This window comes from Nonomuraea cavernae (assembly GCF_040655715.1).
GTDB lineage: Bacteria > Actinomycetota > Actinomycetes > Streptosporangiales > Streptosporangiaceae > Nonomuraea > Nonomuraea cavernae_A.
The window spans coordinates 55,784-169,270 of record NZ_JBFAKL010000013.1; the positions used below are offsets into that span (position 1 = coordinate 55,784).

A 113,487-nucleotide genomic window follows, 5' to 3' on the forward strand; every position below is an offset into this window, starting at 1 on the left:
GGTGCTGATCGAGGTGGCGGTGGCGGGCATCACGTTCGTCGAGACGCAGCTGCGGGCCGATCGCGGGCCACGCCGCGTCGAGCTGCCGGCGATCCTGGGCAACGGGGTCGCGGGCGTCGTGCCCGGCACCGGCACCCGGGTGGTGAGCACGCTGGGCGGCTCGGGCGGCTACGCGGAGCTCGCGGTGGCCGACGCGGGCGACCTGATCCCGGTCCCCGAGGGCTTGTCCACGCAGCACGCGGTGGCGCTGCTGGCCGACGGGCGCACCGCCGTCGGCCTCATGCGCGCCGCCTCGCCACAGCCCGGCGAGTGGGTGCTGGTCGAGGCTGCCGCCGGAGGTGTCGGCGGCCTGCTCGTCCAGCTCGCCACCGCCGCGGGGGCACGCGTGGTGGGCGCGGCGAGCAGCCCGGCGAAGCGGCGGCTCGCCGAGGAACTGGGGGCCGAGGTCACCGTCGACTACACCGACCCCGCATGGGTGGACCGGGTGCGGTCCGTGGCCGGGGAGCTCGACGTCGTGTTCGACGGTGTGGGCGGCGAAATCGGCGCGGCGGCGCAGGGCCTGCTCCGCGACGGCGGCCGGCTGAGCGCGTACGGCATGGCGGGCGGCCCGATGACCACCCCCGATCCCCGCGTGACCGCGGCGCCTTGGCCGGACGCCGATCTCCGTGAGCTGGCCCGGGAGGCGCTGGCCAGGGCGGCCGAGGGGCGCTTGCGGCCCACGATCGGCCTCGTCCTGCCGCTGGAGTCGGCCGCCGAGGCCCACGCCGCCATCGAGGCGCGCACGGTCACCGGCAAGACCCTGCTCCTCCCCGGCCCACGTTGACCCGACCCGGCGCCCCCTTCTGACCGGCGTTCAGCCCAGCGCGGCCTCGAACCCGGCCCCGATCCGCGTCGGCCCAGCGCGGCCTCGAACCCGGCCCCCGGTCCGCGTCGGCCCAGCGCGACGGCGAACCCGGCCCCCTGGTCCGCGTCGGCCAGCGCCACGGCCCAGCGCGGCGGCGGCCCGGCTCGCCGGGGTCACCCCATCCCGTGCACCGGAGTGGCCTATGCGTCAGGGGGCCGTGCGGCCCGTTCCTCGTCGGCGTCGGCCTCCGCCGTCCGGCCAGCAGCCCGGCCCGGTTGATCCGGGCGTCCAGGTAGCGCGGGTCGAGGTCGATCACCCTGTCCAGGTCGGCCAGGGCGCCGTCCAGGTCACCTCGGAGGATCCGCAGCTCGGCCCGGTTGTAGTGGGCCTCGGGCAGCGGCGGGCCGACCCGCATGGCGCACTCGTAGTCCTCCAGCGCCTCGTCGTGGCGGCCGAGCTCGACCAGCAGGTTGCCCCGGTCCAGGTAGTGGTCGGGGAACATCGGGTCGGTCGCGATCGCCACCGCGTAGTCGTCCAGCGCCTCCTTGACGCGCCCGAACCCGGCGAGCAGCCGGGCGCGGTTGGCCAGCAGCACCATCCGGTGCACGGGATGCCGCTCCCCCAGCTCGCGGGCCAGCTCCAGGGCCGACTCCACCAGCGCGAGCGCGGCCGACCGGTGGCCTTCGCGCAGCTCGATCCATTCAGCACCGGCGAGCCGGTTACCGGAAGCGGAACCAGGTGGGCCTCGCCGCCTGTCTGGCCTGCTCGGACTCCTCCAGGAGATCGCAGAGACAGCGCCCCAGGAGAGTGATCGACCGGCAGCAGCCGGGACCGGACATGTTGCGCGCCCGGACGATGAGAGTGGCCCTTTCGATCAGTCTCTCCAGGCTGGGCTCTCTGACGCCTTTGATCGAATACGTGTCCCACCGGCACGGCTGGTCTTTCACGCAGGCGCTCTTCGTGATGAACGGCGCGGGTTCGACGCCCAGCTTCAGCGGATCGTCCCGTTTGATCTTCAGGTCGGCCAGCCGTTTCGACGCCTGCCGCGACACGGCGAGCAGGTCATGGTCGCGTGGCTCCTTCCTGGGCCCGGCCGGTTCCGGAGCGCGGACCGACGGCACGGCCAGCAGCATCGCCCCCGCCATCAGCGTGCCGCCGACGATCATGCTCCAGCCGAGCGGCTCGTGGAACCAGATGACCGCGATGACCGTCACCCACAACGGCTGTGACGACATCAGCACCGCGCTGGGCACGGCCGACACGTACGCCTGGGCGTACGAACGGGCCAGGAAGCCCAGCGCGCAGGACACGACCGACAGGTGCGCCAGGATCGCCCAGTCGGACACCGTGTCCGGCAGGTCGACGCCGTCGCGCACGGCGAAGGCGCCGTTCATGAGGCCGATGGTGGCGAGTTGGATGACGCTCAGCGCGTACGCGTCGAAGGCCTTACCCGTGCGCGAGAACCGCGCGAGCAGCATCGTGTGCCCGGCGTAGAGCGCCGCCGCGCAGAGCGTCATCCCGAGCGCCAGCACCGAGATCTCCTGATCGCCGACCCCGCGCAGCAGCGTGAACACCGTCATTCCCGCCAGCGCCAGCCCGACCCCCACCCAGACCCGGAACGGGATCCGGGTCCGGAACAGGATCAGGGCCAGCAGCGGGGTGATCACCACGCTGCAGCCGACGGCGAACCCCGACACGGCCGAGGGCAGGTTCTCCAGCGCGATCGCCTGAGTCGTCTGCCCGACGCCGAACATGACGCCGAGGAGCACCCCGCTGCCCCACGTGCGCCATGGCAGCCTCCGCAGGCACCTGGGCCGGAGCGCGAGCAGCGTCAGCGCCGCGATCGTGTAGCGCTCGGCCAGCAGGTCCTCGACCGGTAACCGGAGGATGAGATCTTTCATCAGCGGGAACGCCGACCCCCACACGGCGCTGACGAACAACAGAAGCACGGCTCCCAGGAGGGGTCGGGGAGCGGGCACGACTGCCATGGCCGAAGCATCTCACTACAAAACGCAGCCAGGGATGTACAGTCAGCAGCCGGTGATGTTCCTCTACCACTCGGAGGTAAGTGCCTCACCCGCGGGTTCGTACATCCCTATCCGCGATCGCCCGTCGAGCCGGCCTTTACCGCTGAATGCCCGCCATCGCTCACGCTTTCCGCAGGTAATGCGGACGGACGCGGCGGGGGGGACCCTCAGTGGTCGACGGCGGCGGGCACGAGCCGCTTCTCCAGGTAGACCACGACGTTGTCGCCCACCGGGCACCGGGAGATCTCACACCAGCCCCGCCGCTCGTAGAGCGCCAGGGCGGCCTCCTGCCGGACCGTGGTGTCGCCGCGCATGCCGTGGAAGCCGAGCTCCACCGCTCTGCTCTCCATGGCGACGAGCATGGCGGTGCCGAAGCCGCGACGCTGGAACTCAGGGTGGACCCGGAGCCGGCACAGCTCGGCCGTCTGGGAGTCGATGGGCCGCAGCCCGACCATGGCCATGACCCGGCCGCCCACCTCGCCGACGAGGAAGTCGCCGCCACAGGCGAGGTAGAGCTCCTGGATGCGGGGGAAGTCGTCGTCGTAGTAGACGCCGTCGCCGGGGGTCAGGCCCACCTCGGCGAGGCTGATCTGGTGCAGGGCGAGGATCGTGTCGAGGTCAGACCAGCGATAGCGCCGGATCGTCAGATTCATGCACCGCCACTCCCCTCGCCGCGGGCGGCCACCGGCGGGCGGAGCTGGGCCTGGAAGGCGACCAGGCCGGGATGGTTCTTGTCGCGCGCGAGGATCGCCTGCTCCAGCGCGAGGGCCGGGCGCATGATGAAGTCGGTGCGGTATTCGGGGCCGAGCATGGCCAGCGCCTTGGCGCCGATGTCGAGGGCGTCGGTGAGGTCGCCCTCGATCAGGCGGCACTGGGCGCGGTCGAGCCTGATCAGCGTCTGATCGAGGATGTGGTCCTGGTATTTGTCGAGGGCCTGGTCGAGCACGACCTCGGCCTCCAGGGTCTGGCCCAGCTTGGTCAGCACGTCGCCCTGGTAGAAGTAGAGCTGGCGCTCGGTATAGCCGAAGGCCATGTCCTCCTGCTCGTTGCTCTTCATGTGGGTGAAGGCGTTGCGGGCTCGGGCGAGGGCGCGTTTGGCCTGGTCGACGACTTCTTTCTTGCTGTCGGTGCCCGACAGCATGGCCAGCGCGCGGGCCTCCACGACCGGCGCCATGGCCTGGGCGGCGCAGGGGGTCTGGCCGGCCAGATCACGGCTCTTCTTGGCGAGGTTGAGCGCCTCGCGGGCGTCTCCGTAGTAGAGCGGGACGAGCGCCTCGCGGGCGGTCACCCAGGCGCGCAGCGCGCGGTCGCCGGTCTCGTCGGCGGCGGTGCGGCCGGTGCGGAAGAACGAGCGGGCCAGCCGGTGGTCACCCAGGTTGATCATGATCATGCCGCTCAGCCCGGACAGCTGCGCGCTCATGCGGCACAGGCGTTCCTGCAGGTCGATCGGCTGTCGGCAGGACATGGCGCTGCGTACGGCGCTCAGCTCCAGCAGCACGTCGCAGAGCAGGCGGAGAGGCGCGGTGGTCGAATACTGGCGGCCGAAACTGAGCGTGGCCTCCTCCCACTGGTCGAGCATGGCCGCGGACACCGTGGCCGAGACGAGTGTGTCGTCCATCCGCCGCCTGATGCCCTCGACCGCGCCCAGCACCGGCCCGTCGAGCTTGGTGCCGGGGTTGTTGGCCAGGAGTTGCAGCAGGGTGCGCCGCAGGACGTTCTCGTCCTCCTCGTTGTCGGGCCCCGGCTCGTCACGGGTGGGGGCCAGCAGGTCGCGGACCCGCGTGGACGGGCCGGACCGCTCGACGACGTCGCCGCCGATCACGCCGGGCATCCGGTGCCCGTGGCCGCAGATGCACGGACCGTCGTAGCCGAGCACCGCCGGCTCGACGCGGTAGACGGTGCACAGGTAGTGGAGGTATTCGGGGCCCGGGCGCTTCAGCCCGCTCTCGTAGGCCGACAACAGCGTCTCGCCGATGCCGGGCGGACCCTTGGTGTCACGCTCGAACAGGGCTCTCACCTGCTCGATGACGTCGGCCAGCGCGATGCCGTGGGAGAGCCGATGGCTCTTGATCTTCGTGGTGCCGAACTGCGGCGAGCAGGCTTCGTGGATCTCCTCAGCGATCTGCGGGGCGGTGCGGCCGACAGCGAGCCCCTTGGCCCGAATCCGCCGTGCCATCTCGGTTTCCCTGTGCTGTCTGCCGGACATCCCGGCCCCTCTCACACACGTCCAGACCGGCCTGCTACCGATGACTGAGCGTAGCCTCCACGTTGCGCTGTGACTACCTAAGACTATGAACCAGTGTTGGCACGAAGAAAACGCCCGCCGGAAGTTTACGGATAAGGATCGTCCTCCAGCGGACTGTTTCTTACATCCCATGAGGGAGATAGCGACTCCCTGTAGATGTGAGGGCAGCATTGCGTAGCGAACCGATGTGAGTCATCTTGGGCCCACCAGTAGCCATTCAAGGGAGGGGACGAAAGGTGGGGGACGACAATTTCGGGCACCTCGAGCGTCTGGTGTCAGAGCTCGGCGCACGCGGGTTGCTCGCACGGGTGGTCCGGACCCAGAGCGGACGGCTGTTCGTGCGGGTGATAAATCCGAACGCGACGAGCCTCTCCGAGAACGTCACCTGTCGGCCGACCGCGGTCTCCGACCTCCCCGACTGGTGGTACTGCTGGTCGTGGGGCGAACGGATGCACACGGCCGACGACCCGGCTGGGGCCGCGACGAAGGTCGCGCGCGTGCTCGCCGCAGTGGGGGAATGACAGGGCGGTGCCCCGGGTGGAGCGCAGCCACCACGGCTCACCGCGACCGCTGCGGCCACAGGGAGCCGGCGGGATGATCGGTGCGGAGGGCTCCCTCACGGGGGTCCTGGTCATCCCGCCGGTTCCGGTTCAGGAACCGATCAGATGGGCGTACGGCCGGTGAGCCGTGCGAACCCAGCCGTTCTCCGGTCGCCCGGAGGGTGGCTTCCCTCCCAGGAACGGCGCGGGGCATGCTTCCGGGTGCGTGTCCCGTCCGAGCCGTACGTCACCGGAGCGTCAGGATCTCGCCCTCCGCGGCCACGAAACCCTGACGACCCCGTCTTCCCCGGCGTGATGTGACGGCGGCCGGTTCGGTCGGCGGCATTTCCTGGGCCAAGATAGGCCCAGGAAACCGCCGACCGAATCGCTTTTACGGAGAGGGATTCACCCCGTGCTCATGCTGGCGACACCAGCGCCATCACCGGCTCCGACCTCGACACTCACCCCGACGCCGACCCCCACCCCGACACCGACGCCGACGCCGACGCCGACCGCCGAACTGCTCGATTTCGACAAGGTGGGCCAGCAGATGGCGACGATCTGTCAGGACGACACGCTCATCTGCTCCACGCTCGCCAACATCTTCAACGGCGCGAGTTGGGCGCCGGTCGCCGCCAGCGTGATCACCGTCCTGCTGATCGTGCTCCTCGGGTTCGTCATCCGCAACATCGTGCTCCGGCTGATCACCAAGGTGGTCAACCGCGCGGCCAGCACCGGCTCCATCGCCACCCGCTTCCGCAAGGGCGCGGCCACCGAAGGCATCGACGCCCTGCTGCACGAGCGCCGCAAGCAGCGCGCCGAGACGATGGGATCGGTGCTCAGGCACGTCGCCACGATCGTCATCCTCGGCACCACGGCGCTGACCGTGCTCGACCGGCTGACGATCCCCATCGCTCCTCTGCTGACCAGCGTCGGCATCCTCGGCGTCGCCGTCGGCTTCGGCGCGCAGGAGCTGGTCAAGGACTTCATCGCGGGCATGTTCATGCTGATGGAGGACCAGTACGGCGTGGGCGACGTGGTCGACGTGGGCGCCGCGATCGGCACGGTGGAGGCGGTCACCCTGCGGGTCACCCGGCTGCGCGACTCCGACGGCCGCGTCTGGTACGTCCGCAACGGCACCATCACCCGGGTCGGCAACGAGTCGCAGGGCTGGTCGCGCGCCTACCTCGACGTGCCGGTCGGCTACGCCACCGACATCGCGGCGGTCCGCGACGTGCTGGCGAAGGTGGCCGACGAGCTGTGGGACGACCCCGAGTTCCGCCAGACGGTGATCGTGGAGCGGCCCGACGTCTACGGGGTGGAGCAGTTGTCCGACAGCAGGCTGGTGTTCCGCATCTCGGTCAAGACGCTGCCCGCCAAGCAGGCAGAGGTCGCCCGGGAGCTCAGGTACAGGGTCAAGCTGGCGCTCGATTCCGCGGGCATCGCCATGGTCCCCAACGCATAGGCTTGGGGACGTGACTGAAACCTCCTTTTACGACGCTGTCGGAGGCGAGGAGACCTTCCGCCGCCTCGTTCACCGTTTCTACGAGGGCGTCGCGAAGGACCCGTTGCTGCGCCCGCTCTACCCGGAGGAGGACCTCACGGGTGCCGAGGACCGGCTGCGGGGTTTCCTGATCCAATACTGGGGCGGCCCCAATACCTACAGCCAGGAGCGGGGCCATCCGAGGCTGCGCATGCGGCACGTGCCGTTCGTGATCGGCGAGGCCGAGCGTGAGGCCTGGCTCAAGCACATGCGTGATGGGGTCGACTCGCTGGACCTTCCCGAGGAGCTGGAGAGCCGGCTCTGGACCTATCTCGTCAACGCGGCCCACAGTTTGGTGAACTCCCCGACATAGCGGGCATGACCGCCACATGGTTATCCCCTGGTGGCGTGACGCAGTCGTCTATGAGATCTACGTTCGCAGTTTCGCCGACGCCTCGGGTGATGGCGTCGGCGACCTGGCCGGCATCCGGCAGCGCCTTCCCTACCTGCGCGAGCTAGGGGTCGACGCCATCTGGCTGACGCCCTTCTACCCGTCCCCCATGGCCGACGGCGGCTACGACGTCGCCGACTACCGTGACGTCGACCCCTTATTCGGCGCGCTGGCCGACTTCGAGGAGTTGGTCGCCGAGGCGCACGCGCACGAGCTGAAGGTGCTCGTGGACGTCGTGCCCAACCACAGCTCGGCCGAGCATCCCTGGTTCCAGGCGGCGCTGCGCGGCGAGGGCCGCGACCGCTACCTCTTCCGTGACGAGCCCAACAACTGGCAGTCCACGTTCAGCGGCCCGGCGTGGACCCGGGTGCCCGACGGGCAGTGGTACCTCCACCTGTTCGCCCCCGGGCAGCCCGACTTCAACTGGCGCAACCCCGAAGTCCACCAGGAGTTCCTCGACGTCCTGCGGTTCTGGCTCGACAGGGGCGTCGACGGGTTCCGGATCGACGTGGCGATGGGCCTCTACAAGGAGGAGGGGTTGCCGGACGTCAAGGACCAGTCGTTCAAGGCGGCCTCGCCGATCTGGGGCCGGCCCGAGGTGCACGACGTCTACCGCGCCTGGCGCAAGCTGCTCGACGAGTATCCGGGCGAGCGGATGGCCGTGGGCGAGGTGTGGACCGACGACCCGGCCGACCTCGCGCTGTACGTGCGCCCGGACGAGCTGCAGCAGAGCTTCAACTTCGCCTGGCTGCAGGCTCCCTGGTCGGCGACCGCGTTCCGGAAGGTGATCGACGACACCCTGGCGACGGTGCCGTTCGCCACCTGGGTGCTGTCCAACCACGATGTCGTACGGCACCGCACCCGTTACGAGGCGACCGAGCCCGGTCTCGGTCTCGCCAGGGCGAAGGCGGCGTTGCTCGCGATGCTGGCGCTGCCCGGCTCGGCCTACCTCTACCAGGGAGAGGAGCTGGGCCTGCCCGAGGTGCTGGATCTGCCGCCGGAGGCCCGCCAGGACCCGGTCTTCCTCCAGTCGGGTGGCACGCTGCCCGGCCGTGACGGCTGCCGGGTGCCGTTGCCGTGGTCGTCCGGCGGGGCCTCCCACGGGTTCTCCCTCAACGGGGCGCGGCCCTGGCTGCCGCAGCCGCCGCACTTCGCGGCGCTCAGCGTCGAGGCCCAGACCGGTGACTCCGCATCGACGCTGGAGTTCTACCGCAGGGCGCTGACCTGCCGTCGCGAGCTGGTGGGGTCGATTCCTTACACCATCGAGTGGTTGGATTCCGCCGCAGATGCGCTTTTCTTCACCCGTGGCCCGCTGACCTGCGCCATCAACTGCGGTGTGCAGCCCGTACGGCTGCCGCCGCATGACCGGGTGCTGATCGCGAGCGGCCCGCTGGAGGGAGACCGGCTGCCGCCCGACACCGCGGTCTGGCTGCGCACCGGATGATCAGGACGGCCGTGGCGCGACGTGGGCGTTCGGTTCGCCGCGGGCGGGGATGACAGGCAGCGAGAGCAGCATGCAGGCCAGCCCCGCGGCGAACCCGGCCCAGTAGCCCACGCTCGTGATGAGCAGCCCGGCCAGCGGGGTGACGGCCAGGGCGACGCTGTTCTGCAACGTGTTGTGGGTGCCGAGCACCCGTCCGGCCCAGCCGGGACCGGCCAGTTCCCCTGCGGCGAGGTAGGCCAGGCCGTTGCCGGCCACGGTCACCAGCGCGGCCAGGGCGAGCATGACGGGCCCCAGCCACGACCGGGTGGCGGTGCCCAGCACCAGCAGCGAGAGCACGACCAGGGAGCCGCACGTCAGGATCCGCAGCGGCGCCATCCGCAGGCCCGAGCGGTCGGACCAGCGGCCCACCGCGACGCGCGCCGCCGCGCCGCCGATCGAGGCCACCCCGAACAGCTGTCCCGCGTGCACGACGTCCCAGTGGTAGACGCCGACCAGGCAGGTGACGCCGTAGGTCGCGACCCCGATCTGCGGCACCACCTGCAGGGCGCTGGTGGCGTGCACCCGCCAGAGGGTGGCCTGCCGGTACGGCGAGGCGGCCGGCGGCGGGCGGGTGCCGGAGACCGTGTGCGGCGGGTCGGCCAGGAACAGCCCGGCCAGCACGGCGGCCAGCAGGCTGACGGCGGCGCAGACGGCCAGCACGCCCGGGATGCCGTGGGCCCGTGAGACGGGCGGCAGGACGAACGCGGCCAGGGCCATGCCGAGGGTGTAGGACACCTGGCGCAGGCCCATGGCGACGCCGCGTTCGGGCGGCTGGAACCAGCCGAGCACGATCCGGCCGCCGCCCACCATCGCGGCCGAGCCGGCCGCGCCGGCCAGTGCCAGCAGGCCGATCGCCGCCCACGTCGCGGTGACCTGGGTCAGGCAGGCGAACAGCACGGCCGCCAGCCCGACGCCGAGGCCGAGGATGAGCCGCTCCCCGCGCCGGTCGGCCAGCATGCCCCACGGGACGAGGGCGAGCAGGACGCCGAGCGCCGGCGCGTTGCCGATGACGCCGGCGACGGGCAGCGAGACGCCGAAGAAGCGCTGGATGTCGGGCATGACCAGCGGGAGGCCGAAGAGGCCGAGGGTCACGCTCGCGTGCGCGTTGACCCCCAGGCCGAGCATCAGCCAGCGCCGGCGGTGCGCGTCTCTCACGGCATGGCGCTAGCCCGCGACCAGGAAGCGCTCAAGGTAGGAGATCTCGTCCTCCGCCAGCCGGCGGGGAGCCGCGCGTTCCACGTCGTAGGCGACGAGGACCGAAGTGGCGGTGACGAACACCTCGTCCTCGTCGCGGATCTCGTACGCCAGCGTGAACCTGACCGGCCGGAGCTCGGTCACCCAGGTCTCCACCAGGACCGGCTCGGCACGGAAGCCGAGCGGGCGGCGGTAGTCGATCTCGTGCCGGGCGACGACGAGGCTCTTGAAGGGAGCGTCACCCGCTTTGTACGGGTCGATGTGGAGCATCCCGAGCCGGGCGTCCTCCAGATAGTCGAAGAACCGGACGTTATTCACATGTCCCAGCGAATCGATGTCCGCGAACCGCACCATTCTGGGAAAAACGTGCCGCTGAGCTAGGGAGTTTCGTGCCACTGCGCCACCGTACCGGTTGCGGTCAGGTGCCTTTGCTCCGGGCCGCGCATGCCAGCACGTTGAGCGCCGAGACCACGACCATGCAGCCGAGCGCCCACCGGTAGCCGGTCACTAGTTGCTCCACGGCGCCCCCGGAGAGCTGGGAAAGGGTGCCGGCGAACACCTGGTCGTGCAGTGCGGCGGGCAGCGGCGCGGTGATCATCGACAGGGACAACGCGCTGCCCACGACCACGCCGGTGTTCTGCAACATGAGCCGCAGCGCGTTGACGATGCCGAGCCGGTCGGCGGGCACCCGGTCGAGGAGCACCGTGGTGTTGGAGGGCAGGAACACGCCGGATCCGAGCCCGATGAGCGCCAGCGCGACCGCCACGGTGACGTAGGGCACGCCGGCTGAGATCGTACAGAGCAGGAGCAGCAGCCCGGAGGTGGTGATCGAGGCGCCGGCCACGGCCAGCGCGCGGGGGCCGGACCAGCGCTGCAGGAAGCCGGACAGCACCGACGCGACCATCGCGGCGAGGGCCAGGGGCAGCACCTTCAGGCCCGCCTCGACCGGGTCGTCCCCGCGTACGGCCTGGAAGTAGAGCGCGACCAGGAAGACCATGCCGACCCGCGCGACGGAGTTGAGGAAGGACGCCAGCGTGCCCAGGGCGAAGGCCCGGTCGCGGAACAGCCGGACGTCCACGACCGGGTGGGCCGCTCGCGACTGCCTGAGGACGAAGAGCGGGAGCCCTAGCGCGAAGCCCGCCAGGCCGGACAGGATCAGGGGGTGAGACCAGCCGAGCCTGGTCACCTCCGACAGCGCCAGCAGGAGACCTCCCAGGCTGACCAGGACCAGCACGTTGCCGGGCAGGTCGAGCCCGCGCTCGCGGCCGGCCGGCCCGGCGCGCCGGAGCACGAGCGCGCCCCAGACCAGGCAGGCCAGCCCGATCGGCACGTTGTACCAGAAGACCCAGCGCCAGCCGAGGTGCTCGGCGAGCAGGCCGCCCAGGGTCGGCCCGGTGAGCTGGGCGATGGAGAACGAGGCGATGTAGACGCCCATGCCCTCGCCGAGCCGCGCGCGCGGGAAGGCGGCGGTGACCAGGGCGGCGCTGTTGGTCAGCAACATGGCGGCGCCGGCGGCCTGGACGACGCGCAGCGCCACGATCACCCAGGCGTCCGGCGCGAACCCCGCCAGCAGCGAGGCGAGGGTGTAGGTGGCCAGCCCGCACAGGTACATCGTGCGCCGCCCGAACATGTCGGCCAGCCGGCCGAAGGCGATCATGAGGACGGTGGTGGTGAGCTGGAAGGCGAGCAGGATCCAGGTGGAGGCGGCGGCTCCGGCGCCGGTGCCCCGGGCGATCTCGGGGAGCGCGACGTTGATCGCGCTACCGCCGAGACCGATGAGCACGCTGGCCAGGCTCACCACGGACAGCGTCCGCCAGGCGTAGCGGAGCTGTCCCTCGTCGGTCAAAAGCCTATCCTTTCTAGATTTCGATACTAGAATCTAGTTCACACCAGCAACCGGTCAAGGATCGAGGTGTCAGATGAGCGGGATCGTCGAGGGTCGCGTGGTGATCGTCACGGGCGCGGCCAGGGGCATCGGGCGGGGGCACGCGCTCGAGTTCGCCCGCCAGGGCGCGAAGGTCGTGGTCAACGACCTCGGCGCGGCGGTCGACGGCACGGGATCGTCGGAAGCCGCGGCGGCCGTGGTCGAGGAGATCGAGGCACTGGGCGGGGAGGCGATCGTCAACGGCGAGGACGTCTCCGACTTCGACGGCGCGGCCCGGCTGGTCCAGTCGGCCGTCGACCACTTCGGCGACCTGCACGTGCTGGTCAACAACGCGGGCATCCTGCGCGACCGGATGCTGGTCAACATGACCGCCGAGGAGTGGGACGCGGTCATCAGGGTGCACCTGCGCGGCACGTTCGCGCCGCTGCGCCACGCCGCCGCCTACTGGAGGGGCCGGGCGAAGGCCGGCGAGCCGGTGGACGCGCGGATCATCAACACCACCTCCTCCTCCGGCATCTACGGCAATCCCGGGCAGGGCAACTACGGCGCGGCGAAGGCCGGCATCGCGGGCCTGACCGTCATCGCGGCCAAGGAGCTGGAGAGGTACGGCGTGACGGTCAACGCCGTCGCCCCCGCCGCGCTCACCCGCATGACGGAGGGCCTCATCCCGAGCGGCGCCGCGGCCGACCCCGACGACATCGCGCCGCTGGTGGTCTGGCTGTCCAGCGCCGAGGCCCGGGGCGTGACCGGCCGGGTGTTCAACGTGCGGGCCGGGGTGATCAGTGTGGCCGAGGGCTGGCACGCGGGCCCGGCCGTGGACAAGGGCGGCCGGTGGGACCCGGCCGAGCTGGGCGCGGTCATCCCCGCCCTGGTCGACAAGGCCGCGCCCAACGCGCTGACCAACGGCCAGATCCCCGGCCGGGAGGGCTGACATGCCGCTCGACCACGGATCGATCGGTGTCGAGAGCCCACCGCACGAGCGCTCGTGGACCGCCAAGGACACCATGCTGTACGCCCTCGGGGTCGGCGCGGGAGTGGACGAGACGGTCTTCAGCACGGAGAAGGGCCAGCGGGTGCTGCCCACGTTCGCGGTGCTGGCCGCGCAGGCGCCCGGCGGGCGGCGGATCGGCGACTTCGACCCGGCCATGCTGGTCCACGCCGAGCAGGGCTTCGAGCTGCACCGCGAGCTGCCGCCGGCGGGCCGCGTGCGGACCACCTCGAAGGTCACCGGCATCCACGACAAGGGGTCCGGCGCGCTGGTCACCAGCGAGTCGCTGGCCGTCGACCCCGGCACCGGCGAGCCCGTGATCACCTCTCGCAGTGCCGTCTTCATCAGGGGCGAGGGCGGATTCGGCGGCGACCGGGGCCCGCGTGACGACTGGTCGGTGCCGGAGCGGGCGCCCGACCACAAGGTGACCTATCCGACCACGCCCGGCCAGGCGCTGATCTACCGGCTCTCCGGCGACTACAACCCGCTCCACTCCGACCCGGAGTTCGCCGCGCGGGCCGGGTTCGACCGCCCGATCCTGCACGGCCTGTGCACCTACGGCGTGACCGGGCGGGCATTGCTGCACGCCGTGGCGGGGTCGGACCCGGCCAGGTTCGGGGCGATGTCGGGCAGGTTCACCAGCCCGGTCTTCCCCGGCGAGTCGCTCACGGTCTCGATCTGGGTGGACGGCCCGGCCGTGCGGTTCAGGACGGCCAAGGACGACGGGACCGTGGTGATCGACAGAGGGCGGGCCGTGATCAGCCCTCCTCCAGCCCCTTGAGCGGGTCGAGGCGGCGGATCAGCGTCATCGCCGCCTCGATGATCTCCTGCGCCTCCTCCTCGGTGTCGCTGGTGGCGACCTCGCGGGCGGCCTCGGCGATGACGCTGGTCAGCACGGCCACGGTGAACCGGTCGAGCGGGTCGCCCCCGGCGCCGAGCAGCACGGCGTTCTGGCGTACCCACTCCCTGCCCCGGGTGCGGCGGATCAGCTCGAACCCCGGGGGGCCGTCGCCGTTCATGAAGAGCCTGACCAGGTCGCGCCGATCCCAGGCGCCGGCGAGGTAGGCCCGGGCGCCGGAGATCAGCAGCTCGACCGGGTCGTCGACGCCGGTCTGCCTGGCCCGGGCCACGCTGGAGGCCGAGGCTTCCTCGTGGGCGGCCTGGTGGTCCTCGTACAGCGCGAGGAACAGCTCGGTCTTGCCGCCGAAGTGGTGGTAGAGGCTGCCCACGCTCGACCCGGCGCGGGCCACCACGTCGGCCACGTTGGCCTCCGCGAAGCCGTGCTCACTGAAGATCTCGCGAGCCGCCCTGAGCATGCTCTTGCGGGTCTCGGCCGTACGGCTCCACTCCCACGAAGACTTGCGTGCCATGCGGAACATCGTAGCCGCAGAAATTCTAGAATTCTGTTCCTTGACAGGCCGCCCCCGCGACTGGACCCTTTTTCCTGGAAGGCGATTCTAAAATCTGGAGGCGGCCGTGGACTTTTCGCTCAGCACCGAGGAACGGCAGATCCGCGACACGGTCCGGTCCTTCGTGGAGAAGGAGATCATGCCGCTGGAGCCCGGCGTCCTCCGCAACGAGCGCGAAGGCCGCCCCGGGCTCGACCCCGACACCGTGCGCGACCTTCGCGCCAAGGCCAGGAAGAGCGGCTTCTGGGGCATCAACACCCCCGAGGAGTACGGTGGAGCCGCCCTCGGCCCCGTGATGTCCGCGATCATCGCCATGGAGGTCGGCAGGACGTTCGTCCCGTTCACCTTCGGCGGCAGCGCCGACAACATCCTCTACGCCGGCACCGAGGAGCAGAAGCAGCGCTACCTGGTCCCGACGATCGAGGGCGAGCGCCGCTCCTGCTTCGCGATCACCGAGCCGGGCGCCGGCTCCGACGCCCGCAACATCCGCACGCGCGCGGTCCGCGACGGCGCCGAATGGATCATCAACGGCGAGAAGACCTTCATCACCGGCGGCAACGAGGCCGACTTCGTCATGGTCTTCGCCGTGACCGAGCCGTACGGCGTCACCTGTTTCCTGGCCGACCGCGACATGGGCTGGCGGTCCGAGCCGATCCCGACCATGGGCCAGTGGGGCCCGGCCTCCCTGGTGTTCCAGGATGTACGGGTGCCGGAGGAGAACATCCTCGGCGAGCTCGGCAAGGGCTTCGAGCTGGCCATGCAGTGGATCGGCCAGGGCCGGTACATGATCCCGGCCAGGGCCATCGGATCGGCCGAACGCATGCTCGGCATGGCGATCGACTACGCCAAGATCCGCAAGTCCATGGGCCAGACGATCTCCGAATACCAGGCGATCCAGTGGATGATCGCCGACTCCCAGGTGGAGATCGAGGCGGCCAAGTGGCTGACCCTGTACGCGGCCTGGCGCGTACAGGAGGGCCTGGACGCCCGGCACGCCTCGTCGATCGCCAAGCTCAACGGCGCGGTCATGGCCAACCAGGTCGTCGACCGGGTGCTGCAGATCCACGGCGGCATGGGCTACACCAAGGAGTTGCCGATCGAGCGGTGGTACCGCGAGCTGCGCCTGCTGCGCATCTTCGAGGGCACCGACGAGATCCAGCGCCGCACGATCGCCCGCAACCTGATCAAGGGTCACGCCCGCCTCGGCACCATCGGCGAGTGACATGGCGGTCGAGGCGCTGTTCACGCCACGGTCGATCGCCCTCGTCGGGGCCACCGACAAGTCGGGCTGGTCGATCAGCACCCTGGCCAACCTGCGTAACCACGGTTTCCCCGGTCCCGTCCACCTGGTGAACCCGCGTGGCGGCACCGTCCACGGCGAACGGGCGTACCGCAGCCTGACGGAGATGCCGTCGCCCGTCGACCTGGCCTACGTCATGGTCCCGTCCACGGCGGTGCTCGGCGTGCTGCGCGAAGGCGCCGAGCTGGGCATCCGCTGCTATGTGATCCTCACCGCCGGGTTCGGCGAGGCCGGTCCCGAAGGGGCTCGCCTGGAGTCGGAGATCACCGCCTTCGCCCGCGGCCACGACCTCACGGTCCTCGGCCCCAACGGCAACGGCTACATCAACGCCGCGGCCGGCATCACCCCCTACGGCCTGCCCATCGCCCAGCCGCTGCCGCACGGCTCGGTGGGCGTGGTGCTGCAGAGCGGAGCGCTGGCCAGCTCCGTCCTCGCCTTCGCCCAGGCCCGCAACATCGGCATCAGTCTGCTCACCTCGATGGGCAACGAGTCAGTGGTCACGGTCACCGACGTGCTCGGCTACCTGGTCGGCGACCCGGCCACCAAGGTCATCGCGCTGTTCCTGGAGGCGATCAGAGATCCGGCCGAGTTCTCCCGGGTCGCCCGGCTGGCCCTCGGCGCCGGTAAACCGATCGTCGCGTTGAAGATCGGCCGCAGCCGGCTGGCCTCGCACACCGCCCAGGCGCACACCGGCGCCCTGGTCGGCGACGACGACGTCATCGACGCCGCGTTCCGGCAGCTCGGCGTCATCCGGGTGCGGTCGGTGGAGGACCTGATCATCACCTCGGGGTTGCTGGCGGCGGTGGGTCCGCTGCCGGGGCGGCGGATCGGCGTCGTCACCCCGTCCGGCGGGGCCGCGGAGATCATCGCCGACCGGGCGGAGGACGAAGGACTCGAACTGCCCCCGTTCGCCCCCTCGACGGTGGCGCGGCTGGCGGAGATCGTCCCCTCCTTCGGCACCGTCCAGAACCCCCTCGACGTCACCGGCTACGTCCTCATCGACCGGACCTTGCTGGGCAGGGCCCTGGAAGCGGTGACCGCCGACCCGGGCATCGACCTGGTCATGCTGCTGTCCGAGCCGCCCCGTTCCGCTCCGCCCGACCCCTCCCCCACCTTCGCCCTCTACTCCGCCAGCGCCAGCCGTATCGCCGCCTCGCCGGTGCCCGTCGTGGTGGTCAGCAACGTCCTCACCGACGTCACCGAGTTCGGCCGTACCGTGCAGCGGGAGACCGGCTACCCGCACGTCGTGGGCGGCATCGAACATGGCATCCAGGCGATCGGCGCCGCCGTCCGCTGGTCCCGGGCTCGCGCCCGTGCCCGCGCCCTGGCTCCCGCCCCGCCCGCTGAGCGGCGCCCACCGGGCGCGAGCGGTGTCTGGGCGGAGCATCGGGCGTCGGCTCTGCTGTCGGCGGCCGGGCTGCCGGTCGTGCCGTCGCAGCTGGTACGAGACGCGGAGGCCGCGGTCGCGGCGGCGGATCGCTTCGGGTATCCGGTGGTGCTGAAGGTCTCCGCCGAAGGACTGGCCCACAAGAGCGACGCCGGCGGGGTCCGGCTGGGGCTGACCACTCCGGACGAGGTACGGCGGGCGTACCACGACGTGATCGCCACGACCCGAGCCCACCTGCCGGGGGCGCTCGTGCAGCCGCAGCGCGGGGCCGGCATCGAGCTGCTCGTGGGCGTGGTCCGTGACCCCGGGTGGGGCCTCACCCTGGCCGTGGGGCTGGGCGGGGTGTGGGTGGAGGCGCTGCGCGACACCGCACTGCGGATCCTGCCGGTGGACGCCGCCGACGTACGGGACGCGTTGACGGAGCTTCGTGGCGCCGCCCTGTTGCGCGGAGCCCGGGGAACCGAGCCCGCCGATCTCGACGCCGTCGCGGACGTGGTCGCCCGGGTGGCCGGCTTCGCCGGAACGCTCGGCGACGACCTGGAATCGCTGGAGATCAACCCGCTGCTGGTCACGGGCTCACGCGTGGAGGCGCTGGACGCCCTGATCACCTGGCGATCGTGACCCCTCCGGAGGGCGGCGAACCGCGGCGGCGGCCGGGGGGAGAATCGCCGCCGCCGCGGGGCTCTTCAGGGGAGCCGGTTCGACAGGACGAGCGTGGCAGCCGAGGCGAACATCCCGCCATTGCCCAGCACCACACTCACCTCGGCGTCCGGCACCTGGGCCGCCGCCTCGCCACGGAGCTGCCGGACGGCCTCCTGGATGGCGAACATCCCGTACATCCCGGTATGCGTGTACGAGAGGCCGCCACCGTTGGTGTTGAGCGGCAACCGGCCACCCGGCGACGTGTGGCCCTCGGCGATGAACGCGCCGGCCTCGCCCCGCCCGACGAACCCGAGGTCCTCCAGGCCGTAGATCGGCACGTGCGCGAAGGCGTCGTACACCATGAGATGGTCCACATCGTCATGGGAGATCTTCGCCTCGGCGAACGCCGCCTCGCCCGACAGCCGGAACGCCCTGGAGGTGGTGAAGTCGGCCATCTGCGAGATGATCGGCGACTCGGCCGCCTCTCCGGACCCGAGCAGGTGGACCGGGCTCCGGCGGGCCCGGTCGGCCGACGTCACGATCAACGCCCCGCCGCCGTCGGTCACCAGGCAGCACTCCAGCAGATGGAACGGGTAGGCGACCAGCCGCGAGGCCAGCACGTCGTCCACCGTGATCAGGTCGCGGTACATCGCCCTCGGGTTGAGATGCGCCCACCGCCGCTGCGCCACGGCGACCTCGGCCAGCTGCTCGTGCGTGAGCCCGGTCTCCTTCATGTAACGCAGCGCCGTCAGCGTGAACATCGTGGCGGGTCCCATCACGCCGTACGGCACCTCGAACTGCCCCGCCAGCGAGTCGGCCGCCATCCCGAACCTCGACGCCCCCACCCGTGATCTGCCGGACTCGCCGTGGGTGATCAGCACCGTGTGGCACAGGCCCGCCCGGATGGCCGCCGCGGCGTGCCGTACGTGGAACATGAAGGACGACCCGCCCACCGCCGTGCCGTCGAGCCAGGCGGGCGTGATGCCGAGCGCGTGCGCGATCTGGATCGGGCCCGGGTTGCCCACGGTGGCGATGCCGTCGACGTCGTCCTTGGTCATGCCCGCGTCGGCGAGCGCGTTGCGGGCCGCCTCCAGGTGCAGCGCGGTGGCCGAGTGTCGCGGGAGCCGCCCCACCTCGTCGGTCTCGGCGGCGCCGGCGATCACGATGGTCACGCCGCTCCCCCCGCGGGCTCGAAGAGCGGCACGCTGACGTCGCCGCGCCGCTCGAAGACGACGCGAAGCGGCAGATCGAGCGGCAGGTTCTCGGGCGCGATCTCGACGCCCACGATGTTCGTCATCATCCGCACGCCCTCCTCCAGCTCCACCACGGCGATCGCGTACGGGCCGTCGTCCTCGAACCCGCGAGCGGGCCGATGGTTGATCACGTACGAGTAGAGGGTCGCCCGGCCGCTGGCCCGCACCCATTCGACCTCGGCGGCACCGCAGTGCGGGCAGCTCGGCCGGGGATAGAAGTAATGCCGCGCGCACGGCCGGCAGCGCTGGATCCTGAGCTCGCCCGCCGCCGCGCCGTCCCAGAAGGGCTGCGTCTCCGGCGTGGGCTTCGGTACCGGCTTCATGGGCCTCCCCATCTTTTTCTAGAATCACACTCTAGAGTCAGATTCTGCGGTACGGGAGACTTTTCAGGGGCCGGATGTTCAGGGGCTGGGGATGCCGTTTCCGTTCCTGCCCTGTCCGGCCAGCACCTCCTCCAGTGTCGCCCGCCAGTCGTCGGGGTCGCGCCTGCCGGGCTGGGCGAGCTGGATCAGCACGCCCTGCGCCTCCTTGGGGTGCAGGAACACCTCCTTCCAGCGGACGTCCCCGATGTTCAGCCCGTGCAGCCGATAGCCGCGCCCGCTGAGCCGGGCCACCGCCGCCTCGATGTCGTTGACGTGGAAGTTCAGGTGGTGCACCCCGCCCCGGCCCCGGGTCAGCTCGAAGAACGTGTCGAAGAAGGTCGAGCCGGACAGCGGCTCCATGAGCTCGACCTTGCCGCCGTTGGCGTAGGTGAGTTGCAGCGTGCGGTAGCCGCTCACCCGGTTGTCCCCGCCGCCACCGAGATGCTCGCCGCCCAGCAGGTCGCGGTAGATGGGGAGCAAATCCCTGATCCTCGGCGCCGCCACGGCCGTGTGGTCGAAGGTCACCTCGAGCCCGTCCAGTTCCAGATCCACGCACGACCCCTTCCGCCGAAATCCTAGAATTTGATTCTAGACGGAAGCCTCCTCGCCCGCACGCCCTCCCTCGCGGCGATTTGCCGGAATGAACGCCGAGAAGGCCGGGTGATGGCCGCCACCTGAACGCCCGCCACCACCCGGCCTCCGCGGTCAATCTGGCTGCGGCCAGTGAACGTCGCTAGGCCCTTGTCGGCCCGCGGCCGTTCCTCGGCTCCTCGTCGACGAAGCACCGGGCTATCGACGGGCCGTAGCCGACCCGGTTCCACGTGCCGTATCTCGTGGTGTATGTCGACTTGCCGATCCTGTAACAGTCCACGACCGCCCTGAAGGACCCGCTGCCCTTGGTGCAGTTGAACCAGAAGCTGTTGTCCTTGTACTGGCTGCTGCAACCGTGGGGGGGATCGGCGGCATGAGCCGCGCTCGCCGGCATGAGCACCGCCCCCGCCACCAGCCCGCCGGCCGCCGCGAATTTGAGGCTTTTACTGAACATCTTGAGCAAAGCAATCTCCTAACATAGAGGATAAGAAATGACATGCGGCCGCATCGCGCCTCGCGCTCCCGAATTCGCGCACCACGAACCACGGAAGCGCACTCGAAAAACGAAGCCCCTGTTTCCGGATACCAGCGATTTCGACTGACATTTACGTACGTTATTCGCGATAATGACTCACCCATGGATGACGGGTTGCGAGAACTCGATCACGACCGCTCATGCTCGACCGATCACCCAGGATCGGTCCGTCCCTGGTCTGCCGTCGGACAGGTCACAGGTTCGAGCGTGCGGAACACCGATGCCGGCTGCGCGGATCCGTTCCGAGAACGCGGACGACCCTCCTCGCAGGCATGTGGTTACCGAAGCGTTTTAGCAGGAAGCGACGCCCCACGTCCCGGAGCTGCCGACCTTCTCGCTTCGCAGTGTCGCCCTTCCCCGGACGTGGACGATGGCGCAAGCTCCCCACCTGCCATTGATGTACGCCTTGATGCGGATCGCGCTGCCGCTGCGTTGTGATGACCGACCACCTGTATGCCGCCGGCAATGGAGCCACCGGCTCCGCACGGTTCGGCCGAAGCGGCCCCAGCCGGAACGACCAGGGCAGATGAAATAACCGCCGCAACAAAAGCACCTTTAAGAAGACGCGACATGACCCTCCTTTCTATCTAACCACCATAGTGGCTTCGGCGGTTACATAGGTCATACTTACACGTTCCGTCATTCCGCACAAGACGCAATTCTTCCACTTAGGGCGCATTAATAATGCAGTCAGATTTCAGTCCGCAGATTTCCGACCTCGCTGAGGCGTCGTTTGGCGAGAACCCAAATCGACAGAGCCGGGCATGAATATCGGAGCCATGCTCTGACCAGGAAAGATATTGGCGGGGTGCGCATTCTCTGTCACATGCGCGAACTGCCGCGTTCCCTGTCACATCGCGTCGCACCGGCCGGTCCCTGACCGAATCGGCGGCAGCTCAGGGCCGGTCAAGGCTCAGCCGGTAAGTTTCGAAAGACCACTCAAGTGACACCGCCATGTGCGCCTCGTGAAGCGCCGAAGAGGCGCCGACCAGATGTGGTCGGCGCCTCTTCGTGCCAGCCTTGCCCGATGTGGCTGGGCGGGGATTGGGTCAGGCGCGGTGCAGCTTGCGGTAGGTGATGCGGTGGGGCCGGGCGGCGTCGGCACCGAGGCGCTCGATCTTGTTCTTCTCGTAGTCGGCGAAGTTGCCCTCGAACCAGAACCAGTTGGAGCCCTCCTCCCACGCCAGGATGTGGGTGGCGATCCGGTCGAGGAACCACCGGTCGTGGGAGGTGATGACCGCGCAGCCCGGGAAGTCGAGCAGTGCGTTCTCCAGCGAGGAGAGCGTCTCGGTGTCAAGGTCGTTGGTGGGCTCGTCGAGCAGCAGCACGTTGCCACCCTGCTTGAGGGTGAGCGCCAGGTTGAGCCGGTTGCGCTCGCCGCCCGACAGGACACCGGCCTTCTTCTGCTGGTCAGGACCCCTGAAGCCGAACGCGGCGATGTACGCGCGCGACGGCATCTCGACGTTGCCGACCTTGATGTGGTCGAGCCCGTCGGAGATGACCTCCCACACGTTCTTGCCGGGCTCGATGCCGCCGCGGCTCTGGTCGGCGTAGGAGATCTTGACCGTGTCGCCCACCGTGATCGACCCCTTGTCGGGCGTCTCACTTCCGATGATCATGCGGAACAGGGTGGTCTTGCCGACGCCGTTGGGACCGATCACACCGACGATGCCGTTGCGCGGCAGGTCGAACGAGAGGTCTTCCATGAGCAGCCGGTCGTCGAACCCCTTGGTCAGGTGGTCGGCCCTGATCACCGTGGTGCCGAGGCGGGGGCCCGGCGGGATCTGGATCTCGTCGAAGTCGAGCTTGCGATGCTTGTCGGCCTCGGCCGCCATCTCCTCGTAGCGCTGGAGACGGGCCTTGCTCTTGGTCTGGCGGGCCTTGGGGTTGGAGCGGACCCACTCGAGCTCGTCCTCGAGCCGCTTCTTGCGCTTGACGTCCTTCTGCCCCTCGACCTTGAGGCGCTGGGTCTTGGCCTCCAGGTAGGTGGAGTAGTTGCCCTCGTAGGCGTAGGCGCGGCCGCGGTCGAGCTCGAGGATCCAGCCGGCCACGTTGTCGAGGAAGTAGCGGTCGTGGGTGACGGCCAGCACGGTGCCGGCGTACTTCTCCAGGTGCTGCTCCAGCCACTGGACGCTCTCGGCGTCGAGATGGTTGGTCGGCTCGTCGAGCAGCAGCAGGTCGGGCGCCTCCAGCAGCAGCTTGCACAGGGCGACCCGGCGGCGCTCACCACCGGAGAGCTTGCTCACCTCGGCGTCGGGCGGCGGACAGCGCAGGGCGTCCATGGCCTGCTCCAGCTGGCTGTCGAGCTCCCACGCGTTGCGGTGCTCGAGCTGCTCCTGCAGCTTGCCCATCTCGTCGAGCAGGTCGTCGCTGTAGTCGGTGGCCATCTGCTCGGCGATCTCGTTGTAGCGCGCGAGCAGCGCCATCGTCCCGGCGACGCCTTCCTGAACGTTGCCGAGGACGGTCTTCTCCTCGTTGAGTGGTGGCTCCTGCTGGAGCATGCCCACCGAGAAGCCCGGCATGAGTTTGGCGTCACCGTTGGACGGCTGCTCCAGACCGGCCATCATCCGGAGCAGCGTCGACTTTCCGGTGCCGTTAGGGCCCAGGACGCCGATCTTGGCACCTGGCAGAAACGACAGCGTGACGTCGTCAAGGACAACCTTGTCGCCGTGCGCCTTGCGCACGCGCTGCAGCGTATAGATGTACTCCGGCATGGTATCTAGCTTAGGGGCTCCTGACCCGGGCTTCTGCCTCTGGGGCGACAGGGGTGGCTTCAGGCCGGGGAGGCGTCGGTCACGGGCGGCGGCGGTGACTGGACGACGGGCACGCAGATGCGGTCGCGACCGAGCTCCTTGGCCCGGTAGAGGGCCAGATCGGCGGCGGCGAGCAACTCGATGAGATCGTCGCCGTGCAGGCTCATGACGGCGACGCCCGCCGAGATGGTGACGCTGATCATGACGTCGTCGGCGGCGATCGTCATCCGGCCGATGCGCCGGCGGAGCCGCTCGGCCACCTGGCGGGCCTCATGGATGTCGGCGCTCGGGAGCAGCACCACGAACTCCTCGCCGCCGAAACGGCCGACGACGTCGTATTCGCGCAACTGGCTGCGCAGCGTGCTGGCGATGCTGACCAGCACCTGGTCGCCCACGAGATGGCCGTGGTTGTCGTTGACGCGCTTGAAGTGGTCGATATCGATGATCAGCAGCGCCAGGGTGTCGCCGTTGCGCCGAGCCCGGACGATCTCGGTGTCGGCCTCGCGCTGCCAGGCCGCGGCGTTGAGCAGGCCGGTCTTGGAGTCGGTGCGGGCCGCCGCCTGGAGCTGGGCGTGCAGGAGGCTGCGCTGCAACAGCACCACCGGCGGCAGGGTGAGGACCAGCAGGGCGAGGTTGAGCCCGCAGGCGATCGCCACGATGACGCCCAGGCACAGCTCCACGACGTCCAGCAGCACGCTCTCCCTGTCCCACAGCACGTCGCGCCACGGCCCCTCGGGGTCGGCGGTGTGCGCCGCGATCGCGATGAGCCCGGTGTTGAGCAGCGCGAACACCACCGCCGCGCCCACCGCGAGCGCGATCGCGGCCCCACCGCCCCGCATCAACGCCGACGGGTCGGGGACCACCCGATGGAACAACACCGAAGCGGCACACCCCGCCAGGCCGATGGCGGCCGAGCTGAACACCCTGCGGTAGAGCACCGTCGCCCGAACCCGCCACTGCAGCAGCGCCTGCAGCACGATCGGCGCGAACAGGGCGTAGACCGGCGGCAGCAGCAACGCCACCGGCAGCCACCACGCCGACAGCAGGTCTCGCGAGACGCCCGCGGGCATGCCCAGACGTCTGGTGGCCTCGATGCAGACCGCGCCGCACCCCATGAGGGCGGCGAAGGTCAGCAGGTGCGGCCAGCGGACGTCGGTGACCGTCGCGAGCAGCACCATCGCGACGACATCGAGCGCCACGATGCCGCAGAGATAACCGACGAGCGGACGACGTTGCCCGAGCAGCGGCCAACGGCCGACCAGACTTGACACACCGTCGCGAGACTTGATCGAGGTGTGACTGGTCGCCGCCATACCGGTTCCTCTCCGCCTAACGATGTGTAACACAATAATTGCGGAGTGTGCGTCGTGCGATGGGAACCGATACGTTGGCAGCGGAGCCACATGTTCCATGTGGTCCGGGAATGTGGATACGGTTCGCTCCCCCCTGCGAGCCGTGCCGGAAAGGAGCAGCCATGGCGCGGGGCGTCACCTGGACCTGACAGGTGCACTAGCCAACCGTTCGACATGACATGCGCGGCGTCATCGGCCGCTTGCCGTTGCCGCAACCGTCGGGGGACTCGCGGCATGCAAGGGTCAGTGTCCCTCCACCCCCACTCCCCCTCCCTCCTCTCAGCTCCGGCCTCTCAGTCCCGGCCCCGTCCCGGCCTCTCAGTCCCGGCCTATCGGTTCGGGCCCCCGTTCCGGTCTCCCCGTTCCGGCCTTCCTGTTCCGGGTTGCTCCCGCCTCGGTGGCTTTCTCCCCTGGATCGCCTCCCGCCGCTCGCCATCCGTACGGCTCCGGTGACATGCCCACCTCAGGACCCGTCGGCTTGTCCACCAGCGGCGCGGCCTGCATCTTTCCAGCCAAATGACCCCTCGAAAGATCCTTGATCCTCGGGCTGTGCTCCCAGCGCCCTTCCTGGCGGGCGACCGGCGGTGATACAGGAACCTTCACGGGCGACCGTGGGAATCCCCCTCGTCACGAAGGGGAGGAGGTCAACAGAAGACCTGCCTTCCGCTCAGGACAGCGCCCGGCGACCGGCTTCGGCGAGGGTCGCGGGTGGATCTCCGAACGGGGCCGGGCGCGGTCTTGTCAGGCGGCGGCGCGTTCCTCTGTGGGCCACTCGGCGTCTTCGGCTTCGCATTCGTTGCCACCGGCGCCGAGGATGCGGACGGTCTCGTCGTCGTCGAGCGTCCGACCGTTCCCGGTGCCGCCGTTCGTGGCATCACCGTTCCCACTGATGCCGTTCCTGGTGTCGCCGTTCCCAGTGATGCCGTTCCCGGTGATGCCGTTCCCGGTGTCACCGTTCGTGGTGTCACCGTTCGTGGCGTTGGCGGAGCCCATGGCTCGCAGGGGTGCGTCCTGGCGGGAGCCGGCCGTGAGCGGGAGAGGCTCCGCTCGGTCTCGGTCTCGGCTGGGGCGCTCGGCCGCGCCGGCGCCCATGGCCCAGTCCTGGGTCTCCTCGTCGAGTCGCTCGCGCATCTCCCTGCTGACCAGGGCGGCCGCGCCACCGCGGTCGGGCTTGGTGAAGCTGCCCATGCCCCACCTCAGGTCGTGGCCCACCGCGCTGGCCTCCACCTCGGGCATGAACCGGCGGTCGCCCTCGGGGCCGAACTCACGGATGCGCAGCTTGCCGGACACCACGACGGGCTGCCCGACCTTGACCGACTGAGCGACGTTCTCGCCGAGGGTCCGCCAGCAGCGCACCGCGAAACACACCTTCTCGCCGTCGGTCCACTGCCCGGTCTTCTTGTCGAAGTAGCGGTGAGCGGTCAGCACCCGCAGCGAGGTCACCCTGGCGCCGTCTTCGAACGTGTGCTGCCTGGGCTCTGCCGCGACATTGCCGGTGAGCGTGATGTAGATGTCGTTCATCCCGTTGCCTCCCATGCGGCGGGCGGAGTGCCCGCGCCCTGGGAACACGGTGCCGGAGCGGCCCCGGCCTGGAGGCGGCCGAATGGAGTTCTGTGGACAACGCCGACCGGCGGACGAACGCCTGTGGAAAGCTAACGAGCCAGCTTGTTCATGGCCGTGTAGAAGGCGTGGTGCCGGCCCAGCTCGCGCTCCACCGGCTCGACCACCATGGTCTCGGCGATCGCGGCCACTCTGCGACGCATCTCCCGTTCGAGCCGTTCGCGCTCCCTTGACGCTCCCAGCTCGACGAAGTTGCGTGACGCGATGCCCGAGAGCGCACCGAGCCCAAGCACGGACGCCATTATCAACCCCACCCACGGCAGCGCCGCCGTGTCGCCCAGCAACTGGATGCCCAGCGGCGCACGGCCGGGGAAGAAAATGCCCACGGCCAGCCAGCCCAGCCCGAGAACGAACGCCGCCACCAGCACGTACTGCCACACCTTGAGCAGCCACCACCAGGCCGGCACCCGGTCGAGCCGGGGCGCGACCTCGGCGAGATCCTCCGTCAGCGCCTTCGGCAGCTGCGCCGAACGGGAACGCGCCGCGTGGTGCACCGACGTGCGCCACACCGGGTGCATCCCGGCCGACAGCCCGTCGGCGAGCGCCTGCACCGCGTTGACCGTCTCGGCCGTCTGGGCGCTGACCGAGCTCGTGGTGATGCCGTGGATCTCGTCGCTGACGTCTTCCAGGCGGAGGCTCCTGAGGGGGTCGGGCCGCAGCTTGGCGACCCAGCGGGGGTAGGGCCAGCCCACCCAGCGCATGCACCGCTCGGCGTAGCCGTTCTCCATCGCCTCGCCGACGGCCGGGACGCCCACGGCGTCGCAGAGCGCGTCGGTGAGCCCGAGCCTGCGGGCCTCGTCGACCGACGACGGCGCGGACAGGACCTCGCCCACCGGCATGCTCTCGGCCAGGCGTTGTTCGAGCCGGTGGAGGTCGGCCTCCAGCTTCTGGATGGCGGCCCGGCGGCGAGAGACCGCTCCGGCGAGGACGCTCTTGAGGCTGTCGACGCCCCGGCCGGTGACCGCCGAGGTGGGCACCACGCTGGGGTGCTCGACGCCTTCGCGGCGGAGCAGGTCGTTGAGGTCGATGACCAGCTCGGCGAGCTCCTCGGTGCTCAGCAGGTCGGCCTGGTTGAGCGCGAACACGGTCATCGCGTCGTGCCCCGCCAACTCGGTGACGTAGCGCCGGTGCGTGGAGGCGTCGGCGTACTTCTGCGGGTCGAGCACCCAGAGCACGAGGTCGGCCTGACCGATGAGCCGGTCGGCCTCGGTGTCGGTGAGAGCCCTGATCGAGTCGTGGTCGGGCAGGTCGAGCAGGATCAGCCCGTGGAGCTGGCTGTCGCCCTTGTCGAGCGCGCTGGCCCGGGCGAAGCGGTGACGCCACTGCACCTGCAGCCAGTCGAGCAGCGGAGTGGCGCCCTCCAGCCCCCACACGCAGGCATGGGTGCGGGCGGTGGTGGGCCTGCGCACGCCGGTGGGCGACAGCTCCAGCCCCGACAGCGCGTTGAACAGCGATGACTTGCCGCTGCCCGTGCCACCGGCCAGGGCGACCACGGTGTGCTCGGACGACAGCTTGAGCCGCTCGCCTGCGCGGTTCAGCAGCGTGCTCGCCTCGGAGAGCAGCTTCGGTTCGAGCCGTCCCGGCCCGAGCTCAACGATCTTGGTGAGTGCGGCGAGCCGATGCGCGAGGCCCGGCTTGGTGGTGACTGTGCTCATCGAGCGACCTCAAGGTTGTACGTCGCCTGGTAGAGACGTGTCGCCATGGACTCGTCCGGGATCCCGGCGGAGTCGAGCGCTTGCACGTAACGCATGGATTCCTCGTCGAACAGCATGCCGATGCGGGCTCTCAGGTCGCTCAGCGCCTTGGCGCCGATGCCGCGCAGCGACTCGGCGCCGAGCAGCGCGTTGACCAGCCGGTGCGGCACGCCCTCGGCCGTGCCGCCGGTGAACATGGCGACCATGAAGATCAACGACAGCGAGTCGGCGTCGAACGAGACCAGCTTCGACACCGAACGCTTGGCCACGCCCTCGGTCCGCACCAACTCGGTGACGTGCTCCTGCCAGGCGGCGATGGCCCGGCTCGCATGCCGTACGAGATCGTCGGAGGGGCGGTCGAGGTCGGCTCCGAGCGCGGCGCCCAGCGGGGAGCGGCGGCGCCAGCGCGCGACCACCTCCTCGGCGGCGCGGCTGGCGCCGACGACGATCACGGACTCGAGGCCGGCGCGCAGAGCCGCCCTGAACGCCATGATGCGTTCGGGGGCCTGCCTGGCCGACCTGCCGCGCTTGCGGAGTTGGATCGTGCGCAGGAGGTCGCCGGATCCCACGAAGTCCTGCCAGCGGGCCAGCACCTCGCCGTGGATCAACGAGCCGTTGCGAAACGCCTTGTCGATCTCGGTGAGCGCGCTCAGGTAGGAGGCCTCCACGTCGGCGCGCAGCTCGCCGCGGAAGTTCACCTGGCTCTCCATCTGCCGGGCGAGCGCCGGGACGCGGGTGCGGAAGCTGTCGAGCACACCATTGAGGGTCTCTTGTACGGCCTGCGCGCGGCGATCCTCGTCGACGGAGAGCTCGGCCAGCCACAGCCGCAGGTCGGTTACCTCGTGGTCGGGCAACCTTCCGTCCGTCACGTCTGCCTCACCGATGACGAACCGGTCGATCTCGCCCAGGCCGTATTCGGTGAGCATGCGGACGAAGTGCTTCAGCACCACCTCGCGCGCCTTGGGCTGCACCCGGGACAGCACGATGGCCAGCCGGGCGCCGCGCTCCTTGGCCAGCCTGAGCAAATTCCAGGCGGGGGCGTCGGCGTAGCGGGCGGCGGTGGTGACGAAGATCCACAGATCGGCCGCGTCGAGCATGCGCTGGGCGATCGCGTGGTGCTTCTCGATGACCGAGTCGATGTCGGGGGTGTCGAGCAGTGCCACGCCCTGCGGCAGCTTCTCCGTGGGGACCACGATGAGGGTGTCGGGCCCGGCCTCGGGTGACGCCTTGTCGATCCGCCGCAGGCCGCTGAGCAGCTCTCCCTCGGCGAACCACTTATGGTCGTCGGGGTGGCAGGCCAGCACGGGGATGCCCGTGGTGGGCCGCCGTACGCCGGTGCGTGAGACGTTCTTCTCCGCGAGCGAGTTGACCAGCGTCGACTTGCCCGCGCCGGTCGAACCGGCGATCACGATGAGGGCGGGCGCGGTGTTCGTCCGCACCCTTGGGAGTACGTAGTCCTGGAGCTGCGCGAGCAGGTCGGCCCGCGTCTGCCTGGCCCCATCGGCGCCCGGCAGATCCAGGCCGAACCGCAGCTCGGCGACGCTCGCCCGCAACGTGTCCAGCGCGGTCATGAGCGCCTTGGCCGCCTCGGCCGGCAACGCCTCGCCCTGCCTGGTCTTCTCTCCTGCCGGGGCGTACGGATTCCGCCCCCCGGTCTCCTCGTCCGCACCGGAGCCGGGTCGCTCGTCCTGGCCCGGCGGCGTCTTCCGCTCCGGCTCGGCCCCTTCTCCGGTCGATGCCTTGCGCTCCCACAAGGACGGCCGTTCCGGCTCCTGCTCGGACGACGCCTCGTCCCCTCCGGCACCGCGCCCCTCGTCCGGCGAAGACTTGGTGTCCCACAGAGATGGCCGCTTCGACTCCGGCTCGGGCTCCTCAGCCGGCGAAGACTCGTCCTGTGCCTCTACCGGCACAGACCCGCCGTCTTCCCACAGAGAGGGCCGCTCCGGCTCCTGCTCGGACGACGACTCGTCCCCTCCGGCAGCGCACCCCTCGTCCGGAGAGGACTTGGCGTCCCACAAAGACGGGCGCTTCGACTCCGGCTCGGGCTCCTCCCCAGGCGGAGACTTGACGTCCCACAAAGACGGGCGCTTCGGCTCGGGCGCGTGGTCCTCGTCGGGCGAGGGGGCTCGTTCCCATAGGGAAGGACGCTTGCGCTCCGGATCGTCGGATGTGGGAGGCGGCGTCTTGGAGGCTGTTTTGGGGGTGGAAGCCGGTTTTCTGGAGGACGGCTTGCGTCGGGGGAGCGGCTCCACGGGTGTGGGGCGCTCCTCGGGGGCGGGCTGTAGGGCGTGGTCGCCCTGGGCGTCGTCGGGTGGGACGACGTCCTCCTCCGTGATGGGGCGGAAGCTCAGGGTCTGCTCCCCTGGTGGCTCCTGACGCCCGTCATCTCTGGCGGTGTTCACGGCAAGCGCTCCGCTCGAACCATCTCGACCTCCTGGCCGACCCTTACGACCTCGCCGACGATGACGATCGCCGGCGGCCGTATCCCAGCCGCGGACACGCGATCGGCCACGATGGAAAGTGGAGCGATAACCGCCCGCTGGGTCGGAAGGGTACCGTCCTGCACCACCATCACGGGAGTCTCCGGTGAACGTCCGTCTCGAAGGAGGGCTTCGGCCACCTTGGCCAGCCGTTCCAGACCCATCAGGAGGACCAGGGTCCCCTGGGAGCGAGCTACCGAGGGCCAGTCGACGGTCGATTTCGGATCATCCGGGGCCACGTGCACGGATATGACGTGGAATTCCTGACTTATCCCCCGATGCGTCACTGGGACGCCGGCCGCGGCGGGCACCGCCACGGCACTGGTGATGCCCGGCACCACGAGCACCGGGATCCCGGCCCGGGCGCAGGCGATCATCTCCTCGCCACCCCGGCCGAAGACGAACGGGTCGCCGCCCTTGAGCCTGACCACGAACTTCCCCTGCCTGGCCCGGTCGACGAGCACCTCGTTGATCGAGTCCTGCGACAGAGCCCTGCCATAGGGCACCTTGGCGGCGTCGATCAGCTCGACGTCGGGCGCCAGCTCGTCGAGGAGGGCGCGGGGCGCGAGGCGGTCGGCGACCACCACGTCGGCCTGCGCGAGCAGCTGCCGCCCGCGCACGGTGATCAGGCCGGGATCGCCGGGCCCTCCACCGACCAGGGCGACGCCGACCGGTTTGGTGCGGTTGCGCCGGGCGTCGACGGTGCCGTCGCGGAGCGCGCCCACCACCGCGTCCCTGATGCCGGCCGCTCTGCGCGGGTCGCCGCCCGCCGTGACGGCCACGGTGATCTCGTCGACCCGCCCGGAGGCCGGGGTCCACGCGGCGGAGGCGTCCTTGTCGTCGGCCCGCACGCACCAGATGCGCTTGGCCTCGGCCTCCGCGGCCACCGCCGTGTTGACGCCCCGGTCGTCGGTGCACGCCTGGACGAGCCAGGCGCCGTCACAGTCACCCACTTCGTACGGTCTGGCCTGCCAGCTCACCCTGCCCGTGGCGATCAGGTCGTCGAGCGCCGGAGTCACCACCGGCGACACCACGGTGACCACCGCACCGGCCTCGAGCAGGGCGGGCACCCGGCGCTGGGCGACGCGACCGCCGCCCACGACGAGCACTCGGCGGCCGGAAAGCCGCAGGCCGAGGAGGTAGGGGCCCATGCTGGGGAAGCTCCAGTCTGCGAAGATTGGTGTGTCCGGAGGTAAACCTACCGGTTCTTAACGCGGCAATTGCTTCGTGTGAGTTAACGCCCGTCAAGAAGGGGCTGGAGAGGATCCCAGCGAGGCCCGCCCTCGTCGTCCTTGCGGCGTCTGGCCATCGCTGACAGCGCTTCGAGGATAACGCGGTTCCCGAGGAACGCGGTGATGTCCGCGTGATCGTAGGGCGGAGCCACCTCGACCACTTCCATGCCCGCGACGGGCAACTCGTAGCAGATGCGGCGAACGGCATCGAGCAGTTGCCGGGCCGTGAGCCCGCCCGGCTCGGGAGTGCCGGTGCCGGGCGCGTGCCCGGGGTCGCACACGTCGATGTCGACGGACAGGAAGATCCGGTCGCACTCGTCGAGCGCGATCCGGAACGACTCGGTCAGGCACTCGTCGAGCCCCCGGGCCACGATCTCGGTCATCTCGTAGGAGCGCATCCGCTGCTCGGCCATCCAGGAGAGCGTCTCGGGCTCGGGCCAGTAGCCGCGCAACCCGAGCTGGAGGAACCGGTCGCCGCGAATCGCGCCCGACTCGATGAGCCGGCGCATCGGCTGGCCGTGGCCGTGCAGGTGGCCGAACTCGATGTCGCCGGTGTCGGCGTGGGCGTCGAAGTGGATCATCGAGACGCGGCCCGGTTCGTACGCCCGGGCGGTGCCGCGCGCGTCGGGCAGCGCGACCGTGTGGTCGCCGCCGAGCACGAGCGGGATCGCGCCGGAGGAGGCGACGCGGTGGACCGCGTCCTCGATGGCCGCCAGCGAGCCCTCGACGTCGCCGGAGTAGCACTCGACGTCGCCGGCGTCGAGCACCCGCAGGTCGCGCAGGGCGTCGACGCGCAGCGCCAGGCTCGGCCTGGAGCCGTCGTGCGGGAGGTAGCAGGCCTGGCGCAGGGCCATCGGGCCGAATCTGGCGCCGGGCCGATTGGAGGTGCCGCCGTCGAACGGGGCACCGATGATCACGACGTCGGCGCCGGCGTAGCTCGCCGGATCGGCGACGTCGCACCTCTCGACGCCTAGAAACGTGATGTCGGGTCCGTACATCGGGCCGTACCTGGACACACTCACCTCACTCGCTGGTCACGTGTCCCATCATCACACGGACTTTTCCGTCACTCCTGCCGAGTCGAACGTCGCGACGTCGTGCATGACGCGTACGGCTGCGCAGACCAGCGGGTGGGCGAGCAGCCCGCCGGTGCCCTCGCCGACGCGGAGTTCGAGCTCGACCAGGGGGCGCAGCCCGAGGTGGTCGAGCGCGGCGGCGTGGCCGGGCTCGGCCGAGCGGTGACCGGCGACGCAGTGGTCGGTGACGGCCGGGTCGAAGGCTGCGGCGACCAGGGCGGCGGCGCCGGCGATGACGCCGTCGAGGATCACCGGCACGCGGGCCCGCGCCCCGCCCAGAATGAAGCCGGCGATCCCGGCGTGCTCGAAGCCGCCGACGGCGGCCAGGACGCGCAGCGCGTCGCTGGGCTGGGAACCGACGGGCGTCGCGGAGTTGACGGCGAGCGCCTCGCGGACGATGGCGATCTTGTGGGTGTGCGTGTCGTCGTCGATGCCGGTGCCCCTGCCGGTCACCTCGGCGGGGTCGCGGCCGGTGAAGGCGGCGATCAGCGCGGCCGAGGCGGTGGTGTTGGCGATGCCCATGTCGCCGGTGATGAGGCAGCGGGCGCCCTCGGCGACCAGGTCGAGGGCCACCGAGATGCCGGCCTCCAGTGCCTGGACCGCCTGGTCGACGCTCATCGCGGGCCCGGCGGACAGGTCGGCCGTGCCGTACGCGATCTTGCGTTTGACCAGCCCGGGCGCGTCGGGCAGGTCGGCGGCGACACCCACGTCGACCACGGTCACCGACGCCCCGGCCTGCGCGGCGAAGGCGTTGGCCACGGCGCCGCCGGCCAGGAAGTTGGCGACCATCTGGACCGTGACCTCCTGCGGCCACGGGGTGACGCCGCGCGCGTGGACGCCGTGGTCGGCCGCGAAGATGGCCAGCGCCGCCGGCACGGGCATCGGCGGCGGGACGACGCCGGCCGCGCCCGCCAGGCGTACGGCGACGTCCTCGAGCGCGCCCAGCGAGCCCTTCGGCTTGGTGAGGCGGTCCTGGTAGGAGCGGGCCTCGGCGAGCGCCCGCGGGTCGGCGGGGCGGATCGCGGCGAGCGTTTCTGCGAGCAAGTCGAACCTCCAGGGACGGATCAGGGGACCAGCCGGAGTGCTTCCTCATAGCGGTCGATCACGACGTCGGCCAGGGTCTCACAGTCACCGATCACCTCGGCGCACCGGATGTCGAGCTCGGGATGGCCCGCGCCGTAGGCCAGTGCCTGCGCCCACACGCGTTCGAGCAGACCGCCCGCGAACAGCAGGTAGGGCACCACGATCACGCGCTTGGCGCCCAGCCGGCGGCAGCGTTCGAGGCCACCCGGCACGCCCGGAGGGGTGACGGAGACGAACGCGGTCTCGACGGTCATGAAGTCGTAGGCGTGCGTCTCCCAGAACAGGCGTGACACCCGGTGGACCTCGGCGTTGGCCGACGGGTCGGTGGAGCCCTCGCCGACCAGCACGACCGCGGTCTCTCCCGGCTCGACGTGCATCGGAAGGGTCTCGGCGAACGTCGCGTCGACGGCCCGCAACCGGGGCCTCGCACCCGCCATCTCCAGCGGGCGCGGGCGGGGCATCTCGGTGGCGGCGTCGTTGAGGCGCTCGGCCAGCAGGGCGAGCACCCGGGGGTCGGGCCCGAGCGGGCGCCCGTAGTCGTACATGAGCGTGGGGTGTCGCTTCTGTTCCAGCGCCATGGCCGCGGGGTATTCCTCGCCCACCCGGTTGAGGCTCAGCGGGAGCGCCACCAGGCGGTGGTGCCCGCGGGCGACGAGGGAGGCGACGGACTCGCTCAGCCGTGGCGTGGCGCGTTCGAGGTAGCCACCGGAGACGTCCACGGCTGTGCGATCGAGGCGGCAGCGCAGCCGATGGACGAACCTGCCGAACTCCGCGGAGTCGGCGTCGTCGTTCGAGCCCTGCCCGATCAGCAGGAGCGGGGGCTTCATTTTGAGGGTTACTCCGGTACGTAGTCGGACACGCGAGGATAACCGATGCGTGCCGATAACGACAGGTCACATGGGATGAGCCAGGACGGCGTGGAGGACGAAGACGGGGTCGGACGCGGCCAGGCTGTGTGAACCGTCGGGCTGGATGGTGAGTTTGGAGGCCAGGATCTGGGTGCCCTCCGCACGATAGCCGTGCTCGCGCAGTCGGTCGAGCACGGCCGGCACCTGTTCCAGCGACTTGAGCGCGCACACCAGCGTCCGGGGGCCGCGGGCGGCGCAGGCGACGATCACGTCGGAGCCGCCGCCGCCGACGAAGACGGCGTCGGGATCAGGCAGGGGTTCGAGGGCGGGCGGCGCCTGCCCTCGGGTCAGCGCGACCTTGACGCCGTGCTCCAGCACGGCGGCGCGGAGCCGGGCGCACGCCTCGTGATCGCGCTCGACGGCCATGACGGCCGCGCCGAGCCGGGCGCACTCGACCGCGATCTCGCCCGAGCCCGCGCCCACGTCCCAGACCAGGTCACCGAGCCGGGGGCCCAGTTTGGCCAGGATGTACGCCCGGACCTCGGCGGGGAGATGGCCCTCGAACGGCAGCGCCCATTCGGCCGGCCCCGGCTGCGCGCCGGCCACCCAGCCGTGCTCGCGGGGCCGGTGGAGCGGGTCGATGACGAGCACCACGTCGGGGTCCTTCCACGGCCGGGTGGTGGCCTCGCCCATGCGGCTGTGGGTGACGCGTTCGTCGGGGCCGCCCAGGTCCTCGCAGACGATGAGCTCGCGCGGGGTGGTGGGGGCCAGCTCCCTGGCGATCTCGGCGGGGCCGACTCCCGGCGTGACGAGCAGGGCCACCTTGGGGTGCGCCCGGCAGGCGTTGACCACCCGGTTGAGCTGGTGGACGCCGGCGGGGGCGACGACGAGCGCGTCCTCCCAGTTGAGGCCGGCGCGGGCGAAGGCGCGGGTGACCAGGGAGGTGGCGGGGAGCACGTCGGGCTGGTGGCCCCGGGCGCGCAGGGAGCGGAGCACACCGAAGAAGCCGGGATCGCCCTCGGCGATCACGACGGCCGGGCCCTCGCCGTGTTCGAGGTGCTCGTCCAGGGCTTCGAACAGCTGGTCGTCGGCCACGGTCGACGCGGTGAGGCTGAGCCGCCCGAGCAACGCGTTGGGCCCGACGACGAGCGTCGCCGACCGCAGCCGCTCGATCACCCTGATCGGCAACTCCGAGCCGTCCCACCCGACAACCGTGATCATGGCACTCACCGTCCTCACCACCCAGGGTGACTGCTGCCGGAGTGTTTCACCAGTCAGTACGTCCTCCCCCTGGCGTTCGGCTCAGGCCAGGTCGGACGGGATGAGACTGTAGACCACGAGATCGTCCCCGTGCAGCGCGTTGCGGGCGACGCCCTCGCGGACGAAGCCGGCCTTCTCGGCGACGCGTTGCGAGGCCGTGTTGGGGACGGCGGTACGGAGCGTCAGCCGCTGGAAGCCCTGGGCGCCGAACAGCCAGCGGGCGATGGCCAGCACCGCCTCGCCCGCGTAGCCGTTGCCGCGGGCCCAGGGGGCGGTCATGTAGCCGACCTCGGCCGTCCGGTTGACCCAGTCCAGGTCCCTGAGGTCGATGTTGACCGCGAAGCGCCCGCCGTCGAGCTCCACCGCCGCCCAGGCGATGCCCTGGCCTCTGGTCCTGATCCGCTCGGCGAGGGCGACGAACGCCTGCGCGTCGGCCTGGGTGTAGGCGCGCGGGATTCCGGTCATGGCCTGGGTGAGCGGGTCGGCGCCGGTGGCGGCCAGGTCGGGCACGTCCTGTTCGGCGAGCGGACGCAGCAGCAGCCGCGGGGCGCGCAGCTCGGCCCGGGGCAGTTCCTCGGAGGGAACGCGGCTGTCGCCGCGGAGCAGGCCGAAGATCACCAGGTCGTGCGGGCCGTCGTCCTCCAGGCTGGCGTCACGGAGCACGCCCTCCCAGGTGAAGCCCGCTTTCTGCGCGACGCGGAGGGACGGGAGGTTGTCCAGGTTGGCCGTCAGGTCGATCCGGCGCAGCTCGGTGGTGGCGAACACCCAGTCCACCAACCCCCGCACGGCTTCAGGAGCGAACCCGCGGCCCCGGTAGAGGGGGTGCACGCCGTAGCCGATCTCGGTGGTGCCCGCCCCCCAGGAGGTCTTGAACAGGCTGATGGCGCCCACGATGTGGCCGCTCGCGTCGGTCATGGCGAGGTGCACGCCCTGGCCGCTGTGCCGCAGCTCGTGGACACCGGTCGCGAGCCAGGTGATGACGCCGGCCACATGGGTGGGAGCGCCGGGGGGCAGGAACCGGGCGCCCGACTCCACAATGGATCTGATCCGGGCCGCGTCCGCCGGTCCGAACGGCCGGAGCAGGAGGCGCTCGGTGGCGATGCTCACATCGGGATCGAACACGCTCGGCAGGCTACACACTTGCGATGTTTGCCCCAAAAAGCGGGGGTAGAGGGCGCAATCGGTAAGGATGAGAGGCGGAGGTGGTGACCGGTGCGGCTCGACTTCATCCGGCCGCTCTACGAGCGCCGCGGGCCGTACGCGTCGGTCTACGTGGGGGAGCTGAGCGGGACCGGGCGGAGAAGCCACTGGCGCGGGGTGCGTGACCGGCTCCCTGACGCGGATCCGGCGACGTTGGACGCCCTGGAGAGGGCGGCGACCGGGCCCTCGGCACTGTTCGGCACCCACGGCGACGTGGTGATGGCCGAGCTCCTCGCCGAGCCGCCGCCGCGTGAGCTGGCCGCGTGGGCGCCGTTGCCGCACGTCACCCCCATGCTGATGCAGCGCGGCGAGAACCTGCCGCACCTGCGGGTCGTCGTGGAGCAGGCCGGGGCGGAGCTGACGGTGGTCGGCGGCGGCTCGCCGCGCAGGGCCGCCGTGGGGGCCGAGCCGTGGCCGCTGCCCAAGACCGCCCAGGGCGGGTGGGCGCGGCGGCGCTATCACGCGATGCACGGCTCCTGGGACGCGGGGGCCGTCGCCCAGGAGATCGACGAGCAGGTGCGGCGGATCGGCACCGAGCTCATCCTGGTGGCGGGCGACCCCCGGTCGTGCGCGTTGCTCTGCGACCGGCTCGGCACCAAGTCCGCGGACCGGGTGATGATGGTCGAGCACGCCAGCCGCGCGGACCACGAACGCGATGTGGAACGAGCGCTCGACCTGTGGCTCGACGGCCGCCGGGCCGAGCTGATCGATCGGCACCGCGACTCGGCGGGGCCCGTCGGGGTGGCCCGGGTCGCCCATGCCCTGCGTGAGGGGCGGGCGCAGGCGGTGCTGTCACCCGGCGAGCTGCCGCAGCCGGTGTGGATCGGCGGCGGCGGCACCCAGATGTCGGTCGACGCGGCCGAGTTGCGCCGGTGGGGCGTCGAGGAGCCGATGCGCGACCGCGCCGACTCGGCCCTGGCCAGGGCGGCGGCGATGACGGACGCCGAGCTGTGGTTCACCGACCAGGTCACCGACGTGGCGGCCGTGATCAGGCGCTGAGGTCACCGACCTGGCGACCGTGATCGGGTACTGAGGTCACCGACCTGGCGCGGTGATCAGGTACTGATGATCACTTCGAGTGTTCTGGGGCCGTGGACGCCCTCGACGCGGTTCAGCTCGATGTCGCTGGTCGCCGAGGGGCCGCTGATCCAGGTCAGCGGCCGGGCCGGGTCGAGCCTGGCGACCGCCTCGGGCACCCCCGCCACGATCTGGCCGGCCCGCACCACGCACAGGTGGTAGTCGGGCACCAGCGTCTGCGCCCTGCTCCCCTGCCCGGGCCCGGAGTCGAGGACGATCGTGCCCGTCTCGGCGATCGCCACCGCGCAGCCGGTGACCACCCCGTCGGCGTCGTGCAGGCCGGCCGGGACGCCGGCGGCCCACTCCGGGGGCAGCCCGTCAGGGACGATCATGCGCCGGTCGCCCACGAGCCCGGCGATCCTGGCGGGCACCCCGGCCGCCGGGATCACGTGCACGATCGCCCGATAGTCGCCCACCCGCTCGGCGAACAGCCCCACCAGGTCGGCGACTTCGCCCGTGGTCCGGTAGGCCCGGGGGATCTCCACCTCCGGGGCACCGTCGACGGCCCGCCTGATCCGGGCCAGAATCTCCTCACGCGCGCTCATCGCGTTCCCACCAGTCTCTGAAGGATTCGGCCGGGATCTCGGGCAGGTCTCTCGTGTCGGTCCACGCCGACGCCGGGCCCGGCAGGCGTCTGGGCACCAGCTTGCGGAGGCGGCCGGCCAGGCGTTGCGCCTTGGCCAGGCGTACGTGGTCGTTGAAGATCCAGCCCGCCACGCGCATGCCCGCGCGCTCGGCCGGCCCGTGCGGTGCCTTGGCGCGCAGGTCGACGAGCACCTCGGGGATGTCGATGGCGACCGGGCAGACCTCGAAGCAGGCGCCGCACAGGCTCGACGCGTACGGCAGCGAGGCGTCCAGGGCCGACGACATGCCCCTGAGCTGCGGGGTCAGGATCGCGCCGATCGGGCCCGGATAGACCGACCCGTACGCGTGGCCGCCGGCGCGTTCGTAGACCGGGCAGACGTTCAGGCAGGCCGAGCAGCGGATGCAGCGCAGCGCCTGGCGGCCCACCTCGTCGGCCAGCACCTCGGTGCGGCCGTTGTCGAGGAGCACCAGGTGGAAGTCCTGGCCCTCGACGGAGCCGGTCCACGTGCTGGTGTAGGGGTTCATCCGCTCGCCGGTGGAACTCCTGGGCAGCAGTTGGAGGAAGACCTCCAGGTCGCGCCAGGCGGGCAGCAGCTTCTCGATGCCGACGACGCTGATCAGGGTCTCGGGCAGGGTGAGGCACATGCGGCCGTTGCCCTCGGATTCGAGCACCACCAGCGTGCCGGTCTCGGCGACCATGAAGTTGGCGCCCGAGATCGCCACCTTGCTCCGCAGGAAGCGTTCGCGCAGGTGCAGCCGGGCGGCCTCGGCCAGCGCGGCGGGCTCGTCGGTGAGGTCCGGCGGGGCGTCGCCCATCCGGTCGAGGAAGATCTCGCGGATCTCCGCCCGGTTCCGGTGGATGGCGGGCACCAGGATGTGGCTCGGGAAGTCGTCGCCGAGTTGCACGATCAGCTCGGCCAGGTCGGTCTCGTAGGCGGTGATGCCCTGCTCGGCCAGCGCCTCGTTGAGCCCGATCTCCTGGGTGGCCATCGACTTGACCTTGACCACCTCGGTCTCGCCGGTGGCCTGGACCAGGCCCGCGACGATGCGGTTGGCCTCGGCGGCGTCCCTGGCCCAGTGGACGGTGCCACCGGCCCGGGTGACGGCCTCCTCCAACTGGATCAGGTAGCGGTCGAGGTGGCGCAGGGTCTCGTCCTTGATCGCCTTGCCGGCGGCCCGCAGTTCCTCCCAGTCCGGGAGCTCGCCAACGACCGAGGCCCGCTTGCCGCGGATGGTGTGGGTGGCTCTGCGGAGGTTGTAGCGGAGCTGCGAGTCCTGTACGGCCAGCGCCGAGTTTTGCGGGAAATTTCCGGGCATGCCGAGGAACGTGGCGCTCATGCGAATGTGCCCTCCTTGGCCGTTTCGGTCGCGGCGAGGATCTCGGCCAGGTGCATGACGCGGACGCCGGTCCGCTGCCGGCTGAGCGTGCCGCCGATGTGCAGGAGGCACGAGTTGTCGGCCGCGCAGAGCACCTCGGCGCCGGTGTCGAGGACGTTGCGCACCTTGTCGGCGCCCATCGCGGCGGAGACAGCCGGGTTCTTGACCGCGAACGTGCCCCCGAAACCGCAGCATTCGTCGGCGGCCGGGAGCGGGACGAGGTCGAGGCCGCGGACGTTCCGGAGCAGCCTGGTGGGCCGGTCCGCGAGGCGGAGGCCGCGGAGAGAGTGACACGTCGGGTGATATGTCACCCGGTGCGGGAAATATGCGCCTACGTCGTCGACCTTGAGGACATCGATCAGGAACTCGGACAGCTCGAAGACCTTGGGCGTCACCTCGGCGATCGCCGCGGCCCCCCTGCTGCCGGGCCGTACCAGCTTGGGGTACTGCTCCCGGATCATGGCGGCGCACGATCCCGACGGCGCGACGACGGCGTCGTACCCGGCGAACACCTCGGTGAAGTGGCGCGCGAGCCGTACCCCCTCCTCGCGGTAGCCGGTGTTGACGTGCATCTGGCCGCAGCAGGTCTGGGCGGCGGGGAACTCCACGTCGCAGCCGAGCCTGCGCAGCAGCGAGACGGCGGCCTTGCCGGTGCCGGGGAAGAGCGTGTCGTTCACGCACGTGATGAACAGGGCGACTCGCACCGCTCTCCTTCCAAGGTTTCGAGGTATGGTCAGACCACAATATGGTCAGACCATACCGAATCCACCACGTCGACCCAAGAACCAGGGGGAAGCGTTGACCGACACCCGCTGGCGCCCTGTCAAGCGAACCCGCACGTTCGAGGACGTACTCGCACAGATCGAACACCGCATCGCCGAGGACGGCCTGACCGCCGGTGACCGGCTCCCCGCCGAACGCCGGCTCGCCGAGCAGCTCGGGGTGAGCCGCTCGTCGGTGCGCGAGGCGATGCGCGTGCTGGAGACGCTCGGCGTGGTGTCGTCGCAGGCCGGGCGCGGCCCGGACGCCGGAGCCGTGCTCACCTCGCGCCCCGACAGCGCGCTCACCGACGTCCTCAGGCTGAACCTCGGCCTGGCCACGCTGGAGCTGCGCGAGGTGATCGACACCCGGCTGATGATCGAACGCTGGGCGGCCGCCCAGGCGGCACGGGCACGGGCCGGCACGTCCGCGCTGGCCGAGGCGCTGAAGGGGATGGACGAGGCCGGCTCGGCCGAGGAGTTCGTGGAGCACGACACCGCGTTCCACTGCGCGATCGCGGAGATCTCCGGCAACCGGCTGATCGCCGCCTTCATGCGCTCACTGCGCGAGTCGATGAGCAGGTACGCGGTGGAGGCCGTGGAACGCCTGGGCGACACGTCGGGACTCCAGGCCGACCACCGGCGCATCCTGCGAGCCGTCCACGAGGGCGATCCCGAGGAGGCGACCCGGGCGGTGACGGACCACCTGGCCCGCGCCTACCCGGCGGCGTGTTGATCGTCAACTGAACGGCATTGGATCAGCCCGTGACGAATCGAGGCCAACAGGACGCGGTAACACCTTTTCGTCGGCCCGGGCTGCCTTCGGGTGCGGATGGTGTCAACATGGGGCCTGCCATCTTTCCAAGAGCAGGGTATTCAATTGGCAAAACGTCCGAAATATCCACGGAATCGGGGTACGAGTCGGCCGAGACACTGGTGGAATCGGCCTGGTGCGAAATGGGCCGGAAGTGCGATTGCTGCCCCGGTGCTCGTTGGTGTACTCGTCTGGCTGATACAACGGCCTTTCACCCCGTCGACGCCCCCCACCGCCGCAGCCACGCCTCGCACTTCTACATCTCCCCCCAAACCGGCAGAAGTGTCACCGGTGGGGGTGGATCTCGTCCGGCTGGAACGCTCCGGCGGCGCTTCCACCTGGATTTTCCCCCACGCGATGCGCCTCTCGGACAGCGAGCTGGGCCGGCTCAACAAGATGTCCAGCTATTCCGAGGAACAGCACCAATGGCTCCGGCGGAAGGGCGCGGTCCATCCCATCGACACGAACATCAAAATCGTCGTGCACGGCACCCGGGATCGGCCGGTGCGCATAGTGGACATGAAGGTCGTCCCGCGCTGCGGTGCGCCTCTCGCGGGCAGCTTGTTCGAAAGCCCGACCGCCGGCAGCGAGGAAAGCGTCCAACTCGGGTTCGATCTGGACGAGAACAGTCCGCGAGCGAGAACCATCGTCAACAAGTCGCAATGGGGAGGCGACTATTTCCAGCGGAAGACCATCTCTCTCAAGCGTGACGAGGAGATCACCTTTCAAGTGCTCGCCAGAACGCTGAAGCACTACTGTGAATTCTCCCTGGCGCTGGAAATCCTCGATAACGGGACCCTGGTCAGGCAGGCCATCGACGATCACGGCAAGCCGTTCAAGGTCAGCGCTCTCCGGACCAGGCCGGACGAGTACGGCACTCCGGCCACCGACTACGCCGCCTATCAGGAGGTGTATGTGGGTGGGCTGCTGAATCTAGAGAACGACGGCAAGTGGCGCAGAGAAGCGCCCGGGTCCCGGCGTCCCGCGTGAGTCGGTCCAGCATGGCTGCGAGCCCGTGCCCGTCTCCAGGTCCAGCGATTGAGACGTTGACCCCCCAGTGGGACCGCGCCGACTTCGCGACGCGACCGATCCTTGCCTCCGGCTATGACGTTGAACCTGGCGAACCTGTTCGAAGCCGTGGCCTCCGCGATCCCGCGACGGGCGGCCCTGGTCTGTGGTGACCAGCGGCTGAGTTTCTCAGAGCTGGACGAACGGGCCAACGCCCTGGCTCATCATCTGAGGTCGGCGGGGGGCGAGCCGCACCAGCATGTGGGCATCCACCTGCTCAACGGGACCGAGTTCGTCGAATCACTCCTCGCCTGCCTGAAGATCCGGGCGGTGCCGATCACGATCAACTACCGCTACACCGACCGTGAGAGGAGCTCCAGGCGCACTGCCGCACGCAGATCGCCGGCGCCGGCGGCGCCGGGCGCGTCAGAGGGAGTCGGCCTCCCGGCAACCGGCCCCGGAGCAGGCGGCCATGGCCTGCAACCGCTGGTCCAGCCCCCGCATCAGCTCGGGGTCGGCGATCCGGGCCAGGTTGTGCAGTTGGTAGGGGTCGGTGACCACGTCGTAGAGCTGGAGCTCTCCGGTGTCGTACTTGACGTAGGTGTACTGCTCGGTGCGCAGCGCGGTGTAGGGCGGCACGGGCGTCTGGGCGGCCGACGCCTGGTTGAGCGGCCTGACGAACTCGATCAGCGCGTTCTTGCGCCACGGGACCGGGCGCTGCCCCCGCAGCAGCGGCTCCAGCGAGCGCCCCTCGACGAAGGGCGGCGTCGAGGCCCCGCCGAGCGCGGCGAACGTGGGCGCCAGGTCGACCGTCGCCGTCATCTCGCGGATCACTGACCCCGGCGCCACGCCGGGCCCACGCACCACGAGCGGCACCCTGATGGCCTCCTCGAACGGGGTGGTCTTGCCCTGCTTGAGGCGATGAGTGCCGAGATGGAAGCCGTTGTCGGAGCTGAAGAAGATGTAGGTGTTGTCGAGCTTGCCTGTCTCGCGCAGCTTCTCCATGACCGACCCCACAAGGTCGTCGACGCCGAGCATGGAGCGCAACCTGCTGCGGTAGCGCTCGTCGATCCGCTCGATGGCCTGCTCGGTCAGGGGTGGCCGGGCCTGCAGCCAGGCGGGCTCGCCGCTCACGTCGGCCTGGTTGAACGACGGGGTGCGCGGCGCGACGACGTCGGAGAACGCGTCGGCGTGGCGCACCGCCGGGTTGGCCGGATTGTGCGGGCCGGTCGGCGCGAGATAGAGGAAGAACGGCTCCGAGCCGGCCGCGATGAAGTCGCCGGCCTTGCGAGCGAGCACGTCGGACAGGTAGTCGCCCTCCGACCAGCCGTAGTCGACCAGGCCGCCGTTCTCGTTGAGACGGTAGCCGTACTCGGTGTAGAGGTTGCGCACCGGCACGGCCCACTCGTTCCAGCCGGACGGCACGTACGTCTCCTCGGCGGTCTCGCCCGGGTAGTGGTTGAGGAACTTGCCCATCAGCCCGGTGCGATAGCCGGCCTGCTGCATCCAGGTGCCGATCGTGGAACGTTCCAGGGCCAGGTTGTTGAAGCGGTCGAAGCCGCCCTCGGGCGCGGTGTTGGTGAGCACTCCGTGGCTGTGGACGTACTGGGAACGCAGGATGGACGCCCGCGAGGGGCAGCACCACGAGTTGGTCACGAAGAACCGGTCGAACGAGGCCCCCTGCCTCACCAACTGCTGGGTGATGTTCGGGAAGTAGGGCAGTGTCCCGGATTCGAGGTCGTCGGCGAGCACGAAGACGATGTTGGGCGGGGACTTGCGCGCCTCTCCGGCGGCCACCGTGGGCCCGGCTGCGATGACGATGAGCAGCAGGATGCACACGAGACGGCAGAGACCTTTGACCACAGACTTCACGTCCCCGATAGCGGCGCATTGACACCATGAGCTTCTCATGACCGTATAGAACTTAATTCGGGAGGTGTCATGAAGCTCGGTTTGAACCTCGGCTACTGGCAGCGCAACGCCGACGACGCGACGGAGACCGTGCTGGCGGCCGAACGGCTCGGCTACGACTCGGTGTGGACCGCCGAGGCCTACGGCAGCGACGTCTTCACACCCCTTGCCTGGTACGGGGCGCGCACGTCACGCATCAAACTCGGCACCTCGATCGCGCAGATCTCGGCCCGGCCGCCGGTCACGACGGCGATGACCGCGATGACGCTCGACCATCTCACGGGCGGGCGGCTGCTGCTCGGCGTCGGCGCCTCGGGGCCCCAGGTCGTCGAGGGCTGGTACGGCCAGCCGTTCGCCAGACCCCTGGCCAGGACCCGCGAGTACGTCGAGATCATGCGCAGGGTGTGGCGCCGCGAGGAGCCGGTGACCAGCGACGGCCCGCACTACCCGCTGCCCCTCCCCGACGGCCTGGGCAAACCGCTCAAGCTCATCACCCATCCGCTCCGCGCCGAGATCCCCGTCTACCTCGGCGCGGAGGGCCCGAAGAACGTCGCCCTGGCCGCCGAGATCGCTCAGGGCTGGCTCCCGCTGTTCGCCTTCCCCACCAAGATCGAGGAGATGTACGGCGAGTCGCTCGCGGGCCGGGACCCGGACTTCGACATCGCCGCCATGGTCATGGTGATCATCTCCAACGACGTCCAGGCCGCGCTGGACGGCGTCAAGATGATGCTCACCCTGTACATCGGCGGCATGGGAGCCCGGCAGCGCAACTTCCACGCCGACATCATCGGCCGGATGGGCTACGCCGAGGCTGCCGAGCACATCCAGGCCCTCTACCTGTCGGGCCGTAAGGACGAGGCGTTCCGGGCGATCCCTGACGAGCTGGCCGACGGCATCTCGCTCGTCGGCCCGCCCGGCCGGATCAAGGAACGCCTGGAGCTCTGGCGCAAGTCCCCCGTCACGTCCCTGCTCGTCATGGGCCCGCGCGACGAGGACTCCCTGCGCACCGTGCGCGACCTGGTCCTCGGCTAGCTCGTTCAGTCTGGTCCTCGGCTAACTGGTTCAGTCTGGTCCTCGGCTAACTGGTTCAGTCCGGACGGGGCGCGGGGTCGGCCGTGACCGACCTCAGCAGCGGCCGGCTCAGCGCCCCCGCCCCGATCACCCCGGCGAACCCGAGCACCACACAGACCACCAGCGTGACGACCCCGGCCACGCTGACCCCGCCGATCATGAACGGCGTCGCGCAGAACGCCCCCACCAGGATCGCGCCGCCGCCCATCACCCCCAGCGGGATCAGCGTCTCGGCCCGCCTGGCCCGGTCCAGCACCTCCAGCGGCGTCCCGGCCAGCCGCAGCAGCCCGTACGTCTGCCGCCGGTCGAGGACCGACGAGGCGGCCGTGATGCCCGCGCTGGCGATGGCCACCAGGAACGACACCGACAGCACCACGATCGTCCCCACCCGCACGTCGGCCAGCAGCTGATCGCCGAAGCCCCGCTCGTCGGCCTCGGTCGTCGGGGTGCGGCCTGGGACGAGCCCGGCGAGCGCCGTACGCGCCCGGTCCATGGCCGCAATGTCGAGCGGGCCCGACGGCGCGGCGACGACGGTCCGCTTGACGACCGTGACCACGGCGGGCACCTTCGCCGCCGCCAGCCGCTCGCGGGCCTGCCCCGCCACCTGCTCGGCCTGCCCGGCGGGAGCGAGGAGGCGCAGCTGAAGCGGCCCGTCGTCCCCCGCGAACGCGCCAGGGCTGAGCAGGCCGAGGAAGCCCGCCACGAACCCGGTCAGCGCCACGCCGCTCACCGTCCGCCAGGCCGAACGCGGATCGTCCACCAGCCTGCGCCCGGCCAGCAGCCGGGCGGGGCCGCGGGCCGTACCCGCCGTGATCCGGCCGATGAGGCCCACCACCCACGGCCCGGCCAGGTTCAGGCACAGGAACGCGAGCCCCAGCGCCACGGCCACGATCGCCACGCTGGTCCCCTGGGTCAGCATCGGGAACGCGGCCAGCACCACGAGCAGCGCGAGCACCCGGACGAAGCGCATGCCGGGCGGCGTCTCCCGCCTGGCCACGCCGAGCGGGCTCACTACGACCCGCCGCAGCCCCGCCACCGCCGACAGCCCCACCAGCAGCGGCACCGCCACCAGCACCCCGGCCAGCACCGCCAGGCCGGGGAACAGGTCCCCTGCGAACCAGGCGCCCCCCTGGATCTCGATCCGCGTCAGATACGGTACGGCCAGCGCGAACGCCACCGCCCCCGTCAGCGCCCCGGCCAGCGCCACGAGCACCGCCTCGGCCACCGTCATCCGCACGACCTGCCCCGGCGTCGCGCCGACCAGCCGGAGCGCGGCCAGCCGCCGGTCCCGCCTGGCCACCGTGAGCCGGGCCGCCGCGCCCCCGAACACCAGCAGCGGCACCACCATGAGCACGCTCGCGATGACCGCGAGCACCTTGTACGCCTCCGCGTCCTCGCTCGGCGTCCCCGCCAGGCTCGCGACCCTGACCGGCGGCTTGCCCACGATCCAGTCGTCACTGCGCTCCGCGGTCATCGCCGGCGCGTCCGGCGCGTGGCCGACGACCGCGACCAGCTCTCCCGGATACACCAGGGCCTCGTCCCCCAGGACGCCCGCCCGGCGCGGGTAACGGTCGCCCAGCTCGGCGGGAGGCAGCTCACGAGCCAGCTCCGCGAGCGCGGGCGACAGCCACGTCTCCCCCGGCTTCGGGAAGCGCGGCAGGCCGGGCGGCGAAGCGGCGTCGGGCCGGAGCGCGGCGAGGTCCACGACGGTGATCACCTGGTCGCGTACGTAGTCGAAGCGGGACGCCTCGACGGCGACCGTGTCTTCGGCGGCCGGCACCGGGTTGCGCCAGGCGCCGCGCTCGGCGCGGGCGTCGAAGGCCAGGTTCGCGGCCACGGCGAACAGCAGCAGCGCCGTGGACACGGCGACGGCCCCCAGCGTCAGCCAGGCGCCCAGCAGCCCCTTACGGCCGCCGCCCTTGAGCAGCCGCCACGTCAGGTCCAGGTTCACGCCGTCGCTCCACTCATCGTCACCAGGTGGCCGTCGCGGACCTCGACGGTGCGGTCGCACCAGGCGGCCACGTTCGGGTCGTGGGTGACGACGATCAGCGAGGCGTCGTTGTGCCGGGTCGCCTCCACCAGCAGCCGCATCGTGTCCTGCCCGGTCCGCTGGTCGAGGGCCCCGGTCGGCTCGTCGGCGAACACCACCGCCGGCCTGGCCACCAGCGCCCTCGCGATGGCCACCCGCTGCGCCTGCCCGCCGGACAGCTCGCCCGGCCGCCGCGCCTCCATGCCCTGCAGGCCGAGCGGCGCGAACCACTCGCGCGCCTGCCGGACCGCCTGCTGCCGGGACACGCCGCCCAGCATGAGCGGCAGGGCCACGTTCTCCTCCGCCGGCAACTCCGGCAGGAGCTGCCCGAACTGGAAGACGAAGCCGAACCGGGTACGCCGCAGCGCGCTGCGCTTCCGCTCCCCCATCGCGTCGATGCGCTGCCCCAGCAGGTGCACCTCGCCCTCGTCCGGCCGCATGATGCCCGCCAGGCAGTGCAGCAGGGTGGACTTGCCGGAGCCGCTCGGCCCCATGATCGCCACCGCCTCGGCGGTCCGCACCGCGAGGTCCACGCCGTCCAGGGCGATCGTCTGCCCAAAGCGTTTGGTCAGGTTCCGTCCAACCAGCACGTCGTTCATGCCGAAAGGGTCTCGCCGGCGGCCGGGGCGGCGGATCGGCCGTGCGTCCGGTCCGCCTCGGCCGAACGGCCGATCCTGGACGGGCGAACCTAGAGTGTGGGCCGTGACTATCAGCGTGCTCATCGCCGACGACCAGGAGCTGGTGCGCACCGGCTTCCAGCACCATCGGTCTCCAGGACCTCAGGAACTGGGATGACCAATTCACGCCGCCTCATGAGGAGGCGACCACTAAGCGTCGGCTCCAGCCCGAGCGGGATGTCATGCGGGAAGGTGCCAGCCCGGCCCACCAGGTTCCCCCAGCCATACGCGCTGACTATCCGTGCTGATGGTGAGACCAAAGCCCGACTGATGGGGGCTGCCCGCACCCTGCCACGTCAGAATCGCCTCCTCCACCGCATCCCAGAGCCGCACTGGGCCGTGTTGGTGTACCGTCCAGCCGCCTGCGGGGTCCGGCCTGGTGTCGGCCCGTGATCCCGTGCTGACATCGATCAAAATCGTGGTGTCCTCGCCCCAAGAACACTGCGCCTGAGGCGCGGCGAGCTGGGCGACCCACAGGGCGGTATCGTTCCGGAGAATCGCCGGATCAATTCTTGACGGGCGGGCCTGACCAATGCCCGTGACGATCGGCGGGCGTGGCGGTGCCAGATGAGCGCGGGCGGTCATGAAGGACAGATCCTCCTTCAGGAACCGGCCGCTGGCCGTAGCGCCATCGGCCACGGTGAGATGCGCGAAGGCGACCCCGCCCATCCAGCCCCACATCGGGGTGGTGATGGTCCCACCGCTGCGAGCCTGCCACAACCACGGCAGCGGAATGACCCGCACCGAGCAGGTAGAGATCACCTTGTCGTACGCAGCGTTCGCGGCATAGCCGTTCAGCCCGTCTCCCACCACACACGTGGGAGCGTATCCGGCAGCAGAGATCGCCTTCTCAGCCCTGGCCGCAACCTCGGGATCGTATTCGACCGAGGTCACCGCCCCCTCTCCGAGCCGGGCGCACATCAGCGCCGTCGAGTACCCGGTGCCAGTGCCGATCTCTAGCACGTTGCTACCTTCACTGATGCGAGCCGCTTCCAGCATCAGCACGACCAGGCTCGGAAGCGTGGAGGAAGAGCTAGGCGACCCGATCACGACACCGGGCGCGTCGTCCGCGAGGACTCCACCGACCTGTGTGACCCATGTCTGGTCGGTGTAGGCCAGGCTCAGCCAGTCCTCCCGGCTCATCTCCGATCGCCGGATGGGAACCCACCGATCAGCAGGAACCCCATCGGCTCGATACACCGCCTCGCCGAGGAACAGTTCGCGGGGGACCTTCGTCAGTGCCTCGCGCCAACCTGTAGACCCTAGGCGGTCGGCCAGGGCGAGCCGTAGTTCCGTGGCCGTGTCAGTCATTACCGCCATCCTTCCGTGAGCACGTCGGCGAATGCACGCGCTATCGCGTCGGAATCAGGCAACCAGCCCCACTGCCCGTTGGGGTTGCACTCGATGAACGTCCACGCCCCCGCTGTATGATCATTCGGGTCGGGCTCCAGGGCGAAATCGAAACATCCGAACGCCAACCCGAAGCTGTTGAGGTAGGCGTGCAACGCCCTCGCGACCGCGTCGGGAACAGCGATGGGCTCGTGAATCAGTTCATCCCAATTCCCGCGCCGCCAGTCGAGAGCCCCATCAGGTGTGGTGATCCTGCTTGCGAATACAGATCGTCCGACCACGGTCACCCTAGCATCCGCTGTCTTGTTCACCTCCCGCTGAAACATATGGGCGGTCACGGTGACCGACTCATCAAGGTCTTCTTCTTTGATGCGCTGCGTCCATATGGCAGCCGTATTCCCGTCCGCTGGACGTGGTGCGCCTCGGAACGACTTGTAGATGACAGGTCCATGTTTCGCCGCGAACTTCCGCGCCCTTTCCGGATCATTTGTAATCAGGGTGGCTGGAACGGAAAGGCCGTGCTGGACGGCCATTTGGAGCTGAGCAGGCTTGTAATCCGCACGAGTGACGGAGATGGGATGATTGACATATGTTGCCTTGAGGAGGCTATTCAAAACGCCGCCGAGCCCGTATCGAGCCTCGGTAGCGGCGAAGTCACGCGCCTGCTGGGGCAGATGGGAAAAGCGGGCGAGGTACGGGGTGGGGCGGCGAAAGTACACCGCCCCGATCTCGCCCAAGGCGACGTCCCGGCTCGGCGTCTGAAGACGGCCCGTCCATTCCGCCTGCCCGTCGATCAAATATGCGCCGAACATCAGACCAACGCCGACGCTGGCCGGATCAACACGCACGACACACACCTGCCGCTCGTTCAACGCGTCGATGACCAGGTTCGCGGTGACGTCTTGCGCCGATGTGACCACCAAGACCACGCTGGGCGAGTTACCCATCCCCCTGCTCGATCAGTTGTCGTTCTGGGAGTCGTCGGCGACCTCAGGAGACCCAGACGAGCCATCCCCACCGCCCCCCTTGGACATGGTGACGGTCTGACCCATCTGAATCGGGAGGACTTCCCCGTCCGCGTTGTAGAACCGAGTGATTTGGGTTGCGGGATCGAGGCATACGCTCTCGTACCATGGCTCTTCTGCGAGACCGCTTACCGTCATCCGCCCCAAACCCCAGGGCACACGAAGACCTTCGCACGTGCTCATTCACTACCTCCATCGGACGATTTTTTCGCATGTACATACACGCGATTTTCCGTTCGCTTACACCTTGATCGGCGCCTTCCGGTGCGTCAACAAACCTTAGCGTTCCAACGCCGATACCGCTGGCATTCGCTTCTTTCCTTGAGGTGACATCTCTTGGGTCGCATTCGATATTCAAGCGCACGTCAATACTGCCCGGCATATGCAGCATCTTTTTTGCCGCATACCCCAAGGATGACCTTTACGGATGCTTAGTAATTCGAGCCGGATCCCCTTCGGTCACTTCGCAGCGATACCATCTCGTTATGGACTCATCTCCTGGCCGGTTGGCTAATTGAACGAAGGATGGAATGGGTGGCAACGCGGGCGCTCACCCTCTCCCAAAGGAGCATCAACCGCGCGATGTCCAGTCATCGACTATCGCCCATGCCCAAAAAGCAGAGCATTCCACAGGGCATTCGAGACGCGGTCTATCCAGCGATCTGTCTCATGTATCACCTTCTTTCCCTTGAGAGTCCGGATACGGCGGATGTAACGCACCCCGCCGAGCGTGACCAGCTCGCACACGACCGGCTGACAGTCGCAGGTCCACCCCAGCACCCGCGCTTCAAGCTCACCCTCGCGCGGAGACATCCACGTCAGCGGTTCGTACTCCGCCACGTCGGGAACGTGTGGCGATTCGCAGCGCGGCGGATACTGTGTGCATCGGATCATCCAGCCCGCCCCTCGATCTCTCGCGTCAGAGCGTTACTGGTGGCCTCGCACAGATGCGCGGCGTGCATCACCATAGGAAACTCCGACCAGACCGTGAGTTGCCGACCGCCCAACGCGCGCACACCCCATGCGGTCGAGAGTCGCGCCACCAGCCGCAGACCCCGCCCGCGCGAGTCCAGGTCATCAGACAGGCGCGGACGAGGCACGGTGTCCGCCCCGTCATCGGTCACCTCGATACGTGCCAACTGTCCGCCGACGCCGAGGACATCCACCGCGACGAGACCTCCAGCGCACCCCGAAGCGGTGTGCTGGAGCGCGTTTGTGACCAACTCGCTAACGATCAACTGTGCGTTGTCCACGTCTTCCGGGTAACCGGCCCCGAGCAGGATCGACCCGACGCAACGACGAGCCACCGGCACCACCCACCTCTCTCCCGGGAAGACCATCTCGCTCAGAAACCGCTCGCTCACCGCGTCTCCTCCCAGACCCGCGTAACCGCGTCCTCTTCGAACGCGGCCACGCACCGACCCCGACTATGACCCCACGTGAAGACCCAGTGCTCACCCCTCAGCACGGCCCGCACCCGCAACACCCCGCGCGCCCGCGGAACGGAGATGAACGGCTCTTCCCGCCGCGGCCACTGCACCGCCAGCCCCACCCCGAGTTCCGCCAGATCCCACGCCAATCGCACTAAGTGAATGAACTGCTCCTCATCGTGATCGAAGTAGCGCAACGTGGTCCTCCCTTGGCTTGTCGGGGCAAGAGGCCGGTTCTCGGGACCTCTTCCAGCCGCTTGCCTTCAAGTGCCTCTCTGCCGGGGCGAGTGCGAAGCGGCCTGCGCTCGGAGCCTGGAGGGGTATCTTCGACGCGCTAGGGCAATGATGCATCTTGCTTCATCCAAATGGCAATATCCACTCTGGATGAAGCCGTTTGCTTGTTGCTCGCCGGTACGCGACTCTCATAGGGTTCGCGAGCTTGAGGCCGACGTCTGTGCACTTGAGGTGGACCAATGACAGGTGAAGGTGGAAGCAGCCCCACCGTGAGGCGACGCCGGTTGGCGGCCGAGTTGAAGCGTCTACGCAAGGAATCCACTCTCACCGCTGAGCAGGTTGCCGAGCGACTGGAGGTGTCACAGTCATCGATCAGTCGCATAGAGAGCGGCCGTCGAGGCATCAAAGCGTCCGATCTCCGGCTACTCCTGGAGATCTACGGCGTTGACAGCACCGAAGTAGAGGAACTACTCACGCTCGCCCGCCAATCCCGGCAGAAAGGTTGGTGGCAGACCTACGGAGACGTCCTTCCGGAGTGGCTCCAGGTCCTCATCGGGCTGGAAGTCGAGGCAGAAGGACGCCGATCGTACGACGTGGAATTGATTCCCGGCCTGCTCCAAACCGCCGACTACTACCGGGCATACCTCGCGACCCAGCCAACCAGCTACAGCGCGGCCGAGATAGATCGAAAGATCGCGTTCAGGATGGCCCGGCAAGAGCGGATGCTTCACGACGAGACCCGCAAGCTCTCCTTTGTCCTCAACGAGGCAAGTCTGCGATGGGCGGCGGCAGCCGCCAGCACAGGTCCCCAAGCCCAGCTCAAGCGGCTGATCGAGCTGTCCCAGCTTCCGCATCTGACGTTGCGGATCCTCCCCTTCGGCGCAGCTATGCACGCTGGGATGGGCGGCGGCTTCGTCATCCTGAGCTTCACGCCACCCGATCCCGATGTCGTCTACATCGAGAACGAAGTCAGTGGCCTCTACCTTGAAGAACCGGCTGATATAGACAGGTATAACCTGGTCTATGACCATATAGCGGCAAAGGCTCTCAATCCGGGGCAGAGCCGGAGCTTCATCGCGAAGCTAGGTAAGGAAGCGCCATGAACGATACCCCCAGCATCGACGGTGACCCGCCGCCCCTCATTTGGCGCAAGTCCCGCTTGAGCAACGCCAGCGGCGACTGTGTAGAGATCGCATCGTTGCCCGATGGTGGAGTAGCCGTGCGGGACAGCAAGAACCCTCAAGGGCCACACCTTCGGTTCAGCGCATCCGAGTGGGGCGCGTTCATCGGGGGGGCGAAGGCAGGCGAGTTCGACTCGCCGTCTATGTAGACAGTGCGCCAGCCGAAAAACGCTCGGGCGCCTGTACAGCGATCGGGCGTATCCGTGCGCTTGAGAGAAGCCGTCCGAGGCTAAATCAAGCCTCGGCCAGGGGCTCCGCTACGAAGTAATGGCCTCTCTCTCCACAGGCGGCGAAGCTGATCATTCAGTCCCGGAGGAGGTGAACTGTCTGCCCAAAGCGTTTGGTCAGGTTCCGTCCAACCAGCACGTCGTTCATGCCGAAAGGGTCTCGCCGGCGGCCGGGGCGGCGGATCGGCCGTGCGTCCGGTCCGCCTCGGCCGAACGGCCGATCCTGGACGGGCGAACCTAGAGTGTGGGCCGTGACTATCAGTGTGCTCATCGCCGATGACCAGGAGCTGGTGCGCACCGGCTTCCAGATGATCTTGGACGCCCAGCCGGACATGCGGGTCGTGGCCGCCGTCGCCGACGGGGCCGAAGCGGTCGCCGAGGCCAGGCGGCTCCGGCCGGACGTGTGCCTGCTCGACATCCGGATGCCGAAGCTCGACGGGCTGGAGGTGACCCGGCTGCTGGCCGGCCCGGGAGTGGAGAACCCGTTGCGGGTGGTCATCGTCACCACCTTCGACCTCGACGAGTACGTCTACGGCGCGCTCCGGTCGGGCGCCACCGGGTTCCTGCTCAAGGACAGCGGGCCCACGCTGCTGATCGAGGCGGTCAAGGCCGCCGCCGACGGCGAGGCACTGGTGTCGCCGTCGGTGACCGTGCGGCTGCTGCGGCACCTGGTCCAGCCCAGGCGGAGCGCCGTCTCGCCGGACTCCTCGCTGACCGAACGGGAGCTCGACGTCGTGCGGCTGGTGGCCAGAGGACGCACCAACCAGGAGGTGGCCGGCGAGCTGTTCGTGTCGCTGTCGACCGTGAAGACGCACCTCGGGAGCATCATGGCTAAACTCGGTGTCCGCAATCGGGTGGGAATAGCAGCGTGGGCGTGGGAAAGCGGGGTCGTGAGCTGATTAACAACAAGGTCGGCGGGATACAAGTGAGTCAGAACCTCAGCGCATGGCACGGGGGGAGAACAACGTGCGCTATGCCCAGGCCCCGCCCACCAAAGCCGCCTCCGCCGTCTACGTGACCCTGGTCGCGCAGGTGCTCTCCCTCGGCTCTCTCGTGATCTTCGAGGAGATCCGCGGCCGGCGGCTCGCGGCCCAGCTCGCCGCCTTCGGCGGCCGGCCCTACGGAGCCGACGCCGAGGCCGTCGTGGGCGCCGTGACCGTCTTCGCGGTGCTGATGATGCTGGTCGCCGGCACCACCGTCGCCGCCGCGGTCGCCTACCTCACCTGGCTCGTACGGGCCCGGCAGGTCAACGACCGGTCCGTCCCCTCGGGTCCGGTCGTGACCGCCTGGCTCGTCCCGGGGCTCAACCTGGTGGCGCCGCCGGTGCTCGTGGACGAGATCTGGCGCGGCTCCCATCCGCCGATCGACCGCCGGGTCCGCTGGCTCGCGCTGCTGGGGGCGTGGTGGGTGAGCTGGCTGGCGACGCTGGCGCTGGTCGGGTCGCGGCTGCTGTTCGAGTCGTCGCCGGGCGACCTCACGGGGATCGGGGTGCCGGAGCTCGCCTGCCTGTCGCTGGCCGCGCTGCTCTGCGCGGCCACGGTCCGCACGATCACCGACATCCAGCGCCGCCCCGCCCCGCTCGCCGCCGTCCAGCCTGTCCGCCCGCTGGTGCCCCCCGCCCCGGAGTCGGCGCCGCTCGGGCAGACGGGCTGAAACCCGTCAGGCCGCCGTGGGGCCCGAGCTGCCCTGGCTGGCGTGCCACAGCAGGCGGGGCGGGGTGGTGACGGCCGGGGCGAGGTCGGAGTAGGGCGAGAGCCGGAACCCGTTGGCGTACTCGATCGGGCGTCCGCCGACCCCTTCCCGGTCATCCTCAGTGCGGGCGAGGACCGCCCGGACCGCCTCGATGCCGCGCGAGCGCCAGAGCGCGTCGAGGTCGGCCAGGTCCCAGCAGTCGACGGCGCGCATCGAGATCGCCCGGATGCCCGTACGTCTGACCACTCCCCTGGCGACCAGGAGCCAGGCGCCGAACACCGTCGCCGCGCACCTGCCCTGCACCGACTCGAAGAACGTCAGGTCGACCGGGCCCGTCGAGTCGTCGAGGGTGGTGAAGATGACGCGCCGGCCCGAGCGGACGGCCGGCGTCTGGGTGGCCACCTTGACCCCGGCGACCAGCACCTCGGCGCCGTTGCGCTGGGCCAGTAGATCCTTGGAACGCACCACCCCGAGGGCGTCGAGCAGCTCGTCGTGGAAGCTGATGACGTGGCGGCTGACGTCGATGCCCAGGATCTCCAGCTCGGCCTCGACCATCTCGGCCTCGGTCATCTCGGGCAGCTCGCCCGGCAGGACGTGCTCGGTGAAGCCCAGGGGGAGCTGCACGGCATCGGCGCCGATCGCGGTGGTCTCGGGGCGGGCGGCGGTGTAGCGCTTCGACGTTCGCGCTGCGGCCGCGACCCCGGAGGTGGAGGCCCGGTCGAGGGTGCCGACCTGGGCGATCAGGTCGCGGCGGGTGAGCCGGCCGGGACGCCAGCGGGGGCCGCCGGGATGCAGGTCGTGGAGCTGGTCCAGGCCGCCGACCTGGACGATCCGCTCGATGGTGGGGCGCGACGGGCGGGCCCGGTCCCAGAAGTCGGCGAGCGATGTGTACGGCTGGCCGGTGACCATGCGCTCGACCTCCGCCTCGCTCACCCCCTTGATCGCCGAGAACGGCACCCGCAGCGCGTAGCCCCTGCCGAGCTCCCCGGCGTCGAAGTCGGCGACCCTGCGCGGCGGATCGTCCTCGGCCAGGGCGGCGGGGGTGACCCGGATCCGCGCGGCGGGGCGTGGCCCGAACCGTTCCACCCGCCAGTCGCGGGCCGACTTGTTGATGTCCAGCGGCAGGATCGCGACTCCGCACTGCCGGGCCTCGTCGATGATGACGCGCTGGGGGTACATGCCGGGCTCGTGCGTGAGCACCCCGGCGAAGAAGGCGGCCGCGTGGTGCCGTTTGAGCCACGCCGACTGGTAGGTGGGCAGCGCGAACGCGGCGGCGTGCGCCTTGCAGAACCCGAACCCGCCGAACGCGTCGAGCACCTGCCAGGCTCGTTCCACGGAGGCGTCGTCGAACCCGTTGGCCCTGGCCAGCGGCACGAACGTCTTGCGGACCCGCTCCCGCCCCTCGGGCGTGCCCAGCGTGCGCCGCAGCAGCTCGGCGAACGACAGGTCCTTGCCGGTCATCACCGAGATGATCTTGAGCACCTGCTCGTGGAAGACCACCACACCGTGCGTCTCCTTCAGCGCGTCGCGCAGCCTCTCGTGCGGATAGTACGGCCGGCGCCACCCGTGCCGGGCCTCCAGGTAGGGCGTGACCATGTCGGAGTTGACCGGCCCGGGCCGGAACAGCGAGATGTCCACGATCAGGTCGTGCATCCTGCGCGGCTCCAGCTTGGCGACGAGCTCGCGCTGCCCCGGCGACTCGATCTGGAAGCAGCCGAGGGTGCGGCCGGCGCAGATCATGTCGTAGGTGTCCTGGTCGTCGTGGGACACGTACTGGACGCCCGGCTGGACGCCCGGCCGGACGCCCGGCTGGACGTCTGGCTGGGCGCCCGGCTCGGAGCCGCTCTGCCGGTCGAGGACGACCACGACGTCGTCGACCCGCTCGATCTCGCCCAGTGTGTAGGCCATCGCCGACTGCATCCGCACGCCCAGCACGTCGAGCTTGAGCAGGCCGGCCTCCTCCACGTCCTCCTTGTCGAACTGCGACATCGGGAACTCCAGCAGGCTCCGCTCCACCGGGGTGCGGTCACGCAGGCCGGAGTTGCCGATCAGCACCCCGCACGGGTGCAGCGCGATGTGCCTGGGCAGCCCGTCGAGCTTCTCGGCCAGCCGGAACACCCGGTCCAGCCCCGCCTCGCCGAGCCGGCTCTCGCGCAGCTCGGGCAGGTCGGTCAGCGAGGCGGTGATCTGCGCGGCCCGGATGTGCGGGAACGCCTTGGCGATCGCGTCGATCTCATGCGGCGGCAGCCCCATCGCCCCCGCCACGTCGCGGATCGCGCTGCGCGCCCGGTAGGTCTCCATCATGGACACGCAGGCCACGCGCTCCTCGCCGTACCTGTCGAAGATCGCTTTGTAGCAGTCGAGCCGGCGCGCGGACTCGACGTCGACGTCGATGTCGGGCAGCCCGATGCGGCCCTCGGACAGGAAGCGCTCCATGAGCAGGCCGTGCCGGAGCGGGTCGACCTCGCCGATGCCGATGAGGTAGTTGACCAGGCTGCCCGCGCCCGAGCCGCGGATCGCGCAGCGGATGTCCATGCCGCGGATCATGTCCGTGATGCCGGCCACGGCGATGAAGTATCCGGACAGGCGCTTCTTCTCGATGATGTCCATCTCGGCCGTGAGCCGTTGCCTGGCCTCGCGGGAGCGGGCCAGGCCGCGCGAGACCAGGCCGTCCTCGACGCGGTGGCGCAGCAGCGGCACCGGGTCGCGGCCGACCTCCGGCAGGTGCAGGTTGGGCGGGTCGCCGCGCAGCGCGAGCAACTCGACCGGGTCGATCACGCACTCCTCGGCGACGCGCCTGGTGGTGCGCAGCAGGCTGGCGATCCGGGTCTGGTCGGAGCCGCAGATCTTGGCGGCCACCTGCCGCATGTCCTTCGTGCTCTTGAGGTAGGCGTGGGACGTGGCGCGTTCCAGGTGGCGGGGGTGCAGCGGGACCAGCTGGCGGGCCGCGTCGAGCACGTCGCCCACCTGGTGGTCGGCGGGGTCGAGGTATCTGACGGCGTTGGTCAGCACGGCGGGCACGCCGAGCGACTCGGCCAGGGCCAGCATGCGGACGGCGGTGGTGGCGTCGCGGTAGCCGTACTGGTCGACCAGCTCGACCACCACGCCACCGGGGACCGTGGAGCACCACAGGTCGAGCAGCGCCCTGGCGCGGTCGTCGTGCCGCTCGGCCATCGCGCGGCCCACGTCGGAGCGCGGGCCCAGGAGCACCACCAGCCCGTCGGCGCCCGAGCCCGCCCAGGTGGCGACGAGCTCGCGGGTGATCTGGGGCGCGCCGCGCTCGGCCGCGTAGTGGGCGGCCGTGACCAGGCGCGCCAGCCGGGACCAGCCGCCCGAACGGGCCAGCACGGTGACCCGGTCGGCCGAGTCGGGCCCCGTCCGGGGCCGCCCGCTCCGGGAGCCCGGACCATGGCCACCCGCCCGGCCGGACCCACGACCGGCCCCCCGGCCGGGCCCGCGGCCGGGCCTGGGCGCGAACCCGGGAAGGAGGTCGGGATCGAGACCGGCTTCGGCGCCGGGAACCGGGTCGAAGCCGGTGCCCTGGGCGGCGAGCGCCAGATTGACGCCGAGGACCGGGCCGATCCCGGTGTCCGCGCAGGCCTGGGCGTGCTTGACCGCTCCGTAGAGCCCGTCGCGGTCGGTCAGCGCGAGGATGTCCATCCCGTCCTCGGCCGCCCGCCGCGCCAGGGCCTGGGGGAAGGCGGTGCCGTAGCGCATCGAGTAGGCCGAGCACACGTTCAGGTGCGGGAACGGCGCGGCCATCAGTCCCACGCCCGCAGCAGCAGCCAGCCTCCGCTGGCGGTGTCGAACCTCAGCTCGTAGGAGCCGGGCTCACGCCCCGGACTGGCCTCGACCCGCCAGAACTGGCGCTCGCCGGGGTCGCCCTCGCTGGTCTTCCACCACTCGCGCGCGACCACCCAGTGGTCGAGGACGCGGCGGACGAGATAGAGGCGATCGCGCCAGACGAACTGGGTGGGCTCCCCGTCTCTGGTCCACACCTCGATCGGATCGCCATAGAGTCTGCTCAAGTCGCTTCTCCCCGCGGCTCTGGTGCCTGTGCTGAGCCACCCGGGGGAAGGCGGGCGCTATGTATCGAACATATGTTCTTAGCCTCCGAAGCGCAAGTCGCCCGCCTGCCGCACCAGTGGATTGGCGCCGATCGAGTTGCGGACACTGAACTCCACGCTGCCCGCCCGGTAGCGGTCGTCCGACCACTCCACCGGCCTGCCCTCGTGCGTGGTGGTGATCCGGCGCTGCCGCAGGAGCGGGCTGCCGCGCCGTACCCCCAGCAGGCGGGCGTCGTGCGCGCCGGCCGAGACCGCGTCGATGAGGTGCTCGCCGTAGGCGAAGACCAGCCCGACCGAGGCGCGCAGCGCCTCCGTGACCGACTCGCAGTCGGCCGGCAGTCGTTCGACGGCGGCGGCCGTCCAGCCGGCGTAGGCGGTCCGCTCGACCAGCACCGGCTCACCCTCCAGCGAGCGCACCCGCAGCACCTCCAGCACCTCCTCGCAGCCGAGCCGGGCGGACTCGGCCGGCGTCGCCGGCCTGCGACGCTGACTGATCACCTGGCCGCCGAAGCGGTAGCCGTTGGCGCGGGCCCACTGGGCGAAGCTGTGCAGCTCGGCGAAACTCTGGCTGCGGGCGTGGCCCAGCACGATGCGCCTGGCCCCCTGGCGCGATCCGACCAGCCCTTCGGCGACGAGCAGAGCCACCGCCTGTCGCACGGTGCCGCGGGCGGCGGAGTAGCGCGCGGCCAGCTCCGATTCGGTGGGCAGCTGCGAGCCGACCGGATGGACGCCGCCGAGGATCTCGTCGCGCAGCTCAGCGGCGATCCGTTCATAGCGGGAGACCATCCGCGATCCTTCCCGTTCACGAAAGAGCAATCTTTATGGGACTTACTAGTGCTGGCTTGTTTGTACAAGCTCCCCTAAATTCTTTCCACACCCCCCGGAGAGTGGAGACGACGTGTTCACACCTCGCGCCCGTGTGGCAGGCGTTGTAGCAGCACTTGCGGTAGTCACCGCGGCCTGCGGCGCCGCGCCCGGCACCGACCAGCCGACGGCGGAGGGCGGGGTCAACGCGCGCACCGCCACCTCCGCCGCCGACTTCGGCGGCCTGGACAAGCTCGTGGAGGCGGCCAAGAAGGAGGGCGACCTTCACGTCATCGCGCTGCCGCCCGACTGGGCCAACTACGGCGAGATCATCAAGTCGTTCGAGGCCAAGTACGGCATCAAGATCGAGAGCGAGGACCCCGACGCCGCCAGCGCCGACGAGATCAACGCCGTCAAGACCCGCAAGGGCCAGGACCGGGCCCCCGACGTGCTCGACCTCGGCCAGTCGTTCGCGATCAGCGGCGCCGCCGAGGGCCTGTTCGCCCCGTACAAGGTGCAGACGTTCGACAAGATCCCCGAGGGCCAGAAGGAGCCCACCGGGCTCTGGACCAACGACTACGGCGGCTACATCTCCATCGGCTGCGACGCCAAGAAGATCGCCACCTGCCCGACGAGCTTCGCCGACCTGCTCAAGCCCGAGTACAAGGGCAAGGTCGCGCTCAACGGCAACCCCACCAAGTCGGGCTCGGCGTTCGCCGGCGTCTACGCCGCGTCGATCGCGAGCGGCGGCTCGTTCGACGACATCCAGCCGGGTCTCGACTTCTTCAAGAAGCTGAAGGAGGCGGGCAACTTCAACCCGGTCGAGACCACCCCGGCGACGATCGAGAAGGGCGAGACCCAGATCAGCATCGACTGGGACTACAACAACGCCGCCTACGCGCCCCAGATGGCGGCCAAGGGTCTCGACTGGAAGGTCAACGTGCCGAGCGACGGCAAATACTTCCAGATGTACGCGCAGGCCATCAACAAGGACGCCCCGCACCCGGCGGCGGCCCGCCTGTGGCAGGAGTACCTTTACAGCTCCGAGGGCCAGAACCTCTACCTGAAGGGCTTCGCCCGGCCGGTGCTGCTGCCCGCGATGGAGGCCGACGGCACGGTCGACAAGGCCGCGGCCGAGGCACTGCCCAAGGTCGAGGGCACGCCCACGTTCCCGACGCCCGCCCAGGTCGACGCGGCCAAGGCCAAGCTGGCCAGCGGCTGGGACGCGGCCATCTCCGGATGACGACCAGGTCCAAGGGGTGGCTCGGCGCGCTGCCCCTGTTCGCCTTCTACGCGTTCGTCTTCGGCGTCCCGCTGGTCGCGCTGCTGGTGGGCGCGTTCACCTCGCAGGGGCGGCCGACGCTCGAGAACATGCGGCAGAGCCTGCAGGGCGGCAACCTGACCTCGATGGCCGGCAGCGTGCAGGTGTCGGCCGTCGTGGCGCTGCTGGGCGCCGTGCTCGGCACGTTCCTCGCCTACGCGGTCGTGACCTCCAGGTTCACGGCGTTGCGGCAGTCGGTGCTGACGGCGTCCGGCGTGCTGGCCAACTTCGGCGGCGTCCCGCTGGCCTTCTTCTGGGTGGCCACGCTGGGCAACTCCGGCGTGGTGAGCGGGCTGCTCGGGCTGCCCTCGGGCGCGCTCTACACCTTCTGGGGCCTGGTCGTGGTCTACCTCTACTTCTCGGTCCCGTTGATGGTGCTGGTCATGGCGCCCGCGCTCGACGGGCTGCGGCCGCAGTGGCGCGAGGCGGCGGCCGGCAACGGCGCCACCGCCTGGCACTACTGGCGCTACGTCGGCCTGCCGGTGCTGACGCCCGCGCTGCTCGGCGGCGTGGTGCTGCTGTTCGGGTCGGCGTTCGCGGCCTACGCCACAGCGGCGGCCATGGGCGCCGGCACGGTCGTGCCGCTGGTCACGCTGAAGATCGCGAACGCGCTGACCAGCGACGTGCTGATCGGCCAGGAGAACGTCGCGCTCGCGCTCAGCCTCAACATGATCGTGATCGCGGGCCTGGTCATGGCGGTCTACCTGCCGCTGCAGAAGAGGAGCACCCGATGGCTGCGGTGACGGGCCTGGAGCAGCCGCTGGTCACGGCCGCGCCCCCGGCCACCCGGCCGCGGGCCTGGCGGATGCTGGTCTTCCTGCTGGCCGGGCTCTATTTCCTGGTGCCGCTCGGGGCGTCGCTCTGGTACACGATCTACACCCCGACCGCCGGGGTGTCGTTCGCCGCCTACGGCGAGCTGCTGACCGCCGAGGGCTTCGCCGGGAGCCTGGCCCTCTCACTGGGGCTCGGGCTCGCCACGATCGTGCTCGTCCTGCTGCTCACGCTGCCCGCGATGCTGGCCGTACGACTCTTCACGCCGCGGCTGCGGCCGGTCATGGAAGTGCTCTGCACGCTGCCGCTGGTGGTGCCGCCGATCACCTTCGTGGCCGGGCTCGGCACCTCGCTGCGCGCCGGGGCCGACGTGCTGGCTCCGACGCCGTTCTGGGCCACGCTGATCGCGGTGCAGGATCCGGCGTTCCCGATCGTGCTGGTCCTGGCGTACGTGGTGCTGGTGCTGCCGTTCGTCTACCGGTCGCTGGACGCGGGGCTGCGCACGATGGACGTGCGGACGCTGGTCGAGGCGGCCCGCAACCTGGGCGCGTCGTGGCCGCACGTGATGTTCCGGGTCATCATCCCCAACCTGCGCTCGGCCCTGGCCAGCGCGTCGTTCCTCACGCTCGCCCTGGTGTTCGGCGAGTTCACCGTGGCCAGGCTGCTCGGCTACCAGCCGTTCGCGGTGTGGATCGTGACGATCTCCGGCTCCAGAGGGCAGCTGTCGGTCGCGGTCTCGATCCTCAGCCTGCTGCTCATCTGGCTGCTGCTGCTCGCGGTCTCCAGCGCGTTCGGGAGGGAGAAGAAATGACGTCCAAGGTGGAGTTCCGCGGGCTACGGCGGATCTTCGGCAAGACGGTCGCGCTGGACGGCCTCGACCTGACCATCGAGCCGGGCGAGTTCGTGGCCCTGCTCGGCCCGTCGGGCTGCGGCAAGACGACCGCGCTGCGGTGCGTCGCCGGGTTCGAACGGCCCGACTCGGGAGCCGTGCTCGTCGACGGCAAGGACATCACCGACGTCCCGGCCAGCAAGCGCGACGCCGGCATGGTCTTCCAGTCCTACTCGCTCTTCCCCAACCTCAACGCCCGCGACAACGTCGCCTTCGGCCTGCGGGTCCGCCGGGTGCCCGTCGCCACCAGGCGGGCCAAGGCCGCCGAGCTGCTGGAGCTGGTCGGCCTGCCCGACCACGCCGAGCGCTACCCCCACCAGCTGTCCGGCGGCCAGCAGCAGCGCGTCGCCCTGGCCCGCGCGCTCGCCCTGGAGCCGCGCGTCCTGCTGCTCGACGAGCCGCTGTCGGCGCTGGACGCGAAGGTACGCGTCTCGCTGCGCGAGGAGATCCGCCGCCTCCAGCTCGACCTCGGCATCACCACCGTCTTCGTCACCCACGACCAGGAGGAGGCCCTGTCGATCGCCGACCGGGTCGCGGTGCTGCGCGAGGGCCGGCTGGAGCAGGTCGGCCCGCCCGCCGAGGTGTACGACCGGCCGGCCACGCCGTTCGTCGCCGAGTTCGTCGGCACCATGAACCACCTGGCCGGGCAGGTCTCCGGCGACCAGGTGACCGTCCTCGGCCAGGTCCTGCCCGTCGACGGCACGGCCCCGGCCGACCCTGACGTGGACGTGCTGGTCCGCCCGGAGGCGGTGCGGGTCACGCCGGACGCAGGCGGCGCCGCCGAGGTGATCGCCGCGTCCTTCCGTGGCGCGTCCGTCCGGCTGCGGCTGGCCCTGGCAGGCGGCGAGGTGCTCGCCGACGTGCCCGGTCACGAGGCCGTACGCCTGACGCCCGGCACCCGGGTCGGCGTGCGGCTGGTCGAACGACCCGTCCTGGTGGCGGCCCGGACGGTCACGGTCCCGGCGCCCGCCACGGCCGATGCCGTCTGAGGTGCCCGCCCAGCCGCCTCCGGAGTCCGCCTCCGAACCACCGCGGGCCGTCCTGTTCGACCTGGACGGCACTCTGGTCGACACCGAGACCCTCTGGTGGCAGACCACGGAGGCGGTGGCCGGGTCGCTGGGCGTGACGCTCGGACCCGCCGACGTGCCCCACGTCCTCGGCCGCATGATCGAGGACGTGGCGGCGTACCTGGTGGAGACCGCCCGCGCCGGTGAGCGGGCCGAGGTCGGGCGGCGCCTCACCGACGCCTTCGCCGACCGCGTCGGCCGGGGCGTCGACGTGGTGCCGGGCGCCGTCGACCTGCTCGCCGGGCTGTCCGCGCGGGGCATCCCCACCGCCCTGGTCAGCGCCTCGCCCCGCCGCATCGTCGAACTGGTGCTGCCCAGGCTCCGCCACGAGTTCGACCTGGTCATCGCCGCCGAGGACGCCGTCCGCGGCAAGCCGTCCCCCGACCCCTACCTGGAGGCGGCCCGCCGGCTCGGCGTGGACCCGCGCCGCTGCGTCGCCGTCGAGGACAGCCCGCCCGGCATCGCCGCCGCCACCGCCGCCGGCTGCCACGTCCTCATCGCCGACCCCGTGTCGGGACTGCCCGGACTTCACGCCATGTCGGTAAGCTAGCCCGCCGTGAGCCGTGAATCATCCCACATCGGGCGCTACAAGCTGTTGAGCGTGCTGGGCCGGGGCGGAATGGGCACGGTCTACCTTGCCGAGGACGCCACCGGGCAGCAGGTCGCCGTCAAAGTGATCAATCCCGAGCTCAGCCAGCACGAGCAGTTCAGGATGCGTTTTCGCAGGGAGGCCGACGCCGCCCGCCGAGTGCGCAGGTTCTGCACGGCCGCGGTGCTGGAGGCGGCGCTCGACGGCGACCAGCTCTACGTCGTCACCGAGTACGTCCCGGGGCCCAGCCTGGAGGACGCGGTGCGGCAGTCGGGGCCGCTCAAGGGGTCGAGCCTCGACGCGCTGGCCGTCAGCGTGGCGACCGGGCTGACCGCCATCCACGGGGCCGGGGTGGTGCACCGCGATCTCAAGCCGTCCAACGTGCTGCTGTCACCGGTCGGGCCGCGAGTGATCGACTTCGGCATCGCCCGGGCGCTCGACACGCTGGGCGGGGTCACCGGCACCGGAGAGCTCGTCGGCACGCCCCGCTACATGGCGCCCGAGGTGCTGCGCGGCATGCCGGTCTCACCGGCCTGCGACGTGTTCTCGTGGGGCTGTCTGGTGGCCTACGCCGCCAGCGGGAAGGCGCCGTTTCCCGGCGACGCGCTGCCCACGATCGTCTACCAGGTGCTCAACACCGAGCCCAACCTCGACGCCGTCGAACCGGCGATGCGCGACCTGGTCAGGGCCGCGCTGCGCAAGGACCCCGCCGGGCGGCCGACCGCGCAGCAGCTGCTCGACCATCTCGTGGGGCGCTCGGCCGAGCCGGAGCAGGCCGCCAGGAACGTACAGGTGGCGTGGCAGCAGCACACCACGCCGCTGACCCAGGTCGGCTCCTACCGCGCCGGCAGGGCCCGGCTCGTCATGGGGCTCGCCGTGGCCGCGGCGGTGGTCATGGGCGTGGGCGTGGGGGCATGGGCGTTGCTCACACCTGGCGGCCCGCCCGAGCTCCCGATGCTCTACCAGGAGGACTTCACGCAGACCTCCGGCGGCTGGAACGGCAGATACGACCCCGAGGACACGACCAGCTACGGCTACCGGACCGACGGCACCTACGGCCTCGACGTCGGGGAGAACCGCGAGGAGCGCTGGGGCCAGGCCCCTCTGCCGTTCCTGTACGAAAAGCCCACCTCCTCCCCCAACTCGACGGCCAGCCCGACGCCGATGCTGCCCGAGACCGTGGTCATCGGCGTCACCGCCGAGGTCAAGCACATCACCGGCAGCGGCGAGTACGGCGTCTACTGCCACGCCGTCGATGCCGACACCTACTACGAGTTCGGGCTCGACACGACGGGCAACGCCCGTATCCGGCGAGTCTTCGACGGCTCGGGCGGCACCCTGGCCCAGCCGGTCAAGGTCGACGACCTGCAGGGCAGGGCCCGCATCGAGGCCGCCTGCGAGCGGCGCGGCAACGGCATGCGGCTGACGATGTGGGTGAACGGCGACCGGATCCACCAGGTCGACGACCCCAACGGCATCGGCAACGGCGCCGTCGGGGTGTTCGCGCGTACGCCGAAGGGCGGCTCGTCACTGATGAAGACGACGTTCGACGACTTCGAGCTGCGCGGTCAGAAGGACCCCTGAGCCACTCCGGGCATCCGGCCTGGAGAAGACAAGACATGGCAGACGCTGCGGGCGGCGTAGTGCCGCCAGGTCGCGCACGGCGTCGCCTGCAGCGGCTCTGGCCGCCCCGCTTATCGGCTCGCGACCCCGGGCAGTACCAGCCCCCTGCGGCTCCGATCTACCGGGTAGCGGGCCATCTGGTGGGCCTGGCCGGTCTTGACGTTGACCGCGTACGTGCGGACGTCGTCCCGGCTCTGGTAGACGACCGCGACCTCGGATCCGCTGGTCCACAGAGCGGTGTTCACCATAGCTTTGTCACCGCCTGCGGGCAGCCCGCGGATGGACACCTTCCGCAGGATCCGTCCGCTCTTGGCGTCGAGCACGGTGAGCCTGCGCTTGGTGTGGTCCGGCCACTCGATGGCTGCCACCGTGCGGCCATCCGGGGCGATCTCGCTGAACATGATGAACTTCCCGTCGAAGCGCACCGGCCGGCCTCCGCCGGTGACCGGCATCCGCCACAGGTCGGTCTTGACGTAACGGACCAGCACGGCAACGCCGCCCTTGATGCTGACCACCTCGTACTTGCCGTCCACCGGCCGGCTCTTGCCGGTGCGCACGTCGATCAGCAACCCGGGATCCTTGGTCCCCTCGCGCGGATCGAAGATCACGTAGCGGCCGTCGTCGGAGAGCGCCAGCATGGAGCCCATGCCGATCCGCTCCTCCTTCACCGTGACAGGCGAGGTCACCTGCGTGCCGCCCACCAGATCGCGGACCACGTGCGCCTGGGCCTGGCGGTTGTAGTAGACGAGCATGCGCCCGTCCCTGCTGATCGCGACGGGCACGTCGTTGTCCTTGGCGGTGCTGACCAGCGCCTGCGGCATCCGGTACGTCCTGCCGCTCCGGGTGACGACCCGCCACTCCACCGTGCCGCAATCGATGCGGACCGGGTTGCTCTGGGTCTCGCAGGGCGTCCGGAACGCGTACGCGATCGGTCCCACTGCCCCGTCCGGCAGGTCGGGAACGCCGTCCACCCGCTGCGGCGTGGCCGTACGGTCGGCTCGCTGCCACGGCAGCGCGACGGCGGTGCTCGCCACGCCGACCACCGCGACCGTCACGACGGCGGCCAGCACGGCGGTGCCCCGCCGCCTGCGCCGGTTGCCCGCTACGGCCACGTCGGCCAAATCCACCAATGGCGCCTCCGCGGCGATGCCGTCCAGCGCCTCACGCAGCCTCGTCATCGGGCTACCTCCTCCATCTCCGAGTCGTTCAGCAGACAGGCCAGTTCGGGCGCGAACGCCCGCAGGCGGGCCAGCGCGTGATGGGCCTGGCTCTTGACGGTGCCGGGCGAGCAGCCGAGCGCCTCGGCGGTCTGCGCTTCGGTCAGGTCCTCCCAGAACCGCAGCACGATCACGGCCCGCTGCCTGGGCGCCAGCCTGGCGAGAGCCTGGCGCAACACGATCCGATGGAGCGCGGCGTCGTCATGGGAGGCGCCACGCTCTGGCAGCTCGGTGCTCGGCACCTCCGGCCGCAGCCGGCGCTTCCACGAGATGTACTGGTTGACGAGCGCCTTGCGGGTGTACGCCTCGGGGTTGCCGCCGCGGGACAGCTTGGGCCACTTGCCCGCGACCTTGATCAGGACGCTCTGCAGCAGGTCCTCGGCGAGGTGCGCGTCTCCCGTGAGCAAGTACGCCGTCCGCACCAGCGCCTGCTGGCGGGCGAGCACGAACTCGCGGAAGTCGTCGTGACGATCCAATGTGATCTCCTCTCACCCGTTCCAACGCGACCCACCGGACGAAAGGTTGTTGCCCATTTCCCAGGCGTACGGGGAGCCCCGTGGAATACGCGGTTACGGGCGGGGTTGACTAGGAGCATGCGTGCCATAGTCATCGCCGCCCAGGGCGGTCCAGAGGTCCTCGAATACGCCGAGCATCCCGATCCCGTGCCGGGAGAGGGCGAGGTGGTGGTCGACGTCGCGGCGAGCGGGGTCAACTTCATCGACATCTACCACCGCTCCGGGGCCTATCCCCTGTCCCTGCCGAGCCCGATCGGGACGGAGGGAGCCGGTGTCGTCTCCGCCGTGGGGCCGGGTGTCCGCGACGTGGCCGTGGGCGACACCGTGGCCTGGGTGAACGTGCTCGGCAGCTACGCCGAGAAGGCCGTGGTGCCCGCCGGCCGGGTGGTGCCGGTGCCCGACGGGGTGCCGGCCGAGGTGGCCGCCGCCGCGATGCTCCAGGGGATGACGGCCCACTACCTCACGCACTCCACGCACGAGGTGCGCGAGGGCGACAACGTGCTCGTGCACGCCGCCGCCGGAGGCATGGGCCAGTTGCTCACCCAGCTGGCCAAGCTCAGGGGCGCCAGGGTGTTCGCCACGGTGTCGACCGAGGAGAAGGAGAAGCTGGCCCGCGAGGCGGGAGCCGACGAGGTGCTGCGCTACGACGACTTCGCCGAGGCGCTGCGCGACCGGATGGACGTCGTCTACGACGGGGTGGGTGCCACCACGTTCGACGGTGGGCTGGTGGCGCTCCGGCCGCGCGGCCTCATGGCGCTGTTCGGAGCGGCCAGCGGACCGGTGCCGCCGGTCGATCCGCAGCGGCTCAACCAGAACGGGTCGCTCTTCCTCACCCGGCCGACCCTGGTGCACTACATCGCCGAGCGGGACGAGCTGCTGCGGCGGTCCTCCGACGTGTTCGGCTGGATCGCCTCCGGCGAGCTGAAGATCAACGTCTCCCATCGCTACCCGCTGGCGGAGGCCGCACGGGCGCACGAGGACCTGGCCGCCCGCCGCACCACGGGCAAACTGTTGCTCGTCCCGTAGCCGAGCCGGGGCGGAAGCCGAAAACCCGGGAACCCGCCCGCGACGTCCGGCTGTCGCGGGCGGGTCCGGTCCGGGAGGTTCACCGCCGGCACTGTGCGGCGGGCGCGGGAGCTACTTCTTGGGCCCGTGCTTGTAGTCGATCTTCCAGGTGATCGAGGTGGTCAGGGTGTCGGCGCGGTACCCGGGGTCGCGCACGAAGTCCGTGGAGTCGGAGACGGTGACGGTGTAGGTGCACTCGCCCTTCTTCCGCTCCAGGTCCTTACGGCCGCACCACGGCGCCTCGGGCTTCCCCTTCGGCTTCTTGGCCAGGACGTCGACCGAGGTGGCCCCGGCCCACTCGGTGATCTCCTTGCCGTTGACGGACCAGCGGGTGGACACGGTCGGGATGTCCACGTGGGTGACCGACAGCTTGGCGGGCGCCCGCACCGGCTTGGCGCTCGGCGTGGCCGCGTCGACGAGACCGGTCGTCTCGTAGAACTTGCGGGTCATCTCCTCGCTGCCGACCAGGTTGAACGGCCTGCGCAGGGACCGCATCATCGAGTTGTCGCTGGGCCGGTAGATGCCGAGGTTGTTGTAGTACGCGCCCTCGAACGTGCCGATGGCGCCGCCGTCCGGAGTCTCGGCGCCCAGCCAGCGCCACCACTTGGCCTGCTGGGCCGCCTGCTGCTCGGCGTTGAGGATCGAGATGTTGCGCTCCGCCGGCTCCGGGCCGGTGTAGGTGCTGCCGTCGTCGGGATAGGCCCAGTAGGGGTACTCGTCGGCCAGGTCGCCGAGGGAGTGGCCGAGCTCGTGCGGCAGGATCTCCGCGCCGGAGGCGTGGCCGCCGGAGAAGGTGACCAGCTCCTCATCCGTGTAGCCGGCGCCGCCGTACGTGGTGCTGTTGATGACGACGGCGATCTGGTCGTAGGCCGGGGCGAGCGCGGCGTAGGACTGGGCGATGGGGACGTCGATGCAGATCAGCCGGGCCAGGCCCTCGCAGTAGTACTCGCCGTTGAGCGCGGTGTCCTTCCGCACGCCCTCGGTCGGGTCGTTGTCGGAGCCGGACTCGTTGGAGACGACGTTGACCTGCCAGACGTTGAACAACTTGCGGTAGGTCTTGAACGGCTCGCGCTGCGCGAGCACCTCCCAGCTGTGGGCCACCTGGGAGGTGTAGAGGTCCTGCTCGGCCGCGGTGAAGCCGTCGCCGAGGTAGACCAGGTCGATCCGCTTGTCGCTGGGACCGTTGACCTCGATGGGCGTCACGGTGCCGGTCGGCGCGGCCAGGCCCCTCTGGTTGGCGTCGGTCTTCGGGATCTCGACATAGCCCTGGGGCGCGTCCTCGCCGAAGACCTCGACCCTTCGTGTGTCCGGGTCATCCGCGTACGCGGGTGCGGCCGACAGGCAGGTGGCCAGGAGAAGGCTCCCGACAGCCAAGCTCAATGTGCGCATGGAGTTCCTCCATTAGGGGGCTATGGCGCAGATTGTTGGCCATCCTGAATCACGGGGCGGTAACGCTGGGATGTCGAGCCGGTGAGCCGCGAAGCACGCTCCGAGAACACCCAGCTCAGGCAGGGAGATAACGCGTGAGTTATCCGTGTTCGGGATGAGGGCGACATCCTCTGCCATAACCCTCCAGTTATGGCAGAGCGGGAGCTATGCGGCCGTCCGGCGAGAAGCGACGATGGCAGGGGCCGGGCTCACCGCCGCGCCATCGCGATGAGCCGGTCGAGTACGCCCGCGTCCGCCTTCAGGCCGTCGTGGGCGTACTCGTTGGTGATCCACCAGGTCAGGCCACGTACCATGCCTGCCGTGCGGAGGGAGTGGTCGCGGTCCACGTACATGTCGTCGTAGTAGATCACCGCGGACACGGGCACCTCGTTGCGGGCCAGCCGGTCCGGATCGTACAGGGCCGGCCAGGATCGGCAGGCGGCCAGCTCCTCGGCGCAGGCGCGCAGCGGCACGAGCGCCGAATCCTCCTCGAAGTGCCACGGAAAGATCATCTCACCGAAGAACCGGACCTGCCCGCCCAGCTCCACGTCGAACTCCGGAAACTCGCCGAGCACGCGGTGCGCGGCCCAGCCGGAGGCCGCGCCCTGGCAGTACGCGGCCTCGTGCAACAGCGCGTACAACGGATACTCCGTGTAGGACACCAACGCGTCCACCCGGCGCAGGAACACGTCGGACAGCGTCTTCTCGTCGGCGAACGCCTCCTCCAGCAGGTGGTGGAGCGTGTCGAAGGTGGACTCCACGCCGAACGTGATGCCGAGGCTCTGGAAGCGCCGCGGGGTCAGCCGCCCGCCACCGGGCAGGAGCTCCTCGCACCGCCCGAGGTGGTCGGCCACCCGGCGGGCGACGGCCAGGTCCTCTGGGTAGCGGGCGAAGAACCGGTCGTTGTGCGCCAGGACCCGGGGATAGGCGGCCCGGTACACCTCCTCGGGACCCGCCGTCAGCGAGGGCAGCCCGCCCGCGATCATGACTTCGCGCAGCCCTTCGGGGGCCAGGGACAGGTAGGTGAGCGCGCAGAAGCCGCCGAAGCTCTGCCCGAGCACGCTCCACGGGCGATCGCCGGCCAGGTGCGCGCGGAACAGCTCGGCGTCCCTGACGATGGAGTCGGCCCGGAAGTGCCGCAGGTAGGCGGCCGGGTCGTCGAGGCGGGCCAGCGACCGCCGGTTGGCGGGCGTGCTGCGCCCGGTGCCCCGCTGGTCCAGCAGCAGCACCCGGTAGTCGCGGGTGGCGCGGCGCAACCAGGCGACCGGCGACCGCGGCGCGCTGTGGCCCGGACCGCCCTGCAGGTAGAGCAGCCAGGGCAGGTCCCTCCCACCGCGGTCCGCGGCGCCCACCTCGCGGCCGAACACCTCGATCACCGGCCCGTCCGGGCGCGCGTGGTCGAGCGGGACGGTGATCGTGTGCTCGGTGAAGACAAAACCGGAGCGGTGGTACGTCACAGGCATGAAGATCCTTTCTGGGAACCGGCGGGTCACCCTGAACTCTGCGGCAGGCGAGCGGGCCGCGTCTTATCCCAGGGAGGGATAAATCATGCGTTATATCGCACAGGATCTCGCACTAGGTTGAGTACATGCAGCTGGAGTTACGGCATCTGCGGACCCTGTGCGAGATCTCTGACGCGGGCAGTCTGAGCAAGGCCGCGGCCGCCCTTGGCGTCTCGCAGCCCGCTCTCACCGCCCAGCTGCAGCGGATCGAGTCGACGCTCGGCGGCCAGGTCTACCGGCGCAGCCGGCTGGGGGTGACGCCCACCCCGTTCGGGCAGTTCGTGCTCATCCGGGCGAGGTCGGCGTTGCAGACCGTCGACGAGCTGATGACGGGCGTCATGCCGTCGACCGGCCACGCGGCCCAGGCCCGGCTCGGCGGCTATGCCAATCCGGTGCTCAGTGGGCTGCTGCGGCGGCTGTTCGAGGTGCCGGGCGCCGCCATCACCGTGCATACCGAGCACTCCCCCCGGCTGCTCCTCGACCTGCTCACCTCGCGGCGGCTGGACGCCGCCACCCTGGTCGACTATCCCGGTCACGAGCTGCCCATCCCCGCCTCGGTGGGCGTGCGTCCCGTCGCCGTGGAGCCGGTCTTCGTCGCCATGGCCGCCGCCCATCCCCTCGCCTCGCTGGACGAGGTGCCCCTCGCCCGGCTGGGCGACGACAGCTGGGTGCTGTCGCCCCCGGACGGCGCCGGCTGGCCGGAGTGCTTCGTCGCGGCCTGCCGGGACGCCGGGTTCGCGCCGAGCGTGCGGCACATCATGATCGAGGTGCCGATGATCCGTGTCCTCATCGCCGGCGGGCAGGCCGTCTCGCCGTGCCAGGCCACGTTCACGCCCGGAGACGGCATCGTGGTCCGCCCGCTGGCCGGGACGCCCCTCTGGATCCGGCACCTGGTGGCCTGGCGGCACGACGGCTCGCTCGCGCACCGCGCCGACGAGCTGGCGACTCTGGCCGCCGAGGCCCACGAGGAGGCGCTGTCGGGTCACCCCGTCTACGCCGCCTGGCGAGCCCGCCGGTCCGGCGCGGCGCCCGGCCCCGGGCCTGGCCGCCCGGCTCCCACGGCCCCTCCTGCCTTGAGCGGCTCGTGAGCGGCCGGCAAGCCGGGTCCTTGAGCGGCTCGTGAGCGGCCGGCGAGCCGGGTCCTTGAGCTCGTTCGTGAGCCTGGGGCCTTGAGCGGCTCGCGAGCCGGGATCAGGGCCAGGGCCAGTCGAGCAGCCGGGCGCCGAGGACGGCCGTCTCCAGCGTGAAGCGCTGCGTGGGGTCCTCGGGCGAGAAACCGGTCAGGCGGCGGATGCGTTCGAGGCGGTAGGTGATGGCGCGCGCGCTGAGCCCGAGGCGGCGCGCGGCCGCCGCGTGGTTGCCGTGCGAGGCGAAGACCGCTTCCAGGGTCTCCAGCAGCGGCTCGTGCCCGCCCCGGGTGTGCAGCAACGGGCTCAGCACGCTCGTCACCAGGTCCTCCATGGCGCCCCGGTCGCGCAGCAGCACGGGGAAGACGAGCAGGTCGGCGGCCTTGACGACGTCGGGCCGCAGGCCGAGCCGGTCGGCCAGGTCGAGCGCGCCCACGGCCTCCCGGTAGGAGGCGACCACGCCGCCGGGCCCGCGCTGCGGGCGCCCGATCCCGACCCGCCAGCCGGGCGCGAACCGGGCGCGCACGTGGTGGGTGAACTCCCCCACCGCCGCCGGGAGCGTGGCCGGGACCACGCAGACGAGCCGCCCGTCGCGGACCGCGACCAGGACGTTGTGCGAGCCGAACCGGGCGATCAGGTCGCGTTCGATCCGGTCCTGGTCGCCGTCCTTGAGGCCGCAGGCCACCGCCACCACGTACGACTCGGCCAGCCGCAGCCCGAAGTGCTCGGCCCGCTCGGCCAGCCGTTCGGCCCGGCCCAGGAGCAGGTCGTCGACGAACTCCCTGCGGGCCGCCTCCTCCTCGCGGAAGGCGACCAGCTGCGCCTGCTCGTACCCCTCCATCAGGGCCGCGACGGCGCGGCGGAGAGCGGGCAGCACCGCGTCGCCGGCCATGCCCTCGGCCGCCGCGAGGGCGGCGTCGACCAGCGACCGCAGCGGGACCCCGAGCCGGGCGGCCCGCCCGCCGGCCTCGCGGTAGCGGTCGAGCGTGACCCGGCCGGGCAGCCGTCCGGTGGCGACCGCCTCGGCCAGCACCTGTAAGTGCTCGCCGAGCAGGTCGGCGGGCCCTTCTGGGGTCACGGTCAGACTCCTACGTCGCGCCTGTCGAAGGCGAGGACCGCCGTGAGCGCCAGCACGGCCGTCGCGGCTGCCAGCACCAGGTAGTCACCGGCCGGGAGACCCTCGTACAGCGGCCTGCCCTCGGCGTAGTAGTGGAACGGCGAGACCCACTTGAGCCAGGCGATGGCCTCGACGTTCCGGCCGATCGTGACGACCATGTAGCCGAGCACGGCCCAGACGCCCATGACCGCCGAGGCGGCCGCCCTGCGGCCGGTGGCCGCGCCCACCGCCAGCGTCACCGTGCCGAAGAGCAGCGCGAGCAGGTAGACCCCGAGATGGGCGGCGAGGATCCGGTCGAAGCCGACGCCCATGCCGACGGCCTCCGCCATCGCCCAGGTCACCAGCAGGGTCACGGCGGCCACGGCGAGCAGTCCGAGCGCGATCGCGGCGAACCTCTCCAGCACCAGCCGCCTGCGGTCGATGGGCAGCGTGACGATCAGCTCCAGCGTGCCCGCCTCCTCGGGGCCGGCCAGCGCCCGGCCCGCCAGGACCATCGCGCAGACGACGAACAGGAACGGCACGAAGAGCTGGTAGACCACCGACTGCAGGTAGCCAGTGCCGGAGGTGAAGTCCTCGAGGCCGCCCATGAGATCACGGAGCGCCCCGGGGAACTTGGCCAGGCCGGCCGGGCCGTAGATCTCCGGGCTCTGCTTGATGCTCTGGTAGGTGCCGAGGTAGAGCGCCATGAAGGCGCCGATGCCGATCGTCCACCAGATGAGCGTCCTGCGCCAGTCACGCAGACACTTGGCGATCATGATCGTGGTCCTCCCCGCTGTAGTAGGTGAGGAAGATCTCCTCCAGGTCGGGCTCGGCGCTGACCAGGTGCACGACGGTGAAGCGGGCGGCGGCCTTGATCAGGGGGTCCGGCCGGCCGTCGATGGTGCAGCGTACGCTGGCGCCCGTCACCCGCAGGTCGCGCACGCCCGGCAGGTGCTCGAACGCCTCGCGCGGCACGGGGGCGTCGAAGTGGAACTCCACCCGGCGCACCGCCTTCTCGCGCAGCGCGGCCACGTTCTCGACCGCGACCAGGCGGCCGGCCCGTACGATGCCCACCCGGTCGGAGACGTGCTCCACCTCGGCGAGCACGTGCGAGGACATCAGCACCGTGCGGCCGGAGGCGCGCACCTCGCGGACCATGGCGAGGAACTCCTGCTGCACCAGGGGGTCGAGCCCGCCGGTCGGCTCGTCCAGGATGAGGAACTCCGGCTCGTGCATGAACGCCTGGATCAACCCGATCTTCTGCCTGTTGCCCTTGGAGAGCTTGCGCATGGGCACCGACAGGTCGGCGTCCAGCCGTTCGGCCAGCGCGTCGATCCGGCTGCCCGGCACTCCGCCGCGTACCCTGCCGAGGAACTCCAGGTAGGCGCGGCCCGGCTCGCGCTCCTCCAGCGCCAGGTCGCCCGGCAGGTAGCCGATCCGGCGCCGGACCGCGGCCTCCCGCGAGTCGGCGCCGAGGACGCGGACGTGGCCGCGGGTCGGCCTGATCACGTCGAGCAGTAACCGGATCGTGGTCGTCTTGCCCGCGCCGTTCGGACCCAGGTAGCCGAAGATCTCGCCCGGCTGGATGTCGAGCGTGAGATCCTCCAGGCCCCTGCGCCTCCCGTAGTACTTCGTCAGCCCCTCGGCCCGCACCACTGCTGTCATGCCGACATGGTCCCGCGCCGGGGATGACGGTGTCATGGGCGCATCTCGGCAGCCGCCGGGCGGCCTGCCTTCCGGCATCCGGCAACCCCCGCCGCCGGGGGTGGTCGACGCGGGCGGGCGGGCGCTGCGAGAGTGATCCCCGTGGAGACCGCGTTCGTGCTCGGTGGTGGCGGCGTGCTGGGCGCGCACGAGGTAGGCATGCTCAGGGCCCTCGACGAGGCGGGCATCGTGCCCGACCTGGTCGTCGGCACGTCCGTGGGGGCGCTCAACGGGGTGCTGATCGCGGCCGACCCCGGCGACGCGGCCGACCGGCTGACGTCGCTGTGGCGTTCGGAGATCGTCCGTACGGCCTTCGCCGGGTCGTGGGTCACCCGGCTGTCCACGCTGGCCAGGACCGGCACCCACCTGCACGCGATCGGGCCGCTGCGCGACCTGCTGGGCGGCATGCTGCCGGTGTCGCTGATCGAGGAGCTCGCGGTGCCGTTCCAGTGCGTGGCGGCCTCGGTCGAGCGGGCCTGCGCCCACTGGTTCACCGGCGGGCCACTGGTCGACGCGGTGCTGGCGTCGTGCGCGGTGCCGGGCCTGCTGCCGCCGGTGGAGATCGGCGGCGAACACTTCCTCGACGGCGGCCTGGTGCACAGCATCCCGGTGGGCCGGGCCGTGCACCTGGGGGCCAAGCGCGTCTACGTGCTCCACGTCGGACGGATCGAGCAGCCGCTGAGCGTGCCACGACGGCCGTGGGAGGTGGGGATGGTGGCGTTCGAGATCGCCCGGCGGCACCGGTTCACCGAGGAGATGGCCTCGCTGCCACCCGGGGTCGAGGTGCACGTGCTCCCGGCGGGCGAGCCGCGTCCGCTGTCGCCGCTGCGCTACCGGGATCCCACGCAGATCTCCGCGTATATCGACCGGGCCTACGACGCTTCTTCCCGATATTTACGGACAAGAGGAGAATGAAGCCCTGCCCCCAGGGAGGCCGACGTTGCTCCCCCCACGCGTCTTCCGCCGCCTCATCCTCGCTCCACTGATCATCGTCGTCACCGTCTTCATGGTGGTGACGCTGCCGCTCTGGCTGGTCGTGACGGCCGCCGCCTCGCTGCACCTGCCGCCGCCGCAGCGCAGGGGGCCGCGGTTCGTCTGGTTCGGGGTGGCCTGGCTGACGCTCGAGTCGGCGGTGCTGATCGCCTGCCTGTGGCTCTGGCTCACCGGCGGGTTCGGCCGTGACCGGCATCAGGAACGCCACTACGGGCTGATCAAGTGGTTCCTGACCAGGGTGTACGGGCTCGCGGTGCGGATCTTCCGGCTGTCGGTGGACATCCAGGAGCCGCTGCCCACGCCCGAGGAGCAGGCGGCCCGGCTGACGCGGCCGGTGATCGTGCTCTCACGGCACGCCGGTCCCGGCGACTCCTTTTTACTGATTTATCATCTTCTAGCGCTCTATAGCAGGCGACCGCGGATCGTGATGAAGGCGGCGCTGCAGTTCGACCCCACGCTGGACGTGGTGATCAACCGGCTGCCCAACGCCTTCGTGCCCCGCAGGGCCGCCCAGAGCGGGATCATTGAGGAGATCCGCCGGCTGGCCGCCACCATGGACGAGCGCGACGCGCTGGTGATCTTCCCCGAGGGCGGCAACTTCACCCCGCGCCGCCAGCGTCTGGCGATCAGGCGGCTGGAGCAGAAGGGGCTGGCCGAGGAGGCGGCGCGGGCGCGCGGCATGGACCACCTGCTGCCGCCCCGGCCGGGCGGCGCGGTCGCGGCCATCCAGGCCTGCCCGTCGGCCGACGTGATCTTCGTGGCGCACACCGGGCTGGACGACCTGATCACGGTGGCCGACCTGTGGCGCAAGCTCCCGGTCAGCGCGCACATCACCGCCCAGTGGTGGCGGGTCCCCGCGGACCAGGTGCCGCGCGAGCGGGAGGCGCAGATCCGCTGGCTGTACGCCCAGTGGGAGCTCATCGACGCCTGGATCAGCGCCCAGCGGATGGCGCGGACGAGCTGATCACACGGAGCCCCTCTCACGTGGCGGCTCCTCTCACAAATCACCCATTTACGAATCCTGTGACTTCTGCCACTCTGGCTAGAACGTTCACCTAGAACGAGATTCTAGAGTTGCCTCGCGAAAGGACTCGTATGGTCGGGACGTTCGGATCGCATCGCACGGGGGAGATCGACGCGGACAAACCCGCGCCATTCGGCTGGGCACCGCTTGTCGTCCTGTTCATCGTCGGGCTCGTCGATCGCATCGAGTACAACCTGCTGTCCGGCGTGCTGCCGCTGGTGCAGAAGGAGTGGGGTTTCAGCGACACCGCCGCGGGCTCCATCCCCACGGCCGCCGCGCTCGCGGGCGCGCTGGTCGCGCTGCCCGCCGGCTACCTGGCCGACCGGCGCAACCGCACCCGCATCATCGCCACCGTGGTCGTCATCTGGGCCGTGGCGACGCTCGGCTCGGGCCTCGCGACGGGGTTCGCGATGTTCTACCTGATGCGCGTGCTGCTCGCCGCGGCCGAGAACATCGACAACCCCGCCTCGGGCAGCCTGCTCGCCGACTACTACCCGCCGGTCAGCCGGGCCAAGGCGTACGGGCTGACGCGGGTCACGACCTACCTGGGCGGCGTCGGCACCCTGCTCGGCGGTGTCCTCGGGCAGGCGTACGGCTGGCGCAGCGCGTTCCTCATCATGGTCGTCCCTGGGCTGGTGACGGCCTGGCTCGTCTGGCGGCTGCGCGAACCCGGCCGAGGCGAGCTGGACCGGCTGGTCGCCAGGCTCGCCCCGTCCGCCGGCGCCGCGGCACCGGCCGCGACCCCCATGACGCCGCCGACCGTGCCGCCGGACGGGCACTCGGACGACGCCGTTCCCGCCACGAAGCCGCCGTTCTGGCCGCAGGTCCGCCAGGTGCTGTCGATCCCCACGCTGCTCTTCGTCTGCGCGGGGCTCAGCCTGCTCACGCTGGGCCTGGCCGGCGTCTTCTACTGGCTGCCGTCGCTGATGGTGCGCACGTTCGGCGTGGGCGCCGGCGCCGCCGGGTCGCTCAGCGGCCTGATCACCATCGCGGGCACGCTGGCGGGCACCCTGATCGGCTCATGGCTGGGCCGCAGGTGGCACGGCACCCGCAAGGGCGGCCGGCTGCTCGCCGGTGGCGGCGGCATCACGATCGGCTCCGCCGTGCTGGCGCTCGCGCTCTCCATGGACTCGATCGCCGGACTCACGGTCCTGACCCTGCTGGCCTGCTCGCTCATGTCGATCGCCATCCCGAACATGATGGCCTGCGTCGCGGACGTCGTACCGGCGAGCGCGCGCGGGCTCGGCTTCGGCGTGCTGCAACTGCTGATCACGGCGGGCGGCGCGTTCGGCTCGCTGATCGTGGGCATCGCCTCCGACCGGATGGGCTCGCTGCTATCCGGCATGTACATCCTGGTGCCGGCGATGGTGATCGGCGGCCTGCTCACCCTCGGAGCCCGCGCCTCCTTCGAACGCGACGCCGCCAAGGTCCTGGACGCGGCACGCGGCTGACGGACCACGCCGGGGCGGTGGGCGCCACGCGCGACCGCCCCGGCAGCGGTAGCTCAAAGAGAACGGCCACCCGCCGCTCGCGGTGCGCCACGCCCGCGACGAGGTGACCGTCCTCCGTTTTCCCGTCGCCGGCCCTGCCGTCCTCCGGCGTGACCCGTTGCCCGCGTGACCCCATCGGCGCCCCGCGAGGGCGAAACCCCGGTCCGGGCAAGGGCGAGTACGCGGAGAGTCGGCGAAGTGGCATGCTTCGCCGGATTTCAGCCCATGGACGCGGCCCTCAAAACGCGGTATTGGTAATGGACTCACTACCGAGAGTAATTAGGGCCTGTCAAGCTCGACGCGGCGAATCCGAGACCGGGAGAACGTACATGAAAGAGGCGCTCAAGGCCCGTACGGCACTGGCCGAGCACCGCCCCGTGCCTGACCGGCTCCTTCCCATGCTCGGCGACAGGTGGATCCCGCGCGCCGGCAGGTGCCTCTCCTCCGCCCGCCGGTTCGTGCGCGACGTCGCCCTCGACTGGCAGGCGGGGCAGGACGTCGCGGAGGTGGCCGAGCTCCTGGTCTCCGAGCTGGTCACCAACGCCATCACGCACGGCGGCGAGGGCGCCGTCCGCGTCTCGGTCATGCGCGAGCGCGAGCTGATCGTGGTCGACGTGCACGACGCCTGCCCGACGCTCCCCTGCCTTCGCCTGGCCGGCCGGTTCGATGTCGGCGGACGAGGGCTCGCCATCGTCCAGACCCTCTCCCACGACTGGGGCTGGACCGTCACCCAGCACGGCAAGTCCGTCTGGTTCCAGCTCATCGCCTGGCCCGAGAGCTCCTGACGGTCACGAGCGGGTCAGACGGCGCACGACCACGCCCACGAGCCGGTCCGGAGTCACGTAGCCCGACTGGCGCGAGTCGAAGGAGCGGCTCGGGTTGTCGCCGAGAACGACCAGGTGCCCGGGGGGCACGACCGCGTCGGCGACGGAACGCAGCGCCGGGCACCGCTCGCGCGGCACCGGATCGCCGGGCACCGCGATGGCCCGCTTGAGCATCCACCGGGCAGCCTCGACGCGGTGACCCTCGGGACCGGGGGCGTTCGGGTCACCGCCGTCACGAGCCTGGAAGCCGGCGCCGTTCAGGGCGCCGCCGTCACGAGCCTCGGAACCAGCGCCGTTCGGGTCACCGGCGTGATGGGCCTCGAAGCCCTGCCAGGTGCCGGGGGGCGCGGCGGCGAAGACCACGACCTGACCGGGCCGCACGTGGGTGACCGGGATCCGCCGGATCAGCACCCGTTCGCCGTGATCGTACGTGGGCCGCATGCTCAGGCCCGACACCGTGATCACGACGTACCTGCGACGTGCCCACAGCAGCAGGGCGGCGAGCAGCGCCACGGCGCAGACCGCCATCAAGGCGATATACCAGCCCGTCATCCGGGCTCCCCAGAGGCGAGTGCGGCGTATCCGGCCGCCTGCAAGGTGAACATCCGGGCGTAGAGGCCGTCGGCGGCCAGCAGGCCGGCGTGGTCGCCCTGCTCGACGATCTCGTCGCCCGACAGGACGACGATGAAGTCGGCGTCCCGGACGGCGCCGAGCCGGTGCGTGATGAGCACGTTGGTGCGCCCGGCCCGCAGCCGGCGCAGCCGGGTGTGGATGTCGTGCTCGGCCTCGGCGTCCAGCCCCGCGCTGGGCTCGTCGAGGATCATGAGGTCGCGCTCGTCGCGGACGAGCGCCCGGGCCAGGGCCAGGCGCTGCCACTGCCCGCCCGACAGTGTCACGCCCGTCTGCGGATCGTCGTCGATGGAGTCGCTCGAGAACATCCGGGTCAGCAGCGTGTCGTAGCCGCGCGGAAGCTCGGTGACCGTGTCGTGGACCCCTGCGTGGCGGGCCGCGGTCTCGATCCGGCCGTGGTCGCCGCGCGCCGTCAGATCGCCGACGGCGATGTTGTCGGCGGCGCTGAAGTCGTACGCCATGAAGTCCTGGAAGACGGCGCCGATGCGGGCGCGCAGCCGGTCGATGGGGACGTCACGGATGTCGACGCCGTCCCAGAGGATCGCCCCCTCGGTCGGGTCGTAGAACCGGCACAGCAGCTTGACCAGCGTGCTCTTACCGGCCCCGTTGCGGCCGACGAGGGCCACCGAGGCGCCGCGCGGGATGTACAGGTTGATGCCGCGCAGCACCCAGGGATGGTCGTCGCTGTAGCGGAACCACACGTCGCGCAGCTCGATGCCGTCGCGCAGCGGCGGCAGCTCCCGTGGCGTCGCCGGAGACGGGAGATCGCGGCCGGCCCCGGTGACGGCCGTGTAGTGGCCGAACATCAGCAGCAGCCGGTGGGTCTCGGCGGTGGCGTGGACCAGCCCGTTGAGCGCGCCCTGAACACCCGCGACCGCGGCGACGAACACGGACACGTCACCCACGGTGAACCCGCCCCGCCCGGCGGACACCAGGATCCAGATCAGCCCGCCACCGGAGACGAGCGCCGCCAGCAGCGCGAGGGCACCCTGCGCACCCAGCTCGCGGCGGTCGAGGACCCGGTGGGCGTGGTTGGTCTGACGCAGCTGGGAGTTCATCCGGCCGCGCAGGTAGCCGCCGAGGTCGAACAGCCGGATCTCCTTGGCCGCCTCCACCGTCGTCAGCAGCTCGCTGTAGAAGAACCGCCAGCGTTCGGCGGGCTCGATGCGCAGCATCGTCTCGGCCCGCTGGCGGGAGATGCGGAGCTCGATGACCAGGGCGGGGGCCGCCGCCACCAGCACGACGACGGTGAACAACGGGCTGATCAGGGCCAGCGAGGCGACGAACCCGACCAGGGTGACCACGTCACGGCCCAGGCCGAACATCGCGCCGGCGATCTGCCCCGGCGACCGGGCGCTGTGCTGCGCGAGCCGCAGCCGGTCCAGGAACGCCGGCTCCTCGAACCGCCCCAGACCGACGAACCGCTCCACGGCGGCGAACAGCTCGTCCTGGGCCCGCAGCCCGACCCGCCGGTCCACCTCGCTCTGGAGGTACTGGCCGAGGTGCGGGAGCACCGCGTTGACCACGCCCACGCAGGCCAGGCCGATCGCGAGCCCCACCACGGCGCCGACCGGGCCCGGCGCGACCAGCCGATCGAGGACGATCTTGGTCAGCCAGGCCGCCACGACCGGGACGACGCCGCCGGCCAGCGTGATCGCCGAGAAGCCGGCCAGTTGCCCGGGCGCGGCCTGCCAGACCAGCCGCAGCGCCTTGGCGCCGCTGACCAGCAGCTCGCGCCGGCCGGGCCGGGCACCGCCGGTGGCGGCCCGGCCCGCGCTCACGCCTCCGCCGTGACGAGGAGCTGGTCCAGGTCACCTCCGATGACGCGCACCACGCCCTCGGCGTCGACCACGCAGAACGCCGGGAAGGCGTGCACCTTGAAGGCGTTCGCCAGGGGATGGTCGGCGCTTTCCACGACGACCCGGGCGACCGGGGCCAGCGCCTCGGCCATCTCCTTCACTCCGGCCGCCTCGGGCTCACCGGACTCGTTGACGACGACGGCGAGCACCTGCTGCCGGTCGAAGTCCCGAGCCCGCGCCTGCTCGACGAACACCGGCATCTTCTCCCGGCAAGGGGCGCAACTCGGGCTGAAGAAGGCCACCACGGTCTCCCCGGCCAGCAGGGCCCGCGACACCGGCTCGCCGTCCGTGGTCGTGGCGGCGAACTCGCCGACCTGTTCGCCGAGCATCTGCAGCGAATCGTCATGACCGCCGCTGAGAACCTTCTCCAACTGTGCCGTGTGCTCCTTGAGCCGGCGGATGACGCCGAACGTCAGGAGCAGGTTCAGCAGGCACAGCACTCCTACCAGGACCACTGCGGCGACGAGAAAGGGCATCGTGCTTTCCTCTCTGCGCTCCGCGGCCGTCGGCGGCGGGAGGCGCGAACAGCTCGGCCAGATCATCAATGCGGATCAACAACACGCCCACCACCAGGGCCGCCACGACCACGATCGCGATGCCGCCGGGATGCGGCGAGCCGATCCGCCCGTCGGCGGTGACCAGGCCGGCGAACGAGGCCGCCAGCAGCACCCCGTTGCGTACGAGGTGGCGACCGGAGAGCGGCGCCGACGACGCGCCGAAGCATCGGCAGGACGTGCTGACGCCACGGCGTAAGGAGGCCGCGATGGCGACGCTGAAGCAGGTCAGCAACCCGATGGCGAGGGCGAAGCCGGCCCGTGCGGTGTACGGCACGGCGACCAGCAGGGCCGTCGCCGCCTCCGCGACGACGACCACCAGTGCGGTTGTTCTGGCGACGGAATCGCTTATCCCACGCGCCCGTACGGAGCCGGCGAGGACGTGCGTAGCGGCGGCGAACTCGCGGAACGCCGCGCGACCGCGCGCCTTACTCCCTGCCGACAGCGCGAAAACGAGGGCCACGAGACAGGCGCAGCCGATCGCCGGATAGTCCACTGCGTTCAGCAGCAGGCTGCCTTGTAGGAGCACTGCAGGCAGTTGCCACCGGCCGTGCAGTCGGTGCAGCGGTAGCAGCGGGTGCACTCCCTGCAGGAGTACCAGTAGTTGTAGGCACAGTTGCACGTGCAGCTTCCGGCGGACGCCTCCGCCTTCGGCACGAACAACGTGAGTAACCGGTCGCTGATGCTTTGGATGGCCGACACCATGATTGTTCTCCTCGCGCCTTCAGATGGGTGTGCTAGCGGATTCGTGCGTCAAGCTCGTCGGGGTCGTCGGCATGGCCGACTCGCGTACGGGAACTCCGTTTTCGACTTACTTGACCGGATCTCAACCACGAGGGTGACAAAATCCCCTTTTTCGGTATTTTCCCCCTTTCTGGGACGTTAGGAAGATTATTGAGGGAGCCCCACTTCTCGATCAAGAGGGCCGGCGTTATTGGTGCCGTTCTACCGCGCCGACCGCCTCTCGCCGTTCGGATATCTCAACACCTCGACCGCCGCGACTTGTCGGAACGCACCACCCCGGGGCCGATACCAGGAGCGCATTCTGAAACCGCCGCGTCACCCCTGCTGCCGCTCCTTCATCTCCGCCTCGTAGATGTGCCGCACCCCGCCCGCCAACTCGTCCCTGACCCTCTGCTCCAGCTCGATGAAGTGCCGGTGGTAACCGTCGTCGTACTCCTCGACCACCTGGAACGTCCACCGGCCGGCCAGCACGTCGCGGCCGAGGAGTTCGGCGGTCAGCAGGTCGGCCTGCGCGTCGCGCCCCGCCGCGCGCAGCGCCTCGATGGCCTCTTCCAGCTCGCGATGGGCGGTCCCGGTCAACTGGTGGAAGGCGTACAGGTGCCCGCGGGCCCGCTGGACCGTCTCCAGCGCGCACGACAGCGCGCCCAGCGCGTCGACGGTCGCGTCGTCGAGTCCCCGGGGGCGGCGACCGCGCCAGTCGGCTGTTTCGTCACTCATGCGAGGACCGTTCCCCGCCCGCGTCACCCCTACCGTCGCCCCACCGCCGCATCGTTCCGGCGAACGGAACTCGCCGCACCGCACTACCCTGGCGACCATGCCCAGCAACTCCCTGGTGGACTGGCTCGCCACGCGCAGCCCCGAGCAACTCGGGTTGATCGCCGACCGCGCCGCCCTGCGCCGTCACGGTCGCGAGCCATCGCTGCGCGACTACGCTCACCTGCTCAGCCAGGATCACGTGGCCGCCGAGCTGGTGAAATACTGCACGCTCCCGGACGTCCAGGTGCTGGGCGCCGTCTCCTGGCTGGCCGATCAGCGGCATGGCCCGTTCCCCGAAGACCGCTGGCGCTCCCCTGCCCCCGAGGAGCGCGCGGTCTCCCGGAGCGCGGTGCTGGACCTGCTGGCGGGTGACGACCCCGGCCTGCGGGCCGAGGCGGAGGCGACGCTGGACCGGCTGGCGGACCAGGCGCTCCTGCTGCCGCCGCACGGCGAGCAGGTCGTGGCGCACACCTACGTCCACCGCGCCATGGCGGGCGGCATGGCGCTGGGCCGGCCCGCGGGGCAGCTCATCTCCCGCCACTTCAACGCGCCCGAGGTGCACCGCGTGGCCGCCGCGCTGGGGCTGGAGAAGGCGGCGAACCGGTCGGCAGCCGAGCAGAACGTCGTGACCGTCCTCACCGATCCCGCGCGGCTGCGCGCGCTGCTCGACGGGGCGCCCGAGACGGCCTCGAAGCTGCTGGAGCTGCTCGCGCACGACGGCCCTCTGCTTGAGACCCGCTGCTTCCATCCCGCGGGCCCCTACGGCTACGGCTCCACCGGCAAGTACACCTTCTTTCCTGGCGGATCCGGTCATACCGGGGTCGACTGGCTGGCCGCCCGGGGCCTGCTCCTGCCGGCCGGTCTGCCCGGCGTGGCCGAGCTCCCGCTGGAGGTCGCCCTGGCAGTCCGGGGCGAGGTGCGGGCCACCTTCCATCCGCGGCCGCCCTCCCCTCCCGAGCTGCCGCCGGCCGAGCGGGCCGAGGCGGCCTCCCAGGGCGCCGTGGTCGCCGTGGCCTGGCAGCTCGAACGGCTCCTGGCCGCCTGCGCCGAGCAGCCGCTCGCCGTACGCAAGGCCGGCGGAATCGCGGTCCGCGACACGAAGCGGCTGGCCAAGCAGGTCGGCCAGCCGGAGGAGACCGTCCGCTTCCTGCTCGAACTGTGCGTCCGGGCCGATCTGCTGGGTCCGCTGGCCGAGCCGGCCGAACGCCCCGCCAACCGTCGCGCCAAGGCTCCCGACCCCACCTACGTGGTGCTGCCCACCACGCGCTACGACCGGTGGCTGCCGCGTCCTCCCGCCGAACGGCTGGTGCCGGTGCTCGCGGCCTGGGTCACCTGCCGCGACATCCCGCTGTGGTGGCCCGACCCCGACCAGACCCCGGTCGCCCTGACCGGGGCGGACGACCCCGACGCCGTCGGCCTCCGCTACGCCCTGCTTGAGGCGCTCGCCGCCGCTCCAGGCCGCCGCGCCGCCAGAGCTCCCGAATACCTCATGGCCGCCGCGACCTGGCACCGTCCCATGCGCGTCGCCGAGGGCCTGCCCGGAGCCGAGCGGATCGGTGCCACCATGCGCGAGGCCGGGCTCCTCGGCGTCGTCGCCGACGACACCCTGACCACACTCGGCCACGCCCTGCTCGGCCTGCTCCGCACCGGCCAGGCCTGGCGCGAGCCGGAGCCGGTCCTCACCCCCGTGCTCACCGGCCTGCTGCCGCCACCGCAGACCACCGCCCGCTTCCAGACCGACCTGACCGCCGTGGTGAGCGGCACTCCGGAGGCGAGCCTGGCCGCCCTGCTCAACGCGGTGGGCGCGCGTGAGTCCGAAGGTCACGCGGTGGTGTGGCGGATCACCCCCGCCTCCGTACGGCACGCGCTCGACGCCGGTCACGAGGCCGAGGAGCTGGTCAGACGGTTGCGAGCCGTGGCCCAGGGCGACCTTCCGCAGCCGCTGGAGTACCTGATCAAGGACGTCGGCCGGACCCACGGCCGGATGCGGGTGGTTCGCTCCGGTTGCTGTGTGCGTTCCGAGGACGAGGCCCTCCTCGCAGAGCTCGCCGGCGCCAAGGCGCTGCGCAAACTCGGCCTGCGCCTGATCGCGCCGACCGTACTGATCAGCGCGAGCTCCGAGCGGGAGACGATGGACGCCCTGCGGGCCGCCGGTTACGCCCCGGCCCTGGAGGCCGAGACCGGCGTCACGCTGGTCGAGCAGCCCGCCGCCCGCCGCGCGAAACCCTCCCGCCAGACCTCGCGCCTCTGATCGGCCTCCCCCGGACCGCGCGACGCGGCGTCACACCTTGGCGTTCCCGACCAAGAACGGCTCGACGGGCGCTCCATTCGTCAGCGGCCGCCGGCAGCGCGGCCCAAGAAGCACGACGGCCGCGACCCCGAGCAGGTCTGCGCGCCCGAACTGCCCGCCCCGGGCGGGTCGCCGAGGCCGACGCCTCAGTCAGCCGATTGTGGGCGGGTCACTTGGTCCAGATGGCGGCGTAGCGGCCCATTTCGGCGTTGATGTGGATGGGGTAGAAACCCTTGGCCTTGAGTTCGTCGAACCGGCCCTGGTAGCCGGCGGCGGTCATGCCGATGTAGGAGTGCCAGGCGCCAGGCTTGTCGTCGCGCCAGACGGTGGTGTAGCGGCCGGTGGCGCTCACCGTGATGCTGGTGGGGCGGAAGCCCAGCGCCACGTACTTCCTGAACTCGGCTTCGTGCCGCTCCTGGCTCAGACTGACCCTGACATGCCAGCTCACCTGGCCGGGGTTGGCCGACCACACCGCGACATAGCGTGTGGCGGAGGCGGTGCCGTAGGTGTCGACCGACGTCAGCATCAGGCCGTCCTGGCGGGCGGTGCCGGACATCCGGAGGAGCTCGGCGGGCTTGATGCCGTGCTTGGCCACGAACCGGGAACCGGGGTTCTTGAGGAAGATGGCGGCGAAGCGAGCACCGTCGCCGGAGCCGGTGGCGCTGACCACGGCCGGCTGGTACCCCTGAGCCGCGAGCTGGTCGAAGCGCCGCTGATAACCGTCTGCGGACATGTCCTGATACATCGCCCACGGCAGGTCACCACCCATGGCACGACCCGACACTGACCACATCCCGGCATACCGGGTACGACCCGAGAAGTCGGTGGACACGCTGACCGTGATGGGCCGGTAGCCCTGGCCACGCAGGGTGTTGAACCGCTCGGTCTGCTGGGCGGGGGTCAGGTTGTGGTACGCGACGAACTGCGGCGCCGTCCGGGCAAGCGCGTTCTGGGCCTGAACGACCCCGGTGGACGTCGCCTGCGCGACCGCCGCCGACGGCATGGCGACGGTCAGCGTGAGTGCACCCATGGTCGCGGCCATGGCCAAGAACCCGCGGTTCCCTTTCACAGAACGGTCCTTTCGCTGAAAGCGGCGGTCGGGTCGGCACGGCGAGAACCAGGGACACCGCACACCCCTCCCACGGCGAGACTATTTTCATTAGATCCACACTTTTTCATTAGAGGTATCTCTAGTCAATACACTTCTGAAATCATGGCTGGCGATGACTGAGCAGAAGAAGCGACGCCCCTACGCCAGCGCGCTGCGCCATGAGCAGGCCCAGGCCACGCGGCAGAAGATCGCGGCGGCGGCGCGGGAATTGATGATCAGGAAGGGCTACGCCGACACCACCATGGCCGAGGTGGCACGTGAGGCCGGCGTGGCCGTTCAGACGCTGTACACGTCCTGCCCCGGCGGCAAACCCGCACTGGCCAAGCTCGTCTACGACATCACCCTGGCCGGAGACTCCCGGGCCCTGCCACAGAGCGGCCGCCCGGAGGTCCGGGCGATCATCGAGGAGCCGGACCCCGTGCGCAAGCTGGCCCTGCACGCCGCCATGGCCACCGCGATCCTCCGGCGCATCCAGCCGGTGCACCGCCTCCTCCGCGCGGCGGCCGCCGCGTCGCCCACCGACGCGGGACTCCAGGACGTACTGGCCGGCATCGAACGCGAAAGGCTGATGGGAGGCCGCGGACCAGCCGAACATCTACACGCTCTCGGAGCGTTGCGCCCGGACCTTCCGCCGGCCAGAGCGGCTGAGCAGATCTATGTCCTCACCTCGACGGAGAACTTCGAGAAGCTCACCGAAGTGTGCGGATGGAGCGAAGGCGAGTACGAGGAGTGGCTCGCCGCGATGCTCACGGCGGCCCTCCTCGAACACCATCACCCTGAGCAGGCTCACGGACGATGAGACCGGGCCCCTGCTCCCAGGCGTTCACGGTCTCATGCCGGCTCCACCGAGACGGTCGCCGGACGGCCGAGGATCTGCCTGATCACTCCGCCGAGAACGGTGTCGGGGTCGGGGTCGGCGGCGGGTGAGCGCCAGGCGACGTAGCCGTCGGGACGCACCAGGACGGCTCCGGTCGGCTCGATGCCGTAGAGGGTGGTGAACGCGTCGCCGTCGTCCTCGATCCCCGGGCCGCCGATGGCGAACGCGGCCAGCGGGACACCGTGCCGTTCGGCGGCGAGCGCGGCGCCGCGCTGCCAGGCGTCGCCTTCGCGGGTGGTCAGGAGGGTGAACCGGGGCCCGAACAGGTCCAGGGTGGACAGCCTGCCGTCGCCGCGTCCGAGCCAGAGGTGAGGGGCACGACAGCCGGGGGTGGCGCTCTGCCGGTAGTCGGCGTAGGCGTCGTCGACCGCCGGGGGGACGGTGCCGTCCGGAACGACGGCGCCGGAGGTGTAGCGGGTGCCGAACTCGACGCCGAGGTGGTTGCCGTACCGGTGGGTGGCGCGGATGGCGTCCTCGGGGCTGAGCTGCTGGTCGAGGCCGTACAGGATGGCGACGGAGATCTGCAGGACGTTGTGGAAGTTGGCCAGCGACTGCTCGGCGGTGGTCTTGGCGGGCGGGCGGCGTTCGGCGTCGTAGGTGTCCAGCAGCGACCAGTCCGCGCTCCCCCGCGCGCAGAGGGCCAGCTTCCACATCGCGTTGTGCATGCCCTGCAGGCCGGTGTTGACGCCGAGACCGCCGGTGGGCGGAAACTGGTGGGCGGCGTCGCCGCACAGGACGATCCGGCCCGCGACGAGCCGGTCGGCGACGGTGGCGTTCATCCTCCACCGCCCGACGGTGCGCACCTCGACCTCCAGGTCCTCGATCCCCGAACCGGCGCGGATCCACCGCGCGCACCACTCGGGGGTATGGATGCCGGCCTCCCACTCCTCACGTTGCACCGGGATCTGGCAGAGCCAGCGGCCCCGGGCGTCGAGCGGCTGGAACACCCCGGCGGCCTCGGATCCGCCGACGTAGAGCAGCACGCCGGTCCGGTCGCCGAGATAGGGCTCCAGGTCGGCGCGGAAGTAGCAGTTGACGAAGTGGCTGACCGCCTGGGCGCCGTCCAGGGCGATCCCGAGTTGCTGCCGGACGAGGCTGTCCACGCCGTCCGCGGCGACCAGGGCGCTGCCCGAGATCGTGTAGGGGGTGCCCGACCGCGGGTCGAGCACCTCCAGGGAGGCCTCGGTGTCCTCGGGCAGCCACCCCGTCAGCACCCGCGTGACCTCGTGGCCGAAGCGCAGGTCGACGAGCCCGGTGGCGGCGGCCGCGTCCCAGAGGATCTTCTCGATGAGGTCCTGGGACGACATCACCGGCAGGGCGGGACTGATCTCCGGTCCCGGACCGAGGAATCCCAGGGTCTCGATCTGCCCGGTCTGCGTACCGGTGAGGGTGTCGAAGAACCGGATGGGGCTCTTCCAGCCGGGCGGGGTGTCGATGCCGCGCAGCCGCTGGTGGACGGCGTGTCCCCAGCCGCGCGCGATCTCCATCGTCCGGGTGTTGAAGTTGCGGGTCTTGGGGTGCCAGGACGTCTGCGCGCGCTGCTCCAGCACGACAGACGGCACACCGAAGCGGGCCAGTTCGAGGGCCGCGGCGAGACCGACGGGACCGCCTCCCACCACGAGGACGGGAGGCGTCCTTGAGATCTGGATCACAGGCGAATAGTAACGGTACTGCCACTACTGTCCGCGTTTCTCCGACAAGACGGGTTTGCTCATAGCGGTCCAGCGGCGCCTGCCGCCGAGCCCAGGCCCGGCCCCTTCGCTTGACCTGTGCGAACGCGCTTCCAGCGCAGCTTGTCACATTTGATGGTCAATATTGTCACCTGCACCAGTTCGAGAAGATCGCTACTCTGCGACAATGCTCACTTATCGATCGCATGGCGCGCTGGCGCTCGTGGCGGCTGCCGCACTCGTCACCACCACGACCACACCCTCGATCGCGCAGGCGCACGAAGCGCCTGCGACCGCGGCGGATCGAGTGCTGCGGGTCTACAACAACAACATCGAGAACCTGGTGAGAAACAACGCCGACGGCTCGTGCACCCGGATCTCAGGCCCGGACCACCTCACGTCGATGCTGGTGGACGACAACGGTAAGACGGGCACCTCCGGTGTGCAGGCTCCCGATCTGCTGATCGTGCAACAGGTGCGCGGCACCGGACAGACCACGGCCTACGCCGACCAGCTCTCGGCCAAGTTCGGATATCCGGCGGGCACCTACAAGGCGATCGTGGTCTGGGACGACCCCGAGGTGTGGGGCAGCTCGCACAAGTGCAGTCAGCAAGCGCTCGGCGACCTGAAGAAGAAGCAGACCAACGCGATCATCTACAACACCAGAACGCTGAGCCTGGCGTCGGGCGACATCTCGAAATACTGGAGCGCGGGCTGGTTAAAGCCCGGAACACCGTACAACGGCGGAGCCGGGTGCACGCTGTACAAGCCGCCGAACAACGACAGTGGCACCACCAACGCGCACAAGTGGAAGCGCACGAGCGCCATCGCGGCGAGATTCACGATCAAGGCGACGGGGACCACGGTCTTCGCCGCGACCATGCACCTCCCCGAACAGAACGGCGCGAACGCCTGCGCGGGCGCGGGCACCAAGGGCATCGCCGACTCCGGCATCCATCTCGGCGCGGACGCCACGAGCCTGATGAACGCGTCCACGATCCGGGTGATCGGGATCGACGCGAATCGCGCGAACATCGCCTCCTCAACGCTCGGCGGCTTCGGCATGACCGGCTACGGAGCGAAAGCGACCTCCGGTTCCAGAAAGATCGACTACCTGTTCATCAGGGGCGCCGTGCAGCCGTCGAGCATCGACCACACGGTGAGCGGCACGAAGTCGAACCATCTGGCGCTGTACGGATTCATCAAATACTGAACTCACACCCCCTCAAGCTCACGCGCCGGCACAGGTTCTGGGACGAGGAGCCGGCCCTCCCACTTGGCAAGCAGTCGTACGCCATCGCGGGCGGTGAACCAGTACCTGGCGGAGGGGCGGTCGTCGCCGTTGATCGACACCATGCGCGTCCCTGAGGCATGGGGAGCTTCGTCGTCGTTCGGCTAGTAGCCCGACGGGCGCACCAGCCCCGTCTCGTAGGCGAAGACCGCCGCCTGGGTGCGGTCGCGCAGCCCGAGCTTGACCAGAATCCTGCTCACGTGGGTCTTGACGGTCTGCTCGGCGATCTCCACGTTCGACAGGCCCTGCGCGATCAGCGACAGCACCTCGGTCTCGCGTTCGGTCAGGTCGCCCACGCGTTCCTTCAGCGGGGTGCGCGCGGCGCCGGTCACCCGGCAGAACTCGGCGATCAGGCGCTTGGTGACGTTCGGCGCGAGCAGGGCGTCCCCGGCCGCCACCACCCGCACCGCGTGGGCCAGCTCGGCCGCCGACGCGTCCTTGAGCAGGAAGCCTGACGCGCCCGCGCGCAGTGCCTCGTAGACGTAATCGTCGAGGTCGAAGGTGGTCAGGACCAGGACCTTCACGGTCGTGTGCGGCCGCCCGGCGATGCGGCGGGTCGCCTCGATACCGCCCAGCTCGGGCATCCGCACGTCCATCAGCACGACGTCGGGGTCCAGCTCGGCGACCTTCGCGACGGCGTCGAGGCCGTTCACGGCCTGGCCGACGACTTCTATGCCGGGCTCGGCGTTGAGCAGCACGGTGAAGCCCTGACGGACCATGATCTGGTCGTCGGCTATGAGCACGCGGATGCTCGTCATGGAGTCGCCTCGATGCCTTTCTCTGACTCGACGGGCAGGAACACGCTCACCTCGTAGCCGCCGTCCGGCGTGGGGCCCGTGACGAGGTCGCCGCCCAGCATGGCCGCGCGCTCGCGCATCCCCAGCAGCCCGTGCCCCGGGCCAGGGGAGGACGGTGCCGGTGCGGCGGGCGCACCGTTGACGACGCGGATCGTCAGGGCGTCGGAGTGGTAGCGCAGCTGGACCGACACAGGCGCGCCAGGCGCGTGCCGCATGGCGTTGCTGAGCGCCTCCTGCACGATCCTGAACGCCGACAACTCCACCCCGGGCGGCAGCGGGCGCGGCTCCCCCACGGTCTCGGCGGTGAGCGCGACGCCCGCGCCGCGGACGTTCGCGAGCAGTTCGTCGAGCCGGTCGAGTGTGGGCTGCGGAGCGTCCTCAGGTGTGTCCTGCGCGCGCAGTAGGCCCAGGACTCGGCGCAGCTCGGTCAGCGCCTCGACGGCGTTCTCGCGAATGCCCGCGAGGTTCTCCTTCAGCTCGTCGGACGGATTCGCCACCAGGTGCGGCGCCACCTGCGCCTGGATGGAGATCACCGACATGTGGTGCGCGACCACGTCGTGCAGTTCGCGGGCGATCCTGGCGCGCTCCTCCAGCAGCGTGCTGCGGGCCCGCTCCTCGGCCGTCAACTCTTCCTGGGCCTCCAGCCGGGTACGGGTCGTCCTGAGCGCGCGCACCCCGGCCCCGATCATGACCGCGACCGCTTCGACCACCACGGCCAGCAGCACCTCGCCGCCCCCGTTGCCCTCGGGCACGAACACCACGCACCCTGCTCCCACCAGCGTGGTGATCGCCAGCGCCGAGGCCGCCACGCGGGGGCGCACCCGCAGAGCCAGCAGGAGCAGCACACCGGCCTGCAGGGCGATGCCCGAGCCCGTCCACGGGAAGGCCAGCGCGTCGCCATGCAGGAGCCTCGGGAGAACCGGTCCCCTGGGCGTCCCCGTCTCCACCATCCAGGGGAAGCTCAGGCTCTGCGAAAGGTAGGTCATCCCCGTCCTGGCGCCGATCACCGTGACAGCGATCGACGCCCACCAGGCGGGCAGCGGGCGCGACATCGCGATCACCAGGATCGACGCCTGGATCATGGCGAGCAGCGGGACCGTCGAATCCGCGCCCTCTCCGCCGGAAAACAGGCCCATGACCAACGCGTACAGGATGACCAGGACATGCGGGAGCCGGGACAGCCGGCGCGGCCTCGCCATGCGGGGCAACGGGTCGGCGGCGGTCGTCCACAGGTCCGCGCGCAAGGTGCCGAAGGCTCTTCGCAGCCTGCTCATCAGCCCTCGCCCCACGTCCCCTATGCCCCCTTTATCGGGGTGTTCCAGCTTAGCGACGCGCCGCGACCGGCTTCGAGTGCGACCGTCCTCGCTCCCAACCGTGGAACACCGCGCAGCACGCCAGCAGCGCCACCGCGAACAGCGGCAGCCAGGCCACCCGGGCGAGGACCCAGCCCGGGTCGTCGGGAGCGGTGCGCAGGCCGGGCAGCGTCCCGTCCCCGAGTACGCCGGCCCACAGCATCGCGCTCTCGACGAGCAAGCCGGCGGAGGTGACCGCGATCATCGCGGTCTGGTGCCACAGGAAGATCGTCATCGCGGCGAGGTTCGACAGCGCCACCGCGGCCCAGGCCGCCGGGCGGCGCAGCAGCCGCCTCAGCGGACCGAGCAGCAGCAGGGCCGCACCGCTCTGGGCGAGCCCGAAGGTGACGGCGGCCAGGGAGGGCGGGTCCAGGTTGGACAGCGACGCCCCCGGCACACCGACCATGGCGGCGGGGTAACCGCCCCAGGTGACGAGCGCGGCGGTGACGACCGCACCCCCGAGCAGCAGTGCCCACCCGGTCACGCGCCCTCGCAGCCGGCCTCGCGCCCAGGCCGCCCCAAGGCAGTACGGCACCAGCCACCCGGCCGCGACGTTGAGCCACCAGCCCATGCCCTCTCCGAGGCCGGCCGCCGCGTCCACGAGCCCGCCCAGCAAACCCGCGTCCTCCGCGAGGGCGCTGACCGGGACGACGCCGAACCTGGTCAGATCAACACACGCGACCACAGCGAGCGGCCACACCGGGTGCAGTCTCGACACCAGCGGGGTCGCCGCGGTCAGCGCCACGAAGACCAGCAGGAACCACATCGGGGACAGCACGAGCTTGACCAACGCCTGTACGCTCTCCAGCCTGACCCCGGCGGCCAGCATCGCGACGGCCGCCATGCCCCACACCACCGCCACGGCCGCCGCCGGCCGGAACAGCCGGGCCGTCCGCCCCGCGAGCCACCGCCCGTACGGCACGCCTTCCGCCCGGGCGCGCAGGTGGCTCCGCGTCCCCACCATCCCGCCCACCAGGAAGAAGACCGCGAGAGTCTGGAACACCCAGGAAACCGGGGCGAGCTGCGGCAGGTACCGCAGCGGGCTGGCGACCCGCACCGTCCCGCTGTCCACGACCAGCGCGGTCACCAGCCAATGCCCGGCCACCACGCCCAGGATGGCCAGCGCGCGCAGAGCGTCCACGGCGCGGTCGCGATCGGGCGGCGTCTCGGCGTCGAGCCGCGCGACCAGGTCACGCATCGCCGTCGGCCCGTCCGGACACGATCCGCGCGATGCTCGCCAGCGCCGTGGATCCGGCCGTCAGGTAGTCGCTGTGCCCGCCACCGCCCGCCGCGAAGATCCTGGCGCCGAACCCGGGCGAGACCGGGTCACCGCCCAGCCCCACCGTGACGAACGGCAACTCGACCGACAGGTGCGGCAGCCCGCCGACCCAATCCCCGGCCGTGCGTCCAGCCCACACCACGGCCGGGGTGCGCAGCGCGGCGGCGTCGGCCACGCCAGCGCCGGGGCTGCCGAACAGGACGATGTCGGCGACGTCCAGCCCCGGCGCGGCCCGGCCGCACACCACGGAGCCGTAGGAGTGGCACAGGAGCGAGACCCGTGCGCCCGGCCTGGCCGCGCGCAGCTCCCCCATGAAGGCACGCAGGCCGGGGGCGGCCCCGTCGGCGCGGCCGGGGGTCAGCGCGTGGAGGCTCACACTGCTCGGCGTGGCATACCCGAGCCAGGCGATCACGGCCGACCGGTCGCCGAGCGCGTCCTGGAGCCTCATCGAGCCACCGCGCACCAGCCCGTACTTGTCCAGGTCGACGCCGGCTCCCGGAACCAGCACGGCGATCCGCTCCGCGCTGGACAACTCGCCGAAGACCTCCACGGCCCGGCCGCCGTCACGACCGTCGAAGGACAGGAAGCGCCGCGCGGGATCAGCCATCTCGCGCAACCTTGAGGCACGCCAGTGGTGGCCGTGCCGGGCCGCCGTCCGGCCGGCCGCCAGGATCTCCGCGCGGCCGGCCGCGTACCGCTCGGCGAGTGCGGCCGGGGTCGCGCCGGCCAGCGGGGTCGTGGGGGCGGGAATGGGTGCCGGTACATCCCCTGGCCGGGTCACGCCCGTCATCGGCCCCGCCACCAAGGCGGCGACGAGCGTCGCGGGCAGGAGGCGGCGCAGGCAGCTGCCCTGCGGGCGGGTCGCCATGGGCGATGGTCCCTTCGTGCCGGAGATCGTGCTCGGGCTCGAAGGTATGGATCACCGCTTGTAGTCGGCCTCCCGCTGGAGAGTGCACATTTCGCGTAGCTCTGACGTATTACGGGATGCAGACGGGGCCCGCATGCGGCGCGGGCGGTCCGGTCAGAGGGCCGGCGCGTCGGTCAGCCGATCGCGGGCGTATCACTTGGTAATCGGTTGAATCAGTTCCGCCCATGCCGGACCGGCTGGGAGGTGGTGCCCGGCGGTGGACCGATGATCCGGTAACCGTGGCGGGCGGCCACCTCGATCAGCAGGCCGGGGTCGGTGTCATGGGCGGCGACGTCGGCGGCGAAGCGCTCGAATCCGGCCGGCCAGGTCAGCTGGAGCAGGCGCAGCGGAGAGCCCTGGGCGTTGGCGAAGGCGTGGGGCACGTGGCGGGGCAGCAGGACGAAGGCGCCGGCCCCTGCCTGCCACGTCTCCTCGCCGCAGTACACCTGGATCGTTCCCGACAGTACGTAGAACGCCTCGTCGTCGTGCTGGTGCACATGCCAGGGAGTGGCGAAACCCGGCGGGCACTCCTGCTCGATCAGGGTCAGCGCCTCGCCGGTCTCTGATCCCCCAGCCTTCACGGTCATCGTGGTGCCGAGGAACGGCTGGGTGGCGCCGGCACCGGCGGGCAGGTGGAGCGCGCTCATGGCCGCCTCCACTGGGTGTAAGCCGGAGCTCGATGCCGTCGAGGCCGGTGGACCATCATGACTCACCTCTTGCAGTAAACTCTAAAGTAACACTCTAAAGTGGTACTCTAAATCAATGGAAGACGTCAAGAGTCCGAAGCGGCGCTCGGCACAGACCAGAAGCCGCATCGTGAACGCCGCGCATGGACTGTTCGTCGTGCGGGGCTACACCGGCACGACCTTCCAGCTGGTCGCCGACGCGGCCGAGGTGTCGGTGCAAACGGTCTACTTCCACTACGGGACCAAGAGCCAGCTGCTCAAGCACGTGGTCGACGTCGCGTCCGCCGGAGACGACGAGCCCGTGCCACTCCTGCGACGGCCCTGGTTCGCCGCGTTGCGGGCGGCACAGGACCCGAGGGAGGTCGTACGAGGATGGGTGCACCACAGCGGGGTCATCCTCGACCGGGTCGCCCCCGTCCTCGCGGTGGTCCGCGACGCCGCGGCCGGCGACCCCGACATGGCCGCCCAGTGGGCCGCCAACTGCGAGCAGCGGCACGCCGCCCACGGAGAGGTCATCGCCATCCTGACCCGCCTGCGGGCCCTGCGGCCCGGCCTGACCAAGCGCCGGGCCACGGACATCACCGTCGGGATACTGTCACCGGATCTGTTTCTGGTGATGACGCGCGAATGCGCTTGGACCACGGCACAGTGGGAGGACTTGGCCGCCGATCAGCTCTCCCATGGCCTGCTGTCCCTCTGACGGTCAGGGTGCGCCACGCGCCGGCCCTGAGCCGGCTCCCGCAGCCGGCAGGCGCACCGTCCAGGACGTTGTCACACATCGGCGCGCTGTCTTGTCCGAGCTCGTGCGGCCGGATCATTCCACCGCGCCGGATTGGGTGACGATGTTCTGATACCAGGCGGCGTACGGATGGTTGGTCGCCGGATAGTTGGCCAGCGGGTCGGTCGCCTGGCTCGCCGAGTCGAAGTCCCAGCCCCGCACGAGCCGTCCTGCCCGCCGTGCCTCGGTGATGAACGACGACTCTCCGGCCTTCGCGGCGTAGAACAGCGCGCCCTGCCGGAGCTCGGCGCTGTCGCCCTGCTGGAACTCGTCGAAAGCGACCTGCCGGTAGCGGATACGGTCGCCCGCGAACGCGTCGGTGTCCACGCGCAGGGTCTGGGACGGGGTCGGGCCGTCGGCGCCGGTCCATACGTGCACGCTCGACGTGCCGCTGGCCGAGGTGGCCTTGTCGTAGCGGGCGTCGCCGGTGGTGGCGTTGCCGCTCCACGAGACGGTCTTCGCGCCGCCGTCGAGCGTACCGGCCCACTGCCAGTTCTGGCTGTTGCTCTGGCTGCGGTGGATCTCGCGGAGCCGGGTGCCCGCCGCGTCGGTGAACCTGATCGTCGGCAGGACGCCGCGGTCGTACTGGCGGCTGGACCCCCAGGCGATCTCTCCGTCGGCGCCGAGGTGGCCCACGCGGTACCACAGCGTGGTGTTGTTCTGGGACTGGTGGACCTCGACCAGGTCACCGTTGTCGTTCAGTGCGACGGCCGGCGTCACGCCGCTGTCGTACCTGCCGTGGCGTAGCCAGGTCACCCGGCCGTCGGCACCGTACCTGCCGGTCCAGTACCACAGGGCCCCCGAGCCCGAGTCGTGCACCTCCACGACCTGGCCCCGCCCGTTGATCGCGACAGCCGGGTTGGCGCCGATGTCGCGCTTGTACTGGGTGCGGGTCTCGTCGTGACCGGAGATGAGAGCGAGCACCCGGCCGCGTAACGCGTCCACCGTCCGCGAACCGGCCGGATAGTCCTCGGCCCAGTACAGCCGCGAGCCGAAGACGGAGACGAGCTCCTCATTGAGCGCGGCCAGGTTGCCCGCGGCGTAGGAGGTGTTGTCGGTCAGGTCGTCCTTGATGTCGAGCGCGACGACGATCGGTGCGGCGCTGGGATGGCCCGTGGACCAGGCGTTGATCGCGTTGAGCCAGTCACGCAGGAGGTTCGACGCGGGGTTTCCCGTGTGGTCGACCTGGTCGCCGGGAGAGTCGTGGCCGATCGAGTAGTCGCGTGAGGTGCCGTACCCGTTGTCGTGGATGTCGAGTTCGAGGAAGCGAACGCCCTGGTCGAGCTGGTAGGCGATCGACCCCTTGGCGCCTGCGACGTTGCCCGAATAGCTGTTGTGCGTGGCGCGGAAGATCGCCGCGGGTAACGGCGGATCGTCCAGCGCCTCGGCGGATCCGCTGATCAGCAGGACGGACGCGGCGGCGGCGAGCACGGACAGGAGAACTCTCGAACGGGGCATCCTGTGATCCTCATGTCGCGGAATGTCCCCTCAAGACAATACGATCACCTGCCTTCAGCCAACCCCTTCACATTCGTCAGGGGTTGTACGAGGGCGGACCGGCAGGTTTAGCGATCTCCGTGTATGTCAGGGGAAATGGCATGACGGATGACTTACAGCCCATGCCCGATGACTGGACCAGAGCCCTGGCCGTCGTGGCCCATCCCGACGACATGGAGTTCGGCAGCGCCGGCGCCGTGGCCGCCTGGACCGCGGCCGGCAAGGAGGTCGGCTATCTCCTGCTGACCCGCGGGGAGGCGGGCATCGACTCGATGCCTCCGGAGCAGGCGCGGAAGGCGCGGGAGGAGGAGCAGCGCGCCAGCGCCGCCATCGTCGGCGTCTCGTCGGTCGAGTTCCTCGACCATCCGGACGGCGGGATCGAGCGCTCGCCTCAGCTCCGGCACGACCTGGTGGCCGCGCTCCGCCGTCACCGGCCCGAGCTGGTGATCACCTTCAACCACCACGACTTCACCTTCACCGGGAAGTGGAACAGCCCCGATCACCGCAACACCGGGCGGGCCGTGCTGGACGCGGTCCTCGACGCGGGCAACCGGTGGATCCTGCCCGACGCCGGCGCCGAGCCGTGGGGCGGTGTCACGTACGTGGCGATCGCCGGCTCCGTCCAGCCGACGCACGCGGTGGACGTGACCGGGTATCTGGACGCGGCGCTGGCCTCGGTCGAGGCGCACGCCGCGTACCTGGCCGCGCTGGGCGTGCCCCCGGGTGGTGCGCGGGCGCCGCTCGAAGGCTTCGTGAACGCCGCCGGACAGCGATTCGGCGGGCGTCCGGCGGTTCCCTTCGAGCTCATCACCTGCTGAGCCTGATCACCTGCTGAGCGATTGAACGGCGACCGGCCTGCGACGGCCGGTCCAGCCGTCCCCGATCAGTTGACCTCGTCGACGTATTCGGCCAGGCGTTCCTCGTTCACGACGAGGAACGGGTCCGAGGTCGGCAGCACCAGACCGGCGTCCTTGAATCGCTTCAGAAAGAAGCCGACACGGGATCTGGTGGTGCCGACCATGCCGGACAGTTCTTCCTGGGTGATGCGTTCTTCAATGGCGCGCACATTCGGCGCGCGACGTTTTCCGATTTTGCGGGATAAACGTAATAAGACGGAGGCGAGACGCTGCTCGCTGTCCATTGTCACCATCGTCGCGATGACTTCCTGCTGCTCCCGCAGCCGCATTGCGAGATAGTCGATGAACCCGTCCATGAGCTCGTTGTCGGCCACCGCTGCGCGGAAGCGGACCGCCGGGATGCGGCGGACCCAGGTGGTCCGCATGGCGGTCGCCGTCTCGCTGCGCTCGGCCCCGAGCAGCGAGGACTCGCCGAAGATGTCGCCGGCCGTATAGATCGACAGCAGGCACTCCTTGCCGCAGCGGGCATACATCTGCGTTTTGATCTGCCCGCTTTCGATCACGTAGATATTGCTGTCGCGCTGCCCGCAGTTGTAGATGTTGGTGCGCTTCGGCACCCTGACCGAACATGCTCCTGACGCATCGTGCGCGATGAAGGACCGGAGGCCGTCCTTCAGCTGCGCGACATCCGACGACTTCATTGACTCGCCCCTCACATGTATTGCCATGAACACCCTAGCCCTACCCATCGAGCGACCGACTAACAGAATTTACGGAATTTCCAGACTCGATGAGAAAATAGGCCGAGGGGCGGATTCAGGATATTATCGGCCCGCCGCGGAATCGATGAAGTCGCGGGCCATGTTCATCAATTCCAGATCTCCCTTGAAGAGGGAGATGTGATCGCCGTGCGGTCTGATGTGCAGCATGGCGCCGGGCAGCGATCCCGCGACCGTCTTCGACCCCTCCGGATGCGCCGTCTCGTCGTCCCGGCTGGTGACCACGAGCGCGGGCCGGTCGATGCCGGCCAGCCAGGGGCTCACGTCGGTCTTCATGATCTCCCCGTTCAACCGGCAGTAGCGATGCAGGAGATCGGCCGTCGCGTACGGATAGACCACCAGGTGCGCCAGGTCCGGCGGCACCGAGGAGAGCATCGTCTGACAGAGCACGGGGTGAATGGCGGCGGCCCGGTCAGGGCCGGTCGCGCCCATCTCCATGAGCGCCACCAGGTTCTGCTGGTGATGGGTTCGCTCGGCCCCCGCGACGGCGGCGAAGTCGCCGTGCCAGAGGCTGAGCGACTGCACACGGGTGGTGTCGCGGTGCGCCGCGGCCAGGCCGATGACGGCTCCGCCGCACAGGCACATCAGGTGCGCGCGCCGCACGCCGAAGTGGTCCATGACCGCGAAGAGGTCGCCGGCCTGCGCCGTCACCCCGGCGTCCGGGCAACCGCCCGCGCCGGGGCCGAAGAGGCCGCGGGTCTCCCACGTGATCACGTAATGGGTCCGGGACAGGAAGCGCATCCATCGCTCGCACAGCCGGGCCGGCATGCCGCAGGCGGCCACGAGCACGACGGCCGGGGCCGCCGGGTCGCCGGCCGCGTAGGCGGGCAACGGCACGCCCCCGTCCGCCGGTTTGACCTCGTCGCGAACGCACAGCCCCTCGAAGCCGTCCTTCGCCGCGTCGTCCACGACCTCGTCGACGACGCCGGGCGGCAGCTCCTCCCCCATGCCCTCGCGCAGCGCGAGATGGTCACTGACCAGGCGTTCGAAGGTGCCGAGCGAGTCAGGGTCGTCGAGTGCGAACTCCGGTGCGCCCAGCCGTCGGGTCACACGGCCCACAAGGGAGGCGAGGCCGGGCGGGCCGGCCAGGCGCACCGGATGCCGCAGGACGTCCACCAGCGGCCGCGCGTCCTGCACGGCCCGCGTCAGACGTCTGAGTTCGGTGGTCACGGGTCGATCACCGCGTTCCGTGGGTTGCGAGCTGTCACGATGGCCTCACCGCGTGGTGAAGGCGTGCCCGGTGGTGGTGGCGGTCGCGATCCGGTTGCGCGGGTTGTCGTTCTGCCCGGCCACCAGGACCGCGCCGTACCTCTCCAGACTGACCCGGCCGCCGTACTCCTCGATCTCGTCCGTGCCGGGGTAGACGTTCACCTTGGTCGGCACGTAGCGCGAGGCGAAGCCGAGGCGCATCTCCTCGGTCCGGCCGTTGTGCGGCAGCGAGGCGTGCATGAGCGTCGACCAGAACAGGATGGCCTCGCCCGGCCTCATGACCATGGGAACCGCCTTCGACTCGTCGGGCTTCCACCCGGGGTCGATCTGCAGGTCGCGGTAGTCGTAGCCGAAGAAGCCGCGCCGGACGCCCTCCTTGTCCTCCTGGTTGATCTTGTTGGGGTCGTAGTGCATGCGCTTGGTCTCGTCGTAGAACATCGTCTCGTGCGTGCCGGGGATGAACTGCAGGCATCCGGTGTCCTCGTTCGCCTCGGTGAAGGCGGTCCAGACGGTGATGGTGCCGCCGAACTCCTCCGCCTCCGGCCAGACGATCTGCGGCGTGCCCGAGGCGTTGGCGAAGGTGTCCGCCTGGTGCCAGTCGGTGCCCTCGTCGCCGGGATACTTGGGGAAGAACTCCGTGCGCCAGCAGAGCACGTCCGGGCCGAGCACGCTGGCCACCCGGTCCACGATCTGCGGCCGGCTGATGTGGTCGGCGAGGAAGGCCGAGTCCAGGTGCCGGTCGTAGTTGGAGATGTTGGTGTTGCCCGACGAGGCGGCCTCGTCCTGGTAGACGGCGTCACTGCGGTCCATGAGACGCATCCGCTCGCGCCGCCAGTTCTGGCGCATCTCGTCGATCTCGTAGACCTTGAACGGCCCGAAATAGCCCTGAGTGTGGAAGCTCTTCAGCTCCTCGGGGCTCATCGAGTACTCGCCGCGCAATGTGGTCTCTCGCATGGTCTATCCCCTTACGGTCAGTTGTTCCTCGACGCAGGAGGCCAGGCAGGCGACCGACGCCTCCTCCTCCAGCTCACGTCCCGTCAGCTCCAGCCCGAAGCGCTCGTTCACCTGGGCGATGATGCGGGTCATCGCCAGCGAGGTGGCGCCCAGGTCGAACAGGTCCACCCGAGGTGGCACCTCGTCTCGTTCGAGCACGTCCTCGGCGATGCGCTGCACGACCTTGGCGGCCGACGATGCCTGCGCGGACCTGGCCAGAGCGGCACGGTCCGCCTTTCCCTGAGGCGTCATGGGGATCTCCGACACGATGTGGTAGGTGGACGGGCGGGCGTGCGCCGGAAGCCGGTCCGCGGCCCGCTCGGTGAGTTGCTCGATCAGGTCCGGGCCGGGGTCGCCGTCCGCGACGACGAAAGCCAGCAGCCGGACGTCGCCCTCTCCGTAGTCGCGGTGGGCCACCACCGCGTGGGCGACCCGCGGGTGGCCCAGGAGGCACAGCTCGATCTCCCGGGGCTCCAGGCGGAACCCGCGGACCTTGATCTGGTCGTCGGACCGCCCCAGGTAGGCGTACTCGCCACCGGGCAGCCGGGTCACGACGTCGCCCGAGTCGTAGCGGCGCCCGCCGTCCGGCAGGACCGCGAAGCGCTCGGCGGTCAGCTCGGGCCGGTCGAGGTAGCCGCGGGCCAGCCCGGGGCCGGAGACGTGCAGGTTCCCGGTCGTGGCCGGGCGTCCGTGCTCGTCGAGCACGTCCACCCGGAGGTCCGGGATGGGCACGCCGATCGGGCTCAGCTCCGGGTGGCCGAGGTCGGCCGCGCGGACGCGGCGGTAGGTCACGTGGACGGTGGTCTCGGTGATGCCGTACATGTTGACGAGCCGCGGGCGGTCGTCGCCGTAGCGGGCGATCCACGGTTCGAGCAGCTCCATGTCCAGCCGCTCGCCGCCGAAGACGACCTGACGCAGGCGGTACGGCGCGGGCCGCTCCTGCCGGGCGTCGGCGGCCACCAGGTGCCGGAAGGCGGAGGGCGTCTGGTTCAGCACGGTGACGCCCTCGTCCAGCAGCAGGCGGCGCACCGCCTCCGGCGACCTGGCCACCTCGGCCGGAACGATCACCAGCCGGCCGCCGTACAACAGCGCGCCCCAGAGCTCCCACACCGAGAAGTCGAAGCTGACGGAGTGGAAGAGGGTCCAGACGTCGCCGTCGCCGAAGCCGAACCAGTGCTCGGTCCGCTCGAAGAGGCGCACGACGTTGCGGTGCTCGACCAGCACGCCCTTGGGCGCGCCGGTCGAGCCCGAGGTGTAGATGACGTAGGCCAGGTCCTCGTCGGAGGCCGTGGCCGCCGGGCGGCCGTCGGACGGCTCGGCGTCGGCTTCGGCTTGGGCTTCGGCTTGGGCTTCGGCTTGGGCTTCGGCTTCGGCTTCGGCTTCGGCTTCGGCTTCGGCTTCGGCTTCGGCTTCGGCTTCGGCTTCGGCTTCGGCGAGCACGGTCTCGGCCGGCAGTGTGCCGTCGAGCCGGGTGGCCACGTCCGACGTCGTCACGACCGTGCGGACGCCGCTGTCGTCCAGCAGGTAGGCGATCCGCTCGGCCGGGTAGGCGGGGTCGATCGGCACATAGGCGCCGCCCGCCTTGAGTATCGCGAGCAGCCCCGCCACCAGGTCGATGCCGCGGTCCGCGCAGAGCCCCACCAGCACGCCGGGACCGGCGCCCGCGGCCTGCAACCGGCAGGCGAGCCGGTCGGCCCGGGCGTCCAGGTCACCGTAGGAGATCTCCTCGGCGCCGCAGGTCACGGCGGTCCGCTCGGGGGCCTTCGCGGCCCGCTCGGCGAAGATCTCGTGCAGGCAGCGGCCGGTCATGTCGCGTACATCCCCCAGTGGTGCGGGGTGAGGCCGGTGTCGGCCATGCTGCCGGGCGTGAACATCCTGGCCCAGGTGCCGCCGCCGCGCTCGGGCGCGATGCGCTCCTGGAAATACAGATCCCGCACCTTCTCGTCCTTCACGTGCAGCGCCAGCACCTTGTAGTAGGTGCTCAGCGACTTCATGTGGATGAGCCAGTGGATGCGGTCGGCCGCGCCGAAGGCCTCCTCGTAGACGAAGACCGTCGCCTCGCCGGGCAGGTTCTCGTTGATGGACTCGGCGGCCTCCCGGGCGAACGTGCGTCCCTCGGACCGGAAGTCGTAGTCGAGCTGGGCGGTCCGGTGCAACAGGAGGCCGCAGTTGCCCGAGTGGACGAGTCGCTCGTAGGGCTGCGGCACCTGCTCGCGGGCGCCGGGCAGCCCGGTGATCTCGCCCTGCTGCTGGTAGACCGCGGACTGCTTCTCGCGCTCGCCGTCGACCTTGGTGCCGTACATGCCCCAGAACTGCGGCAGCAGCACCGTCTCCTGCATGCTGCCGTCGACGAACATCTCGTCCCAGCCGCCGTCCGCGGTGTTGTCGCGGTACTCGTCGTCGGAGGTGCCCATGTGCACCATCTGTTCGTACGCGTGCAGCGAGCTGAGGTGGATGAGCCAGTGCAGCCGGTCCTTGGTCCCGAACGTCTCCTCGTACAGGAAGACGCTGGCGACTCCCACCTGCTTGGCGGTCACCATCTCCGCCATCATGCGGGCGAACTTGCGCCCCTTGGCGTGGAAGCCGTTCTTGACCTGGGCGGTCCGCTCGACGATCACGCCCGCGGTGGCCGAGTTGATCAGATCGCCCGCGGGCACCGAGGTCTGGTGCTCGGCGGGCGGGATGACGGGATTCGGGTTGGTCATCGCTTCACTCCGTCTGTCGGACTTGTTCGTCACGCTAATCAGGGGCCGCCGTGCTGCCTGCTCAATAGTGAGCAGGGGCTTCACAGCGGGATGTTCGTGTGGCTGCCGCGCAGCGGCACCGCCCGCAGCAGGGCGTCGGCGAGCCGGCGCCGGGTGTCGGCGGGCTCGATCACCTCGTCCACGACGCCGATCTCCACGGCCTTGCCGATGCCGCCGACCTCCTGCTCGTGCTCGGCGATGAGCCGGCGGCGCAACTCCTCGCGCCCGTCCTCCGGGCCGTCGCGCAGCTTCCTGCGGTGCAGGATGTCCACGGCCGCCTCGGCGCCCATGACGGCCACCTCGGCGGTGGGCCAGGCGAACACCGCGGAGGCGCCCAGGGCCCGGGAGTTCATGGCGACGTACGCGCCGCCGTACGACTTGCGGATCACCAGCGTCGCCCGGGGCACCACGGCCTCGGCGAAGGCGTGCAGCAGCTTGGCGCCGCGCCGGACCACGCCGTCCCACTCCTGACGGACGCCGGGCAGGTAGCCGGGCACGTCCACGAGCACGACCAGGGGGACACCGAGGGAGTCGCACATGCGCACAAACCGCGCCGCCTTCTCGGCGGCGGCCGCGTCGAGGCAGCCCCCCTTGCGCAGGGGGTTGTTGGCGATGACGCCGACGGTCCTGCCGGTCAACCGGCCGAGCGTGGTGACGAGGTTGGGCGCCCACTTCGGGTGCAGCTCCTCGCCGGGGCCGTCGAGCAGCCTGGCGACGATGCGGTGCACGTCGTAGGCGCGGTTGGCGCGCTCGGGGAGCAGGTCGCCGAGCCCGGCGTCGGCGCGGGCGTCGCCGGGGCGCAGCTCACCCTGGCCGCCGAGCAGGGTGGTGACCCGGCGGGCGGCGTCGATGGCGCCTTCGTCGTCGGGCGCGGTGAGATGGGCCAGGCCGCTGCGCCTGCTGTGCGGGTCGGGGCCGCCGAGGTGCTCCATGTCGACGTCCTCGCCGGTGACCTTGCGGACGACGTCCGGGCCGGTGACGAAGACGCGCCCGCTCTCGCTCATGATCACCACGTCGGTGAGCGCCGGACCGTAGGCCGCGCCGCCGGCGGCGGGGCCGAGCACGACGGAGATCTGCGGGACGGTGCCGGAGGCCCGGACCATCGCGGCGAACACCTGGCCGACGCCGTCGAGCGCGGTGACGCCCTCGCCCAGCCGCGCGCCGCCGGAGTGCCAGAGGCCGACGACGGGGATCCTCTCCCGGACGCCGAGGTCGATGGTGTCGACGATGCCGGCGCAGCCCTCGGCGCCCATCGCGCCGCCCATGCGGGTGGGGTCGGTCGCGTAGGCGACGACCGGGCCGCCGCCGATGTCACCCCGGGCGGCGAGCACGCCGCAGCCGTCGTCGCCCGGCAGCGGCCGGACGGTCCCCGGATCGAAGAGCGCGCGGACCCGGTCCCGCGGGTCGCGGCTCATTCCCAGGTCACCGGGAGCGCGTGGACGCCGTACACGAACATGTCCGAGCGGAAGGGCACCTCGTCGAGCGGCACCGCGAGGCGCAGCCCCGGGAGCCGGGCGAACAGGGTGGACCAGGCGATCTCCAGCTGGGCACGGGCCAGCAGCTGGCCCATGCACTGGTGGATGCCGAAGCCGAAGGAGAGGTGCTCCTGCCGCTCGGCGGGATCACCGAACCGGCTGAAGTCGAGCCGGTCCGGGGCGGCCCAGACCTCCTCGTCGCGGTTGGCCGCGGCCAGCACCACCACCACGCCCTCGCCCTGCCTGATGACCTGGCCGCCGACCTCGACGTCGGCGGTGGCGGCGCGGCGGGCGCCGTAGTCGATGACGGTCTGGTGGCGGATGATCTCCTCGATGGCGGCGGGCAGCGCTTCGGGCCGCTCGCGCAGCTCGGCCAGCCGGTCGGGGTTCTCCAGCAGCGCCACGGTGCCCACGCCGATCTGGTTGGCGATGGTCTCGTAGCCGGCCACCATCAGCAGCGTCGCGATGCCGACGACCTCCTCGCGGCTGACCTTGGCCGCCTCCCGGTGCGCGCCGAGACGGCTGAGCAGGTCGTCCACCGGCCGCTGCTCGCGCTCGGCCACCAGCCGCTCCAGGTAGTGCCGCAGGTCCTCGCGGACCTTCATGCGCTGCTCGGGCTCCACGTTCCGGTCGCCGATGACCTTGGTGGTCTCGTGGAAGTAGTCCCGGTCCTCGTACGGCACCCCGAGCAGCTCGGTGATGACCTGGGACGGCAGCGGCAGGGCCAGTGCCTCGACCAGGTCCGCCGGCGGCCCCTGCGCGGCCAGGTCGTCGACGAGCGTTCCGGCGATGCGCCGGATCGTCGGGCGCATCGCCTCGACCCGCCTGCGGTTGAACTCCGGCAGCAGCAGGCGGCGCAGCCGCGAGTGGTCGGGCGGGTCCATCCTGATGAAGGTGCCCGGCCCGGGAGGTTGCGAGGTGAGCCGGGCCGGGAAGCCGGGTTTGGCGAAGTCGGAGCTGAACCTGGCGTCGCCGAGCACGGCGCGGGCGTCCTCGTACCGCGTCACCAGCCAGACCTCGCTCCCGTCGAAGTCCAACCGCACGCGCGTGATGGGCCGCCCCGACTGCAGGTCCCGGTAGTCGGACGGCGGATCCAGCGGGCACGTCCTGGGGATCGGGTAGGAGTTCATGCCAGCAGCCTCGTCCGCGCGCCCGCGTCCGTCTGCTCAACTGTGAGCAGGCACGGCGGTGGCGGGGCCGCGCACGGCCCCGCCACCGACGAACGGATCAAGCCCTGGCTGTACGGTCCTGCTGCTGAGGGGCTCGCTGATCCGGCTTGCCCGCCCGCGACTTGCCCATGGACATGTCGCGCAGCGGGATCTCCTTCAGGAAGAGGCTGGCCACCAGGCCGATGCCCACCGCGATCGCGCACGCGAGGAACAGGTCGCCCAGCGCGTCCGCGAGCACCGGCGGGGCCACCCCCTCGCCGCCCTGCGCGGCGACGCCGAGCCGGCTCGACATGATCGAGCCGAGGATCGCCAGCGAGACCGGCCCCGCGATCATTCGCCAGAACTGGATCTGGCTGGTGCCGACGCCCACCTGCTCCATCGGGATCGCGCTCTGCACGACGGCCGTGGCCATCGGGAAGGCGATGCCGATGCCGATGCCGATGAGCACCATGGCGGTGATCGGCAGGCCCTGACCGCTGTCCGGCCCGACGGCCGACAGGATCAGCAGCCCGGCGACGATGGCGGCCATGGCGAACACGCCGAGGACGCGGTAGCGCGGCAGGGCCGTCATGGCCTTGCCGGCGATCGGGGCCATGAGCATCAGGCCGAGCATCATCGGGATGAGCAGGGTGCCGGAGTGGGTCGCGCTCACGCCGAGCACGCCCTGGTAGAGCAGCGGCACGTAGAAGGCCGTACCCATCATGGCGAACGCGGAGAAGAAGGCCACCACGGCCATGACGGAGACCTGGTTGCTCCGGAACAGCGCGAACGGCACCAGCGGGTTCTTGGCCACCCGCGTCTCCACGAGATAGAACACCACGAGCAGCGCGGCGCCGCCGACCAGCAGCGCGAGAACCTCGGGCGAGGTCCAGGCGTGCCCGTCGCCGGTGAGCGTGAGCCCGATCAGGATCGGGACGAGCCCGGCCACGAGCGTGACGACGCCGGCGAAGTCGATGTCGCGCCAGCTCGCGCCGCTGCGCACGAACGGGACGCCGATCAGCACGGCGGCGATCGCGAGCACGCCGATGGGCACGTTGACGTAGAAGACCCAGCGCCAGCTCCAGCTGTCGGTGATGAACCCGCCGAGCGGCGGCCCGATCACCATGCTGAGGCCGGAGAAGCCGAAGAAGACTCCCTGCATCTGGGTACGGCGCTCCGGCGTGTAGATGTCGGCCAGCAGCGTGAAGACGTTGGCCATCAGCACGCCGCCGAACAGCCCCGCCAGTCCTCGCGCGCCGACCAGCTGGGGCATCGTCTGGGCCGCGCCGCACAGCCACGACGCCACCAGGAAGCCCGCCAGGCCGACGAGGAGCACCGGTTTGCGGCCGAACAGGTCGCCGAGCTTGCCGGCGATCGGTACGACGACGGCTGCCGCGACCGCGTAGGAGACCCCCACCCACGCGTACAGCGACAGGCCGTTCAGGTCGCCGGCGATCCGGGGCATGGCCGCCCCCACCACCGAGACGTCGATCGAGGCCAGGGCCAGGGCCAGGAGTGCGCCGATGGTGGCGAACAGCTGGCCGCGCGTACTCGAACCGGTTTGGTTCATGTCATCGCCTCCCTTGTTCTTGGCAGCCGTCCCACTTCTTCTCGGACCATGCCGACTCCAGCCCACACGAAGCCGCTCCCCGGGTCTGCTCAACACTGAGCATCCGGAGAGCGGCCGGCTTCCTACCATCGGCCGCATGACGACGACTCCGGCAGACCTGTTCGGCGCCCGTGCGGGCGATCATGTGGCGCTCGTCGTGGACGGCGAGCGCGAGCTGAGCGTGGCGGACTGGACCGCCCGGTCACAGGAGCTGGCCGGGCGGCTGGCCCCGGTCAGGACGGCGCTGCGTCATGACGACTGGATCGAGCACGCGGTGGCCGCCCTGGCCGTGCACCTGGCCGGCGGCACCGTGCTCGGCCTGCCGCCCGCGCTGCCGGAGAAGGAGGTGCGCGCCCGCCTGGCCGAGTGCGGGGTCGGCCAGGTGCTGCCCGGCCCGATCGGCGACCCCGCGGGCGGGCGGAACAACTCACGGAACAGCGCACGGAACGGCGCGCGGGACGACTCATCGGACGACCACGTGGCCGAGATCCTCTACACCTCGGGCACGACCGGCCGGCCCAAGGCCGTGGCGGTCCCCGTCGCGAACCTCACCTACGGCCACGAGGGCCGCGGGAAGCTGTTCACCGGCGTGGACGGGGTGCTCGCCGCCGTCCCGCTGGGCACGAACGCCGGGCACAGCGCGCTGATGACGGCGATGACCGCCCCGGCCACCACGCACGTGCTGACCGACCTCGGGCCGGAGAACGTGGCCCGCATGCTCCAGAAGCTGCGGGTGCCGATGGCGATCGTCCCGCCGTCCACCGCGACCCGCATGGTGGCGCACGGGTGGCACGAGCGGTTCGACCTGTCCGGCCTGCGGGCGCTCATGCTGGGCTCGGCGCCGGTGCCGATGGCCACGGTCGCCCGGCTCATGGCGGCCCTGCCGGGCGTCCGGATCGTCATCGGCTACGGCTCGACGGAGTCGGCCCCCGCCTTCGTGCACCGCCCGGTGGAGACGCCGCCCACCGAGGCGGACGAAGGGCTGCTGGGCCGGCCGAGCGCGGGCACCGAAGTGAAGATCACCGAGGCGGGCGAGATCTGCCTGCGCTCCGACGCCCCGCCCCGCTACTACCTGAACGACGCCGCCGCCGGCGAGCGGACCTTCCGCGACGGCTGGACCCACATGGGCGACCTGGGCGACCTGGACGGAGCGGGGCGGCTGCGCTTCTTCGACCGCGCCGCCGACGTCATCACGTCCGACGGGCGCCGGGTCTCCTCTCTGCGGGTCGAGCACGCGCTGCACTGGCATCCCGAGGTGATCGAGGCGGCCGCGTTCGAGGGGCCGCAGGGCCTCACCGCGGCCGTCGTGCTGCGCTCCCCCGTGCCCGAGAGTGAGCTGAGCGCCTTCGCCGCCGACCGGCTCGAACCGGCCGAACGGCCGGCGCGTTACGTCGTCACCGAAACGCTGCCGCGCGGCCCTATCGGCAAGACCCTCAAGCGCGTGCTGGCCCGCACGGCCGGATGACTCGCGCCGGCCGGTTCGGGCTAGCTCGCGCCGGCCAGTTCGGGCTAGCTCGCGCCGGCCAGTTCGTGCAGCTTGGTGACGGTCTTCCAGTTGCGGGCGGTGGCGGTCAGGCCGAGCTTCTTCTCCCAGAAGGAGTACGACAGCTTGGTGTTGCGCACCCCGTTGGGGCACCACACGTAGATCTCCTCGCCGACCTGCTTGAACACGTCCGGCTTGAAGGCGTCCGGGTCGAGCTCCTTGATCGGCTTGCTCTCCGGCTTCCCGGACAGGAACGTGACCAGGTAGAGGGCGTGATCGTCGGCCACGTCGCCGAGCGGGTCGGCCTTGAGGATCTCGCCGAGCCGGGTGCCCGTCCTGGCCAGGACGGGCACGTTGACGCCCAGGTCGCGGGCGAGCGCGGCCTCGATCTCGGCCGCCGCCTTTTCGGGGCTCTTGCCGCTGGTGTAGACGACGTTGCCACTCTGCAGATGCGTCTTGACGTCCTCGAAGCCGAGGCCCTCCAGCAGTTCGCGGAGCTTGGCCATGCTCACCATGTTCCGGCCGCCGACGTTCACGCCGCGCAGCAACGCCACCTGCCTGGACATGTCGCTCAACCCCTTCTGCCGGCCACCGCTTGGGGACGGAACTGCCTGATGCGCTCGACCAGATAGGCCGCGTCGTCCTTTACCCACCAGATGAGCGCCGAACCGTAGGAGTGCTGGCACTGCATGCCGAGGATGTAGAGCCCGGGGGCGGCCGTCACGCCGCGCTCCTGCGCCGGGGTGCCGCCGTCGTCCAGCACCGGCACGCGCATCCAGGAGTAGTCGTAGCGGAAGCCGGTGGCCCAGACGACGGCGTCGACCTCGGCCGAGCGGCCGTCCTCGAAGCGCAGCGTGCGGCCCTCGGCGCCGACCGTGCGGCCCACGAGCTCGAACCCGTGCCGCCTGGCCTGCTTCTTCAGGCTCGGCCCCACCAGGATCGTCTTCTTGTGCAGGCGGTCGCGCTCGCCCATCAGCGGCTTGGCGATCAGCCCGAACTTGTCGCCCCACCAGTGCAGGCCCTTGCCCAGGAAGCGGCGGCCGAAGTGCGGCAGCGGCGAGCCCTGCGACAGCAGGACGCGGCGATCGGCGGCCAGCTCGGGCGCGATCTGGGCGCCGGAGTTGGCGGCGCCGACCACGACGACCGTCCCGCCGGGCACCTGGGACGGGTTGTGGTAGTGGCCGGTGTGCACCTGGAAGACCTCCGGGTCCAGCCTGCTCGCGAGGTCTGGCAGCTTCGGCAGCCGGTAGGCGCCGGTCGCGACGATCACCTGGGGCGCCTCGAACGTGCCCTTCGTGGTCTCCAGCCGGTAGCCGCCTTCGATGGGTTCCAGG

Annotated in this window: 103 protein-coding genes and 1 pseudogene (2 of these 104 only partly in view); 36 read left to right on the top strand and 68 right to left on the bottom strand. The window is 70.6% G+C overall.

Features of this window, described 5'->3' with window-relative positions:
* Positions 1-823 carry the 3' portion of a zinc-binding dehydrogenase gene (locus AB0I38_RS20395; protein ID WP_358469953.1) on the top strand. Its footprint begins 86 nt before the window's first position, so only the last 823 of its 909 coding nucleotides appear in the window; its start codon lies off the left edge, out of view; its stop codon occupies positions 821-823.
* On the opposite strand, the gene AB0I38_RS20400 is transcribed toward AB0I38_RS20395, so the two are convergent.
* From AB0I38_RS20400 to AB0I38_RS20415, 4 genes are all read right to left on the bottom strand, one after another.
* Positions 786-1,499, bottom strand: coding sequence for a tetratricopeptide repeat protein (locus AB0I38_RS20400; protein ID WP_358469956.1), 714 nt, complete (start codon positions 1,497-1,499; stop codon positions 786-788). The two genes, AB0I38_RS20395 and AB0I38_RS20400, sit on opposite strands and share 38 nt — an antisense overlap.
* A 64-nt stretch (positions 1,500-1,563) precedes the next feature.
* Positions 1,564-2,793, bottom strand: coding sequence for a DMT family transporter (locus AB0I38_RS20405; RefSeq protein WP_358469959.1), 1,230 nt, complete (start codon positions 2,791-2,793; stop codon positions 1,564-1,566).
* 245 nt (positions 2,794-3,038) lie between these two features.
* Positions 3,039-3,524 (bottom strand): GNAT family N-acetyltransferase, encoded by a 486-nt coding sequence (locus AB0I38_RS20410; RefSeq protein WP_358469962.1) that lies wholly within the window; start codon positions 3,522-3,524, stop codon positions 3,039-3,041.
* Positions 3,521-5,047: an XRE family transcriptional regulator gene (locus AB0I38_RS20415; protein WP_358469965.1), complete on the bottom strand. Its 1,527-nt coding sequence runs from the start codon at positions 5,045-5,047 to the stop codon at positions 3,521-3,523. Before AB0I38_RS20415 ends, AB0I38_RS20410 begins: the two co-directional genes overlap by 4 nt.
* Before the next feature lie 305 nt (positions 5,048-5,352).
* Between AB0I38_RS20415 and AB0I38_RS20420 the strand changes: the two genes are divergently transcribed.
* The 4 genes from AB0I38_RS20420 (at position 5,353) to AB0I38_RS20435 (ending at position 9,033) form a co-directional block, all read left to right on the top strand.
* Positions 5,353-5,637 (top strand): hypothetical protein, encoded by a 285-nt coding sequence (locus AB0I38_RS20420; protein ID WP_189127712.1) that lies wholly within the window; start codon positions 5,353-5,355, stop codon positions 5,635-5,637.
* A 436-nt stretch (positions 5,638-6,073) separates the two neighbouring features.
* Complete coding sequence (locus tag AB0I38_RS20425; RefSeq protein ID WP_358469969.1) at positions 6,074-7,120, top strand: mechanosensitive ion channel family protein; 1,047 nt, start codon at positions 6,074-6,076, stop codon at positions 7,118-7,120.
* Between the two features lie 10 nt (positions 7,121-7,130).
* A complete protein-coding gene (locus AB0I38_RS20430) occupies positions 7,131-7,511 on the top strand; it encodes a globin (protein WP_189127714.1) in 381 nt (126 codons plus the stop codon).
* A 16-nt stretch (positions 7,512-7,527) separates the two neighbouring features.
* The gene (locus AB0I38_RS20435) at positions 7,528-9,033 is read left to right on the top strand and encodes a glycoside hydrolase family 13 protein (protein ID WP_358469972.1); all 1,506 of its coding nucleotides are present in this window, start codon (positions 7,528-7,530) and stop codon (positions 9,031-9,033) included.
* Here AB0I38_RS20435 and AB0I38_RS20440 read toward each other — a convergent pair whose 3' ends face one another.
* From AB0I38_RS20440 to AB0I38_RS20450, 3 genes are all read right to left on the bottom strand, one after another.
* A complete protein-coding gene (locus tag AB0I38_RS20440) occupies positions 9,034-10,227 on the bottom strand; it encodes an MFS transporter (protein ID WP_358469975.1) in 1,194 nt (397 codons plus the stop codon).
* 9 nt (positions 10,228-10,236) lie between these two features.
* Positions 10,237-10,620, bottom strand: coding sequence for an acyl-CoA thioesterase (locus AB0I38_RS20445; RefSeq protein WP_358469978.1), 384 nt, complete (start codon positions 10,618-10,620; stop codon positions 10,237-10,239).
* Between the two features lie 64 nt (positions 10,621-10,684).
* Positions 10,685-12,112: an MFS transporter gene (locus tag AB0I38_RS20450; protein WP_358469981.1), complete on the bottom strand. Its 1,428-nt coding sequence runs from the start codon at positions 12,110-12,112 to the stop codon at positions 10,685-10,687.
* Positions 12,113-12,185: 73 nt separating this feature from the next.
* Here AB0I38_RS20450 and AB0I38_RS20455 point away from each other — a divergent pair, with 73 nt between their 5' ends.
* Entirely contained in the window at positions 12,186-13,082 is an 897-nt protein-coding gene (locus AB0I38_RS20455) for an SDR family oxidoreductase (protein ID WP_358469984.1), read from the top strand.
* Position 13,083: 1 nt separating this feature from the next.
* Positions 13,084-13,920, top strand: a complete 837-nt coding sequence (locus AB0I38_RS20460) for a MaoC/PaaZ C-terminal domain-containing protein (protein ID WP_358469987.1) — start codon at positions 13,084-13,086, stop codon at positions 13,918-13,920.
* Here the strand turns inward: AB0I38_RS20460 and AB0I38_RS20465 are convergent.
* The gene (locus AB0I38_RS20465; protein ID WP_358469990.1) at positions 13,898-14,509 is read right to left on the bottom strand and encodes a TetR/AcrR family transcriptional regulator; all 612 of its coding nucleotides are present in this window, start codon (positions 14,507-14,509) and stop codon (positions 13,898-13,900) included. The two genes, AB0I38_RS20460 and AB0I38_RS20465, sit on opposite strands and share 23 nt — an antisense overlap.
* Positions 14,510-14,615: 106 nt before the next feature.
* On the opposite strand from AB0I38_RS20465, the gene AB0I38_RS20470 reads away from it, so the two are divergent.
* Positions 14,616-15,770: an acyl-CoA dehydrogenase family protein gene (locus AB0I38_RS20470; RefSeq protein ID WP_358469993.1), complete on the top strand. Its 1,155-nt coding sequence runs from the start codon at positions 14,616-14,618 to the stop codon at positions 15,768-15,770.
* A 1-nt stretch (position 15,771) separates the two neighbouring features.
* A complete protein-coding gene (locus AB0I38_RS20475; protein ID WP_358469996.1) occupies positions 15,772-17,856 on the top strand; it encodes an acetate--CoA ligase family protein in 2,085 nt (694 codons plus the stop codon).
* A gap of 65 nt (positions 17,857-17,921) precedes the next feature.
* On the opposite strand, the gene AB0I38_RS20480 is transcribed toward AB0I38_RS20475, so the two are convergent.
* The 15 genes from AB0I38_RS20480 to AB0I38_RS20550 form a co-directional block, all read right to left on the bottom strand.
* Positions 17,922-19,049 carry a thiolase C-terminal domain-containing protein gene (locus AB0I38_RS20480; RefSeq protein ID WP_358469998.1) on the bottom strand — a complete coding sequence of 376 codons (1,128 nt, stop codon included), beginning with the start codon at positions 19,047-19,049 and terminating at the stop codon, positions 17,922-17,924.
* Complete coding sequence (locus AB0I38_RS20485; RefSeq protein ID WP_358470001.1) at positions 19,046-19,453, bottom strand: Zn-ribbon domain-containing OB-fold protein; 408 nt, start codon at positions 19,451-19,453, stop codon at positions 19,046-19,048. The genes AB0I38_RS20480 and AB0I38_RS20485 overlap by 4 nt, the downstream gene beginning before the upstream one ends.
* A gap of 78 nt (positions 19,454-19,531) precedes the next feature.
* Positions 19,532-20,044, bottom strand: coding sequence for a VOC family protein (locus tag AB0I38_RS20490; protein ID WP_358470004.1), 513 nt, complete (start codon positions 20,042-20,044; stop codon positions 19,532-19,534).
* A gap of 181 nt (positions 20,045-20,225) precedes the next feature.
* Positions 20,226-20,546 carry a hypothetical protein gene (locus AB0I38_RS20495; RefSeq protein ID WP_358470007.1) on the bottom strand — a complete coding sequence of 107 codons (321 nt, stop codon included), beginning with the start codon at positions 20,544-20,546 and terminating at the stop codon, positions 20,226-20,228.
* A gap of 1,121 nt (positions 20,547-21,667) precedes the next feature.
* Entirely contained in the window at positions 21,668-23,332 is a 1,665-nt protein-coding gene (ettA, locus tag AB0I38_RS20500) for an energy-dependent translational throttle protein EttA (protein ID WP_358470010.1), read from the bottom strand.
* A gap of 59 nt (positions 23,333-23,391) precedes the next feature.
* Positions 23,392-24,684 carry a sensor domain-containing diguanylate cyclase gene (locus tag AB0I38_RS20505; protein WP_358470013.1) on the bottom strand — a complete coding sequence of 431 codons (1,293 nt, stop codon included), beginning with the start codon at positions 24,682-24,684 and terminating at the stop codon, positions 23,392-23,394.
* 780 nt (positions 24,685-25,464) lie between these two features.
* Positions 25,465-26,244 carry a single-stranded DNA-binding protein gene (locus tag AB0I38_RS20510; protein ID WP_358470016.1) on the bottom strand — a complete coding sequence of 260 codons (780 nt, stop codon included), beginning with the start codon at positions 26,242-26,244 and terminating at the stop codon, positions 25,465-25,467.
* A 131-nt stretch (positions 26,245-26,375) separates the two neighbouring features.
* A complete protein-coding gene (locus AB0I38_RS20515; RefSeq protein WP_358470019.1) occupies positions 26,376-27,998 on the bottom strand; it encodes a GTPase in 1,623 nt (540 codons plus the stop codon).
* Positions 27,995-29,947 carry a dynamin family protein gene (locus AB0I38_RS20520; RefSeq protein ID WP_358470022.1) on the bottom strand — a complete coding sequence of 651 codons (1,953 nt, stop codon included), beginning with the start codon at positions 29,945-29,947 and terminating at the stop codon, positions 27,995-27,997. Before AB0I38_RS20520 ends, AB0I38_RS20515 begins: the two co-directional genes overlap by 4 nt.
* Positions 29,948-30,435: 488 nt before the next feature.
* Positions 30,436-31,668, bottom strand: a complete 1,233-nt coding sequence (gene cobA / locus AB0I38_RS20525; RefSeq protein ID WP_358470025.1) for a uroporphyrinogen-III C-methyltransferase — start codon at positions 31,666-31,668, stop codon at positions 30,436-30,438.
* A gap of 83 nt (positions 31,669-31,751) precedes the next feature.
* Positions 31,752-32,765: an agmatinase gene (gene speB, locus AB0I38_RS20530; protein ID WP_358470028.1), complete on the bottom strand. Its 1,014-nt coding sequence runs from the start codon at positions 32,763-32,765 to the stop codon at positions 31,752-31,754.
* Positions 32,766-32,798: 33 nt separating this feature from the next.
* A complete protein-coding gene (cobT, locus tag AB0I38_RS20535; RefSeq protein WP_358470031.1) occupies positions 32,799-33,869 on the bottom strand; it encodes a nicotinate-nucleotide--dimethylbenzimidazole phosphoribosyltransferase in 1,071 nt (356 codons plus the stop codon).
* Positions 33,870-33,889: 20 nt separating this feature from the next.
* Positions 33,890-34,735, bottom strand: coding sequence for a sirohydrochlorin chelatase (locus tag AB0I38_RS20540; RefSeq protein ID WP_358470034.1), 846 nt, complete (start codon positions 34,733-34,735; stop codon positions 33,890-33,892).
* Between the two features lie 66 nt (positions 34,736-34,801).
* Positions 34,802-35,977 (bottom strand): precorrin-6y C5,15-methyltransferase (decarboxylating) subunit CbiE, encoded by a 1,176-nt coding sequence (gene cbiE / locus AB0I38_RS20545; protein ID WP_358470037.1) that lies wholly within the window; start codon positions 35,975-35,977, stop codon positions 34,802-34,804.
* An 81-nt stretch (positions 35,978-36,058) separates the two neighbouring features.
* Entirely contained in the window at positions 36,059-37,138 is a 1,080-nt protein-coding gene (locus AB0I38_RS20550; protein ID WP_358470040.1) for a GNAT family N-acetyltransferase, read from the bottom strand.
* Between the two features lie 90 nt (positions 37,139-37,228).
* On the opposite strand from AB0I38_RS20550, the gene AB0I38_RS20555 reads away from it, so the two are divergent.
* The gene (locus tag AB0I38_RS20555) at positions 37,229-38,215 is read left to right on the top strand and encodes a baeRF2 domain-containing protein (protein WP_358470043.1); all 987 of its coding nucleotides are present in this window, start codon (positions 37,229-37,231) and stop codon (positions 38,213-38,215) included.
* A gap of 56 nt (positions 38,216-38,271) precedes the next feature.
* On the opposite strand, the gene AB0I38_RS20560 is transcribed toward AB0I38_RS20555, so the two are convergent.
* From AB0I38_RS20560 to AB0I38_RS20570, 3 genes are read right to left on the bottom strand one after another with little or no spacing between them, the layout of a single operon-like run.
* A complete protein-coding gene (locus AB0I38_RS20560) occupies positions 38,272-38,838 on the bottom strand; it encodes a LutC/YkgG family protein (protein ID WP_358470046.1) in 567 nt (188 codons plus the stop codon).
* Positions 38,825-40,216 carry a lactate utilization protein B gene (locus AB0I38_RS20565; RefSeq protein ID WP_358470049.1) on the bottom strand — a complete coding sequence of 464 codons (1,392 nt, stop codon included), beginning with the start codon at positions 40,214-40,216 and terminating at the stop codon, positions 38,825-38,827. The genes AB0I38_RS20560 and AB0I38_RS20565 overlap by 14 nt, the downstream gene beginning before the upstream one ends.
* The gene (locus tag AB0I38_RS20570; protein WP_358470052.1) at positions 40,213-40,959 is read right to left on the bottom strand and encodes a (Fe-S)-binding protein; all 747 of its coding nucleotides are present in this window, start codon (positions 40,957-40,959) and stop codon (positions 40,213-40,215) included. Before AB0I38_RS20570 ends, AB0I38_RS20565 begins: the two co-directional genes overlap by 4 nt.
* A 94-nt stretch (positions 40,960-41,053) precedes the next feature.
* On the opposite strand from AB0I38_RS20570, the gene AB0I38_RS20575 reads away from it, so the two are divergent.
* The 3 genes and pseudogenes from AB0I38_RS20575 to AB0I38_RS20585 all read left to right on the top strand — a co-directional run.
* The gene (locus AB0I38_RS20575; RefSeq protein WP_358470055.1) at positions 41,054-41,749 is read left to right on the top strand and encodes a FadR/GntR family transcriptional regulator; all 696 of its coding nucleotides are present in this window, start codon (positions 41,054-41,056) and stop codon (positions 41,747-41,749) included.
* Positions 41,750-42,118: 369 nt separating this feature from the next.
* On the top strand, positions 42,119-42,817 hold the full coding sequence (locus tag AB0I38_RS20580; RefSeq protein WP_358470058.1) for a hypothetical protein: 699 nt from the start codon (positions 42,119-42,121) through the stop codon (positions 42,815-42,817).
* 114 nt (positions 42,818-42,931) lie between these two features.
* A pseudogene (locus AB0I38_RS20585) lies at positions 42,932-43,198 on the top strand (AMP-binding protein); the annotation flags it as partial.
* Between the two features lie 63 nt (positions 43,199-43,261).
* Here AB0I38_RS20585 and AB0I38_RS20590 read toward each other — a convergent pair.
* Positions 43,262-44,707, bottom strand: coding sequence for a sulfatase family protein (locus AB0I38_RS20590; RefSeq protein WP_358470061.1), 1,446 nt, complete (start codon positions 44,705-44,707; stop codon positions 43,262-43,264).
* 69 nt (positions 44,708-44,776) lie between these two features.
* Between AB0I38_RS20590 and AB0I38_RS20595 the strand changes: the two genes are divergently transcribed.
* Complete coding sequence (locus tag AB0I38_RS20595; RefSeq protein WP_358470064.1) at positions 44,777-45,778, top strand: LLM class F420-dependent oxidoreductase; 1,002 nt, start codon at positions 44,777-44,779, stop codon at positions 45,776-45,778.
* Positions 45,779-45,833: 55 nt separating this feature from the next.
* Here AB0I38_RS20595 and AB0I38_RS20600 read toward each other — a convergent pair whose 3' ends face one another.
* The 7 genes from AB0I38_RS20600 to AB0I38_RS20630 form a co-directional block, all read right to left on the bottom strand.
* Entirely contained in the window at positions 45,834-47,768 is a 1,935-nt protein-coding gene (locus AB0I38_RS20600) for an ABC transporter permease (RefSeq protein WP_358470067.1), read from the bottom strand.
* Entirely contained in the window at positions 47,765-48,445 is a 681-nt protein-coding gene (locus AB0I38_RS20605; RefSeq protein ID WP_358470070.1) for an ABC transporter ATP-binding protein, read from the bottom strand. The genes AB0I38_RS20600 and AB0I38_RS20605 overlap by 4 nt, the downstream gene beginning before the upstream one ends.
* A gap of 258 nt (positions 48,446-48,703) precedes the next feature.
* Positions 48,704-49,834: an ATP-grasp peptide maturase system methyltransferase gene (gene tgmC, locus AB0I38_RS20610; RefSeq protein ID WP_358470073.1), complete on the bottom strand. Its 1,131-nt coding sequence runs from the start codon at positions 49,832-49,834 to the stop codon at positions 48,704-48,706.
* Positions 49,834-50,802 (bottom strand): ATP-grasp ribosomal peptide maturase, encoded by a 969-nt coding sequence (gene tgmB / locus AB0I38_RS20615; RefSeq protein ID WP_358470076.1) that lies wholly within the window; start codon positions 50,800-50,802, stop codon positions 49,834-49,836. Before tgmB ends, tgmC begins: the two co-directional genes overlap by 1 nt.
* A gap of 30 nt (positions 50,803-50,832) precedes the next feature.
* Positions 50,833-51,081 (bottom strand): putative ATP-grasp-modified RiPP, encoded by a 249-nt coding sequence (tgmA, locus tag AB0I38_RS20620; protein WP_358470079.1) that lies wholly within the window; start codon positions 51,079-51,081, stop codon positions 50,833-50,835.
* A 707-nt stretch (positions 51,082-51,788) separates the two neighbouring features.
* Positions 51,789-52,262 (bottom strand): ATP-binding protein, encoded by a 474-nt coding sequence (locus tag AB0I38_RS20625; protein WP_358470082.1) that lies wholly within the window; start codon positions 52,260-52,262, stop codon positions 51,789-51,791.
* Entirely contained in the window at positions 52,259-52,525 is a 267-nt protein-coding gene (locus AB0I38_RS20630; protein WP_358470085.1) for a hypothetical protein, read from the bottom strand. Before AB0I38_RS20630 ends, AB0I38_RS20625 begins: the two co-directional genes overlap by 4 nt.
* 321 nt (positions 52,526-52,846) lie before the next feature.
* On the opposite strand from AB0I38_RS20630, the gene AB0I38_RS20635 reads away from it, so the two are divergent.
* The 4 genes from AB0I38_RS20635 to AB0I38_RS20650 all read left to right on the top strand — a co-directional run bounded on the left by AB0I38_RS20635 (position 52,847) and on the right by AB0I38_RS20650 (position 55,623).
* The gene (locus tag AB0I38_RS20635; protein WP_358470088.1) at positions 52,847-53,665 is read left to right on the top strand and encodes a helix-turn-helix domain-containing protein; all 819 of its coding nucleotides are present in this window, start codon (positions 52,847-52,849) and stop codon (positions 53,663-53,665) included.
* A complete protein-coding gene (locus AB0I38_RS20640; protein WP_358470091.1) occupies positions 53,662-53,892 on the top strand; it encodes a DUF397 domain-containing protein in 231 nt (76 codons plus the stop codon). The genes AB0I38_RS20635 and AB0I38_RS20640 overlap by 4 nt, the downstream gene beginning before the upstream one ends.
* Before the next feature lie 329 nt (positions 53,893-54,221).
* Positions 54,222-54,869: a response regulator transcription factor gene (locus AB0I38_RS20645; RefSeq protein ID WP_358470094.1), complete on the top strand. Its 648-nt coding sequence runs from the start codon at positions 54,222-54,224 to the stop codon at positions 54,867-54,869.
* A 46-nt stretch (positions 54,870-54,915) separates the two neighbouring features.
* Entirely contained in the window at positions 54,916-55,623 is a 708-nt protein-coding gene (locus AB0I38_RS20650; RefSeq protein ID WP_358470097.1) for a DUF4328 domain-containing protein, read from the top strand.
* Between the two features lie 6 nt (positions 55,624-55,629).
* Here AB0I38_RS20650 and AB0I38_RS20655 read toward each other — a convergent pair whose 3' ends face one another.
* The 3 genes from AB0I38_RS20655 to AB0I38_RS20665 form a co-directional block, all read right to left on the bottom strand.
* Complete coding sequence (locus AB0I38_RS20655) at positions 55,630-59,424, bottom strand: DNA polymerase III subunit alpha (protein WP_358470100.1); 3,795 nt, start codon at positions 59,422-59,424, stop codon at positions 55,630-55,632.
* A complete protein-coding gene (locus AB0I38_RS20660) occupies positions 59,424-59,690 on the bottom strand; it encodes a DUF6504 family protein (RefSeq protein ID WP_358470103.1) in 267 nt (88 codons plus the stop codon). Before AB0I38_RS20660 ends, AB0I38_RS20655 begins: the two co-directional genes overlap by 1 nt.
* 78 nt (positions 59,691-59,768) lie before the next feature.
* Positions 59,769-60,515, bottom strand: coding sequence for a GntR family transcriptional regulator (locus tag AB0I38_RS20665; RefSeq protein WP_358470106.1), 747 nt, complete (start codon positions 60,513-60,515; stop codon positions 59,769-59,771).
* A 112-nt stretch (positions 60,516-60,627) separates the two neighbouring features.
* Between AB0I38_RS20665 and AB0I38_RS20670 the strand changes: the two genes are divergently transcribed.
* From AB0I38_RS20670 to AB0I38_RS20695, 6 genes are read left to right on the top strand one after another with little or no spacing between them, the layout of a single operon-like run.
* The gene (locus AB0I38_RS20670) at positions 60,628-61,776 is read left to right on the top strand and encodes an ABC transporter substrate-binding protein (protein WP_358470109.1); all 1,149 of its coding nucleotides are present in this window, start codon (positions 60,628-60,630) and stop codon (positions 61,774-61,776) included.
* Complete coding sequence (locus AB0I38_RS20675) at positions 61,773-62,597, top strand: ABC transporter permease (RefSeq protein WP_358470112.1); 825 nt, start codon at positions 61,773-61,775, stop codon at positions 62,595-62,597. The genes AB0I38_RS20670 and AB0I38_RS20675 overlap by 4 nt, the downstream gene beginning before the upstream one ends.
* Positions 62,585-63,436 carry an ABC transporter permease gene (locus tag AB0I38_RS20680; protein ID WP_358470115.1) on the top strand — a complete coding sequence of 284 codons (852 nt, stop codon included), beginning with the start codon at positions 62,585-62,587 and terminating at the stop codon, positions 63,434-63,436. Before AB0I38_RS20675 ends, AB0I38_RS20680 begins: the two co-directional genes overlap by 13 nt.
* A complete protein-coding gene (locus AB0I38_RS20685) occupies positions 63,433-64,503 on the top strand; it encodes an ABC transporter ATP-binding protein (RefSeq protein WP_358470118.1) in 1,071 nt (356 codons plus the stop codon). Before AB0I38_RS20680 ends, AB0I38_RS20685 begins: the two co-directional genes overlap by 4 nt.
* Entirely contained in the window at positions 64,493-65,131 is a 639-nt protein-coding gene (locus AB0I38_RS20690) for an HAD family hydrolase (protein WP_358470121.1), read from the top strand. The genes AB0I38_RS20685 and AB0I38_RS20690 overlap by 11 nt, the downstream gene beginning before the upstream one ends.
* A gap of 6 nt (positions 65,132-65,137) precedes the next feature.
* Positions 65,138-66,754, top strand: a complete 1,617-nt coding sequence (locus AB0I38_RS20695; RefSeq protein WP_358470124.1) for a serine/threonine-protein kinase — start codon at positions 65,138-65,140, stop codon at positions 66,752-66,754.
* Positions 66,755-66,864: 110 nt separating this feature from the next.
* Here AB0I38_RS20695 and AB0I38_RS20700 read toward each other — a convergent pair whose 3' ends face one another.
* Positions 66,865-67,971 carry a hypothetical protein gene (locus tag AB0I38_RS20700; protein WP_358470127.1) on the bottom strand — a complete coding sequence of 369 codons (1,107 nt, stop codon included), beginning with the start codon at positions 67,969-67,971 and terminating at the stop codon, positions 66,865-66,867.
* Positions 67,968-68,486, bottom strand: a complete 519-nt coding sequence (locus AB0I38_RS20705) for a SigE family RNA polymerase sigma factor (RefSeq protein ID WP_358470130.1) — start codon at positions 68,484-68,486, stop codon at positions 67,968-67,970. Before AB0I38_RS20705 ends, AB0I38_RS20700 begins: the two co-directional genes overlap by 4 nt.
* A gap of 117 nt (positions 68,487-68,603) precedes the next feature.
* On the opposite strand from AB0I38_RS20705, the gene AB0I38_RS20710 reads away from it, so the two are divergent.
* Positions 68,604-69,551 (top strand): quinone oxidoreductase family protein, encoded by a 948-nt coding sequence (locus AB0I38_RS20710; RefSeq protein WP_358470133.1) that lies wholly within the window; start codon positions 68,604-68,606, stop codon positions 69,549-69,551.
* Between the two features lie 111 nt (positions 69,552-69,662).
* On the opposite strand, the gene AB0I38_RS20715 is transcribed toward AB0I38_RS20710, so the two are convergent.
* Positions 69,663-70,979 (bottom strand): M64 family metallopeptidase, encoded by a 1,317-nt coding sequence (locus AB0I38_RS20715; RefSeq protein WP_358470136.1) that lies wholly within the window; start codon positions 70,977-70,979, stop codon positions 69,663-69,665.
* 248 nt (positions 70,980-71,227) lie between these two features.
* Positions 71,228-72,481 (bottom strand): alpha/beta fold hydrolase, encoded by a 1,254-nt coding sequence (locus tag AB0I38_RS20720; RefSeq protein WP_358470139.1) that lies wholly within the window; start codon positions 72,479-72,481, stop codon positions 71,228-71,230.
* A gap of 125 nt (positions 72,482-72,606) precedes the next feature.
* On the opposite strand from AB0I38_RS20720, the gene AB0I38_RS20725 reads away from it, so the two are divergent.
* Entirely contained in the window at positions 72,607-73,608 is a 1,002-nt protein-coding gene (locus tag AB0I38_RS20725; protein ID WP_358470142.1) for a LysR family transcriptional regulator, read from the top strand.
* Between the two features lie 103 nt (positions 73,609-73,711).
* Here AB0I38_RS20725 and AB0I38_RS20730 read toward each other — a convergent pair whose 3' ends face one another.
* Genes AB0I38_RS20730 through AB0I38_RS20740 form a run of 3 tightly spaced genes read right to left on the bottom strand, consistent with a single transcriptional unit; the run spans position 73,712 to position 76,408 of the window.
* Positions 73,712-74,725: a PucR family transcriptional regulator gene (locus AB0I38_RS20730; RefSeq protein WP_358470145.1), complete on the bottom strand. Its 1,014-nt coding sequence runs from the start codon at positions 74,723-74,725 to the stop codon at positions 73,712-73,714.
* A gap of 2 nt (positions 74,726-74,727) precedes the next feature.
* Positions 74,728-75,519, bottom strand: coding sequence for an ABC transporter permease subunit (locus AB0I38_RS20735; RefSeq protein ID WP_358470148.1), 792 nt, complete (start codon positions 75,517-75,519; stop codon positions 74,728-74,730).
* Complete coding sequence (locus AB0I38_RS20740) at positions 75,497-76,408, bottom strand: ABC transporter ATP-binding protein (RefSeq protein ID WP_358470151.1); 912 nt, start codon at positions 76,406-76,408, stop codon at positions 75,497-75,499. Before AB0I38_RS20740 ends, AB0I38_RS20735 begins: the two co-directional genes overlap by 23 nt.
* A gap of 141 nt (positions 76,409-76,549) precedes the next feature.
* On the opposite strand from AB0I38_RS20740, the gene AB0I38_RS20745 reads away from it, so the two are divergent.
* The 4 genes from AB0I38_RS20745 to AB0I38_RS20760 all read left to right on the top strand — a co-directional run bounded on the left by AB0I38_RS20745 (position 76,550) and on the right by AB0I38_RS20760 (position 80,739).
* Complete coding sequence (locus AB0I38_RS20745; RefSeq protein WP_358470154.1) at positions 76,550-77,362, top strand: patatin-like phospholipase family protein; 813 nt, start codon at positions 76,550-76,552, stop codon at positions 77,360-77,362.
* A 25-nt stretch (positions 77,363-77,387) separates the two neighbouring features.
* Positions 77,388-78,404 carry a 1-acyl-sn-glycerol-3-phosphate acyltransferase gene (locus AB0I38_RS20750; protein WP_358470156.1) on the top strand — a complete coding sequence of 339 codons (1,017 nt, stop codon included), beginning with the start codon at positions 77,388-77,390 and terminating at the stop codon, positions 78,402-78,404.
* Between the two features lie 131 nt (positions 78,405-78,535).
* The gene (locus AB0I38_RS20755; protein WP_358470159.1) at positions 78,536-79,915 is read left to right on the top strand and encodes an MFS transporter; all 1,380 of its coding nucleotides are present in this window, start codon (positions 78,536-78,538) and stop codon (positions 79,913-79,915) included.
* A 368-nt stretch (positions 79,916-80,283) separates the two neighbouring features.
* Entirely contained in the window at positions 80,284-80,739 is a 456-nt protein-coding gene (locus AB0I38_RS20760; RefSeq protein WP_358470162.1) for an ATP-binding protein, read from the top strand.
* A 3-nt stretch (positions 80,740-80,742) separates the two neighbouring features.
* On the opposite strand, the gene AB0I38_RS20765 is transcribed toward AB0I38_RS20760, so the two are convergent.
* The 6 genes from AB0I38_RS20765 to AB0I38_RS20790 all read right to left on the bottom strand — a co-directional run bounded on the left by AB0I38_RS20765 (position 80,743) and on the right by AB0I38_RS20790 (position 85,282).
* Positions 80,743-81,330, bottom strand: a complete 588-nt coding sequence (locus AB0I38_RS20765) for a S26 family signal peptidase (protein WP_358470165.1) — start codon at positions 81,328-81,330, stop codon at positions 80,743-80,745.
* Positions 81,327-83,189: an ABC transporter ATP-binding protein gene (locus AB0I38_RS20770; RefSeq protein ID WP_358470168.1), complete on the bottom strand. Its 1,863-nt coding sequence runs from the start codon at positions 83,187-83,189 to the stop codon at positions 81,327-81,329. The genes AB0I38_RS20765 and AB0I38_RS20770 overlap by 4 nt, the downstream gene beginning before the upstream one ends.
* The gene (locus AB0I38_RS20775; RefSeq protein ID WP_358470171.1) at positions 83,186-83,638 is read right to left on the bottom strand and encodes a TlpA disulfide reductase family protein; all 453 of its coding nucleotides are present in this window, start codon (positions 83,636-83,638) and stop codon (positions 83,186-83,188) included. Before AB0I38_RS20775 ends, AB0I38_RS20770 begins: the two co-directional genes overlap by 4 nt.
* Complete coding sequence (locus AB0I38_RS20780; RefSeq protein WP_358470174.1) at positions 83,610-84,350, bottom strand: MauE/DoxX family redox-associated membrane protein; 741 nt, start codon at positions 84,348-84,350, stop codon at positions 83,610-83,612. The genes AB0I38_RS20775 and AB0I38_RS20780 overlap by 29 nt, the downstream gene beginning before the upstream one ends.
* On the bottom strand, positions 84,323-84,526 hold the full coding sequence (locus AB0I38_RS20785) for a hypothetical protein (protein ID WP_189127506.1): 204 nt from the start codon (positions 84,524-84,526) through the stop codon (positions 84,323-84,325). The genes AB0I38_RS20780 and AB0I38_RS20785 overlap by 28 nt, the downstream gene beginning before the upstream one ends.
* A 354-nt stretch (positions 84,527-84,880) precedes the next feature.
* On the bottom strand, positions 84,881-85,282 hold the full coding sequence (locus AB0I38_RS20790) for a hypothetical protein (RefSeq protein ID WP_358470177.1): 402 nt from the start codon (positions 85,280-85,282) through the stop codon (positions 84,881-84,883).
* Positions 85,283-85,379: 97 nt separating this feature from the next.
* On the opposite strand from AB0I38_RS20790, the gene AB0I38_RS20795 reads away from it, so the two are divergent.
* Positions 85,380-87,572, top strand: a complete 2,193-nt coding sequence (locus AB0I38_RS20795; protein WP_358470180.1) for a helicase-associated domain-containing protein — start codon at positions 85,380-85,382, stop codon at positions 87,570-87,572.
* Positions 87,573-87,780: 208 nt separating this feature from the next.
* Here AB0I38_RS20795 and AB0I38_RS20800 read toward each other — a convergent pair whose 3' ends face one another.
* The gene (locus AB0I38_RS20800) at positions 87,781-88,680 is read right to left on the bottom strand and encodes a hypothetical protein (RefSeq protein ID WP_358470183.1); all 900 of its coding nucleotides are present in this window, start codon (positions 88,678-88,680) and stop codon (positions 87,781-87,783) included.
* Positions 88,681-88,834: 154 nt separating this feature from the next.
* On the opposite strand from AB0I38_RS20800, the gene AB0I38_RS20805 reads away from it, so the two are divergent.
* Complete coding sequence (locus AB0I38_RS20805) at positions 88,835-89,521, top strand: TetR/AcrR family transcriptional regulator (protein ID WP_358470186.1); 687 nt, start codon at positions 88,835-88,837, stop codon at positions 89,519-89,521.
* Positions 89,522-89,553: 32 nt separating this feature from the next.
* On the opposite strand, the gene AB0I38_RS20810 is transcribed toward AB0I38_RS20805, so the two are convergent.
* A complete protein-coding gene (locus tag AB0I38_RS20810; protein WP_358470189.1) occupies positions 89,554-91,251 on the bottom strand; it encodes an FAD-dependent monooxygenase in 1,698 nt (565 codons plus the stop codon).
* A 163-nt stretch (positions 91,252-91,414) separates the two neighbouring features.
* Between AB0I38_RS20810 and AB0I38_RS20815 the strand changes: the two genes are divergently transcribed.
* Positions 91,415-92,482, top strand: a complete 1,068-nt coding sequence (locus AB0I38_RS20815) for a hypothetical protein (protein WP_358470192.1) — start codon at positions 91,415-91,417, stop codon at positions 92,480-92,482.
* Positions 92,483-92,664: 182 nt separating this feature from the next.
* Here the strand turns inward: AB0I38_RS20815 and AB0I38_RS20820 are convergent, their stop codons facing one another.
* The 5 genes from AB0I38_RS20820 to AB0I38_RS20840 all read right to left on the bottom strand — a co-directional run bounded on the left by AB0I38_RS20820 (position 92,665) and on the right by AB0I38_RS20840 (position 97,542).
* Positions 92,665-93,318, bottom strand: a complete 654-nt coding sequence (locus AB0I38_RS20820) for a response regulator transcription factor (RefSeq protein ID WP_358470195.1) — start codon at positions 93,316-93,318, stop codon at positions 92,665-92,667.
* A complete protein-coding gene (locus AB0I38_RS20825) occupies positions 93,315-94,631 on the bottom strand; it encodes a sensor histidine kinase (protein WP_358470198.1) in 1,317 nt (438 codons plus the stop codon). Before AB0I38_RS20825 ends, AB0I38_RS20820 begins: the two co-directional genes overlap by 4 nt.
* A gap of 49 nt (positions 94,632-94,680) precedes the next feature.
* Positions 94,681-95,907, bottom strand: a complete 1,227-nt coding sequence (locus AB0I38_RS20830; protein ID WP_358470201.1) for an acyltransferase family protein — start codon at positions 95,905-95,907, stop codon at positions 94,681-94,683.
* Positions 95,900-96,856 carry an alpha/beta hydrolase gene (locus tag AB0I38_RS20835; protein WP_358470204.1) on the bottom strand — a complete coding sequence of 319 codons (957 nt, stop codon included), beginning with the start codon at positions 96,854-96,856 and terminating at the stop codon, positions 95,900-95,902. Before AB0I38_RS20835 ends, AB0I38_RS20830 begins: the two co-directional genes overlap by 8 nt.
* 212 nt (positions 96,857-97,068) lie before the next feature.
* Positions 97,069-97,542 (bottom strand): cupin domain-containing protein, encoded by a 474-nt coding sequence (locus AB0I38_RS20840; protein WP_358470207.1) that lies wholly within the window; start codon positions 97,540-97,542, stop codon positions 97,069-97,071.
* A gap of 169 nt (positions 97,543-97,711) precedes the next feature.
* On the opposite strand from AB0I38_RS20840, the gene AB0I38_RS20845 reads away from it, so the two are divergent.
* The gene (locus tag AB0I38_RS20845; protein WP_358470210.1) at positions 97,712-98,281 is read left to right on the top strand and encodes a TetR/AcrR family transcriptional regulator; all 570 of its coding nucleotides are present in this window, start codon (positions 97,712-97,714) and stop codon (positions 98,279-98,281) included.
* 114 nt (positions 98,282-98,395) lie between these two features.
* On the opposite strand, the gene AB0I38_RS20850 is transcribed toward AB0I38_RS20845, so the two are convergent.
* A complete protein-coding gene (locus tag AB0I38_RS20850; protein WP_358470213.1) occupies positions 98,396-99,817 on the bottom strand; it encodes a hypothetical protein in 1,422 nt (473 codons plus the stop codon).
* 140 nt (positions 99,818-99,957) lie between these two features.
* On the opposite strand from AB0I38_RS20850, the gene AB0I38_RS20855 reads away from it, so the two are divergent.
* Entirely contained in the window at positions 99,958-100,674 is a 717-nt protein-coding gene (locus tag AB0I38_RS20855) for a PIG-L deacetylase family protein (protein ID WP_358470216.1), read from the top strand.
* Positions 100,675-100,739: 65 nt separating this feature from the next.
* Here AB0I38_RS20855 and AB0I38_RS20860 read toward each other — a convergent pair whose 3' ends face one another.
* From AB0I38_RS20860 to AB0I38_RS20895, 8 genes are all read right to left on the bottom strand, one after another.
* A complete protein-coding gene (locus AB0I38_RS20860) occupies positions 100,740-101,414 on the bottom strand; it encodes a Crp/Fnr family transcriptional regulator (RefSeq protein ID WP_358470219.1) in 675 nt (224 codons plus the stop codon).
* A gap of 123 nt (positions 101,415-101,537) precedes the next feature.
* Positions 101,538-102,662 carry an alpha/beta fold hydrolase gene (locus AB0I38_RS20865; protein ID WP_358470222.1) on the bottom strand — a complete coding sequence of 375 codons (1,125 nt, stop codon included), beginning with the start codon at positions 102,660-102,662 and terminating at the stop codon, positions 101,538-101,540.
* A 45-nt stretch (positions 102,663-102,707) separates the two neighbouring features.
* Positions 102,708-103,655, bottom strand: coding sequence for a chlorinating enzyme (locus AB0I38_RS20870; protein ID WP_358470225.1), 948 nt, complete (start codon positions 103,653-103,655; stop codon positions 102,708-102,710).
* A 3-nt stretch (positions 103,656-103,658) separates the two neighbouring features.
* Complete coding sequence (locus AB0I38_RS20875) at positions 103,659-105,503, bottom strand: amino acid adenylation domain-containing protein (protein ID WP_358470228.1); 1,845 nt, start codon at positions 105,501-105,503, stop codon at positions 103,659-103,661.
* Positions 105,500-106,399: a DUF6039 family protein gene (locus tag AB0I38_RS20880; protein WP_358470230.1), complete on the bottom strand. Its 900-nt coding sequence runs from the start codon at positions 106,397-106,399 to the stop codon at positions 105,500-105,502. The genes AB0I38_RS20875 and AB0I38_RS20880 overlap by 4 nt, the downstream gene beginning before the upstream one ends.
* An 80-nt stretch (positions 106,400-106,479) precedes the next feature.
* Positions 106,480-107,853, bottom strand: coding sequence for an acyl-CoA carboxylase subunit beta (locus AB0I38_RS20885; protein ID WP_358470233.1), 1,374 nt, complete (start codon positions 107,851-107,853; stop codon positions 106,480-106,482).
* The gene (locus AB0I38_RS20890) at positions 107,850-109,043 is read right to left on the bottom strand and encodes a cytochrome P450 (protein ID WP_358470236.1); all 1,194 of its coding nucleotides are present in this window, start codon (positions 109,041-109,043) and stop codon (positions 107,850-107,852) included. The genes AB0I38_RS20885 and AB0I38_RS20890 overlap by 4 nt, the downstream gene beginning before the upstream one ends.
* A gap of 97 nt (positions 109,044-109,140) precedes the next feature.
* A complete protein-coding gene (locus tag AB0I38_RS20895) occupies positions 109,141-110,631 on the bottom strand; it encodes an MFS transporter (protein ID WP_358470239.1) in 1,491 nt (496 codons plus the stop codon).
* Positions 110,632-110,767: 136 nt separating this feature from the next.
* Here AB0I38_RS20895 and AB0I38_RS20900 point away from each other — a divergent pair, with 136 nt between their 5' ends.
* The gene (locus AB0I38_RS20900; RefSeq protein ID WP_358470242.1) at positions 110,768-112,135 is read left to right on the top strand and encodes a class I adenylate-forming enzyme family protein; all 1,368 of its coding nucleotides are present in this window, start codon (positions 110,768-110,770) and stop codon (positions 112,133-112,135) included.
* Positions 112,136-112,179: 44 nt separating this feature from the next.
* Here the strand turns inward: AB0I38_RS20900 and AB0I38_RS20905 are convergent, their stop codons facing one another.
* Both AB0I38_RS20905 and AB0I38_RS20910 read right to left on the bottom strand, forming a co-directional pair.
* Positions 112,180-112,719, bottom strand: a complete 540-nt coding sequence (locus AB0I38_RS20905) for a DUF1697 domain-containing protein (protein WP_358470245.1) — start codon at positions 112,717-112,719, stop codon at positions 112,180-112,182.
* 5 nt (positions 112,720-112,724) lie between these two features.
* Positions 112,725-113,487 carry the 3' portion of a flavin-containing monooxygenase gene (locus tag AB0I38_RS20910; RefSeq protein WP_358470247.1) on the bottom strand. The gene runs 299 nt beyond the window's last position, so the window shows 763 of its 1,062 coding nt (coding positions 300-1,062); its start codon lies beyond the right edge, outside the window; the stop codon is at positions 112,725-112,727.

What these genes read in the sequence shown, in the direction of transcription:
- AB0I38_RS20435 (WP_358469972.1), top strand. Translation starts at nt 7,528, where the DNA reads ATGGTTATCCCCTGGTGGCGTGACGCAGTCGTCTATGAGATCTACGTT.
- tgmA (WP_358470079.1), bottom strand. Translation starts at nt 51,081, where the DNA reads ATGAGCACGTGCGAAGGTCTTCGTGTGCCCTGGGGTTTGGGGCGGATG.
- AB0I38_RS20425 (WP_358469969.1), top strand. Translation starts at nt 6,074, where the DNA reads ATGCTGGCGACACCAGCGCCATCACCGGCTCCGACCTCGACACTCACC.
- AB0I38_RS20765 (WP_358470165.1), bottom strand. Translation starts at nt 81,330, where the DNA reads ATGACGGGCTGGTATATCGCCTTGATGGCGGTCTGCGCCGTGGCGCTG.
- AB0I38_RS20880 (WP_358470230.1), bottom strand. Translation starts at nt 106,399, where the DNA reads ATGACCAACCCGAATCCCGTCATCCCGCCCGCCGAGCACCAGACCTCG.
- tgmC (WP_358470073.1), bottom strand. Translation starts at nt 49,834, where the DNA reads ATGACTGACACGGCCACGGAACTACGGCTCGCCCTGGCCGACCGCCTA.
- AB0I38_RS20860 (WP_358470219.1), bottom strand. Translation starts at nt 101,414, where the DNA reads ATGAAGTCGTCGGATGTCGCGCAGCTGAAGGACGGCCTCCGGTCCTTC.
- AB0I38_RS20825 (WP_358470198.1), bottom strand. Translation starts at nt 94,631, where the DNA reads ATGAGCAGGCTGCGAAGAGCCTTCGGCACCTTGCGCGCGGACCTGTGG.
- AB0I38_RS20735 (WP_358470148.1), bottom strand. Translation starts at nt 75,519, where the DNA reads ATGATCGCCAAGTGTCTGCGTGACTGGCGCAGGACGCTCATCTGGTGG.
- AB0I38_RS20640 (WP_358470091.1), top strand. Translation starts at nt 53,662, where the DNA reads ATGAACGATACCCCCAGCATCGACGGTGACCCGCCGCCCCTCATTTGG.
- AB0I38_RS20540 (WP_358470034.1), bottom strand. Translation starts at nt 34,735, where the DNA reads ATGAAGCCCCCGCTCCTGCTGATCGGGCAGGGCTCGAACGACGACGCC.
- AB0I38_RS20460 (WP_358469987.1), top strand. Translation starts at nt 13,084, where the DNA reads ATGCCGCTCGACCACGGATCGATCGGTGTCGAGAGCCCACCGCACGAG.
- AB0I38_RS20675 (WP_358470112.1), top strand. Translation starts at nt 61,773, where the DNA reads ATGACGACCAGGTCCAAGGGGTGGCTCGGCGCGCTGCCCCTGTTCGCC.
- AB0I38_RS20605 (WP_358470070.1), bottom strand. Translation starts at nt 48,445, where the DNA reads ATGAACGACGTGCTGGTTGGACGGAACCTGACCAAACGCTTTGGGCAG.
- AB0I38_RS20760 (WP_358470162.1), top strand. Translation starts at nt 80,284, where the DNA reads ATGAAAGAGGCGCTCAAGGCCCGTACGGCACTGGCCGAGCACCGCCCC.
- AB0I38_RS20690 (WP_358470121.1), top strand. Translation starts at nt 64,493, where the DNA reads ATGCCGTCTGAGGTGCCCGCCCAGCCGCCTCCGGAGTCCGCCTCCGAA.
- AB0I38_RS20795 (WP_358470180.1), top strand. Translation starts at nt 85,380, where the DNA reads ATGCCCAGCAACTCCCTGGTGGACTGGCTCGCCACGCGCAGCCCCGAG.
- AB0I38_RS20595 (WP_358470064.1), top strand. Translation starts at nt 44,777, where the DNA reads ATGAAGCTCGGTTTGAACCTCGGCTACTGGCAGCGCAACGCCGACGAC.
- AB0I38_RS20830 (WP_358470201.1), bottom strand. Translation starts at nt 95,907, where the DNA reads ATGCGTGACCTGGTCGCGCGGCTCGACGCCGAGACGCCGCCCGATCGC.
- AB0I38_RS20560 (WP_358470046.1), bottom strand. Translation starts at nt 38,838, where the DNA reads ATGAGCGCGCGTGAGGAGATTCTGGCCCGGATCAGGCGGGCCGTCGAC.
- AB0I38_RS20565 (WP_358470049.1), bottom strand. Translation starts at nt 40,216, where the DNA reads ATGAGCGCCACGTTCCTCGGCATGCCCGGAAATTTCCCGCAAAACTCG.
- AB0I38_RS20720 (WP_358470139.1), bottom strand. Translation starts at nt 72,481, where the DNA reads ATGCCTGTGACGTACCACCGCTCCGGTTTTGTCTTCACCGAGCACACG.
- AB0I38_RS20840 (WP_358470207.1), bottom strand. Translation starts at nt 97,542, where the DNA reads ATGAGCGCGCTCCACCTGCCCGCCGGTGCCGGCGCCACCCAGCCGTTC.
- AB0I38_RS20870 (WP_358470225.1), bottom strand. Translation starts at nt 103,655, where the DNA reads ATGCGAGAGACCACATTGCGCGGCGAGTACTCGATGAGCCCCGAGGAG.
- AB0I38_RS20415 (WP_358469965.1), bottom strand. Translation starts at nt 5,047, where the DNA reads ATGGCACGGCGGATTCGGGCCAAGGGGCTCGCTGTCGGCCGCACCGCC.
- AB0I38_RS20885 (WP_358470233.1), bottom strand. Translation starts at nt 107,853, where the DNA reads ATGAGCCGCGACCCGCGGGACCGGGTCCGCGCGCTCTTCGATCCGGGG.
- AB0I38_RS20485 (WP_358470001.1), bottom strand. Translation starts at nt 19,453, where the DNA reads ATGAAGCCGGTACCGAAGCCCACGCCGGAGACGCAGCCCTTCTGGGAC.
- AB0I38_RS20790 (WP_358470177.1), bottom strand. Translation starts at nt 85,282, where the DNA reads ATGAGTGACGAAACAGCCGACTGGCGCGGTCGCCGCCCCCGGGGACTC.
- cbiE (WP_358470037.1), bottom strand. Translation starts at nt 35,977, where the DNA reads ATGATCACGGTTGTCGGGTGGGACGGCTCGGAGTTGCCGATCAGGGTG.
- AB0I38_RS20680 (WP_358470115.1), top strand. Translation starts at nt 62,585, where the DNA reads ATGGCTGCGGTGACGGGCCTGGAGCAGCCGCTGGTCACGGCCGCGCCC.
- AB0I38_RS20505 (WP_358470013.1), bottom strand. Translation starts at nt 24,684, where the DNA reads ATGGCGGCGACCAGTCACACCTCGATCAAGTCTCGCGACGGTGTGTCA.
- AB0I38_RS20475 (WP_358469996.1), top strand. Translation starts at nt 15,772, where the DNA reads ATGGCGGTCGAGGCGCTGTTCACGCCACGGTCGATCGCCCTCGTCGGG.
- AB0I38_RS20715 (WP_358470136.1), bottom strand. Translation starts at nt 70,979, where the DNA reads ATGCGCACATTGAGCTTGGCTGTCGGGAGCCTTCTCCTGGCCACCTGC.
- AB0I38_RS20905 (WP_358470245.1), bottom strand. Translation starts at nt 112,719, where the DNA reads ATGTCCAGGCAGGTGGCGTTGCTGCGCGGCGTGAACGTCGGCGGCCGG.
- AB0I38_RS20700 (WP_358470127.1), bottom strand. Translation starts at nt 67,971, where the DNA reads ATGACGAGGCTGCGTGAGGCGCTGGACGGCATCGCCGCGGAGGCGCCA.
- AB0I38_RS20820 (WP_358470195.1), bottom strand. Translation starts at nt 93,318, where the DNA reads ATGACGAGCATCCGCGTGCTCATAGCCGACGACCAGATCATGGTCCGT.
- AB0I38_RS20410 (WP_358469962.1), bottom strand. Translation starts at nt 3,524, where the DNA reads ATGAATCTGACGATCCGGCGCTATCGCTGGTCTGACCTCGACACGATC.
- AB0I38_RS20785 (WP_189127506.1), bottom strand. Translation starts at nt 84,526, where the DNA reads ATGGTGTCGGCCATCCAAAGCATCAGCGACCGGTTACTCACGTTGTTC.
- AB0I38_RS20855 (WP_358470216.1), top strand. Translation starts at nt 99,958, where the DNA reads ATGACGGATGACTTACAGCCCATGCCCGATGACTGGACCAGAGCCCTG.
- AB0I38_RS20650 (WP_358470097.1), top strand. Translation starts at nt 54,916, where the DNA reads ATGGCACGGGGGGAGAACAACGTGCGCTATGCCCAGGCCCCGCCCACC.
- AB0I38_RS20900 (WP_358470242.1), top strand. Translation starts at nt 110,768, where the DNA reads ATGACGACGACTCCGGCAGACCTGTTCGGCGCCCGTGCGGGCGATCAT.
- AB0I38_RS20755 (WP_358470159.1), top strand. Translation starts at nt 78,536, where the DNA reads ATGGTCGGGACGTTCGGATCGCATCGCACGGGGGAGATCGACGCGGAC.
- AB0I38_RS20515 (WP_358470019.1), bottom strand. Translation starts at nt 27,998, where the DNA reads ATGAGCACAGTCACCACCAAGCCGGGCCTCGCGCATCGGCTCGCCGCA.
- AB0I38_RS20665 (WP_358470106.1), bottom strand. Translation starts at nt 60,515, where the DNA reads ATGGTCTCCCGCTATGAACGGATCGCCGCTGAGCTGCGCGACGAGATC.
- AB0I38_RS20875 (WP_358470228.1), bottom strand. Translation starts at nt 105,503, where the DNA reads ATGACCGGCCGCTGCCTGCACGAGATCTTCGCCGAGCGGGCCGCGAAG.
- AB0I38_RS20890 (WP_358470236.1), bottom strand. Translation starts at nt 109,043, where the DNA reads ATGAACTCCTACCCGATCCCCAGGACGTGCCCGCTGGATCCGCCGTCC.
- AB0I38_RS20710 (WP_358470133.1), top strand. Translation starts at nt 68,604, where the DNA reads ATGCGTGCCATAGTCATCGCCGCCCAGGGCGGTCCAGAGGTCCTCGAA.
- AB0I38_RS20455 (WP_358469984.1), top strand. Translation starts at nt 12,186, where the DNA reads ATGAGCGGGATCGTCGAGGGTCGCGTGGTGATCGTCACGGGCGCGGCC.
- AB0I38_RS20655 (WP_358470100.1), bottom strand. Translation starts at nt 59,424, where the DNA reads ATGGCCGCGCCGTTCCCGCACCTGAACGTGTGCTCGGCCTACTCGATG.
- AB0I38_RS20835 (WP_358470204.1), bottom strand. Translation starts at nt 96,856, where the DNA reads ATGGCGACCCGCCCGCAGGGCAGCTGCCTGCGCCGCCTCCTGCCCGCG.
- AB0I38_RS20740 (WP_358470151.1), bottom strand. Translation starts at nt 76,408, where the DNA reads ATGACAGCAGTGGTGCGGGCCGAGGGGCTGACGAAGTACTACGGGAGG.
- AB0I38_RS20465 (WP_358469990.1), bottom strand. Translation starts at nt 14,509, where the DNA reads ATGGCACGCAAGTCTTCGTGGGAGTGGAGCCGTACGGCCGAGACCCGC.
- AB0I38_RS20805 (WP_358470186.1), top strand. Translation starts at nt 88,835, where the DNA reads ATGACTGAGCAGAAGAAGCGACGCCCCTACGCCAGCGCGCTGCGCCAT.
- AB0I38_RS20895 (WP_358470239.1), bottom strand. Translation starts at nt 110,631, where the DNA reads ATGAACCAAACCGGTTCGAGTACGCGCGGCCAGCTGTTCGCCACCATC.
- cobA (WP_358470025.1), bottom strand. Translation starts at nt 31,668, where the DNA reads ATGGGCCCCTACCTCCTCGGCCTGCGGCTTTCCGGCCGCCGAGTGCTC.
- AB0I38_RS20725 (WP_358470142.1), top strand. Translation starts at nt 72,607, where the DNA reads ATGCAGCTGGAGTTACGGCATCTGCGGACCCTGTGCGAGATCTCTGAC.
- AB0I38_RS20510 (WP_358470016.1), bottom strand. Translation starts at nt 26,244, where the DNA reads ATGAACGACATCTACATCACGCTCACCGGCAATGTCGCGGCAGAGCCC.
- AB0I38_RS20685 (WP_358470118.1), top strand. Translation starts at nt 63,433, where the DNA reads ATGACGTCCAAGGTGGAGTTCCGCGGGCTACGGCGGATCTTCGGCAAG.
- AB0I38_RS20850 (WP_358470213.1), bottom strand. Translation starts at nt 99,817, where the DNA reads ATGCCCCGTTCGAGAGTTCTCCTGTCCGTGCTCGCCGCCGCCGCGTCC.
- ettA (WP_358470010.1), bottom strand. Translation starts at nt 23,332, where the DNA reads ATGCCGGAGTACATCTATACGCTGCAGCGCGTGCGCAAGGCGCACGGC.
- AB0I38_RS20445 (WP_358469978.1), bottom strand. Translation starts at nt 10,620, where the DNA reads ATGGTGCGGTTCGCGGACATCGATTCGCTGGGACATGTGAATAACGTC.